At 57.4% G+C, this 85,525-nt stretch carries 78 protein-coding genes, 1 tRNA gene and 1 riboswitch (1 of these 80 only partly in view); of the genes, 42 read left to right on the top strand and 37 right to left on the bottom strand.

Going from position 1 to position 85,525, the window contains the following annotated elements; all coding sequences use genetic code 11:
- Positions 1-177: 177 nt before the first annotated feature.
- From H4J77_RS02005 to H4J77_RS01965, 9 genes are all read left to right on the top strand, one after another.
- Positions 178-1,431 carry a hypothetical protein gene (locus tag H4J77_RS02005; RefSeq protein WP_182246836.1) on the top strand — a complete coding sequence of 418 codons (1,254 nt, stop codon included), beginning with the start codon at positions 178-180 and terminating at the stop codon, positions 1,429-1,431.
- A 331-nt stretch (positions 1,432-1,762) separates the two neighbouring features.
- Positions 1,763-2,215, top strand: coding sequence for a (2Fe-2S)-binding protein (locus tag H4J77_RS02000; RefSeq protein WP_123890285.1), 453 nt, complete (start codon positions 1,763-1,765; stop codon positions 2,213-2,215).
- 12 nt (positions 2,216-2,227) lie between these two features.
- On the top strand, positions 2,228-4,411 hold the full coding sequence (locus H4J77_RS01995; protein ID WP_182246834.1) for a molybdopterin cofactor-binding domain-containing protein: 2,184 nt from the start codon (positions 2,228-2,230) through the stop codon (positions 4,409-4,411).
- Positions 4,412-4,423: 12 nt separating this feature from the next.
- The gene (locus H4J77_RS01990; protein WP_182246833.1) at positions 4,424-5,650 is read left to right on the top strand and encodes a cytochrome c; all 1,227 of its coding nucleotides are present in this window, start codon (positions 4,424-4,426) and stop codon (positions 5,648-5,650) included.
- Positions 5,651-5,688: 38 nt separating this feature from the next.
- Positions 5,689-6,873 carry an XdhC family protein gene (locus H4J77_RS01985; RefSeq protein WP_182246831.1) on the top strand — a complete coding sequence of 395 codons (1,185 nt, stop codon included), beginning with the start codon at positions 5,689-5,691 and terminating at the stop codon, positions 6,871-6,873.
- Positions 6,874-7,167, top strand: a complete 294-nt coding sequence (locus tag H4J77_RS01980) for a putative quinol monooxygenase (RefSeq protein ID WP_123890277.1) — start codon at positions 6,874-6,876, stop codon at positions 7,165-7,167.
- A gap of 29 nt (positions 7,168-7,196) precedes the next feature.
- The gene (locus H4J77_RS01975; protein ID WP_182246829.1) at positions 7,197-7,763 is read left to right on the top strand and encodes an NTP transferase domain-containing protein; all 567 of its coding nucleotides are present in this window, start codon (positions 7,197-7,199) and stop codon (positions 7,761-7,763) included.
- A 19-nt stretch (positions 7,764-7,782) separates the two neighbouring features.
- Positions 7,783-8,262 (top strand): nucleoside 2-deoxyribosyltransferase, encoded by a 480-nt coding sequence (locus tag H4J77_RS01970; RefSeq protein ID WP_182246827.1) that lies wholly within the window; start codon positions 7,783-7,785, stop codon positions 8,260-8,262.
- Between the two features lie 138 nt (positions 8,263-8,400).
- Positions 8,401-9,540: a DUF1624 domain-containing protein gene (locus H4J77_RS01965; RefSeq protein WP_182246825.1), complete on the top strand. Its 1,140-nt coding sequence runs from the start codon at positions 8,401-8,403 to the stop codon at positions 9,538-9,540.
- Between the two features lie 81 nt (positions 9,541-9,621).
- Here the strand turns inward: H4J77_RS01965 and H4J77_RS01960 are convergent, their stop codons facing one another.
- The 6 genes from H4J77_RS01960 to H4J77_RS01935 all read right to left on the bottom strand — a co-directional run bounded on the left by H4J77_RS01960 (position 9,622) and on the right by H4J77_RS01935 (position 16,870).
- Positions 9,622-11,673, bottom strand: coding sequence for a TonB-dependent receptor (locus tag H4J77_RS01960; RefSeq protein WP_182246823.1), 2,052 nt, complete (start codon positions 11,671-11,673; stop codon positions 9,622-9,624).
- Between the two features lie 355 nt (positions 11,674-12,028).
- Positions 12,029-12,979, bottom strand: a complete 951-nt coding sequence (locus tag H4J77_RS01955; protein WP_182246821.1) for a sodium-dependent bicarbonate transport family permease — start codon at positions 12,977-12,979, stop codon at positions 12,029-12,031.
- 87 nt (positions 12,980-13,066) lie between these two features.
- Positions 13,067-13,423: a hypothetical protein gene (locus tag H4J77_RS01950; protein ID WP_177412344.1), complete on the bottom strand. Its 357-nt coding sequence runs from the start codon at positions 13,421-13,423 to the stop codon at positions 13,067-13,069.
- 76 nt (positions 13,424-13,499) lie between these two features.
- Positions 13,500-14,417 carry a LysR substrate-binding domain-containing protein gene (locus H4J77_RS01945; protein ID WP_123890265.1) on the bottom strand — a complete coding sequence of 306 codons (918 nt, stop codon included), beginning with the start codon at positions 14,415-14,417 and terminating at the stop codon, positions 13,500-13,502.
- Positions 14,418-14,573: 156 nt separating this feature from the next.
- Positions 14,574-15,827 carry a ferric reductase-like transmembrane domain-containing protein gene (locus H4J77_RS01940; protein ID WP_123890263.1) on the bottom strand — a complete coding sequence of 418 codons (1,254 nt, stop codon included), beginning with the start codon at positions 15,825-15,827 and terminating at the stop codon, positions 14,574-14,576.
- A 227-nt stretch (positions 15,828-16,054) separates the two neighbouring features.
- Positions 16,055-16,870 (bottom strand): ABC transporter substrate-binding protein, encoded by an 816-nt coding sequence (locus H4J77_RS01935; protein ID WP_182246819.1) that lies wholly within the window; start codon positions 16,868-16,870, stop codon positions 16,055-16,057.
- A 411-nt stretch (positions 16,871-17,281) separates the two neighbouring features.
- On the opposite strand from H4J77_RS01935, the gene H4J77_RS01930 reads away from it, so the two are divergent.
- From H4J77_RS01930 to H4J77_RS01920, 3 genes are read left to right on the top strand one after another with little or no spacing between them, the layout of a single operon-like run.
- Positions 17,282-17,749: a DUF2271 domain-containing protein gene (locus tag H4J77_RS01930; protein WP_123891454.1), complete on the top strand. Its 468-nt coding sequence runs from the start codon at positions 17,282-17,284 to the stop codon at positions 17,747-17,749.
- Between the two features lie 14 nt (positions 17,750-17,763).
- Positions 17,764-19,977: a PepSY domain-containing protein gene (locus H4J77_RS01925; RefSeq protein ID WP_182246817.1), complete on the top strand. Its 2,214-nt coding sequence runs from the start codon at positions 17,764-17,766 to the stop codon at positions 19,975-19,977.
- Positions 19,961-20,890, top strand: a complete 930-nt coding sequence (locus H4J77_RS01920; protein WP_123891456.1) for an FAD:protein FMN transferase — start codon at positions 19,961-19,963, stop codon at positions 20,888-20,890. The genes H4J77_RS01925 and H4J77_RS01920 overlap by 17 nt, the downstream gene beginning before the upstream one ends.
- Positions 20,891-20,992: 102 nt before the next feature.
- Here H4J77_RS01920 and H4J77_RS01915 read toward each other — a convergent pair.
- The 4 genes from H4J77_RS01915 to rpsU form a co-directional block, all read right to left on the bottom strand.
- A tRNA-Ile gene (locus H4J77_RS01915) sits at positions 20,993-21,069 on the bottom strand.
- 313 nt (positions 21,070-21,382) lie between these two features.
- Entirely contained in the window at positions 21,383-23,248 is a 1,866-nt protein-coding gene (gene rpoD, locus H4J77_RS01910; RefSeq protein WP_123888274.1) for an RNA polymerase sigma factor RpoD, read from the bottom strand.
- Positions 23,249-23,335: 87 nt separating this feature from the next.
- Positions 23,336-25,246, bottom strand: a complete 1,911-nt coding sequence (gene dnaG, locus H4J77_RS01905; protein ID WP_123888275.1) for a DNA primase — start codon at positions 25,244-25,246, stop codon at positions 23,336-23,338.
- 234 nt (positions 25,247-25,480) lie between these two features.
- Positions 25,481-25,696, bottom strand: a complete 216-nt coding sequence (gene rpsU, locus H4J77_RS01900) for a 30S ribosomal protein S21 (RefSeq protein ID WP_092286121.1) — start codon at positions 25,694-25,696, stop codon at positions 25,481-25,483.
- Positions 25,697-25,916: 220 nt separating this feature from the next.
- On the opposite strand from rpsU, the gene tsaD reads away from it, so the two are divergent.
- Positions 25,917-26,954 (top strand): tRNA (adenosine(37)-N6)-threonylcarbamoyltransferase complex transferase subunit TsaD, encoded by a 1,038-nt coding sequence (gene tsaD / locus H4J77_RS01895; RefSeq protein WP_123888276.1) that lies wholly within the window; start codon positions 25,917-25,919, stop codon positions 26,952-26,954.
- Here the strand turns inward: tsaD and plsY are convergent.
- Positions 26,944-27,528 carry a glycerol-3-phosphate 1-O-acyltransferase PlsY gene (gene plsY, locus H4J77_RS01890; RefSeq protein WP_123888504.1) on the bottom strand — a complete coding sequence of 195 codons (585 nt, stop codon included), beginning with the start codon at positions 27,526-27,528 and terminating at the stop codon, positions 26,944-26,946. The two genes, tsaD and plsY, sit on opposite strands and share 11 nt — an antisense overlap.
- A gap of 50 nt (positions 27,529-27,578) precedes the next feature.
- On the opposite strand from plsY, the gene folB reads away from it, so the two are divergent.
- The gene (gene folB, locus H4J77_RS01885) at positions 27,579-27,941 is read left to right on the top strand and encodes a dihydroneopterin aldolase (protein ID WP_123888277.1); all 363 of its coding nucleotides are present in this window, start codon (positions 27,579-27,581) and stop codon (positions 27,939-27,941) included.
- The gene (folK, locus tag H4J77_RS01880; protein ID WP_123888278.1) at positions 27,938-28,480 is read left to right on the top strand and encodes a 2-amino-4-hydroxy-6-hydroxymethyldihydropteridine diphosphokinase; all 543 of its coding nucleotides are present in this window, start codon (positions 27,938-27,940) and stop codon (positions 28,478-28,480) included. Before folB ends, folK begins: the two co-directional genes overlap by 4 nt.
- Here the strand turns inward: folK and H4J77_RS01875 are convergent.
- The 11 genes from H4J77_RS01875 to H4J77_RS01825 form a co-directional block, all read right to left on the bottom strand.
- On the bottom strand, positions 28,459-29,697 hold the full coding sequence (locus H4J77_RS01875; RefSeq protein ID WP_182246815.1) for a multifunctional CCA addition/repair protein: 1,239 nt from the start codon (positions 29,695-29,697) through the stop codon (positions 28,459-28,461). The genes folK and H4J77_RS01875 overlap by 22 nt on opposite strands.
- A gap of 162 nt (positions 29,698-29,859) precedes the next feature.
- Complete coding sequence (locus H4J77_RS01870; protein WP_182246813.1) at positions 29,860-31,413, bottom strand: SpoVR family protein; 1,554 nt, start codon at positions 31,411-31,413, stop codon at positions 29,860-29,862.
- Positions 31,410-32,684 (bottom strand): YeaH/YhbH family protein, encoded by a 1,275-nt coding sequence (locus H4J77_RS01865; protein ID WP_182246811.1) that lies wholly within the window; start codon positions 32,682-32,684, stop codon positions 31,410-31,412. Before H4J77_RS01865 ends, H4J77_RS01870 begins: the two co-directional genes overlap by 4 nt.
- Before the next feature lie 148 nt (positions 32,685-32,832).
- Complete coding sequence (locus tag H4J77_RS01860; RefSeq protein ID WP_182246809.1) at positions 32,833-34,755, bottom strand: PrkA family serine protein kinase; 1,923 nt, start codon at positions 34,753-34,755, stop codon at positions 32,833-32,835.
- A 309-nt stretch (positions 34,756-35,064) separates the two neighbouring features.
- The gene (glpE, locus tag H4J77_RS01855) at positions 35,065-35,385 is read right to left on the bottom strand and encodes a thiosulfate sulfurtransferase GlpE (RefSeq protein WP_123888283.1); all 321 of its coding nucleotides are present in this window, start codon (positions 35,383-35,385) and stop codon (positions 35,065-35,067) included.
- 87 nt (positions 35,386-35,472) lie between these two features.
- On the bottom strand, positions 35,473-36,285 hold the full coding sequence (locus tag H4J77_RS01850) for a symmetrical bis(5'-nucleosyl)-tetraphosphatase (RefSeq protein ID WP_182246807.1): 813 nt from the start codon (positions 36,283-36,285) through the stop codon (positions 35,473-35,475).
- Positions 36,286-36,316: 31 nt separating this feature from the next.
- The gene (gene apaG / locus H4J77_RS01845) at positions 36,317-36,700 is read right to left on the bottom strand and encodes a Co2+/Mg2+ efflux protein ApaG (RefSeq protein ID WP_182246806.1); all 384 of its coding nucleotides are present in this window, start codon (positions 36,698-36,700) and stop codon (positions 36,317-36,319) included.
- Positions 36,697-37,506, bottom strand: a complete 810-nt coding sequence (gene rsmA / locus H4J77_RS01840) for a 16S rRNA (adenine(1518)-N(6)/adenine(1519)-N(6))-dimethyltransferase RsmA (protein WP_182246804.1) — start codon at positions 37,504-37,506, stop codon at positions 36,697-36,699. The genes apaG and rsmA overlap by 4 nt, the downstream gene beginning before the upstream one ends.
- The gene (gene pdxA, locus H4J77_RS01835) at positions 37,503-38,495 is read right to left on the bottom strand and encodes a 4-hydroxythreonine-4-phosphate dehydrogenase PdxA (RefSeq protein WP_310734915.1); all 993 of its coding nucleotides are present in this window, start codon (positions 38,493-38,495) and stop codon (positions 37,503-37,505) included. Before pdxA ends, rsmA begins: the two co-directional genes overlap by 4 nt.
- On the bottom strand, positions 38,495-39,784 hold the full coding sequence (locus H4J77_RS01830; protein ID WP_123888287.1) for a peptidylprolyl isomerase: 1,290 nt from the start codon (positions 39,782-39,784) through the stop codon (positions 38,495-38,497). The genes pdxA and H4J77_RS01830 overlap by 1 nt, the downstream gene beginning before the upstream one ends.
- Positions 39,774-42,434, bottom strand: coding sequence for an LPS-assembly protein LptD (locus H4J77_RS01825; protein WP_182246800.1), 2,661 nt, complete (start codon positions 42,432-42,434; stop codon positions 39,774-39,776). Before H4J77_RS01825 ends, H4J77_RS01830 begins: the two co-directional genes overlap by 11 nt.
- Positions 42,435-42,707: 273 nt before the next feature.
- Here H4J77_RS01825 and H4J77_RS01820 point away from each other — a divergent pair, with 273 nt between their 5' ends.
- From H4J77_RS01820 to djlA, 3 genes are read left to right on the top strand one after another with little or no spacing between them, the layout of a single operon-like run.
- Positions 42,708-43,712: an aminoglycoside phosphotransferase family protein gene (locus H4J77_RS01820; protein WP_158611233.1), complete on the top strand. Its 1,005-nt coding sequence runs from the start codon at positions 42,708-42,710 to the stop codon at positions 43,710-43,712.
- A complete protein-coding gene (gene murU, locus H4J77_RS01815; protein WP_123888290.1) occupies positions 43,709-44,374 on the top strand; it encodes an N-acetylmuramate alpha-1-phosphate uridylyltransferase MurU in 666 nt (221 codons plus the stop codon). Before H4J77_RS01820 ends, murU begins: the two co-directional genes overlap by 4 nt.
- A 3-nt stretch (positions 44,375-44,377) precedes the next feature.
- The gene (djlA, locus tag H4J77_RS01810; protein WP_123888291.1) at positions 44,378-45,166 is read left to right on the top strand and encodes a co-chaperone DjlA; all 789 of its coding nucleotides are present in this window, start codon (positions 44,378-44,380) and stop codon (positions 45,164-45,166) included.
- On the opposite strand, the gene H4J77_RS01805 is transcribed toward djlA, so the two are convergent.
- Positions 45,140-46,120, bottom strand: coding sequence for a DUF3530 family protein (locus H4J77_RS01805; RefSeq protein WP_123888292.1), 981 nt, complete (start codon positions 46,118-46,120; stop codon positions 45,140-45,142). The genes djlA and H4J77_RS01805 overlap by 27 nt on opposite strands.
- Positions 46,121-46,227: 107 nt before the next feature.
- Between H4J77_RS01805 and rpe the strand changes: the two genes are divergently transcribed.
- The 8 genes from rpe to H4J77_RS01765 all read left to right on the top strand — a co-directional run bounded on the left by rpe (position 46,228) and on the right by H4J77_RS01765 (position 53,019).
- Positions 46,228-46,902, top strand: a complete 675-nt coding sequence (gene rpe, locus H4J77_RS01800; RefSeq protein WP_123888293.1) for a ribulose-phosphate 3-epimerase — start codon at positions 46,228-46,230, stop codon at positions 46,900-46,902.
- Between the two features lies 1 nt (position 46,903).
- Complete coding sequence (locus H4J77_RS01795; protein ID WP_182246798.1) at positions 46,904-47,584, top strand: phosphoglycolate phosphatase; 681 nt, start codon at positions 46,904-46,906, stop codon at positions 47,582-47,584.
- 180 nt (positions 47,585-47,764) lie between these two features.
- Positions 47,765-49,243 (top strand): anthranilate synthase component I, encoded by a 1,479-nt coding sequence (trpE, locus tag H4J77_RS01790; RefSeq protein ID WP_123888295.1) that lies wholly within the window; start codon positions 47,765-47,767, stop codon positions 49,241-49,243.
- A gap of 12 nt (positions 49,244-49,255) precedes the next feature.
- Complete coding sequence (locus tag H4J77_RS01785) at positions 49,256-49,852, top strand: aminodeoxychorismate/anthranilate synthase component II (protein ID WP_123888296.1); 597 nt, start codon at positions 49,256-49,258, stop codon at positions 49,850-49,852.
- 30 nt (positions 49,853-49,882) lie between these two features.
- Complete coding sequence (trpD, locus tag H4J77_RS01780) at positions 49,883-50,929, top strand: anthranilate phosphoribosyltransferase (RefSeq protein WP_182246796.1); 1,047 nt, start codon at positions 49,883-49,885, stop codon at positions 50,927-50,929.
- Positions 50,926-51,720, top strand: coding sequence for an indole-3-glycerol phosphate synthase TrpC (trpC, locus tag H4J77_RS01775; RefSeq protein ID WP_123888298.1), 795 nt, complete (start codon positions 50,926-50,928; stop codon positions 51,718-51,720). The genes trpD and trpC overlap by 4 nt, the downstream gene beginning before the upstream one ends.
- Positions 51,721-51,872: 152 nt before the next feature.
- Complete coding sequence (locus H4J77_RS01770) at positions 51,873-52,442, top strand: cytochrome b (protein WP_123888299.1); 570 nt, start codon at positions 51,873-51,875, stop codon at positions 52,440-52,442.
- A 1-nt stretch (position 52,443) separates the two neighbouring features.
- Positions 52,444-53,019: a YceI family protein gene (locus H4J77_RS01765; protein WP_182246794.1), complete on the top strand. Its 576-nt coding sequence runs from the start codon at positions 52,444-52,446 to the stop codon at positions 53,017-53,019.
- A 103-nt stretch (positions 53,020-53,122) separates the two neighbouring features.
- Here the strand turns inward: H4J77_RS01765 and H4J77_RS01760 are convergent, their stop codons facing one another.
- The gene (locus tag H4J77_RS01760; RefSeq protein WP_182246792.1) at positions 53,123-54,025 is read right to left on the bottom strand and encodes a LysR family transcriptional regulator; all 903 of its coding nucleotides are present in this window, start codon (positions 54,023-54,025) and stop codon (positions 53,123-53,125) included.
- Positions 54,026-54,316: 291 nt separating this feature from the next.
- On the opposite strand from H4J77_RS01760, the gene H4J77_RS01755 reads away from it, so the two are divergent.
- Both H4J77_RS01755 and H4J77_RS01750 read left to right on the top strand, forming a co-directional pair.
- The gene (locus H4J77_RS01755; protein WP_123888302.1) at positions 54,317-55,501 is read left to right on the top strand and encodes an acyl-CoA dehydrogenase; all 1,185 of its coding nucleotides are present in this window, start codon (positions 54,317-54,319) and stop codon (positions 55,499-55,501) included.
- 187 nt (positions 55,502-55,688) lie between these two features.
- On the top strand, positions 55,689-56,891 hold the full coding sequence (locus H4J77_RS01750) for a CaiB/BaiF CoA-transferase family protein (protein ID WP_182246790.1): 1,203 nt from the start codon (positions 55,689-55,691) through the stop codon (positions 56,889-56,891).
- Here H4J77_RS01750 and H4J77_RS01745 read toward each other — a convergent pair.
- The gene (locus H4J77_RS01745; RefSeq protein WP_123888304.1) at positions 56,881-57,657 is read right to left on the bottom strand and encodes a GntR family transcriptional regulator; all 777 of its coding nucleotides are present in this window, start codon (positions 57,655-57,657) and stop codon (positions 56,881-56,883) included. The genes H4J77_RS01750 and H4J77_RS01745 overlap by 11 nt on opposite strands.
- A 206-nt stretch (positions 57,658-57,863) precedes the next feature.
- On the opposite strand from H4J77_RS01745, the gene H4J77_RS01740 reads away from it, so the two are divergent.
- The 6 genes from H4J77_RS01740 to H4J77_RS01715 all read left to right on the top strand — a co-directional run bounded on the left by H4J77_RS01740 (position 57,864) and on the right by H4J77_RS01715 (position 65,619).
- Positions 57,864-59,558, top strand: a complete 1,695-nt coding sequence (locus H4J77_RS01740; protein WP_182246788.1) for an L-lactate permease — start codon at positions 57,864-57,866, stop codon at positions 59,556-59,558.
- Between the two features lie 67 nt (positions 59,559-59,625).
- The gene (lldD, locus tag H4J77_RS01735; protein WP_182246786.1) at positions 59,626-60,780 is read left to right on the top strand and encodes an FMN-dependent L-lactate dehydrogenase LldD; all 1,155 of its coding nucleotides are present in this window, start codon (positions 59,626-59,628) and stop codon (positions 60,778-60,780) included.
- Between the two features lie 12 nt (positions 60,781-60,792).
- Complete coding sequence (locus H4J77_RS01730) at positions 60,793-63,606, top strand: FAD-binding and (Fe-S)-binding domain-containing protein (RefSeq protein WP_182246784.1); 2,814 nt, start codon at positions 60,793-60,795, stop codon at positions 63,604-63,606.
- A 396-nt stretch (positions 63,607-64,002) separates the two neighbouring features.
- On the top strand, positions 64,003-64,644 hold the full coding sequence (locus tag H4J77_RS01725) for a CHAP domain-containing protein (protein WP_182246782.1): 642 nt from the start codon (positions 64,003-64,005) through the stop codon (positions 64,642-64,644).
- Positions 64,645-64,791: 147 nt separating this feature from the next.
- The gene (locus tag H4J77_RS01720; RefSeq protein WP_182246780.1) at positions 64,792-65,058 is read left to right on the top strand and encodes a helix-turn-helix domain-containing protein; all 267 of its coding nucleotides are present in this window, start codon (positions 64,792-64,794) and stop codon (positions 65,056-65,058) included.
- 102 nt (positions 65,059-65,160) lie between these two features.
- Positions 65,161-65,619 (top strand): GNAT family N-acetyltransferase, encoded by a 459-nt coding sequence (locus H4J77_RS01715; protein ID WP_182246778.1) that lies wholly within the window; start codon positions 65,161-65,163, stop codon positions 65,617-65,619.
- 287 nt (positions 65,620-65,906) lie between these two features.
- Here the strand turns inward: H4J77_RS01715 and H4J77_RS01710 are convergent, their stop codons facing one another.
- The 10 genes from H4J77_RS01710 to ahcY all read right to left on the bottom strand — a co-directional run bounded on the left by H4J77_RS01710 (position 65,907) and on the right by ahcY (position 75,202).
- Positions 65,907-66,569: a 1-acyl-sn-glycerol-3-phosphate acyltransferase gene (locus H4J77_RS01710; RefSeq protein WP_123888311.1), complete on the bottom strand. Its 663-nt coding sequence runs from the start codon at positions 66,567-66,569 to the stop codon at positions 65,907-65,909.
- Between the two features lie 7 nt (positions 66,570-66,576).
- Positions 66,577-67,533, bottom strand: a complete 957-nt coding sequence (locus H4J77_RS01705; protein WP_220469197.1) for a phosphatidate cytidylyltransferase — start codon at positions 67,531-67,533, stop codon at positions 66,577-66,579.
- Position 67,534: 1 nt separating this feature from the next.
- Positions 67,535-68,197, bottom strand: a complete 663-nt coding sequence (locus H4J77_RS01700; RefSeq protein WP_182246776.1) for a CDP-alcohol phosphatidyltransferase family protein — start codon at positions 68,195-68,197, stop codon at positions 67,535-67,537.
- Positions 68,190-68,615, bottom strand: a complete 426-nt coding sequence (locus H4J77_RS01695) for a hypothetical protein (protein WP_123888313.1) — start codon at positions 68,613-68,615, stop codon at positions 68,190-68,192. Before H4J77_RS01695 ends, H4J77_RS01700 begins: the two co-directional genes overlap by 8 nt.
- Positions 68,616-68,766: 151 nt before the next feature.
- The gene (locus H4J77_RS01690; protein WP_182246775.1) at positions 68,767-69,369 is read right to left on the bottom strand and encodes a DUF3617 family protein; all 603 of its coding nucleotides are present in this window, start codon (positions 69,367-69,369) and stop codon (positions 68,767-68,769) included.
- Between the two features lie 90 nt (positions 69,370-69,459).
- Positions 69,460-70,992, bottom strand: coding sequence for a DEAD/DEAH box helicase (locus H4J77_RS01685; RefSeq protein ID WP_259364659.1), 1,533 nt, complete (start codon positions 70,990-70,992; stop codon positions 69,460-69,462).
- Between the two features lie 213 nt (positions 70,993-71,205).
- Complete coding sequence (locus tag H4J77_RS01680; protein WP_182246773.1) at positions 71,206-71,952, bottom strand: ABC transporter substrate-binding protein; 747 nt, start codon at positions 71,950-71,952, stop codon at positions 71,206-71,208.
- A gap of 62 nt (positions 71,953-72,014) precedes the next feature.
- The gene (locus tag H4J77_RS01675; RefSeq protein ID WP_182246771.1) at positions 72,015-72,743 is read right to left on the bottom strand and encodes an ABC transporter substrate-binding protein; all 729 of its coding nucleotides are present in this window, start codon (positions 72,741-72,743) and stop codon (positions 72,015-72,017) included.
- 20 nt (positions 72,744-72,763) lie between these two features.
- On the bottom strand, positions 72,764-73,615 hold the full coding sequence (gene metF / locus H4J77_RS01670; RefSeq protein ID WP_123888318.1) for a methylenetetrahydrofolate reductase [NAD(P)H]: 852 nt from the start codon (positions 73,613-73,615) through the stop codon (positions 72,764-72,766).
- A 177-nt stretch (positions 73,616-73,792) separates the two neighbouring features.
- Positions 73,793-75,202: an adenosylhomocysteinase gene (ahcY, locus tag H4J77_RS01665; RefSeq protein ID WP_182246769.1), complete on the bottom strand. Its 1,410-nt coding sequence runs from the start codon at positions 75,200-75,202 to the stop codon at positions 73,793-73,795.
- 20 nt (positions 75,203-75,222) lie between these two features.
- Positions 75,223-75,305, bottom strand: a riboswitch (S-adenosyl-L-homocysteine riboswitch).
- A 102-nt stretch (positions 75,306-75,407) separates the two neighbouring features.
- Here ahcY and H4J77_RS01660 point away from each other — a divergent pair.
- Positions 75,408-75,869, top strand: a complete 462-nt coding sequence (locus tag H4J77_RS01660) for a cytochrome c (RefSeq protein ID WP_182246767.1) — start codon at positions 75,408-75,410, stop codon at positions 75,867-75,869.
- A gap of 26 nt (positions 75,870-75,895) precedes the next feature.
- Here H4J77_RS01660 and metK read toward each other — a convergent pair whose 3' ends face one another.
- Both metK and H4J77_RS01650 read right to left on the bottom strand, forming a co-directional pair.
- Positions 75,896-77,080, bottom strand: coding sequence for a methionine adenosyltransferase (gene metK / locus H4J77_RS01655; RefSeq protein WP_182246765.1), 1,185 nt, complete (start codon positions 77,078-77,080; stop codon positions 75,896-75,898).
- Positions 77,077-78,093, bottom strand: a complete 1,017-nt coding sequence (locus H4J77_RS01650) for a metalloregulator ArsR/SmtB family transcription factor (RefSeq protein ID WP_182246763.1) — start codon at positions 78,091-78,093, stop codon at positions 77,077-77,079. Before H4J77_RS01650 ends, metK begins: the two co-directional genes overlap by 4 nt.
- Positions 78,094-78,317: 224 nt before the next feature.
- On the opposite strand from H4J77_RS01650, the gene tkt reads away from it, so the two are divergent.
- The 7 genes from tkt to H4J77_RS01615 all read left to right on the top strand — a co-directional run.
- The gene (gene tkt, locus H4J77_RS01645; RefSeq protein ID WP_123888323.1) at positions 78,318-80,318 is read left to right on the top strand and encodes a transketolase; all 2,001 of its coding nucleotides are present in this window, start codon (positions 78,318-78,320) and stop codon (positions 80,316-80,318) included.
- Positions 80,319-80,431: 113 nt separating this feature from the next.
- Positions 80,432-81,466 carry an erythrose-4-phosphate dehydrogenase gene (gene epd, locus H4J77_RS01640; protein ID WP_123888324.1) on the top strand — a complete coding sequence of 345 codons (1,035 nt, stop codon included), beginning with the start codon at positions 80,432-80,434 and terminating at the stop codon, positions 81,464-81,466.
- Between the two features lie 55 nt (positions 81,467-81,521).
- A complete protein-coding gene (locus tag H4J77_RS01635) occupies positions 81,522-82,682 on the top strand; it encodes a phosphoglycerate kinase (RefSeq protein ID WP_182246761.1) in 1,161 nt (386 codons plus the stop codon).
- Between the two features lie 144 nt (positions 82,683-82,826).
- On the top strand, positions 82,827-83,891 hold the full coding sequence (fba, locus tag H4J77_RS01630; protein WP_182246759.1) for a class II fructose-bisphosphate aldolase: 1,065 nt from the start codon (positions 82,827-82,829) through the stop codon (positions 83,889-83,891).
- A 58-nt stretch (positions 83,892-83,949) separates the two neighbouring features.
- Positions 83,950-84,234, top strand: a complete 285-nt coding sequence (locus H4J77_RS01625; RefSeq protein ID WP_182246757.1) for a hypothetical protein — start codon at positions 83,950-83,952, stop codon at positions 84,232-84,234.
- A gap of 38 nt (positions 84,235-84,272) precedes the next feature.
- A complete protein-coding gene (locus tag H4J77_RS01620; protein ID WP_182246755.1) occupies positions 84,273-84,746 on the top strand; it encodes a hypothetical protein in 474 nt (157 codons plus the stop codon).
- 26 nt (positions 84,747-84,772) lie between these two features.
- Positions 84,773-85,525, top strand: partial view of a PQQ-dependent sugar dehydrogenase gene (locus tag H4J77_RS01615; RefSeq protein ID WP_182246753.1) — the 5' portion only. The gene runs 348 nt beyond the window's last position; only the first 753 of its 1,101 coding nucleotides appear in the window; it begins with the start codon at positions 84,773-84,775; its stop codon lies off the right edge, out of view.

Here is an 85,525-nt window from a genome sequence, read left to right as displayed (position 1 = left end):
AAGAGCAGACCTATTTGAATACATCGAGCGGTTCCATAATCCTAGGATGCGACGTAGAGTTGCTGCGCAGGATCAAAAGCTCTTAGCTGTTTTATAACCGTCCGTGGAAACGGGGTAGAACCCGAGCGGGTAGTAGAGGCTTACGATACGTCTGAAGGCGATCAGCAGTTTTTGCTGGTGCATAGCGATTACCGCCAGTTGTTCGCCGATAACGACGTGATCTATGTAGCGGGGCACGAGCACCAGTATCTGCGCAGCCTGGTATCCGGTTATTACGGTGGGCATTACACAGAGCTGGTCAGTGGCAGCGCTTCTTATAAGGGTTACGACTCGCGCTATGGCGAGAGCGAATTGATCCAGAACATGCTCATGGTCAAGATCAACGACGGTAGCTCTGGGACATTGGATGTCAACGCATCCATCCTGAGCTTCGAAGGCGACCTGGTTGATTACCGCTCTTACTATGAAGCTCATACTATTACGCGTAACGAGGATGGTATGCGTGAGCTGGCGCAGCCTGATTGGAAGTTGATAGATCGTTTTACGCGCACGGCTGAGCGCTGTGACAAGATCGTTTACCCCTCCAGTATTCCGGCCAGTAATCAGCTTAATATGACGCACGACAAAAGCTATCGCACGAGTGCCTGCGTCTCGGATAATGGTTTTTCGGCACGTATTCTTGATGGTGAAAATGCCATTTTCAACCGCTACGATACGCGTACCAGAACCACTAATTTTGAGCCCGGTGTATCCACGGCAAAAAGCAATGCTGAGCTGGCGGCTCGCTATTTCCGTTACCTGCACATACCGCACGCAAGTTACTCACCTAATCTGAACAACAGCCAGCGTGTGCGCTTGATCAATCAGGGTACTGCTGACGAGGAAGTCGAGATTCGTGAAACCACGATCGATCTGAAAAAACAGGTTTCCTTGAGTTGGGTTCCCCCTTACGAGGGTGCCGAGTCTGATGTGTTGATCGTCAGCGGAATCCAGGGGCAGGATGGTACTTACAGCAGCGCCAAAGGTGTTATGAAGAATATCCAGGCTGACGTTGGTTTTGCCGGTAGTTTTGGTGATGGCAGCGAGAGGGGAAAGCAACCGGTGACGCTCCCGAGCGATCGCGTAAACAGCAACTCGATATTGGATGACGATGCCCGCGGCGACGACTTTGTCCTGCAGTTCAATTTACCGGCTGTGGCGGAAGCAGAGAGTTTGACCCTTGGGCGCTGGAATACGGAGACCGAAGGCTGGGAAGCCGTCGTAGCAGAAGACTGTATCAGTGCAGCCAGCTATGACAGCAGCTATTTGACTGACCTGCCAGCTGACGTACCGCAAAGTTGTGAAACGGCCGCCGGCATAGTGACGGTTGGTGCCGGTTATGCGTGGGCACGCTTGCAAAATGATGGCGCTTACGCACTTATCGCGCGCTGAGTATTCAGGAAAACCGCACCGTGTCGTGCGGTTTTCCTGCCTTCTTCGCGTCCTTCTGTTCAGCATGAATTAGTCACGGACTTCACGCGTTTCTCCCCAAGGTCACAGAGCTTTGGGGTATTGTTCTACCGCCCCGCCTGCAATTAACGCTACTCTTATTTTCCATACTTCGACGTCATACGAATGAATGTTGCTGCCTATGTGCGCTTTCGTTGTCTCGACGTTGAGATAAAAGTGACTGTACTAGCCAGCTTCGGATCGCGCCTCGTGGTGATCCAGCTGCTAGAGTGTATAAACAAAATAATTAATTCCGTGCCGTGATGAGGTCTTTATGAATCTGTTGACCATTAATGGTGAGCAACACCAACTCGATGTTCCGGACGATACCCCCTTGCTATGGGTGTTACGCGATGTGCTGGGGCTAACCGGAACCAAGTTTGGCTGCGGTATCGCCCAATGTGGCGCCTGTACCGTGCACCTTGATGGCGAAGCTGTGCGTTCCTGCGTGCTGCCAGTTGGCTCCGTTGCTGGCAAGTCGGTGACAACCATCGAAGCCATTGCCGAGAATGCGGTTGGTGCCAAGGTCCAGCAGGCCTGGCTGGAACACGAGGTGGTGCAATGTGGTTACTGCCAGTCTGGTCAGATCATGTCGGCCACGGCGCTGCTGCAACATAACCCGTCTCCGAGTGATGCGGATATCGACGCCGGCATGGCAGGCAATATCTGCCGCTGCGGCACTTACACCCGTATTCGTGCCGCGATCAAAGACATCGGCCAAGCCTGAGGAGAATAGCTAATGGGTAAATCGACATTTGCAGTCTCACGGCGTGGCTTCCTGAAAGGGTCAAGTGCAGCATTGGGTGGTTTGGTGCTGAGCACCTGGCTACCTGCGTTTACACCCCGCAGCGTAGCTGCCGAGGCCACCGAGGCTGGCCGATTGGGTGACCAGTCGCCCCGCGCTTATGGCGCCTATGTGCGGGTAGGGCATGACGGTCTGGTAACTGTTATTTCGCCCAAGATCGAGATGGGCCAAGGCGCGCACACCGGCATTGCGATGATGGTTGCAGAAGAGCTGGAAGTGCCCCTGAGTGCCGTCACCATCGAAGATGCGCCACCGGATAGCGAGCTCTATGCCGACTCACTGATGCAGTTTCAGGCGACTGGCGGCTCTACTTCGACCCGCCACTCCTGGAAGCCGCTGCGCGAAGCGGGTGCAACGGCGCGTCTGCTACTGATTCAGGCGGCCGCAACGCGCTGGGGCGTTGAAGCGTCGCAGTGCCACGCCAGCAATGGCGAAGTCTTCGGGCCTGCGGACCAGAAACTGGGTTACGGCGAACTGGTCGATGCTGCCAGCGAGCTGCCGCTGCCAACCGAGGTGGTGTTGAAAACACCTGAACAGTTCACCCTGCTGGGCACCGCGGCACCGCGCATAGATACCCCCAACAAGGTCAACGGCAAGGCGCAGTTCACGATCGATCTGAGCGTGCCGGACATGCTGATTGCTTCTACGCTGACCTGCCCGGTTTACGGCGGCACCCTGAGTAGCTTGGATGCCTCTGATGCCAAGAAGGTGCCGGGCGTGCGTGACGTGATCAAGCTGGATAATGCCGTAGCGGTTACGGCGAGTAATTACTGGGCCTGTCAAAAGGGACTGAAGGCGCTCAAGGTCGAGTGGGATCTGGGCGAGCACGCCAGCATCAATTCAGCTCAGCTGGATGACGCTCTGCTACAAGCCAGCTCGCGCGATGGTGTGGTTGCCCATAGTACGGGCGATATCGCCAAAGCACTCGAGGGCGCTGCCAGTCAGTTTGAGGCGGTGTACGAACAGGCGTTCCTGTCGCATTCGCCGCTTGAGCCCATGACCTGTGTCGTGCATGTCCGCCCGGACGCCTGCGAGCTTTGGGTAGGTACTCAGGTGCCGGTCTTTGCGCAGCAGACCGCAGCCAAAATCAGTGGTCTGCCGGCGGACAAGATCATTGTGAATAACCAGCTGATTGGCGGCGCTTTTGGCCGCCGGCTGGATTATGACTTTATCACCCAGGCAGTGGATGTGGCGCGCCATGTCAGCTACCCGATCAAGTTGATCTGGAGTCGTGAAGAAGACATGACCCACGATCTTTATCGGCCACAGTATGCGGATCGACTGACCGCCGCGCTGGACGCCGATGGTAAACCGGTTGGCTGGCAACACCGGATAGCTGGCGCATCGGTGCTGGGTCGCTATATGGGCAGTCTGCCTGAGAGCGGTATCGACGCCGATGCGGTCGAGGTGGCCATTGAGCCTATCTACTCGCTGCAGAATCTGCTGGTCAATTATGTGCGTGAAGAGCCCAAGGTCATCCCGGTGTCCTGGTGGCGCGGCGTGGGTCCGTTGCGTAGCACCTACGCGCTGGAGTGCTTTATCGACGAGTTGGCGCTGAACGCGGGTGCTGATCCGGTCGAATACCGCTTGAGTCTGATGTCTGAGCAGCCCCGTGCGCAGGCCGTATTGCGTTTGGCTGCCGAAAAGGCGGATTGGGGGAGCGCGTTGCCGGCCGGTCGTGGCCGAGGTGTTGCGGTGAGTGCGGTGTTTGGCAGCTACGTGGCGACCGTGGTGGAAATGGAAATGCGCGGCGACAAGGCAATCCGCATCACTCGTCTGGTGAGTGCTATCGACTGCGGTCTGGTGACTAACCCGACCTCGGTGCACGCGCAGATCGAGGGCGGAACCCTGTTTGGTCTGTCAGCCTCGATGTTCAATGAAATTCTGATTGAGCAGGGCGTCGTCCAGCAGAGCAACTTCAACAATTACCGCCAGCTGCGCATCAGCGAGGCGCCCGGGGTTGAGGTCCACATAGTGCCTAGCCTGGAGGCGCCGGGCGGCGTCGGTGAGACCGGTACCGCGCTGATTGGACCAGCTCTGGTCAATGCGTTGCATGCTGCATCCGGGACGCGTCTGCGTCGTCTACCACTAAGCCGTGCCGGCTATTACCCGGTTTAAGGAGACAGGCCAATGCGTTTTACTCAATTAGTTGTAATGGGTCTTGGATTCGCCGGATTGTCGAGCACCGCACTCGCGGCTGACGCGGATCTGATCGAGCGGGGCAAGTACCTGACCGATGCCGCCGACTGTGTAGCGTGTCACACCACGTCCGGCGGTAAGCCCTTCGCCGGTGGCGTGGAATTCAAATTGCCCTTTGGCTCGTTGTATTCACCCAATATCACACCGGATGAAGAGACCGGTATCGGCAGCTGGAGCGATGAAGACTTCGTCAGCGCGCTGCATTCGGGCGTCGGCAAGGACGGCAAGCACTACTATCCGGCCTTTCCATATACGTCCTACACGCTGATGCCAGAAGATGAGGTGTTGGCGATCAAGGCTTATCTATCGAGTCTTGAGCCGGTCAAGAACACGCCGCCGGAAAACACCCTGTCTTTTCCGTTCAACCAGCGCTGGGGCATGGTTTTCTGGAATATGCTGTTTCTGGATGACGAGCGCTTTGAGCCCGAGCCGGAGCAGAGCGAGCAGTGGAACCGCGGTGCCTATCTGGTTCAGGGGCCGGGCCACTGCGCCGAGTGTCACACGCCGCGTAATCTGTTTCAGGCTCTGGACAGCAGTCAGCCGCTGGCTGGCAACCTGGTTCAGGACTGGCAAGCCTACAACATCAGTTCGGATGAGGTGCATGGCATAGGTGCCTGGAGCGAGGCTGAGCTGGTGAGTTACTTCAGCAAAGGCCATGCGGCAGGAAAAGGCGTCGCCGCTGGCCCAATGGGTGAAGTGGTGAGTAATAGTCTGCGTCACCTGGAACAGAGCGATCTGTCGGCGATGGCAACCTACCTGCTCTCGACTGAGCCACAAAGCGCGGGTATTGCCCGCCCTGAGGTGAAGCAGCTGAGCATGCCGACCGCTGAAGAAGCCGGTCTGGGCAGCAAGGTGTTTGCCGACTCTTGTGCCAGTTGCCACCGCTGGGATGGTAAGGGCACGCAAAGCCCGATTGCGTCACTCGCGGGGCTGAAAACGGTAAATGATCCGGCGGCTACCAACCTTTTAGGTATCTTGCTCACCGGGCACAGTAACCCGGAGCAGCAGGTTGACCAGCGTATGCCACGCTTTGCCGAGAATTACAGCGATCCTGAATTGGCCGCGCTTAGCAGTTTTGTGCTGCAGCATTTCGGTCAGAGCGGCGGCAGCGTTAGCGCCGAACAGGTTGCCGCCAAGCGCGGTAATACCGGGCATTGATCAGCGTGCTATCGGTTTTTGCTGGCAGGAGGCATTGAGTGGCTGCAGTTGAGCAATTGTTGCGAGCCGTTGATGCGGCTGTCGGGCAGGGTGAAGAAGCCGTGCTGGCGACCGTGGTCAAAGTTGAGGGCTCCGCCTATCGACGGCCCGGCGCGCGCATGCTGATTACCGCGCTGGGACAGACTGAAGGCACCATCAGTGGTGGCTGTCTGGAGAGTGAGGTGGCGCGCACCGCCTGGTGGCTTACCGAGAGCGGACCGGCACTGCGCAGCTATAGCACGGCCGATGACGAGGAGGACGGCGATGTTGCCGTCAGCTTCGGGCTTGGCTGTAACGGCAAGGTGCATATTCTCTTCGAGCGTATAGATGCTCCCGCTGGACGCGTGTTGTTGCGCGGCTTGCGCGCGCTGCAGGCGGATGGTGAGGGCAGGGCACTGGCAACCCTGGTGAGTGCTTCGCCAGACCTGGGGCAGCGCCAACTCTTGAACCCTGATGGCGGTCTGGAGGGGCAGCTGCCGCAAGCCTTGCAGGCGCCCGTGCAGCAGGCGCTGCAGCAGGCTTTGGTCGAGCGCGGGACCAGTCTGCACCGTTTTCAGCAGGCAGGCAGTGAGGTGCAGGTATTGGTCGAGTATCTCGCGCCCGCACGGCGACTGGTTATTTTTGGCGGTGGTCACGATGCACAGCCCTTGGTGCGCATGGCCAAGTTGTTGGGCTGGCACGTAACTGTCATCGATAGCCGCGCGCATTTTGCCCGTGACCGTCGCTTCCCCGACGCAGACCAGGTGCTGCATGGCCAGTTAACCGACCGCTTTGATCCGTTACCTCTGCTGCAAGGTGCAGCGGTAGCGGTCATGACCCACAGTCTGCAACAGGATGCCCACTGGTTAGCCTGTGCCCTGGCCTCGGAGGCGGTCTACATTGGCCAACTTGGGCCGCGCGACCGTACTGAACGGTTATTGCGGGAGATGACAGCTGAGCGTAGCGTTGCACCCGGGCTTGAGCGTTTGTATTACCCTATCGGTCTGGATCTTGGCGGCGATACGCCAGAGTCCGTCGCCATGGCGATTCTTGGCGAGATGACAGCGGTGTTCAATGGTCGCCAGGGCGGCATGCTCAAGGGGCGCACGTCATCGATTCATGATGTTTCACCTACTCACTATCATCAGTTTGCCGCCGACGCTGAGCAGCAAGCTGACCCATTACTTCGCACAGAGACTTATTAGATGTCAGATACCATTACTGTTGTTGCTGTGCTGCGTGCTGTTGATGGTGCTGCGGCCAAGGTTGCCGAAATCCTGCATAACGCCGTGGAGCCTTCGCGCGCCGAGGCGGGTTGCCGTGGCTATGTGCTGCATCACGATCGCAGTGAAGATCACAAATTTGTGTTTGTTGAGCACTGGGCCGGCATGGAGGCCATTGAGGCGCACCGCCAGGCCCCGCATTATCAGGCCATGGGCGAAGCGTTGAAGGGTTTGCTCGCCGAGCGTGAAGTCATGCTGCTGGACGCTCAAGCCTGAGCCGATCAGCACCCCGTGTTGCCGGGCTGATGCTGGCCGCAGGGCAATCCAGGCGCTTTGGCAGTGACAAGCGCGTTGCGCTCTTGCCTGACGGCCATACGTTGCTTGCCACTAGCTTGCAGCGTGCTCTCTGCGCTTTCGCGCAGGTTGCTCTGGTGCTACGAGCGGATGATGATGCCGCCGAGTTAGGCGTACCCGAGCAGGTCAAGGTGGTGCGTAACGCCAATAGCCAACAGGGCATGGCCAGCAGTCTGGTCGTTGGGATTCAGGCGCTGCAGTCCGCGGATATCGATGCCGTGGCGGTCCTGCTGGCCGATATGCCGCAGATTCAGCCTGCGACTTTTGCGGCACTGGCGGCCATGGCATCCCCCGAGCATATCGTAGTTCCGGTGTATCAAGGACAGCGTGGGCACCCGGTACTCTTTGGACGCTCGTTCTGGTCCGAGTTGATGGCTGTGCAGGGTGATGCTGGCGCGCGTGATGTTGTGCGCCGTTATCCCGCTCGCGTTAGGGTGCTGACGGTACAAGACCCCGGTGTGTGCATTGATGTGGACGATGCCGCTGCGCTGGGGTGTCTGTCGCAACAACAGGTTTGAGTCGGCGAGGAGAGAGTAGGTGAAGTCGGTTTATCTGGCAGGTTTTGATGTTTTTTGTACTGATGCCATCGAGCGTGGCGAATACCTCAAGCAGCTCTGTGCCGTGCACGGGTTGATTGGCCTCTACCCGCTGGATGATCAACCGCCCGCCGACGTCGTGGATATGGCCAGCTGGATTTGTCAGGCCAATCTCAACAAGATCCGCTGCGCCGATGCGGTGCTGGCCAACCTCGACAACTTTCGTGGTGCTGAGCCCGACTCGGGTACGGTGTTCGAGATCGGTTTCGCCTGTGCGCTGGGTAAACCGGTGTGGGGTTACTTTCCCGATCACCGCTCAATGCTCGAGCAGCTGTCGCACGATGCTGACGGCTACTGCGCGGCAGGTTATCAGGTCGAGAACTTTGGTTTGCCCAAAAATCTGATGCTGGCTTGCAGTTGGTCTGGTGCTAGCCAGTCGGCCGAGGTTGCCATCGTGGCATTGGCAAGCTACCTGAGTTAAAGCCTGTATCAGGTCTCAAGGTTATCCTGCCAGCGGTTACCGTTCTGTGGGCCGTTCCGTGGTTTGGTGCTGTTCAGGCAAATAGAAAGCTGAAATAATAATGTTATTATATTTCATTTCTAGGTGTCCTTGTCCTTTATGTCTTCCCATCGTCTGCTCTCGATCGACGCTCTGCGCGGTCTGGTTATTCTCCTGATGTTGCTCGATCACGTCCGCGAAACCTTTTATATGCATATGCAGGTATCCGACCCCATGGATGTCATGCAGACCGATCCCGCGCTGTTCTTCAGTCGTTCGCTGGCGCACCTGTGTGCGCCGGTATTCATCCTGCTTACGGGGTTGGCAGCGTTTCTCTATGGCGAAAAGCAGCAGAGCAAATCTGTCGTCACTACTTTTCTGTTCAAGCGCGGGCTTTTTCTTATCGTCCTGGAGCTCACCTTGGTGGGGTTTGCCTGGACCTTTCAATTCCCGCCCACGGTCATCTACCTGCAGGTGATCTGGGCAATTGGTTTGAGCATGCTGGCGCTCTCGTTGCTGCTCTGGTTGCCGCGCAGCCTGCTCGTGTTGCTCGCTTTTGTGCTGATTGCCGGTCATAACCTGCTGGATGGAGTGCATTTTGCCGTCGATTCCTGGATGCACCTGCCGTGGGCCGTTTTGCATGATCGTGGTTGGATTGCGTTGTCGGACGAGGTGCGCATGCGCACCTCATACCCGCTGTTGCCGTGGATTGGCGTGATCGCATTGGGTTACTCGATAGGGCCCTGGTTCTGTGGGGCAACCTCGGCTAGTCGACGGCGCGCCTATTTACTCGCCAGCGGTTGTTGCGCATTGCTCGTCTTTATGTCGCTGCGTTTGCTTAATGGCTACGGTGAGCAACCCTGGACGCAAGGAAGTACTTGGGTAATCACACTAATGAGTTTCTTCAACATGACCAAGTATCCGCCGTCACTACTATTTCTGGCGCTCACGCTGGGAATTGGCCTGTTGCTGCTAGCGTGCTTTGAGCGTCGCAATAACAGCATCATGGTGGCTGTCTTAGCGGTGTTTGGCGCGGCGCCCATGTTTTTCTATCTTCTTCACTTGTATGTGCTGAAGTTGCTGTCTCTGGGGGCTTTGGCGATATTCGGTGCCAATCAGGGTGAGTACTTTAGCTTCGATTCGGTGCTGGCGCTCTGGCTGACGGCGCTGTTTCTAGCCTTGGCGCTGTTTGCGCCGGTACAGTGGTTTGCGCGCCTGAAGGCACGTCGGCGCGATATAAGCTGGTTGAAATACTTGTAGCGGGTTGCTCCTGCTTGGAGCAAGAGTAGCCTGGCAGCCTGCCAGGCTACTGGTAATGAAAATGCGGGGGGTAGTTCGGGGTTAGAGCTTCATATCAACAGACACAAAGCCGGACCGCCCCGGTGCTGGCGAGAACATGGGCTGATCGTCGCCACCCCAGAAGAAGTTGTCGTACCACACGTATTCGTACTCGCGATCGGTCAGGTTCTTGAGCTGTAAGCCAAGGCTCAGCGTATCGGTAAGCTGGTACTTAGTGCTTGCGTCCAGCACCGCAAAGCCACCGTACTTGCCTTGCTCGTTGCGTTCGTCAATGTAGTAGTCGCCCTGTGCCCTGGCTTGCATACCAAACTGCCAGCGGTCATTAAACTGATAGTCGGGTCCCAGGTTGCTTATGTAGCAGGGAGTGGAGAAGACCTCTTTGCCCGCCAGTGAATCTCCCCCCGCAGTGTAGGCACTGACTACTTTCGCTTCCTGCATCGCGTGTGAAGCCCAGACCGTTAACTGGTCGGTCAAGCGGCTGTTGATCTGCAGGTCAAGGCCGCGTCTGCGGGTTTCACCTAACCCAACGGTGGTACCGGTACTGGGCATGTTGGCGACTTCGTCAGTTGCATCTTGCTGCCAAACCGCAACCCGTACATCGGTATTGGCTGCCGGACTGAACTTGATGCCCAGCTCCTTACCGGTGTTGATGGACGGCTTGAAGCGGGTTTGTCCTGCCGTCATATAGGCTGGGGCAGTTGAGCCGGTCAGGACCTGGAAGGTACGGCCCCAATTGGCGTATACGCTGACATCATCGCTGATGCTGTAGATGACGCTGAGCTTTGGTTGCTGGATCCAGCCATAGTCTTGCAACGAAGCATTTACGTTGTTGGGCAGATGTGTACTGCCGGAAAACCGGTCTACGCGCCAGGCCGGGATGATTTTCAATGAGTCGAATGGCTCAATGATCGCCTGTGCGTAGCCACCAAGGTTATGCAGCGTGTAGCTATCATCGTTTTGGGTGCGTGCAGGTGCTGCATCGAAATCAGTCGGTAGGCTAAAGTTATAACGATAACGACGATATTCGTTGTCCTGGTGCTCATAGTTTATCCCGCCTTCCAGTGCGATCACGTCGTTGGCGCGCCACGTCAGGGTGCTTAATACACCTGTCTGCTTTTCATTCCATTGCCGACGCTGGCGTGGGGCATTCCCGAGAGGGTAGTCGGTGAAGGTGATGGTTCGGTCGTCATCGTAGCTATTAAAGTACAGCTTGTTACTCAAGCTGAGGTCGTCGTTCAGCTGCCAGGTGATATCAGCGCTCAGCTGTTTCATATCACGGTCATCACCATCATTGGCGTTCTTGTCCGGCGATTGAGTTCTGCTGGCATGCAATTGTTGCGCGGTCAGAAAGCCTGACTCCTGCGCCTGGTGATGATAGAGGCGAGCGCTCAGCCCGGCAGTAAAGGTATCGGTATCATCGGTATAAAACCACTTGCCACCCAGTGAGTATTTGTTTGATTCACTATGATCGCGAAAGCCGTCGCTATCCTGTTTCGCCAGAAAGTAATTCTGAGCAAAGTTACCGTCCCCATGGCCCAGCGCCAACTGGAACTCACGAGTATTGAAGCTGCCGTAGGTGACCCTGCCGTCGGTATAGTTGCCGCCCTGACGCGTGACGAAGTTGATGTTGCCGCCGATATTATGCAGCCCGTAGCGCGGATCATTGGTGCCGCGGACGACTTCAATCAGGTCGATATCCAGCGGGAAAACCATATCGATAAAGCGCTGATTGCCGCTGTTTACGTTACTGGGGATGCCATCAATCAGTACCTTGATGCCATTGATATAGCCCTCGCCGTTGAATGCGCGAAACGTAGCCTTGCCTGACTCCGCGCCCTGCCCCGTCTCCGTGAGTTGAATACCGGGCATCTGTCCCAGCAGCTCCCAGCTGTTGCTCACATTCTTATCTTCGACCTGTTCTGCGCCCATGATGTCGACTGACGTCATGATGCTGTCGGTACGCAGGGGGCCGCTGGATTTTGCTGTGACATAAAGCCCTCCGAGCGTAATCGTCGAGTCGGCAGATTGAGCCTTCACCGTTGCAGTGCTTAAGAGCGCGGTGATCACAGCGAGCGAGGTAGATACTACTTTCATGCTTTTTCCTATTCTGGTCGTTTTAAATCGCGCCAATCTTACATGTATTGCGTTGTTATATCATAACGTTTTGAGTCGCGATTTTATTAGCCAAAAGTGCTTGGCTGATCTGAGCAGGAGTGGATGATTGGCACTTTTTTTGATCCAAGAGGCGCAAGGCTGGCTGGCTGGGCAGCAACGGGATCTATTACCAATAGAGGAATACGGGAAATCCAAGAGTCTTTTTGGTAGGGCGGGGCGTCGATTATCGCTGTGGGTAAGTTCGTCGGGCCTTGTCGGTGGCCCAGGTTATTGGGTGGTGGTGCGGTGGCAAGCGCGCAGCCCACTTAGGCTGGCGCTTGCCTGGTCAGCTATCTTAGGTGCTTAAAACAGTAAGCATCCAGGCATATAGCTCGATACCTACTAGTACGTTGAATGGGAATGTAATGCCGAGCGAAGCCAGCATGACCAGTCCGATATCCGCGTCGGCTATCGCGTGGCGTACTGCGACCGGCGCTGCGATATAGGATGCGCTAGCAGTCAGCGTGGCCAGGACGACAGTGGTGCCTGGCGCCAGTCCCAACGCCATACCGGTTAGCAAGCCCGGTAGCGCCAGCACGGTGGGCATACACAGGGCGAAGGCAATGACGCGCCAATGACGCAGCTGAACCTTGCGCAGGGTTTCAGCTGCCACCAGTCCCATTTCAAGCAAGAAGAGTGCGAGGATCAACGCGAAGGCACTGGTCAGTGTTCCGGTCACCTGGCTGCCGTTGTCCTTACCGTAGAGCAGGCCGATCACCACGCCACCCACCAGCAGTATCACGCTGCGGTTGGTGAGCGTTTCTTGCCATAGCGGCGTAGTTTTGGCCGCGTCTGCTTGCCCAGCCGATGGGCTGAAACGTCGGTAGAGCCATAAACCGGTAATGATGGCTGGCAACTCCAATAGCACCAGGTAAAGCGTGACCTGGCCACTGGTTGCCAGACCGCGCGACTCGGTCCAGGCCAATGCCACGGCGAAGGTCCCGGCACTGACCGAACCATAGTGCGCACAAAAACTGGCCGCGTCGGCGATCTTGAGTTTAACCAGGTAGCGCAGCATGGGATAAAGCAGCAGCGGAATCAGGAAGCCGAGTGCGGTGACTGCCAGCACCTCCGACAATAAAGACCAGTGCAACTTGCCGTACAGTGCCATACCGCCTTTCAGGCCAATGGTGAGCATCAGCAACAAGGACAGAATGTCATAGACGGCCTTGGGAATGGCCAGGTCCGAGCGCAATGAGCCAGCGATCAGGCCAAGCAGGAAAAACATCACAATGATATCGGGCATGGGCCGCGTTCCAGTCGATGAAGTAAAGGTTAACGTACAGGCAAAAAAGAGCCCCTTAACGGGGCTCTGGTCAATACCTGGCTAGTCTCAAGCATGCTGCCTCTCAACAGTGCCAAAGACTAAAGGGTCAAAGGGTTTGCGGGTGCGGCTGGTGGTTGCTTCTGCAGGCGCTATCACTTCATAGACGTGGAATGCCTGCGGACCAAAAGGGTCCAGGGCCGTATCCACGTGGTTATAGCTGACCGGTACCGGATCGCCTGAGCTAACTACCATGAACTGGTGCTCGGTAACCGGCAGATCAATTCTCAGCGGTTCCTCGACCCAAAGATAAACCCGTTTCTGCGCAACCACATACTCGCAGCGTACGATCCGGTATCCATCGCGTAAAGCGAGAGTGCTGACCTGTTTGTCGCTTTCGAGCTGATACTGGTGAATGGTTTTCATGGCCTTTCTCCCTGCTGTTGAAGACAGTTGTATAGTCAGGCAATGATAGGTCGAAATAAACAGCGTTAAATCTGTTTTATAGTTCGGTTTTTTCGATGCTATCGTCAAGCTCTGCACGTTCCATCAGCAGTGCCTGGATGGCAATATTGTGTCCGGTTCGCGCCCGCGTAATGGCATATAGCGTCTCTCTGACTTGCTCAATCGAGCCGATGCACTCAACCTCGTATTGTCGACACACCTCATGCTGAATGACCGTGGGCGCGGCAAAGTAGCCGATGCCCTCGCGGCCGAACACTTTGATCAATGCGCTATCGTCGACTTCGGCGACGACCTTGACCTGGATGCGTTGCGCCGCGAACCAGTTCATCAGCTCGTTGATGTAAGGTGCATTCAGAGACGTGGTTAAAAACGGCTGATGATCCAGGCTGGCAGGAAAGCCCGGCTTGAGCTTGCTCGCTAGCGTCGGGGCCGCAAATAGTGAGATAGATGAGCTTGCCAGTCGGTGCGCTCGGAACTGGCCTGCATCCTTGAAATCCGGTTGCCGGTCGGTCAAGAGTACATCCAAGTCGCGCTGGCCAAGCGCTTTGAGAAGCTGATTGGTTTCCCCGGTCTGACAGCGCAGGTGGACTTCCCTTGATAGTGCTAACGCTGGAGCGGTGAGATGGTAGGCAATGAGTTTGTGAATAGAGGCGGCGACACCTACCGACAAGTTGAGTGGACGCTCCTCGGGCGGCTGCTGAATGACTTCGTCCAGGGCCTGTGCCGTCTGAAAGATGTCGTCGGCGTAGGCAAACACTGTCTGGCCGAATTCGGTCAGTTGCAGAGAGCGATTAGTACGCCTGAACAGCGCATTGCCCAAGTCCGCCTCAAGCGTTGCCAGTTGTCCGCTCAAGGTTTGCGGTGAAAGGTTCATGCTCTCTGCCGCTCGCACGATCGAACCGCTACGCGCGATCATCCAGAAATACTGGAGATGGCGAAGATTAAGGCGGTTCATGTCTTGGCTCCACTTGCGCTAGTGCCGGTATTCATAAGGCTACCTTGATCGGCCATTCGAGAGGGTGACGCGCGCTGATCCGCAGGATCCACAATATCCGTATCCTAGCGCTTTTGTGCGCAACCCTCATCGTTTTGCCGGTTAGCCTCTTGCACGCTAGCGAAAATCGAAAAGCTCGCTGTGCAGGTTTTGCTGTGGAATCTGGTGACTAATCATTAGCTGGCGTACCTTGACCAATAACCCCTGGGGGCCACAGAAGCTGACATGAACCTTGTGCGGTTCGGTGTTTGCCACTGCTTGACCTAATACCTCGGCTATCGACTCCATACCACTGGGGTTGCTGACAAAGTGAGCGCCACGCAATGTGGCCATAGCTTGCAGTTGGTCCGCCGGAGGAAAGGCGCGTCCGGGATTAAAACAATAGACCAGCGTTGCTTTCTCGAAGTCTTTGACGTCCGTGTCCTGCAGCCAGGAAATAAAAGGCGAAATGCCCACGCCAGCACCGATCCAGATTTCGCGCTCGGCCTTGGCCTGTCGCTTAAAGCGTCCGTATGGCGCATACAGGTCAGCATGCATACCTACTTTGGCGCTCGCGCAGAGTTTTTTGGTGTAATCCCCCAGCCCTCTGATCACAAATTCGACCTGTCCGTTTGCAGCGTTCGCACTGGCGATGGTGAAGGGATGGGGTTCACGCAAGCCTTTTTGCTGCATCGCAATAAAAGCAAATTGGCCGGCTTTGAAGTCGAATTTTTTGTTTATCGGTTCCAGAGTTAAATGCAGGGCACCTTTGTCCGTAGAAACGGCGATCACCCGGTACTCGCCAGCGCGCGCAACGAAGGGGTAAAGCACTAGCTTGTATAGGGCTGCCAATACGCCTGCACTGCACAAAAGCGTTAACCAGATGCCTGAGGGGCTGGCGAGGGTGATGGGTGATTTGAAGCTTAGCCAGTGCAGAATCACTATCAGGAATAGCGGCCCGGAAAGCTTGTGCCACCAGCGCCACTGGCTGTAAGGGATTTTGCGATTCAACGCCAGCAGAACGATCAGACCCAGTGCGACATAGCTCAGCTGGCGTACCAAACGGGTCCAGTATTTGGGCAGCTCCAGGATAGGTACGCTGTTCCACACATCCAGGTTGGCTTTGAATACGAAGTGATACGTGGCAAAAATAAGCGCCCAAACGCCCAGCCATTTGTGCGTTTCATAGACACGGTCAAGACCGCTAAAAACGTTCTCAACCGCTCGCCAGCGGCTGGCAAGCAAGCATGATACCGCCATGTAGGCCAGTGCCGCTGCGCCGAGGATCATGCTCAGAGTGGCTGAGGTAAGCCAGGTATCGCTGGGTATTTCAAGCAGCAAAGTGAGTGTGGTGATCAGCAGTATGCCCACGATGCAGTGCCAGGTTTTCAAGGTAGGATCTCCAGTCGAAATCTAGTCGGGGGAATTGGAAGGCGGTCTATAACCCGCATTCCAGAGCGGTCGGCATTCCATCAGTAACGGCCTGCAGAGTTGTTGACTCAGGTCATATCCCGGCTGGTGGTATAGGAAGATTTGGGGGGGAGGTGATCAAACCGCTAGTGAGTTTGCTGAATGCGTTGGTCCCATGGTGGGACTCTCGGTTCATCCGGATATCAGGGCTAGTTGCTGCCTGTTAAGCCGTGGCGCAGCGCTATCGTGTCGTAAACACCATTATCGCGCAGTGTTTTCAGGGCTGTATTGAATCTCTCGAGTAATTGCGGAGCCTCCGGGTAATTAAGAGATGTCATCAGATAGTTGTAACCCACATTCAAGGGGGTATCCAGAACATAAAAGTTTGCATGGTCCTCTGGGGGGAAGGTCTTGCGTATGATATTCCAGCCGACCGACTCCACTGCCGGTACCAGTTCGACCCGCCCTGCACGCAGCTTCCTGAAACTCAACTCTTCACTGTTGGTTAGCTCCAATCTGAGCCCGGCTCGAGCGAACCTGTCCAGATAGTAGTAGCCGCGTACGCCACCTATCCTGTGCGGACTAAGCTCGTTCAAGTGACAGAACGTCATAGGTACCCGTGGCTCATCGTCGCTGTAGTGAAACAGCACGGTGCGCTTGGTGTACAGAGGTTCTGAGAATAGAAATTTTTTATTACGTTCAGGTGTGGGCACGTAGGGCATGGTAGCCCACGCCTTTAGCGTATCGACGGCTAGCTCACAGCGTGGCCAAGGCATAAAACGGAACTCGAATACTACGTCCATCTCCTTCGCTACTTCCGGCAGCAGCTCGGTAAGAAAGCTTTCACGAGGCTCAGCACTGACGAAGGGGGGCAGCTCGCTGGTAGCTATAACCAGAACCTGCGGTGCCCCCAGAGCCAAAGCGCTGTTAACTAGTGCAAGGCATAAGGCAATGACAGCGCTCGAACAGGTACGCCCAATGCTTGAGGCTGTTGTATGAACGGTGGTTCTGATCTGTTTGATCATTAACCTTCCTGTTCCGGAAAAGTGTGCAAGGCCTTCTTCTGGCACAAGCTGCTGCTCAGAATTCACGTTGTCGAGAGAGGTATACCTTCAGCTGCTTTGTGTGTTCATCGTTATAGTAAAGCAGATACTTTTAGTAGATGCCGGGCGGCACAGGCCATTCGCCAACCAAGAGAATGGACGTGTTTTGTTAACCGCTAACGTAGCCCATTGGCCGCAATGACAGTGCCAGTTAAAAAGCCAGTTCAGGTTCCACGCAACCTCAAGCGATGCGCCGCCAGTCTGGTTGCTTATCCTTGATGAAGTACTGCAAACCACAGGAGTCTTAAGTTGTCCTTAAGTCAGTGCTTTTAGGCGTTCAGCTTGACTTAAGGCTTTGCGGTTAGTTTGAGCCATCCAAACTGGAGGCTCAGCATGAAAAAGATGACTTGTACGCTCGCGTTAGCGGGATTGGCGGCATTGCCAGCGCTGGCGCAGGCCCGCGAAATTACCTTGCAAACCACCCTTAAAGACTATCGAGGCAATGACGCCTATCTGGCTATCTATGTCACCGACGCGCAGGGTAACTACCAGCGCACACTCTGGGTGTCTGGCCGTAAGGCCAAGTATTACAAACACCTGCGTGACTGGGTTCGTGGCGGTAGTAACGCCGCTGAGTTCGATGGGTTGACCGGTGCAAGCGTTGGCAGTGGCGAGACACTGCAAGTGTCTGTCGAGCTGTCGGATACGTTGATTGATGCAGGTTATGAAATCCGCATCGATAGTGCCGTTGAAGATAAGCGCGACAATCGTGCCGAGATCCAAGTGCCGCTTACCGGGCAGGCGACGGATGTGGTCGGCAGCTCGCAGGGCTATGTCGACAGTTTCAGCTATCAGTTTTGACCAGGAGGCCACGCATGCTGCAACGCACCCATGTTGTACTCAGCCTGGTCCTTGGTGCCCTGCTTATGGTCTCGGCAGCTACTGGCCTGGTGCTATCTACTGGAACTCTTTATGAGCACTTCCAGGTTGCGCCATCTGCCGGTCAGAACGTGGCAGAGGTTGTCGAGCGAATTGCCGGGCAGGTGCAGGGCATTGAGCGCATAGAGCGTGCGCCTAGCGGCGAGCTGCGCGTCATATTCAGCAATGCAACCGAAAGCGATACGGTGATCGCTGATCCTGTTACCGGCTTGGTTATGGGCCCCTACCAGCCTTCCGTCTTTTTGTCGTGGGTGCGAAATCTGCACCGTGAGTTGTTACTTGGTGAGCCGGGCCGCTGGCTGAGTGGCATGGCTGCGCTGGCATTGCTGATACTGGTGGTCACAGGGTGCTGGTTGCTGGCGCGTCGCCTGGGTGGCTGGCGGCAACTGCTGCGACCCGTACCTGATAGGGGCGGTCTGCTTTACTGGCATCTGGTCTTGTCACGCTGGACGCTGCCGGTACTGGCGATTTTGGCGGTGAGCGGGCTTTATCTTGCAGCAATTAGCGTGGGTATGGTCGACGATGGGCAGGATGTTGCGCCTGTCTATCCAGCCGCTGGCTATTCTGCTCCCGCTGCCGAAATCGGCAGCCTGCCTGCACTGCGCAATCTGGATCTGCAGGATCTACGCGAACTGGAATTCCCCTTTGATCCCCTGCAAGCCAATTTTTATACGCTACGCACCGCATCGGGCGACGGCTTTGTGGACGCGAGTACCGGCCAGTGGATCAGCTATCAGGAGCATGGCTTTACGAAACGGCTGTACGAGAATCTGTATGAGCTGCACACCGGCGCGCACTCGCCGATCTGGACCTTTTTTCTTGCTGGCGCCAGTCTGTGCCTGCTGTTGCTCAGCGGTTTCGGGCTGCTCTCCTGGTGGCATCGCAAGCGCATGGCCCGCGTGCTATCGGATAACGCCCCTGCCGATCAGGCACAAGTGATTCTCTTGGTCGGTAGTCAGGGTGGTACAACCTGGCGTTATGCGCGTCAGCTTCACCAGCAGTTATCGAGCAACGGGCTGGCTGTACATTGTGCCAACATGAATCAGCTGCAACCGCATTATCCCGGTGCCAAGCAGCTGCTGGTGCTTACCTCTACTTACGGTGATGGTCAGGCGCCGGAGTCTGCCAGTGCGTTCCTGGGTCGTCTGTCGCTTAGCAAGCTAGGGCCGGAGCTACAGGTTGCAGTGGTCGGTTTTGGTAATTCCCAGTTTGAACATTTCTGCGGCTACGCACAGGAAGTTGAACATCAGCTGCAGCAACGTGGCTTGAGGCCGCTGCTGCCTCTGCACTGTATTGATCGCAACGCATTGAGTGAGCTTAACCAGTGGGCGAGGGCGCTTGGTGAAAAATTACGTGTGGATCTGCACTTCACTGAGCAGACGCCGCCTGAAACCGGGCAACAACTGGAGCTGCTGAGTCGAGAGCTGTTCGGTGAGGATAGCGAGTCGCCAGCCGCTATCTTGCGCTTCGGTGTTAAGCCGTTGCGGCGATCATACGGGTTGTTCTTGGTCCGCAATCCGGCTAGCCGCTATGCCCCAGGCGACCTGTTGTCTATCCGCCCGGGTAGCGATCTGGCGCCCCGACTCTACTCGATTGCCAGCAGTGATGAAGATGGCGTACTGGAAGTCTGTGTACGCAAGCATCCCGCTGGGCTGTGCTCGCCGATGTTGCATGGGTTGCAGGTAGGCGACTGCATCGAAGGCGTTATTCAGCCGCACCCCGAGTTTCGCCCGTCAGCTGGCCGGCATCCGGTCATTTTGGTTGGCGCGGGTACCGGGCTGGCACCCTTGATTGGGTTTGTTCGCAAAAATACCCATCAACGCCCGCTTTATCTCTACTGGGGTGGGCGCAATGCCCAGTCGGACTTTCTCTATCAGGCACAGTTGAATGAGTACCTGGCTGACGGGCGACTGACGCAGCTAGGCCTGGCGTTTTCACAAGCGGCCCAGCCAATGTATGTACAGGATCGTTTGCAGCAGGATGCTGGGGAGCTTGTGCTGCTATTGAAGCAGGGCGCGCAGGTGCTGGTATGTGGCTCTCGAGAGATGGCGGAGGGGGTGCGGCTGGCGCTCAAGCCGATGTTGCAGCAGCTTGGCCTGAGTATTGAACAACTTCGACTGCAGGGGCGCTATCGTGAAGACGTTTACTGAGCATGACTCTCTGCAGCGCTATAGCCTCGCTGGTTCAACCATGGGCACCCGCTACACGGCAGTGCTGTATGCGGCCAGTGGATTTGATTCGAGTGCCGTGACGACTGACCTGCAACAGGCGGTAGATAAGGTCGATCAGCAAATGTCGACATGGAAGCCTGATTCCGAGCTGATGCGACTTAATGGGGCGGACTGCGGCCAGTGGCTTGCTGTTTCTGATGAGTTGATCTGGGTGCTGAGCAGTGCCCTGCTTATAAGCAAAGAGTCCGAAGGCGCTTTTGAGATAGGCGTAGGTGCGTTGGTCAGTGCCTGCGGCTTTGGCCCGCAAGCTCCATCATTAAACTTGCCAGGCCGGCAGGCTGGCGCGGGCGACGTTCTGGAAATAGATCCCGACAATAGCCGTGTACGTAAGCATGCACCTATTACTCTGGACCTTAACGGTATCGCCAAAGGTTTCGCCGTGGATCAGTTGGCGCGTTGTCTGGATCGTCATGCTATTGAGTCCTACCTGGTCGGCATCGATGGCGAGATGCGTGCCAGCGGAGTAAAGGCCGATAGCCGGGACTGGTGTGTAGCATTGGAAAAGCCCATCAAGGGGCGTCGCGAGGTGCTTGGCTCCCTCGAGCTGAGCAATACATCGATCGCCACTTCCGGGGATTACCGGCACTGGCGTGAGCGTGATGGCGTGGTCTTTTCGCACACGATGGATCCTAAAACTGGCGCACCTCTGGCTTCTGATCTTGCCTCTGTCTCCGTCCTTTGCACCAGCTGCATGTATGCCGACGCATGGGCCACCGCATTGCTGGTGCAGGGGCTGGAGCGCGGTAGGCTGATGGCTAAAGCGCAGGGCTTGAGTGCTATTTTTGTAGTGCGTGACGGCGCTGAGCTGCGTGAGGTAACGGTTGGTCTTTAAGGCGAGTAGGACGTGAGGGTGTGCGGGTCGAGATGGCAATCCGTTGGAGGGGGCTGATAACGATAGCTCCAGCATCAACACTTGAAGCGCACAGCAAAGAAATGGTGGGCCCAGTAGGACTTGAACCTACGACCAAGCGATTATGAGTCGCCTGCTCTGACCAACTGAGCTATAGGCCCACGTGCTTATAGCAGGGCGGAATTATACGGGCTGAGATGGCCTCTGACTAGGCATGCGTTGCAGGAAGCTGGAGGAAAATGCATCGGCTGGCAATGAAGGGCTAGTCTAATACCCTTGCCTGGTAAACCTTAGCCCTGCGTTAACGGCTTTAGCCGGCCGGTTGTTGCAACTTCTTCAGCGGTGACGCTCATGCCAAGATGACAGGCCAGCCAGGCAAGGGGCTGGCTGATCTCTGTGTCATGCGATTGGTCGGTGGCCAGATACAAAAATGCCCAGCATAGCTGGGCATTGGTTTGCTGCGGTTTACTGAGCTTACTCGTCGAGGAAGCTGCGCAAGTGATCGCTGCGCGTAGGATGGCGAAGTTTGCGCAGTGCTTTGGCTTCGATCTGACGAATCCGTTCACGGGTGACGTCGAACTGCTTGCCGACTTCTTCCAGGGTGTGATCGGTGTTCATGTCGATACCAAAACGCATGCGCAGTACCTTGGCCTCGCGTGCAGTCAACCCGCCCAATACATCGCGAGTGGCCTCTTTGAGGTTCTCCACGGTGGCCGAGTCGATTGGCGATTCCATGGTGCCGTCTTCGATGAAGTCGCCCAGATGGGAGTCTTCGTCGTCGCCGATTGGAGTTTCCATCGAGATGGGCTCCTTGGCGATTTTCAGCACTTTACGAATCTTGTCTTCCGGCATTTCCATGCGCTCGCCCAGCTCTTCAGGTGTGGGTTCACGACCCATTTCCTGCAGCATCTGACGAGAGATACGGTTCAGCTTGTTGATCGTTTCGATCATGTGTACCGGAATACGAATGGTACGAGCCTGGTCCGCAATGGAGCGCGTGATTGCCTGACGAATCCACCAGGTGGCATAAGTCGAGAACTTATAGCCGCGGCGGTATTCGAACTTGTCTACTGCCTTCATCAGACCGATGTTGCCTTCCTGGATCAGATCAAGGAATTGCAAGCCACGGTTGGTGTACTTCTTGGCAATAGAGATAACCAGACGCAAGTTGGCCTCGACCATCTCTTTCTTGGCGCGACGAGCACGGGCTTCACCAATCGACATGCGACGGTTAATGTCCTTGACCTCGGATACAGTCAGCTCAGCTTCCTGTTCCAGTATGGTCAGCTTCTTCTGCGCACGAAGGATGTCGGGTTTAACCGCTTCCAGTGCTTCGGCGTAGCGTGGTTTTCCGGCCAGCAGTTCGTCAACCCAGCCATCGTTGACTTCGTTGCCCGGGAAGCTGCGCAGGAACTCGTTACGCGGCATACGTGCATCACGTACGCACAATTGCATGATCGCGCGCTCTTGCTTGCGGATCTGATCCTGCGCACTGCGGACACGCACAACCAAGGCTTCATACTGCTTGGGTATCAGTTTGATCGGCATGAAGAGCAACGCCAACGCATCCAGCTCGGCAATAACTTTGCTGCTGTTGCGTGGGTTCTTCTTCAGGACCTTTTTGACTTTCTCGAGCTGATCACCGATCGCGGTGAAGCGCATGCGAGCGATCTCTGGATCCGGGCCGCCATCGCCTTCGTCATCCGAGCTGTCGTCGTCATCGCTGTCGTCGTCATCATCATCGCTGTCGTCGTCGGACTTTTTCTTGTCGTCCTTCGAGGCCGCGCTGGGAATTTGAGCGTTGTCGGTGCCAGACAGGCCGTCATCGTCAGGGTCTATATAACCACTGAAGATGTCAGACAGACGTCCGCCTTCCTCGGTGACGCGAGCGTAGTCGGCAAGAATGCTCTCGACTGTCCCCGGGAACATAGAGATGGCCGCCATGACTTCGCGGATGCCTTCCTCGATGCGCTTGGCGATTTCAATCTCGCCTTCACGGGTCAGCAGCTCGACCGTACCCATTTCACGCATGTACATGCGCACGGGGTCGGTGGTGCGACCGATATCCGTCTCAACCGCGGCTAATGCAGCAGCAGCCTCTTCGGCGGCAGATTCATCGGCATCGTTGTCGGCGAGCAACAGAGCATCAGCATCCGGTGCAACCTCGAACACGGTGATGCCCATGTCGTTGATCATGCGGATGATGTCTTCTACCTGTTCCGGATCGGAGATATCCTCGGGCAGGTGGTCGTTGACTTCCGCATAGGTCAGATAGCCCTGCTCGCGACCGCGGGCAATGAGCTCTTTGAGACGGGATTGCTGTTGCGCTTTTCCGGACATAACAACCCTTGTGGACGCATTGGTGTGCAAAAAAGTAAGCTGCGGATTATACCCTGAATTTAGGGCTCCGCGCCAGTTGAGGCGGCGTTAGCTGTCGGTTTTTGGTGCGCGTTGGCGTCCAAAAAGATCGAGCAGTTGCTGCTTCTCCTCGGCGCTAAGCGGCTGGTTAGCCGACTTTGCCAGGAGTTTGTCGATGTGCCGTTCGGTTTGTTCGGCGGATAATCTATTTATAGTGTCGAAAAACTGTTGTTCAAGGTTGTGATCAGGATTATTCAGCAACCATTCCTGTTCAGCCAAGTGACTCAGTTGCTCGCCAAGCGCCGTACCATGCCACCTGGCGAGCAATTCTATGGTGCTTAATCCTGGGTTTTTTTGTGCTGCATCCAGCAGTGCTACCAATAGTCTTGCCTCATCCTTGTCTTCGTCAGCCAGTTCATTGGCCTGCTGCGCCATGCCTGCCAGGTGCGGGTGGTGCAACAGGGTGCGAGTAGCTTGCAGTAGCGGGCTATCTACGCCTTTCTTTCCGCTGCGCTGAGGCTTTCGCGGGGCGGGTCGCTCGTTGCGCTCGCTCGGTTCATAGCTCGGCGCATAGTCATCCATCGGCGGTTGCCAGTCGTCGTCCCAGTTGGGCGGCGCATCCTGTTGCTCTGGCGCTGCGATGGTAGCCGGTTCGCTAAGGCTGGCTACTGGCTGCTTAGCTTCGGTCTCGACGCGGTTCAGGTCCATGCCGGTAATCTGGGCCAGCGACTGGCGCAGTAGGCGACGCAGCAGACTGCCGGGTACTTTATCGATCAATGGTAGTGCCAGTGCCGCCAGATGCGCTTTGCCTTCGAGGCTGACAGGGTTGGCCTCTATGCTCAAATGCCGAAACAGGTACTCGGTGAGCGGTTCTGCCTGCTCGTTGACGCGCTGCTGAAACGCTTGCTGGCCTTCTTCGCGCACCATGCTATCCGGATCTTGTCCGTCAGGCAGAAACAAAAAACGCACGTGCCTGCCGTCTTCCAGCACGGGTAGGGCAGAGTTCAGTGCCCGCCAAGCAGCCTGTTTGCCTGCCTTGTCGCCGTCAAAGCAGAAGGTCACGCTATGCACCAGACGGAACAGGCGCTTCAAGTGATCTTCGCTGGTCGCGGTGCCAAGTGTCGCTACGGCGTTGGTGACGCCGTGCTGAGCCAGGGCAATCACGTCCATGTAACCTTCGACCACAATAACGTCGTCTAGTTGCCGGTTCTGCTGCTTCGCCTCGTATAGGCCATAGAGTTCTTGGCCCTTGTGGAAGACTGGCGTCTCCGGCGAGTTCAGGTATTTGGGTTTGTCGTCACCCAGAACCCGGCCACCAAAGCCAATCACGCGGCCCCGGCTGTCACGAATGGGGAACATGATGCGATCACGAAAGCGGTCGTAACGTTTTCCGCTGTCTTCGTTCTCAACCACCAGGCCCGCTTCGATCAGCGCCTTCTGCTCTGAGGTGTCGCGACTAAGGTGCGACATCAGGTTATCCCAGCCGGGCGGCGCCAAGCCTAGATCGTAGGTTTTGGCGATATGTCCGGTGAGTCCGCGCTGCTTGAGGTAGCTGACTGCACGTTGTTTCTTTGGGTGGTGGCGCAATTGCTGACGATAGTAGGCTGCCGCTTGCTCAAGCAGTGCATATAACGGGCTGTCTTTGCGCGGTGTGTTTTGTTGCTTGCGGTCGCTGCGCTCTTCGCGGGGTACGGCGACGCCAGCCTGTTTGGCCAGGTCTTCGACTGCCTCGGGAAAGTCCAGCCGCTCAAAGTCCATGACAAAACTAAGCGCATTGCCGCCCGCGCCGCAGCCGAAGCAATAATAGAATTGCTTGTCCGGACTGACGCTGAAGGACGGTGATTTTTCGTTATGAAAAGGGCACAGTGCCGAGTAGTTCTTGCCGGTTTTCTTGAGTTTCAGGCGCGCACCAACCACCTCGACGATATCGGTCCGTCCGAGAAGGTCATCGATAAAGCCCTGAGGAATAAGCCCGGCCATGTATCTGCCTTGCACCAGCAAAAGGAAACCGCGAGCGAACGGCTAGGCCGGACGCTTGATCGGTTTGGCGCACTATAATATCCGATAGGCACGGAGACGCAAAAATCCAGCCCGTTCCAAAAATTGGAAGGCCGGAAAAGTGCGTATATCAGATTTTTTCAGCTACTTATCAAGCCTTGTAAGGCAAGAACGGTTGGGCCTGCGATCAGGCCCTACAGAGCTGAAAGTCGGAACTCAGTACAGACGTTCGCGACGACGCTGTTCGCGTTGAATCTTTTTAGCGTGACGCTTAACAGCGGCAGCAGCCTTGCGCTTGCGCTCGGTAGTGGGCTTTTCATAAAACTCACGACGGCGCACTTCAGCCAGAACGCCTGCTTTTTCGCAGGAGCGTTTGAAACGACGCAGGGCCACGTCGAAGGGTTCATTCTCTTTAACTTTGACGTTAGGCATTTCGTACCTTTCTCAAACGTTGTAGTCGTAGCCGAAGGCGATATTGCCTACGGCGATTGCATTTCAAGGGACGCGGATGTTACCGCCTCCCTTTGGAAAATGCAAAGCCTATGACACCCATAAAGGCAAAAAACTGGCCTGTGGGCGCCGGGCTGATTATGATGCGCGACTTACTGGATTAATGCGAGCGAGTTCGCACTCAACCACACAAAGGCAAAGCATGCGTGTTCTGGGTATAGAAACCTCCTGTGATGAAACCGGCGTTGCGATATACGACAGCGAGCGAGGGCTGCTCGCGGATGCGCTCTTCAGTCAGATTGATCTGCACCGGGTATACGGTGGTGTAGTGCCGGAGCTGGCTTCGCGCGACCACGTCAAACGGTTGGTGCCGTTGATGCGTGAGGTGTTTGATCAGGCTGCTCTGCAGCCAGGCGAGGTCGATGGCGTGGTTTATACCGCTGGCCCGGGTCTGGTTGGGGCGCTATTAGTCGGTGGCGCCTGTGCGCGTGCACTGGCCTTTGCCTGGGGCGTGCCGGCGCTGGGCGTGCATCACATGGAAGGTCATCTGTTGGCCCCCATGCTGGAAGCGTCTCCTCCTGCGTTCCCTTTTGTCGCGCTGCTGGTGTCGGGTGGTCATACCCAACTGGTCCGGGTGGACGGCATTGGTGAGTATCAACTCTTGGGTGAATCGTTGGACGATGCCGCCGGTGAAGCCTTTGACAAGACCGCCAAGCTGATGGGGCTGCCTTACCCCGGTGGCCCCGAGATCGCTCGCCTGGCCGAAGAGGGCGAAGCCGGCGTCTTTGTTTTCCCGCGCCCCATGACGGACCGCCCCGGTCTGGATTTTAGTTTCAGTGGTTTGAAAACATCGGTGCTGAATGCCTGGCAGCGCTGCCAGCAGCAAGGGGAGGTCAGTCATCAGGTGCAGGCCGATCTGGCGCTGGGGTTTGAAACTGCTGTAGTGGAAACGCTGACCATCAAGTGTAAGCGCGCACTCAAGCAGACGGGGCTCAAGCGGCTGGTGATTGCTGGCGGTGTCAGTGCCAACCAGCGCCTGCGCGCTAACCTGGAAAAAATGACCGCTGGTCTGAAAGGCGAGGTGTTTTATGCACGTCCCGCCTTCTGCACGGACAATGGCGCCATGATTGCCTACGCTGGCTGTCAGCGGCTGATGGCTGGGCAGCACGACATATCTGGTATCGAGGCGCGCGCGCGCTGGCCGATGGATCAGTTGCCTGCGTTGGCGGTCAAGGCTTGAAGCGCGTTTCCTGGCCGTTGATCAGGCGGCCAATGTTGACCCGGTGGCGCAGCAGTATCAGGCTGACCATCAAGGCTACGGGTATCAGTAATTGTGGCGCTTGCCAGGCTAGCCAGGGGAGTAAAGACAGGCTGGCCAATAGTGAGGCGAGTGATGCCATGCGTTGCCAGTAAAAAGCCAATAACCAGACGAGCGCTGCCAGCAGTGCGGCAGGCCACGCCAGAATCAGCATAACGCCCGCGGCAGTGGCAACGCCCTTGCCACCTTGCAGGCGGTGAAAGATGGGGAGTACGTGGCCACAGACGGCGGCCAGGCCTACCCAGCCCTGGTACGCCAGAGATAGTTCGGCATGGCGGGCCAGCCAAACTGCCAGCAGGCCTTTGCCGAGATCGCCGATCAGAGTTGCCAGTGCCAGTGAGCGGTTGCCTAGGCGTAACATATTGCTGGCACCTGGATTGCCCGAGCCGAGTCGGCGTGGGTCTGGCAGGTGACGCAGACGGCTGATCAGCACGGCAAAGGAGACTGAGCCGAGTAGATAGGCAATGCAGGACCATAGCAGCAGGTTGGCGGGCATAGTGCTGACCGTAATTAAAACGACGATTGTAGTCGACATGGGAGCAATGCGTGGATCAGGTTTTTATCAAAGGGTTAACAACGGATGCCGTTATCGGTATCTACGACTGGGAGCGCACCATTCGTCAGCCCCTGATCTTCGATCTGGATATGGCCTGGGATATTCGTCCTGCAGCTGCCCATGAAAATATCGACGCCACGCTGAATTACGCGGCAATCAGTGAGTTCATTATCACCTTTGTGCAGGCCAGCGAATTTTTACTGGTTGAGACGCTGGCCGAGAAGCTGGCGGCCAAGCTGCGCAAGGAGTTTGATATTCCCTGGCTGCGTTTACGGGTGACCAAGCCTGACGCAGTGAAGCAGGCCGCCGGCGGCGTTGGCGTTTTGATCGAGCGCGGAGTATTGCCGTCGTGAACAGGGCTTATCTTGGTCTGGGCAGTAATGCTGCGCGCGACTACCACTTGCAGCGTGGCTTGGATGCGCTGTGTGAGTTGGGCGCTAACCTGCAGGTGTCACCGGTATTTGAGAGTGACGCAGTGGGGATGCTGGGTAAGCGCTTCTACAACCTGGTAGTGGTGTTTGATACCAGGTTATCGCTTGCTGACCTGAACGCTGCGCTCAAGGCCATTGAGGCCGCCTGTGGGCGGCGAGAGACCAAGGTTCCGGGTCGCATCACCCTGGATATTGATATTCTTACCTATGGCGAGCTGAGCGGCGTGCATGCTGGCCTGGTGTTGCCACGCCCGGAGGTACTGCGCAATGCCTTTGTGCTTTGGCCGCTGGCGCTGCTGGCTCCTGACGTTCTATTACCTGGCACTGAGTTGAGCTATGCCCAGCATTGGTCTCAATGGCAGGGTACCCAGCAACTCTGGGCTGTGCCTTTTGTCTGGCATGATCGTGCCTTGACGCCTCCCGACCTGCTATCGAGCAGTCAGGTCCACGCGGCCTTGTAATCGGCGATGGCCTGTTGGCGGCTTTGCTCAAGTGCCTTGCCTAGCTCCGCCCCTTGTAACCCAGCAGCCAATAACGGCTGAACGGCCACAGCGCGCGCTGCCTCTGCTGCGCCGCGCAGGTAATCGGCTTGCGGGTATGGCGCCTCTTCACGTCCAGTGCGGCCCTGCGCATCGGCGCGGCACACCGCCAGAAAATACTCGAACCGCTCGGCGCGGCGGTAGATATCCAGTGCTTTGAACAGCTTGATCAGCGTTTGTGGTCGCAGTTCCAGTGCGCGGTGGCTGTGGGTGTGATATTCGCAGCACAGCAGGGCTAACTCCTGGCAGTCCTTTGGCGCCTTGCAGCGTTGATTGATCGCTTTTACCGCCTTGAGCCCCTTTTGCTCATGGCCGTGGTGTTTCGGCCATTGCGCCTGCGGCGTCAGGGCCTTGCCCAGGTCATGCAGCAGACAAGCCCAGCGTGCCGGGATTGGTAACTGCTCGCGCGCAGCGATCTGTAGCACTTGCAGAATGTGTTCACCGGTGTCGATTTCTGGATGGTGGGCTTGCGGTTGCGGTACGCCGAACAGGGCATCTATCTCGGGCAGTAACTCCGCCAGTGCGCCGCAGTCGCGCAGCACCTGGATAAAGACCTCAGGGTGCGGTTCCATCAGTGCGCGGCTAATTTCCTGCCAGCTACGCTCAGCGGTAAGGGTTTGCAGTTCGCCAGACTCTGCCAGTTGACGCATCAAACCAAGCGTTTCCGGGGCGACCTGGAAACCCAGGTCGGCGAAGCGCGCGGCGAAGCGTGCCACGCGCAACACGCGCAGAGGATCTTCGGCGAAAGCCGGGGAGACATGGCGCAGCAGGCGCCTGTGCAAATCTTGTTGGCCGCCGTAGGGGTCAATGATGCTGCCATCCGGCGCTTGCGCCATCGCATTGATGGTCAAGTCGCGACGAATCAGGTCGTCTTCCAGGGACACGTCCGCGCTGGTGTGGAAAGTAAAGCCACCGTAGCCTTTTCCGCTCTTGCGCTCAGTCCGGGCAAGGGCGTACTCCTCGCCGGTTTGCGGCTTGATAAATACCGGGAAGTCCTGTCCGACAGGCTGATAACCCTGCGCGAGCATGGCTTCGGGTGTGCTGCCGACCACCACCCAGTCACGGTCGGTAACCGGGCGGTCCAGGAGTTGATCGCGAACGGCGCCGCCGACTAAATAGATGGAAGATGTGGGTGACATGGAGCCTCGGTTGGCAAGCCTTTATCTTGTGAGCTGCAAGCTTGACGCGCCAGGCCGCAAGCCGCAAGCCGAACCAGCCTCTCTGTTTTGTTTGTATCACTTGGCTCGGCTTGCGCGCCCACTGCTTGAGACCTGAAACCTGCTCATGCTTTCGTATATCGTCTAAATCGGCGGGATATTCAGGTCGAAGCGCGGAAATTTATCTTCCTCCGGCTCCGGGCGCGGTGGTATGTGCGCTTCACTCACCAGGCGAGTGCCGTCGCGACTTTCCAAGTGCACATCAAAGCCCCAGAGGCGGTGCAGGTGCTTGAGCATCTCATCGGTTGACTTGCCCAGGGGCTTACCCTGGTGGCGTTGGTGGTGCAGGGTGATGGATCGGTCGCCGCGGCGATCAACCGACCAGACCTGAATGTTCGGTTCGCGGTTGCCCAGGTTGTACTGGGCCGCGAGTAACTCGCGCACCGCCCGGTAGCCGCTGTCGTCGTGAATCGCAGCCACCTCCAGGTGATCGTCTACCTCGTCATCGATAATCGCAAACAGCTTGAAGTCACGGATCACCTTGGGTGACAGGTATTGGAGAATAAAGCTCTCGTCCTTGAAGCTGCGCATGGCGAACTTGATGGTTTTCAGCCAATCACTGCCTGCAATGTCGGGGAACCAGTGGCGGTCTTCTTCGGTTGGATGTTCGCAGATGCGCCGAATGTCCTGCATCATCGCGAATCCGAGTGCGTAGGGGTTGATGCCGCTGTACCAGTCACTATCGAACGACGGTTGGTAGATCACGCTGGTATGCGATTGCAGAAACTCCATGATGAAGCCGTCAGTTACCTTGCCCTCGTCATACAGGTGGTTCAGTAGGGTGTAGTGCCAAAAGGTGGCCCAGCCCTCGTTCATGACCTGGGTCTGGCGCTGAGGATAGAAGTACTGGGCGACCTTGCGCACGATCCGCACTATTTCACGCTGCCAGGGCTCCAACAGCGGTGCGTTTTTCTCGATAAAGTACAGCAGGTTCTCCTGCGGCTCGGAGGGGAAGCGGCTCTGCTCTTCGTCGCTATGCCGCTCACTGTTGGCTACCGGGATGGTTTTCCATAGCTCGTTGACCTGGCGTTGCAGGTGCTCCTCGCGCTCCTGCTGGCGTTGTCGTTCCTCGGCAGCGGAGATAGGGTAGGGCCGCTTGTAGCGGTCTACGCCATAGTTCATCAGCGCGTGACAGGAATCCAGCAGATCCTCGACCGCATCAATGCCGTAGCGCTCCTCACACTCGCTGATGTACTGCTTGGCAAACACCAGATAATCAATGATCGCACCGGCGTCGGTCCAGCTGCGGAACAGGTAGTTACCCTTGAAGAACGAATTATGGCCGTAGCAGGCATGGGCGATGACCAGTGCCTGCATGGTCATGGTGTTTTCTTCCATCAGATAGGCTATGCAGGGGTCGGAGTTGATCACGATCTCGTACGCAAGCCCCATTTGGCCGCGCTTGTAGCCTTTCTCTGTCGCCAGAAAATGTTTGCCGTAGGACCAATGGTGATAACCCAGCGGCATGCCCACCGAGGCGTAGGCGTCCATCATCTGCTCGGCCGTGATGACTTCGATCTGGTTAGGGTAGGTATCGAGCCCATAAATATCATGGGCGATACGGCCGATTTCCTGGTCATACTCGCGGATCAGCTCGAAGGTCCATTCCGAGCCGGTAGAGATGGGCGTTCGCGTCATGTGGCCATCCTTTTCTGGAATAGCTGGCGAAATACCGGATAGATATCGGCGGCGTCGGTAATCTGCTGCTGAGCGAAGCTGTCGGCAAAGTGCTCGGCCACGGCCTCATATTCTTGCCACAGGGTCTGGTGCTCGCGCGGCGTTATTTCGACATAGCAGTAGTACTGCATGGCCGGCATGATTTGCTTGATCAGCAATTCGCGGCAGATCGGCGAGTCGTCGTTCCAATTGTCGCCGTCGGAAGCCTGGGCACAGTACACATTCCACTCATTGACTGGATAACGCTCTTCGATGATCTGCTGCATTAGCCGCAGGGCGCTGGACACAATAGTGCCGCCGGTCTCACGGGAGTAGAAGAACTCCTCCTCTTCCACCTCCTTGGCGCTGGTGTGGTGACGAATGAATACCACGTCTATGCGTTCGTAGTTCCGGCGTAAAAAGAGGTAGAGCAGAATATAGAAGCGTTTGGCCAGGTCTTTGGTTGCTTGCGTCATGGAGCCGGATACGTCCATCAGGCAGAACATGACGGCTTTGGACGAAGGGTTGGGCTGTTTGACGATCAGGTTGTAGCGCAGGTCAAAGGTATCCAAAAACGGAACGCGTTCGACGCGGGTGCGCAGTGCGGAGATTTCTTCCTGCAAGCGTTGAATGGCAATCAGGTCATCCGGGCTGTCCCGGCGCAATGCCTCCAGTTCGTCGCGCGCAGCCCGCAGGCGCTTGCGACTACCGCCGCTGAGCGCGATGCGGCGGGCGTGGGCGGCGCGCATTGAGCGGACTATGTTGATACGCGAGGGGTTGCCCTGTTGGCTGATACCGGCGCGCACCGGCTTGAAGGTGTCGGTACCGGTCAGTTGGCGCTTTATCAGATTGGGTAGCGCCAGGTCTTCAAACATGAAATCGAGGAATTCATCTTGCGTGATCTGGAAGACGAACTCGTCCATGCCTTCACCGCTGTCGCCAGCCTGATTTCCCCCAGGCCCGCTGCCACCGGCGCCCTGCGGACGGGCGAAACGGTCGCCAGTGGAAAACTCCTTATTGCCGGGATGAACCTGCGTCTGGCGGCCGCCCTGGCCATGATGAAATATGGGCTCATCGATGTCCCGACCAGGAATGCTGATATTCTCGCCATGCTCGATGTCAGTGATCGAGCGGTGGCCTACTGCTTCCTCCACAGCCTTCTTGATGTGTGACTTATAGCGCCGTAAAAACCGTTGCCGGTTCACGGTGCTCTTGTTCTTGCCGTTTAGACGTCGATCAATCACATAGCTCATTCAAGCCCCTCCGGGCCAGCCGCAAGCTATAAGCTGCAAGCTTGAAGCTGGCCGTGCTGCTTTGAAGCGTCGCAGTTAGTTTCAGGCGGCGCCGCTCTGCTTGCCGCTTGCCGCTTTACGCTTGCGGCTTGTAGCTGCCCTATGGCCGTTACTGTGCTTTACGCACGCGCAAGTACCATTCCGACAGCAGCCTCACCTGTTTCTCGGTATAGCCGCGTTCGACCATCCGGGTGACAAAGTCGTTGTGCTTCTTCTGGTCCTCGTTGGAGGCCTTGGCGTTGAAGCTGATCACCGGCAGCAGGTCTTCGGTGTTGGAGAACATTTTCTTCTCTATCACTACCCGCAGTTTTTCGTAGGACAGCCAGCTTGGGTTCTTGCCGTTATTGTGCGCACGGGCGCGCAGCACGAAGTTGACTATTTCGTTACGGAAATCCTTGGGATTACTGATGCCAGCAGGTTTTTCGATTTTCTCCAGCTCTTCGTTAAGTGAGGCGCGGTTGAGTATTTCGCCGGTTTCCGGATCGCGGTACTCCTGGTCTTGAATCCAGAAGTCGGCGTAGAGCACATAGCGGTCGAAGATGTTCTGACCGTACTCACTGTAGGACTCCAGGTAGGCGGTCTGAATTTCCTTGCCAATGAACTCGACGTAGCGTGGCGCCAGGTACTCCTTGAGAAAGCGCAGATAGCGCTCACTGACCTCATTGGGGAATTGCTCCTGCTCGATCTGCTGCTCCAGCACGTAAAGCAAATGCACCGGGTTGGCGGCGACTTCGGTGGTGTCGAAGTTAAATACCTTGGACAGAATCTTGAAGGCAAAGCGGGTCGAGAGGCCGTTCATGCCTTCGTCGACGCCTGCGGTATCGCGGTATTCCTGGATCGACTTGGCCTTGGGGTCGGTGTCTTTCAGGTTCTCGCCGTCATAGATGCGCATTTTGGAGTAGACGCTGGAGTTTTCCGGCTCCTTGAGGCGCGACAGGGTAGTGAACTGGGCCAGCATTTTCAGCGTATCCGGCGCGCAGTGGGCGTTGGCTAGTGAACTGTTGCTGAGCAGCTTTGCGTAAATCTGTATTTCGTCGCTGACGCGCAGGCAGTAGGGCACCTTGACGATATAAATACGGTCGATGAAGGCTTCGTTGTTCTTGTTGTTGCGGAAGCTGTGCCACTCGGATTCGTTGGAGTGGGCCAGAATCACGCCGTTGAAGGGGATTGCACCCATGCCTTCGGTACTGTTGTAGTTGCCTTCCTGGGTTGCGGTCAGCAAGGGGTGCAGCACCTTGATGGGGGCCTTGAACATCTCGACGAATTCCAGCAAGCCCTGATTGGCACGGCACAGGCCGCCTGAATAGCTATAGGCGTCCGGGTCGTTCTGCGGGAACTCCTCGAGCTTGCGTATATCCACCTTGCCGACCAGCGAGGAAATGTCCTGATTGTTTTCGTCGCCTGGCTCGGTTTTGGCTACCGCTATCTGCTGCAGGATTGAAGGATAGATTTTAACTACGCGGAACTGCGAAATGTCGCCGTTGAATTCGTGCAGACGCTTGACCGCCCAGGGCGAAATAATGCTGTTGAGATAGCGTCGGGGGATGCCGAAATCTTCTTCGAGAATATCGCCGTCTTCCTCGGCATTGAACAGCCCCAGTGGCGACTCGAATACGGGTGATCCTTTGATTGCGTAAAACGGGACTTGCTGCATCAATGACTTGAGCTTTTCGGCCAGAGACGACTTGCCGCCACCCACCGGACCCAGCAAGTAGAGAATCTGTTTACGTTCTTCAAGCCCCTGTGCGGCATGGCGAAAGAAGGAAACGATATGCTCGATGGCGTCTTCCATGCCATGAAAGTCGGCAAAGGCTGGATAGCGCTTGATGATCTTGTTGGAAAAAATACGGGAGTAGCGCTGATCGAGTGAGGTGTCGACCAGCTCAGGTTTGCCGATAGCCATCAACAGGCGCTCAGCGGCAGAAGCATAGGCGGTAGGGTCGGTTTTGCAGAGCTCCAGGTATTCCTGAAGGCTATATTCTTCTTGTCGGGTGGCTTCGAAGCGGTTCTGGAAATGACTGAATATGCTCATGACACGACCTCGCTGTTACCAGGGATGAGGTCTGCAACTTCCGGGCAACAGCCCGCCTGACGCGCTTTACCGGGCGACGGCATATCCTGATGCGTGATTCCCCTAAAACGCTAAGACGGGCATGGTCAGGGAGTCTGTCGGAGGCACCGGGCGACCAGATCGGCTGGCCGGACGACGGATCCGGCAGGCTCCCGTCGTTATCGGAAGCCGGCAGACCGACTTGCTCTTTATGAATCTCCTGAATTCAGGATAGATGCATACCGCGATCCATGGGAAGAATTAAGCCGGGTTTTTTTCGTTACTGATAATTTAGTCGCGGCTAACCTGGTCCGGGAAGTGTTGTTGCCATAGCTCAAAACCACCGTCCAGGCTGTAGACCGCGCTAAAGCCGAGGCTGGCCAGATAGGCGGCGGCTGATTGGCTTGAGTTACCGTGGTAGCAACAGATCAATAGCGGTTGCTGCTTGTCTGCGGCTTCGACGAACTGCGCAAGGTTGTCATTGTCCAGCCTTACTGCGCCGGGGATATGGCCCTGCTGGTAGCTTTGCGGGTCGCGAATATCGGCCAGCTGTGCGCCGTCCAGCAGCAGGTTGTTGGCCTGGTTAGGATCAATACGTTGAAAGTCGCTCATGTTGACGGCTCCGCAATAGGCTTCAGGGTTGGCTACTTAACAGGGTTTTACCAGGCAACGCTGGCGCTGCCGAAAGAGTGACAGAGCCTATGCGGAACAGTTGCAGCTATGCAGTTCCTGGTTGTCGAGGTTCATCAGTGTCATACGTCCGCCCCACACACAACCGGTGTCCAGCGCGTGTACGCCCTGGGTGCCGGTACGCCCCTCAATCGCTGCCCAGTGACCGAATAGTATCTGCACCTCTGGGTCCTTGCGCGGGTAGCGAAACCAGGGCTCATAGCCGTTGGGTGTGGTTTCCAGTCCCTCTTTCGATTTCAGGTCCAGCGTACCATCGGGCTTGCAGAAGCGCATGCGGGTCAGGTAATTGGTGATCGCGCGCAGGCGCCCCATGCCTTTGAGGTTATCTTTCCAGCGGGCCGGCTCGTTACCGTACATTTCGTCCAGGAAGTCAGGCAGGCGTTTGTCCGAGCGCAGCACGGCCTCGACTTCAGCTGCCAACTCCAGTGCCTGCTTTACGCTCCAGATCGGCGGTATGCCCGCATGGCTCATCACATAGCCCAATGCTGCATCGTGATGGGCAAGTGGTCGTTGGCGCAGACTGGCGATCAGTTTTTTACGGTCGTCTGCCTTGAGCAGGGTTCTCAGCGTATCGGATTTTTTCAGGCGCCGGCTGTCATAGCCTGCCGCCAGCAGGTGCAGATCATGGTTACCCAGTACCGCAACACAGGCGTTATCCAGGCTGTTCAGGTAGCGCAGGGTTTCCAGCGATTCGGGCCCACGGTTAACCATGTCGCCGACGGACCAGAGCACATCTCTGGACGGATTGAAGTCGACTTCGGCCAGCAGGCATTGGAGTGGCTTCAGGCAGCCTTGAATGTCGCCAACAGCGTAAGTCGTCATACCGTTATCTATCTGCCCAATGTGATGTGATTCAGTTCAATGCGTTGGGTTTGGCGAGGCGAAACCGGTTTATCTCGGCGACAAACTGATGACCATCGCTGGCACGCATGTCATAGCTGCCTTCCATGGTGCCGACCGGGGTTTCCAGTAGGCAACCACTGGTATAGGTGTGGCTTGCGCCTGGTGCAATGGTCGGTTGCTCACCCACAACGCCAGGGCCTTGAACCTCCTGCACTTTACTGTTGCCATCAGTGATCAGCCAGCTGCGGCTGAGTAACTGTGCAGGCAAGGCGCCCAGATTGGCAATAGTGATGGTGTAGGCGAACGCGAAACGCTGTGCGGTCGGATCGGACTGCTCGCGCAGGTAACGAGTTTGTACGCTGACGTCGATGGCGTAGGTTTCAGCATTGCTCATGATGCGGATGCCTCCAGGCGGGCCAGGTGGTTAGCCAGGCGAACGAAGCCGGCCAGGTCGACCTGCTCAGGCCGAATACCGGGGTCCAGACCTTCAGACTCGATCTGTTCGGCGGTCAGTAGCGGCTTCAAGGTGTTACGCAAGGTCTTGCGGCGCTGGTTGAACGCCTCGCGTACCAGGTTTTCCAGGGTGCGAACGTCATCCGCTGGATGCGGCAAGGTGGCGTGAGGCGTGAGGCGCACTATCGCTGAGTCTACCTTCGGCGCTGGCTTGAAAGCGCCGGAGCCGACGTCGAACAGATGCTCAACAGTGCAATGGTACTGCACCATAATGCCCAGGCGACCGTAGTGGTTCATGCCAGCTTTTGCTGCCAGGCGCTGCACGACTTCTTTTTGCAGCATGAAGTGCATATCGCTGATGCAGTGTGACTGGGCGAGCAAGTGAAACATCAGTGGCGTAGAAATATTGTACGGCAGATTGCCGACCACACGCAGTTTGCGCTCGTCATTGGCCAACTGGCTGAAATCGAATTTGAGCGCGTCGCCTTTGTGCAGCTGGAAGCGATCATTAAAACCGAATTGCCCCATCAGAATAGGATGGAGGTCGTGGTCCAGTTCGACCACGTCCAGTTTGGCCCCGCTGGCCAGCAAGCCAGAGGTGATAGCGCCCTGGCCAGGGCCGATCTCGACCAGGTGATCACCTTCGCGTGGCGCGACGGCACGGACAATGCGATCTATCACGCCGGCATCATGCAGGAAGTTCTGACCAAAGCGCTTACGCGCCTTGTGTTGCGGGAACTGATTCATAGTGCTCTCCGGGCGGCGATCATTTGCGCGGCGGTATCCATTGCGACCAGCAGGCTGCCGGCGTTCGCCGTGCCTTTACCAGCCAGATCCAGCGCTGTGCCGTGATCAACCGAGGTGCGAATGATCGGCATGCCGAGTGTAATGTTGACTGCCTGCCCAAAACCTTTGTGTTTAAGCACCGGCAGACCCTGGTCGTGATACATGGCGAGCACTGCATCAGCCTGATCAAGGTGTTTGGGGGTGAACAGTGTGTCTGCGGGCAAGGGGCCGACTAGATCCATACCCTGCGCACGCAGTCTGTTGAGGGTGGGGATAATAATATCTAGCTCTTCGCGCCCAAGATGGCCATCTTCTCCCGCGTGAGGGTTTAAACCGCAGACCAGAATGCGCGGAGCGGTAATGCCAAATTTACTGATCAGGTCGGCCTGCAGAATACCAATTACCCGCTCCAACAGGCTGGGCGTTATAGCGTCGGCTACGGCGCGCAGGGGCAAATGCGTGGTTGCCAGTGCGACTCGCAGGCCGGGGCAGGCGAGCATCATGACGACCTGCTCGGTGTGAGTCAGCTCGGCGAAAAACTCGGTATGGCCGGAGAAGGGCACACCCGCATCATTGATGATGCCTTTGTGAACCGGTGCGGTGACCACGGCGGAAAAGTGTCCCGCTAGGCAGCCCTCGCCGGCCAGGCGCAAGGTGTCCAGTACATAGGTTGCGTTGCGCTGGTCTAGGGTCCCCGGTTGGCAGGGCACGGCCAGTGGGACGGGCAGCACGCAGAGCTGACCGGCTGCCTGCGCAGTTGCCAGGGCATCAGGATCGTAGGTAGATAGTTCAAGTGGTAGCCCAAGAAGCTGCGCACGGCTGCGTAGTAATTCCGGGTCGGCAATGATGACACGCTGAAAGGCGCTGGGCTGTTGGGCTATCTGGATACAAAGATCTGGACCGATACCCGCCGGCTCGCCGGCGGTTATCGCAATACAGGGCAAACTCACTAGATCTTGATCTCGACGTAGGCTTCGTCGCGGATCTGCAGCAGCCATGACTGCAGCTCTTCCTCGTACTTGCGGCTCTGAATCAGATTAATCGCCTGACGTTCACGCATGTCATCGGTCATATCGACTTCGCGCTCGCCTTGCACCTGCAGAATATGCCAACCGTACTGACTCTGGAATGGCACCGACACCTTGCCTTGCGGTGTGGTGGTCATGACGTCGGCGAATTCGGGTGCGAGGCTGTCGGCGGTAACCCAATTCAGATCGCCACCATTGAGCGCGCTGCCCGGGTCTTCCGAGTAGGCCTTGGCCAGCTCGGCAAAAGACTCTCCTGCTGCGATACGGTCATATAGACGCTGGGTCAGCTGTGCGGCTTCGCCTTCGGAGCGAATTTCGCTCGGCTTGATCAGGATGTGGCGAACCTTGTATTCCTGCACCAGCTGGCCTTCGCCACCGCGTTTTTCAAGCAGCTTGAGGATATGGAAGCCAGCCGGAGAGCGCATAGGTTGCGTGATGCCACCGATGTCCAGTTGGTTCACCGCATTGGCGAAGGGGCCTGGCAGTTGTGCCGCCTTACGCCAGCCCAACTCACCACCTTCCAGGGCGGTCTCGCCAGCAGAACGGCTCGCAGCGAGGGTGTTGAAGTCTGCGCCCTGGTTGAGCTGGTTATAGATATCAGTAGCCGCTTTGGCTGCCTTCTCGACCTCGGCTTGGCTGGCGCTTTCGGACAGCGGCAGCACGATCATCGCCAGGCGAAAATCGGCAGAGGTCTGGTATTGGCCAACTTCAGAGCTCAAAAAGTTGCGAACTTCCTGATCGCTCACCTGGATGGTGTCGCGCACCCGACGTTGACGTACCCGGTTGATGATCATCTCGCGGCGAATTTGCTCGCGCGCCTGATTGTAGCTGATGCCATCGCGCTCAAGCGCCGCGCGGAATTGATCCAGTGTGACATTGTTGCGGGCGGCGATCTGCTGCATGGCCTGGTTGAGCGCGGCATCGTCGATGCGAATGCCGGCACGCTCGCCCATTTGCAACTGGATACTTTCGAGCACCAAACGGTCCACGACCTGGGACTGCAGCTGATCTTCTGGTGGCAGTTCAGTGCCATTTTGACTTAGTTGCTGGCGCACTGCCTGCATACGCTCGTTCACCTGACTGACCATGACAACATCGTTGTCGACAATGGCGGCCACACGGTCCAGCGGCACTACGTCTGCCTGAGCAGTGGTGCTAAGCAGCAGGGCTGCGCACAGGCTGAAAATGGCCGGAATAAACTTACAATGCATTTTTTTCACGCTCTCTATAGCCTGGGATTCCATCGCCGAGGAGGCTGTCGACATCGTTGCCGGTCACGCTACCAAGGCCCTTGAGGACGATTTGCAGGAAAATGCCGCGGTTAGCTTCATCTCTAGCGACCGATTCAAACTCGTTGTAGTCGACCCAGTAGCGGTTGACGACGCGTAGCTTCCAGCAGCAACTGTCGTACTCCAGACCACCCAGCGCTTCCAGGGTTCGATCGTCGGCAAAATCGTGCTGCCAGCGGCCGATCAAACTCCATTGGGGGTTGAGTGGCCACATGAAGGACATGTCGGATTGATCAATGCGGCGATCAACGTCACGGTCGAAGCTACCGGTCAACGCATTAAAGGTGTTGATGTTGTTGCGATAGCGGTAGCCCATATTAAGGATTTTGCGGGGCTCAGGCTGGTAGTTGGCCATAAAGCTGCCAGCATCACTGCCGCTGTTATCCGGGTCCCACAACATGTCGGCATTCAGGCGCCAGGCGTCGCTGACACGGTACATCAGTTCGGCGGCGTAGGCTGAGGATGACGAGGTGTCGGCGTCCGGCTCTGTGCCGTCTGCTTCAAGCAGCTGTACGTTGCGATCACGGAAATAGAACACCTGGCCCAGGCTGCCGCGTGCGCGCTCGGTGCCGTCTTCTTCCAGAGCGCGGCTGGTCACGCCAAGTGCTAGCTGGTTGGCGTCCCCAACACGGTCGTTACCGCTGAAGCGATCATCGCGGAACAGCGAGTTGTAGCTAAAGGTGTTCTCGTTGGTGTCGAACAATGGCTGGTCGTTCTGATCTTCGTCTGGCGCGTAGAGATAAAAGGCGCGCGGCTCGAGGGTCTGGCGCAGGTTATTGCCGAACCAACTGGTCTCACGATCGAAGTACAAGCCGCTATCGAGGCTGGTGATCGGAATGGTGCTCGAAGGCGTAGTGTTGGCGTTGCCATAGTTGAAGCCATCGCCGGAACGGGCGTCGAAGTCCAGATCATAGTAAGTCGACTGAACTCGCACGCTTGGCGTGACGAAGGCAAAGCTGTTACGCCAAGGGTAGCTCAAGCTCGGGCTGACACTGACGCGATGACCGGTGGCGCGCTGCAGGCCAATCAGGTTCTCATCGGGCGTCAGAATGGCGTTGCCAGCGCTGTCGAACTGGATGCCGTTTTCACCGGTGATAAAGCCGCTGTCGAGGTCGCGGTCAAAGTAGGTGTACTCGGCGTTGTAGCCAAAGCGCAGGCCCGTGTCGCCAAGCCAGTCGGCACCATCAAGGCGCAGTTGTGGCAGGCGCTGGTAAGGCGTCAGCGAGGTGATGGTTGCCAACTCGTAGCCATGAACTGCCGCCTGGAAGCGCCAGCCATCACCGCGGTAGGTCACGGCGGCGCGCTGGTTAACATAGGTATCGCTGGTCACGTCGAGCGCCGAATTGAGATCCTGGAAGTAGAAAGGATCGCTGATGTCGGTGAAATCGACCTCTGTGGCCCAGCGGCTGCTCATGCCGCCTTCATGCTGCCAGCCATACAGCCAACGATTCTCGTTGAACTTGCTGTCGTTCAGATAGGCCGCACTGAGGCTGCCTTCGTTGTCTGGCTTGAGGTAGCGGAACTCACCTTCCATCTGCAGGCCGCGCTCGGACATATAACGCGGGTACAGCGTGGCGTCATAGTCTGGTGCGATGTTGATGTAGTAAGGCGTCTCGATCTCGGTGCCATTGTCAGTGGACTGGCTGAACGAAGGCGTCAGCAGGCCGGTCTGACGGCGATCATCAAGCGGAAAGTAGATGTACGGGGTATAGAAAACCGGCACGTCTTTGACTTTCAGGACTACGTGTTTGGCTTCGCCCCAGCCCTTATCACGGTCCAGTTCAATATCCTTGCTGTGCAAAGACCAGGTGTTTTCACCTGGCTCACAGGTGGTGTAGCTGCCATCGGTCATGACGATGATGCCGTCGTCCCGGCGCATAAGCTTGTCGGCGGTGCCGCGAGCGCGAGCGTCATGAATCACGTAGTCGACGTTATCAATCCGCGTTTCGCCATTATCAATGCGCATGCTGGCCTGGTCGCCCAGCACCAGAACGCCCTGGTCGCGAAGCCGTACATTGCCCTCCAGGCGGGCGCTGCTGTTGGCCTGATCGAAGCTGGCCTGATCGGCTCGGGCCTGCAGTCGGCCCTGGCGCATCAGTACATCGCCTTCCAGTACGCCGGTCTGGCTACCTTGCTCGAATCGGCTGGATTCAGCCGAGGCGTAAACCGGTAGCTGATCGAAAGGCGTCTCGTCATTGCGGCCACTGCGCTCAGGCTCGACGTAAGTGCCGCCGCAGTAAGGCGCAATAGCCGCTTGCTGCTCTGCACTCAATTGCTCACGGGGCACCCAGTCCAGACGGCTGTAGTCGTTGTTGCCAGCATCGTTAGCGGCAACAGCGGAAGCTGCTATGCCGACCGGTTCGTTGCTGACGGGAGGCGGTGGTGGTGTCGCCTGCACTGGCCTGGGCGGCAGTTCACCGCGCGCCTGAATAGGTTCGCAGCTCCAGCTGTTGCCGCTAGGAGTACACTGTACCTGGCTGGCTGCGAAGGAGCTGATTGGCTGAGCAAGCAGCAAAGAGCTAGCCAGCAACATGGGAAATGAAGAGCGAAACGGAGGAGTTCGGTAGGCCATTATGTAATTATCCGGGCTTCCAGTCGGTGCGTGCTCGCGACGCCGTGTGCGAGGAGATAGCATTCTGCATGCTGTGTCTGTTCAGCAAGATACCGGATAATAAAGCATAGGGTGCTGCCAGAGCTAGGAAAGCGCGGAAAAAGTCCAGAGTCTGTGCAACAGCGTTGGACTTGACGGCGCTATAGATGACAATAGTGCGACTACTTACTAGATACGCTGGCTGTTGGATGCGGTCCGACAGCAGCAACGAGAAAGAGCAAAATGGATACAAGAATGACCCAGTTGGAGGGTTGGCTGCCGGCTGCTCTCGCAGAAGGCTTTACCCGCATGGGATGGCAGGGAATACCCTCTGGACAGCTGGCGCCAGCCAGTGCCGACGCCAGCTTCCGGCGCTACTTCCGGTGGCAGTCAGCAGAGCGTAGTCTGATTGTGATGGATGCGCCGCCCGAGCACGAAGACAGTACACCTTTTGTCCGTATTGCTGCCTTGTTAGAGGCCGCTGGCGTGCGAGTGCCGCGCATTTTAGCCAGTGATCTACAGCAAGGCTTTCTGCTGCTTGAGGATATGGGGGCTAAAACCTTCCTGCAGAGTATCGAATCCGGCGTTACCGCCGCACAGCTGGAGCAGATGTTCAGCAGCGCAATCGATACCCTGGTGCTGTGGCAGTTGGCTAGTCAGCCTGGCGTGCTGCCGCCCTACGATGAAGCGGTGCTTCGGCGTGAGCTGGCATTGTTTCCTGATTGGTATGTGGCACGGGAGCTGGGGCGTTCGTTCAATGCTCACGAGCAGGCCGACTGGGATCAGCTGCAGGCGCTGTTGCTGGAGAGTAATCTGGGCGAGGCTCAGGTGTTTGTGCATCGTGATTACATGCCGCGCAACCTGATGACCGCAGAAGCTGCGCCTGGGGTATTGGACTTTCAGGATGCACTCTATGGCCCGGCCAGCTACGACGCGACCTCGTTGTTTGCCGATGCCTTCTTCAGCTGGACGCCAGCAGAGCGCAAAAGCTGGCTGACGCGTTACTGGACTCAGGCCCTGGCGGCTGGCGTGCCGTTACCACGTGAGCTAGAGGTGTTTCTTGACCAGGCGCGGCTGATGGGTGTTCAGCGCCATCTAAAGGTGCTGGGGATTTTTGCGCGTATTTGCCATCGTGACGGTAAGTCGCATTATCTTCGCGATGCACCGCGTTTCGTCCGCTACCTGCGTGACGCCTGTGCAGACGACGTGCGCCTGCAACCCTTGCAGCGACTGCTGGACAGTCTTGGGCTGGCGGCATGAAAGCCATGATTCTGGCTGCTGGCAAAGGTGAGCGTATGCGCCCGTTGACGCTGCACACGCCCAAGCCGCTGTTACCGGTAGCAGGCAAGCCCCTGATTCAGTGGCATATGGATGCCCTGGCGGCTGCCGGTGTGAGTGAGCTGGTGATAAATCATGCCTGGCTGGGCGAGCAGTTGCAGCAGTACTTTGCCGATGGCGCTGCCTTCGGAGTGGATATCAAGTGGTCTGCCGAGGGCGAAGCGCTAGAGACAGGAGGAGGCATTCGCAAGGCGTTGCCGTTACTCGGCGAGGCTCCTTTCATCTTGGTGAATGGCGATATCTGGACCAATTATGACTTTTCTGCCCTGAGTATGCCGCCTGGCATGCTGGCGCACCTGGTGCTGATCGCCAATCCTGAGCATAACGTCAACGGCGACTTTGTACTTGCGCAAGGGCGAGTGAGTAACCCGCAACCGGGCGAGTCTGGACTGACCTATAGCGGCATCGCCGTATTGCATCCGGACTTGTTAGCGGATCAGCCAGTAAGCTCGTTCAAGTTGGCGCCCTTGCTGCGTAAGGCGGCAGATAAGGGGTTGGTCAGTGGTGAGTATTTTACCGGTGACTGGATTGATGTTGGCACGCCGCAGCGCCTGGCCGATGCTGGCGCGCGAGCGGTGGGTTAGCGCATGCTCTGGCCAGTGACGGTTATCGGTGCGCTGCTCGGCGCTGCTGGCGGCGGCGTGCCCGGTGTGCTGTTGGGCGCGGTCCTGGGGCATGCGCTGGACCGTCACTGGCGGCTGCGCCGCTGGCGTGATCTGTCTACCAAGTTGCGTGATATTCGTGGCAGACGCTCGCGTTTTGAACGCGTGTTGTTTCTATGCATGGGGCGGTTGGCACGAGCCAACGGCCGGGTGACCGCAGCGCACCTGCAACTGGCCCGGGATCTAATGCAGCAATATCGCCTGGACGAGACGGCCCGGCTGGCGGCTATGCACGACTTCAATGCGGGCAAGGGTGCGGGGCCGGAATTGACATCCCTGGTGCATCAGTTATGCCGCCGCGAACCAGGTCGGGCCGCCGAGTTGCTGGATTGCTCCTGGCGCATGGCAGTACTGTCAGGGCAGCTCAGTAGTGATGCTCGTGTTTTGCTCGATGCCTGGTCGAACAAGGCCGGGGTCGGCAGTGCCGAGCAGCAGCGCATGCACCAGAAACATCAACGTCATCAGCGCAGCTCTGCGCGGGCCCCGCTGGCGAGTCAGGATGCTGTGCAGCAAGCGGCGGCTTTGCTTCGGGTCGATTTGAGTGCGTCACCGGAAGAGATTAAACGTGCCTACCGCAGGCAGTTAAGCCTGCATCATCCGGACAAGCTGATTGCTCGCGGGGTGGTTGAGCCGAATATGTCGGGTGCGGGTGAGCAGATTCATCGTATCCAGGAAGCCTACGAGACTTTAAGGCGTCATCGCGGCTTTCGCTGATGCGGTCGAGCCTGCCGCCTGGGTTTCCACCAGCCGTTCCAGCCAGCCCTCAATGCGTTTTTGCAGCATGTCTTCAGCCAGCATCGAGTCCTGCAGATAATCAGTGTCCCACTGTTTGTACTGATCGTGACCTGCCCGCTGGGCTATGCGTTGATGCTCCCTGGCCTGAATCTCTCCCTGAGCGCTACCGCTATTGATCAGCTCGAGCAGCGGCTTGTCCCACTGTTCCAGTAGCAGTTGGAAGGTGGGCTGGTCCGCCAGCTCGGGCTCTCTTGGCTGGAACAGGATCAGCGCCTGTGGTGGCTGGCCGCTGACAGGCGGGCTCGCTGCGCGCAGTGCCCAGTATCCAGACGCGTCGCGCGCGATCACGGTGATATATTCATTTCCCTCTGCAGACAGCACCTTCCAGGCCGCCTGGATCAACTGCGTGCAGCGAGTGGCGTAGTCGGCCGCGGCATCCTCTGCTGGTGGCGCCTGATCTGGCTGGTTGTCAGCTGCTTGCAGTCCCTGCTCGACCGCACCGTCTTGTGGGTCGGTGTTGTCGGTTGGGGTGTCGTTCAGCGCACTGTCGGGCAGTGGTGGTGAGTCGGGCAGGCCGATTGAGAGGGTGTTCCAGCCTGCGTCGCTCAGCTGGCGGCGCAGTGGTGCAATCAGATTAGGCCAGTCCGCATGCTCGCCGGGCCCCGCAATCAATAGCACACCACCAAGGCCTTCAGGCCTCGCTGCCGGCATATATAGGCCAAGCTGCGACTCGCCGTTGAAGTCCAGTTTGCGTTGTTCTTGCGTAGGTAGTTTGCGTTCCAGTGCCTGTTCATACAGGGCGCTGCGCGAGGGCGACTCGATTCGTGTGCCTGGCTCCGCTATCTCTGCGGTTGCGTCTGCAGTGCTCGCTGGTTCTTGAGCTAATGCACATAGAGGCAGCAATAGTATGGATAACAACAGCATGGCGCGCATTTGACGGGGTCCTTTGGCGACTTCGGTCTGAGTATAACAGCGCAGCTGCGGCTCGCTTGAGGTAAACTGGCCGGTATTTCCTATCGTTACCGCCGCTGAGGTTTGCTATGCCAGATTACGCTATTGCCCCTTCCATCCTGTCTGCTGATTTTGCCCGTTTGGGCGAAGAAGTCGACAAAGTGCTGGCTGACGGCGCCGATATCGTGCATTTCGACGTAATGGACAACCACTACGTGCCCAACCTGACCATCGGGCCCATGGTGTGTGCAGCGCTGCGTAAATACGGCATTACTGCGCCGATTGATGTGCATCTGATGGTCAAGCCGGTAGACCGTATCATCGGCGATTTTCTTGAGGCGGGTGCGTCCTATATCACCTTCCATCCAGAAGCCTCCGAGCATGTGGATCGCTCGCTGCAGCTGATCAAGCAGGGTGGCGCCAAGGCCGGTCTGGTATTTAATCCGGCAACCTCACTGGATGCGCTTAAATACGTGATGGATAAGGTCGATATGGTGCTCCTGATGAGCGTCAACCCCGGCTTTGGTGGTCAGAAGTTTATCCCTGGCACGCTGGATAAATTGCGCGAAGCGCGGGCGCTGATCGATGCCAGCGGTCGTGATATCCGCTTGGAAATCGATGGCGGCGTGAATGTGGATAACATCCGCGCCATCGCCGAGGCGGGCGCAGATACCTTTGTTGCCGGTTCTGCGATCTTCAATACGCCAGACTATAAGGCCGTTATCGACCGCATGCGCAGCGAGCTGGCTCAGGTCGCGCGCTGATATGCAGGCGCTGCGACAGTTGTTTGCTGGCGATCTGCCCCGGCTGGTGATGTTTGATCTGGATGGCACGCTGATGGACTCAGTGCCTGATCTGGCGGCAGCCGTCGACCAGATGCTGGCGCTGCGCAACAGGCCGCCAGCGGGTATTGAGCGCGTACGTGACTGGGTTGGTAACGGCGCTGCGGTGTTGGTGCGTCGTGCGCTGGCTGATGATATGCAGCATGCGGATGTGAACGACACCGAAGCTCAGTCGGCGTTGGCCGATTTTTTACGTTGTTACGCTGGTGATCACTCCCGCACGCAGTTGTATCCGGGCGCTGCCGAGTTGCTGGCCGCGCTGCAGGCGAATGGGGTAAAGCTGGCTCTGGTGACCAACAAGCCGGAGCGCTTTCTTCCTGAGCTGCTGACAGAGAAAGGCCTGGCCGGTCGTTTTGCTTGGTTGGTGGGTGGCGATACGCTGCCAGTCCAGAAGCCGGATCCTGGCGCGCTGCTATGGGTTATGCAACAGGCCGGGGTTAGTGCTGGGCAGTCCCTTTTTGTGGGTGACTCGCGCAATGATGTGCGGGCGGCCAAGGCCGCAAAGGTGCCGGTTGTGGCGGTTAGCTACGGTTATAACCATGGTGAGCCGATTGCGGCGGAAAACCCTGACTTGCTGGTTGATTCACTTGATGCGCTCATATAGTCTTGCTGCGTTACCCCTTCTGCTGGATGGATCAGCCGTGTTTGTCAGCAACCGCAAACTGATGAGAGTTATCAAGGCGCTCGCCCGCTGGCGTTGGCGTGTCTGATGTGCGCTCGCCTGCGTGATTCGCAGGCATTTCTGGTTTGTGTGTGACGACAATTTTTGCCCATGAGGCTGATCATGACTCAAGACGAATTTCTTCGCCTGGCCGCTCAGGACTGTAATCGCGTACCCGTAGTGCGCGAAGTGCTGGCCGACCTCGAAACCCCGCTTTCTACCTATCTGAAACTGGCCGATGGTGCCTACTCCTATCTGCTGGAGTCAGTGCAGGGCGGCGAAAAGTGGGGTCGTTATTCCATTATCGGGCTGCCTGCACGCACTGTGCTGCGGGTCGATGGTCATACCGCGACCGTGCTGACAGATGGCGTAGAGCAGGAGCGCCACGAGTGCGCCGATCCGCTCGCCTTTGTGGAGGAATTCAAGGCCCGTTATAGGGTGCCTTCGATTCCGGGGCTGCATCGCTTCAATGGCGGCCTGGTAGGCTATTTTGGTTACGACTGCGTGCGCTATGTCGAGCCGCGTCTGGCCAACAGCGTCAATCCGGACACTTTGGGAACGCCGGATATCCTGCTGATGGTGTCGGACGAGGTGGTGGTGTTCGACAATCTGGCGGGCAAACTGCACGCCATAGTGCTGGCTGATCCCGAGCAAGCCGATGCCTTTGCCCACGCCAATGCGCGTCTGGATCAGTTGCTGGAACAGCTGCGGCAGCCCATGCAGCCGCGCAAGTTGCTCGATTTGAGCGCGTCGGTGGATATGGATCTGGATTACCGCGCCAGCTTTACCCGCGAAGATTACGAGCGTGCGGTGGATACGGTAAAAGAGTACATCCTGGCCGGCGACTGCATGCAGGTCGTGCCATCGCAGCGCATGAGCATCGACTTCAAAGCGGAGCCTATCGATCTGTATCGCGCGCTACGCAGCCAGAATCCGACACCTTATATGTACTTCTTCAACTTCGGCGACTTCCATGTGGTCGGCAGTTCGCCCGAGGTTTTGGTGCGCGTAGAAGAGGGTGAAGTGACCGTGCGTCCGATCGCCGGTACCCGCCCGCGTGGCGCGACCGAAGAAGAGGACTTGGCGCTGGAGCAGGACCTGCTCGCGGACGCCAAGGAGATCGCCGAGCATTTGATGCTGATCGATCTGGGCCGCAACGACGTCGGACGGGTAGCGGAAATTGGCAAGGTGCAGCTGACCGAGAAGATGGTCATCGAGCGCTATTCCAATGTCATGCATATCGTTTCCAACGTACAGGGCCAGCTCAAGCCGGAGTTGAACGCGATGGACGCGCTGCGCGCTATTTTGCCGGCTGGCACCTTGTCCGGTGCGCCCAAGATTCGTGCTATGGAAATCATTGATGAGTTGGAGCCGGTCAAACGCGGTGTTTACGGCGGCGCAGTAGGTTACTGGGCGTGGAACGGCAATATGGATACCGCGATTGCGATCCGTACTGCGGTGATCAAAGACGGTGAGCTGCATGTGCAGGCCGGTGGCGGCATCGTCGCTGACTCGGTGCCTGCGCTGGAGTGGGAAGAAACCATCAACAAGCGCCGCGCCATGTTTCGCGCCATCGCCCTGGCTGAACAAGCCGCCCGGTAAAGGAGCAATACCATGCTGTTAATGATTGATAACTACGACTCCTTTACCTACAACGTGGTGCAGTACCTGGGCGAGCTGGGTGCCGACGTTAAGGTTGTTCGTAACGATGAGCTGACCGTTGCCGAAATCGAAGCGCTCAACCCCGAACGCATCGTGGTCTCGCCCGGCCCTTGCACTCCTAACGAGGCGGGTGTTTCCGTCGCGGTACTTAAACATTTTGCTGGCAAGCTGCCGATTTTGGGTATCTGTCTGGGCCATCAAAGTATCGGCCAGGCATTTGGCGGCGACGTAGTGCGCGCGCGTCATGTGATGCATGGCAAGACCAGTCCGGTCTACCATCAAGGGCTTGGGGTCTTTGCCGGGCTGAATAATCCGTTGACCGTCACCCGTTATCATTCGCTGGTAATCAGCCGCGAAACCCTGCCCGAGTGCCTGGAGTTGACGGGCTGGACGCAGGATGAGCAGGGTAATGTGGACGAGATCATGGGCGTGCGTCACCGCGAGTTCATGATCGAGGGGGTACAGTTCCATCCTGAATCCATTCTCTCGGATCAGGGCCACGAGCTACTGGATAATTTTCTCAAGCAGCAGGGCGGCCTGCGCGGCTGAACGCAAGCAAAGGCGAGCAAAGGAGAATCTATGGATATTAAGGCAGCCCTCAGCAAGGCAGTTGATCAGCTGGATCTGAGCACCGAAGAAATGCAGGACGTTATGCGCCAGATCATGACCGGCCAGTGCACCGATGCACAGGTGGGTGGTTTTCTGGTCGCACTACGCATGAAGAGTGAGACGCTGGACGAGATCACCGGCGCTGCCATGGTCATGCGTGAACTGGCGTCTACCGTCTCCATTGATGCCGAACGTCTGGTCGATACCTGTGGTACCGGCGGCGATGGCGCGAATATCTTTAATGTTTCTACCGCTGCCGCGCTGGTTGTTGCGGCGGCTGGAGGCAAGGTTGCCAAGCACGGCAATCGTGCGGTCTCTGGTAAGAGCGGTAGTGCTGATTTGCTCGAGGCGGCAGGCGTCAATCTGGACCTCACGCCCGAGCAGGTAGCGCGGTGCGTTGAGACCGTGGGCGTCGGCTTCATGTTTGCCCCCGCCCATCACGGCGCCATGAAGCACGCCATTGGTCCCCGTCGTGAGCTGGGTCTGCGCACTATATTCAATATGCTCGGGCCGATGACCAATCCGGCAGGCGTCAAACATCAGGTGATTGGTGTTTTTACCCCGACCCTGTGCCGGCCGATTGCCGAGGTGCTCAAGCGCCTGGGTAGCGAGCATGTATTGGTTGTGCACTCCAAGGACGGGTTGGATGAGCTGAGTCTGGCCGCCACCAGTCATATTGCCGAGCTAAAAGATGGTGAAGTACGAGAGTACGATGTCAGCCCGGAAGAGCTGGGCATCAAAAGTCGCAGCCTGATTGGTTTGACGGTAGAGGACCCGCTGGCGTCTCTCGCGCTGATTCGCGATGCGCTGGGTAAGCGCACTACGGAGGCGGGTGAGAAGGCGGCCGATATTATTATTCTGAATGCGGGCGCAGCTCTTTATGCGGCGGACCATGCAACTTCGCTGCAAGAAGGCGTCAAGTTAGCCTCGGATGCACTGTATTCCGGTCTGGCCCGAGAGAAACTCAACGAGCTGATTGCCTTCACCGAGGTGTTCAGAGAGGAAGCTGAGCAATGAGTGTGCCGACCATTCTGCAAAATATTGTTGCCCGCAAGCATGAAGAAGTAGCCGAGCGCAGCGCGCGCGTTGCTATCCAGACGCTGGAGCAGATGGCCTCAGCGGCTTCAGCGACACGCGGTTTTGCTGCCGCCCTGCAGAGCCGCGCCAAGGCGCGTAAGCCGGCGGTCATCGCAGAAATAAAAAAAGCGTCGCCAAGTAAAGGCGTGCTACGTGAGCATTTTGATCCGGCTGCGATCGCACTTAGCTATGCCGAGGGTGGTGCGGCCTGTCTGTCAGTGCTGACGGATGTCGATTTCTTTCAGGGGCATGACGATTATCTGCAGCAGGCACGCAACGCCTGCGCATTGCCGGTGATCCGCAAGGATTTCATCGTCGACCCTTATCAAGTGGTTGAAGCGCGCGCTCTGGGTGCCGACTGCATCTTGCTGATTGCCGCTTGTCTGGATGACGCGCAGATGGGCGAGCTGGCGGCAACGGCAAAAGAGCAGGGGCTGGATGTGCTGGTTGAAGTACATGATGCCGCTGAGCTTGAGCGTGGGCTTGTGCTGGAAACCCCCTTGATCGGTATCAATAACCGTAACCTGCATACCTTTGAAGTGACCCTGGATACGACTCTGGAGTTATTACCGCAAATTCCCAAGGGTAAGACCCTGGTGACTGAAAGCGGCATACTTCATCGCACCGATGTTGAGCTCATGCTGGCCCATGAAGTTTATAGTTTTCTAGTGGGTGAGGCGTTCATGCGTGCCAGTGATCCGGGGCATGAGCTGAAAAGACTCTTTTTCTAGTTAATTGCAGGTTTAAAAACCTCCCCTCGTTAAGCGTCGGGAGGTTTTTTATGGCTGAAACATTAGGAAACTTGATGTTTTAGAACCAAATATTGCGCTTTATGTCTTAATCGCTCGATGGGATCATAATCACCAATTGAATGGAGCACGACATGTCCTTGCGAAACACAGCCCAACGGTACGGTTTGATCAGCGTTGTTTTGCATTGGCTCATGGCATTGGGTGTGATCGGGCTTTTCTCGTTGGGGCTGTGGATGACGGATCTTGGCTACTACAGTCCGTATTACACCAGCGCGCCCTTTTGGCACAAAAGCATAGGTCTGGTCTTGGCGGTCTTGCTGGTGCTGCGTCTCGTTTGGCGCTTGGCTAATCCCAAGCCTGATCCCCTTGCCGGTCATCGGGGCTGGGAGATCAGTTTGTCGGCTCTGGTGCACCTTCTGCTTTACTTACTGCTCGGTATTATCGTGCTGAGCGGTTATCTGATTTCGACTGCAAAGGGCCAGGGCATTAGTCTGTTCGGCTGGCTTGAAGTGCCAGCGCTGGTCACCAACCTGCCCGATCAGGCCGACCGTGCTGGCGCTGTGCACTACTGGTTGGCAGTCAGCGTAATTGGTTTGGCGGCCCTGCACGCTTTGGGCGCACTAAAGCATCACCTGCTGGATCGGGATGACACATTGCGCCGTATGCTTGGTATGCGGCTTAAACAAGGCAAGGAGAGTTAGCATGAAAAAGACATTTGCGGGATTGGCACTGGGTAGCTTGATGGCGCTGTCGGGTGCGTTGCAGGCGGCCGACTACGTGATTGATAAAGAGGGGCAGCATGCCTCAATCAATTTCAAGATCAGCCACCTGGGCTATAGCTTTGTATACGGTCGCTTCAATGACTTCAGCGGTAACTTCAGCTGGGACGCAGACAAGCCCGAGAGCAGCGCTGTCAATGTCAGCATCAACACTGACAGCGTTGACTCGAATCACGCCGAGCGCGACAAGCATTTGCGTAGCGATGATTTCCTGAATGTTGCCGAGCATCCTACCGCGACCTTCGAGTCCACTGGGGTTGCAATGACGGGTGACGATACCGCCAACGTCACCGGCAACCTTACGCTCAATGGCGTAACCAAGCCGGTGGTACTGGATGCCAAGTTTATTGGCGAAGGTGATGATCCATGGGGCGGCTATCGTGCTGGCTTCTCTGGCACCACTACGCTGACCTTGAAGGACTTTGATATCTCGCGCGATCTGGGTCCGGCAGCGCAAGATGTTGAGTTGATCATCACTGTTGAGGGCGTGCGTCAGTAAGCGCATCCGCTCGATAGAAAGTTGTGCTCAGGGTCTCTTCGGAGGCCCTTTTTTTTGAGCGAAATCCGCGCTGGGATACTGCGCCCTATGCGGGCTTATTCTTTCATTCTGTCTGGGCAAGGTAGCGCTCAGCTTCTGCCGTCAGCCAAGTAGCAAAGGCCATTAGTGCGGCTGCTTCTGCCTTGCGCTCAGGTATCACCAGAAAGTAACTGTTGGTGCTGTCGAAGCTCTGAGGGCAGGGGCTGATAAGCCGGCCGTCGGCTAGCTCCTGGCGGATCAGAAAGGGCGGTATCAGCGCAACGCCCATGCCATGCATGGCGGCCTGGGCGAGCATTGAAAACAGTTCCAGTCGCGTGCCGTTCAGGTCATGTTCTACGCGCATGTCGAGCGCAGCAAACCATTGTCGCCAAGCATACGGTCGGGTGGTCTGTTGCAACAACGGCAGGCTGGCAATTTGCTCGGCACTTAGTTGCTGTGCTGGCGCAATCAGTCCCGGGCTGCAGACGGGTATCGGCGATTCCTTCATCAAAAAGTGCGTTTGGGTACCTGACCATTCACCGTCGCCAAAGTAGATGGCCGCGTCGAACTCGGTATCGGCAAACAGAAACGGGCGCGTGCGGTTGGTCAGGTTGATGGTGATTTGCGGATGTTGTTTGAGAAAGTCGCCGAGGCGCGGCAGTAGCCACTGCGTGCCGAAAGTTGGCACCAGCGCCAGTTCCAGTGTGGCTGTGCCCTGATTACCCATCACCGAGAGCGTGTCGCGCTCGACCGCATCCAGTCGGCTGGCGATGCGTCGGCTATAGGTCTGGCCAGCATCGGTCAGCTTGACCCCGCGACGGGTGCGACGAAACAGTTGGATATCAAGAAACTCTTCCAGGTTTGCGATCTGTCGGCACACCGCGCTCTGAGTCAGCGACAGTTCCTCTGCCGCCTTGGTGAAGCTCTCGTGGCGGGCAGAGGATTCAAAGCAGATTAGTGCTTGAGTCGGCGGAATTTTGCGGCGCATTGGGGCTCCTTCGGAGCAGCTATAAGCTTGAAGCTGAAGGCTGGAAGTTCACCTCTTGCGGAGGTCGTCGGCTGCGAGGTTAGGCTATGCTCAGTAAAAGCAGCTACTCACGCAGTGCTCAAGCTTCCAGCCTTCAGCTCCAAGCTTTCAGCTGTGTTTTTTCGGAGTTCCAATTTAGCACAAATACCTGCGCAAAATACGCTTGTTAGCCCATTCCCCTGTGCGTACAGTTATCGTCATCTAATGCTCCCGCAGGGGGCTTTGTACCAACATCTGACTACCGGAGTGCTCATGGCCGCATCCAAAGCAAGTTTCAATTGGGAAGATCCGTTGTTGCTGGACCAGCAGTTGACTGAAGAAGAGCGCATGGTGCGTGACAGCGCACGTCAGTACTGCCAGGACAAGTTGATGCCACGGGTGCTCAACTCCTTCCGCAACGAGCAGACCGATGTCGAGATCTTCCGTGAGATGGGTGAGCTGGGCCTGCTGGGCGCGACCATTCCGGAGGAGTACGGCGGAAGCGGCCTGAACTACGTGTGCTACGGCCTGATTGCCCGTGAAGTGGAGCGTGTGGATTCCGGCTATCGCTCGATGATGAGCGTGCAGTCTTCTCTGGTGATGGTACCGATCAACGAATTTGGTAGTGAAGAGCAGAAGCAGAAGTACCTGCCCAAGCTGGCCTCTGGCGAGTTTATCGGCTGCTTTGGTCTGACTGAGCCAAACCATGGTTCCGATCCGGGCTCCATGATCACCCGTGCGCGCTCAACTGAAGGCGGTTACCTGCTGAAAGGCGCCAAGATGTGGATCACCAACAGCCCCATCGCCGACGTCTTTGTCGTCTGGGCAAAAACCGACGACGACGTGATTCGCGGCTTCATCCTGGAAAAAGGCTGGAAAGGCCTGAGCGCTCCGGCGATCAAGGGCAAGGTTGGCCTGCGTACCTCTATCACCGGCGAAATCGTGATGGAAGATGTATTCGTACCAGAAGAGAACATGCTGCCACACGTTACCGGTCTGAAAGGTCCGTTCACCTGCCTGAACTCAGCCCGTTACGGTATTTCCTGGGGCGCTCTGGGCGCTGCCGAGTTCTGCTGGCACACCGCCCGCCAGTACACCATGGATCGTCTGCAGTTTGGCCGTCCGCTGGCGCAAACTCAGCTGGTACAGAAGAAGCTGGCTGATATGCAGACCGAAATCACGCTGGCGCTGCAAGGCTGCCTGCGCCTGGGCCGCATGAAAGACGAAGGTACTGCTGCAGTAGAGATTACCTCGATCATGAAGCGTAACTCCTGCGGCAAGTCGCTGGACATCGCCCGCGTTGCCCGCGACATGCTCGGTGGTAACGGTATCTCCGATGAGTACGGTGTGATTCGCCACGTGGTTAACCTGGAAGTGGTCAACACCTACGAAGGTACCCACGACGTGCACGCGCTGATTCTGGGTCGCGCGCAGACCGGCCTTCAGGCGTTTTTCTAACGCCGTACGGCAGCAGCTACAAGCTACAAGCTACAAGCTACAAGCTACAAGCTACAAGCGGCAAGTTGGCCTGAGTAGGGCCTGCTTGCTGCGTTAGTACTGCAAGCTTAGAGCTGCCTCCTTCGAATTCACCTTAAAACTGCACGGCTAGCTTGGCGCTTGAAGCTTGCCGCTTGGAGCTGTCTCTATGGGTGCACTTACCGGTCTTAAAGTGCTCGATCTTTCCCGCGTATTAGCCGGCCCTTGGGCTGGCCAGATGCTGGCTGATCTGGGGGCCGATGTGGTTAAGGTCGAGCGGCCTGAGGTGGGTGATGACACCCGTGCCTGGGGGCCGCCTTATCTGCGTGACGCCGATGGCCGCGACACCTCGGAAGCAGCCTATTTCTTGTCCGCCAACCGTAACAAGCGCTCCATTACCATCGACTTTACCCAGGCCGAAGGTCAGCAGCAGGTGCGTGAATTGGTGGCCAAGGCGGACGTACTGATCGAGAACTTCAAGGTCGGCGGCTTGGCGGCTTACGGGCTGGATTACGCCAGTCTGCAGCAACTCAATCCGGGTCTGATCTACTGTTCGATTACCGGTTTTGGTCAGACTGGGCCGTACGCCAAGCGAGCAGGCTATGACTTTATGATTCAGGCCATGGGTGGCCTGATGAGTGTGACGGGCAAGGCTGCCGGAGAAGAGGGCGCAGGGCCGGTCAAGGTCGGTGTGGCGCTAACCGATATTCTTACCGGTTTGTATGCCAGTAACGCGGTATTGGCCGCGCTGGCCGAGCGAGAGCGCAGCGGTCAGGGGCAATATATCGATCTGGCGTTGCTGGACGTGCAGGTGGCCTGCCTGGGTAACCAGGCACTTAACTACCTGACCACCGGCGTGCCACCCCAGCGGCTGGGTAACGCGCATCCCAACATCGTGCCTTATCAGGATTTTCCGACGGCCGATGGCGATTTCATTCTTACCGTGGGTAACGACGGGCAGTTCCGACGCTTCTGTGAGGTAGCGGGACATCCCGAATGGGCCAGCGATGCGCGTTTCGCCAGCAATGCACAGCGCGTCGCGCACCGCGCCGAGCTTATTCCGTTGATCCGTCAGGCCACCGTATTTCGCACTACCGCCGAGTGGATTATTGCGCTGGAGCGAGCCGGTGTGCCTTGCGGGCCAATCAACGATCTGGCGCAGGTGTTTGCCGATGAGCAGATCAAGGCGCGCGGCGTGCAGATAACTCTGCCGCACGCGCTGTCTGGCGAGGTGGCGCTGGTAGCCAACCCGATACGCTTGTCGCGTACGCCAGTGGAGTATCGCACTGCGCCGCCGCTGTTAGGCGAGCACAGCGCGGAGGTGCTGGCAGACTGGCTGGGAAACCAGAAAAAAGCTGATCCTAGCGCGTAGGCGAGCGCTCGCGACGCTGCGCTCGCGCCATTCTTCGGTTTTCTTCCTGGCTTTGCGCCAATACGTCCTGCACGTAGCTGATGTGCTCGCTGGCAATCTTGCGGGCATCTTCTGCGCGTCCCTGCATGATCGCAGCAAACAGAGCCTGATGTTGTTCAACCAGCATCAGCCGCGTCTCGCTGCGCAGCGCGTACATGCCGCCGATATTAGTCACTACATTGCGTTTGAGCAGGTCGAACAGTCCGCGGATGGTATGCAGTAGCACCATGTTGTGACTAGCCTCGGCAATCGCCAGGTGGAAGCGCGCGTCTGCTGCGCCTTCTTCGGCGCGTGTTGCCTTTCCTTCCTTGGCGTAGCAGCGCTGTAATTCATCGAACGCGGTCTGCAAGTGCTGGCGGTCTACCTCGGTAGCACGTAGAGCGGCGTAATAGGCGCAGTCGGCTTCCAGCGTATGACGAAATTCCAGTAAGTCGCGTTGCGCTTCCGGACGCCCCTCCAGCAGGCCCAGCAGCGGGTCGCTAAAACTGGAGCCCAGTGTTTCGCTTACATAATTGCCGCCACCCTGACGACTGATCAGCAAACCTTTGGCGACCAGCTTTTGCACTGCCTCGCGCAATGACGGCCGTGACACGCCGAACTGCTCTGCCAGGGCGCGCTCGGGCGGCAAGCGTTCACCAGGCTGCAGCGTGCCCTCCAGAATCATGGTTTCCAGCTGTTCGACGATGTTGTCGGACAACCTCCTTTGGCGGATGTGTCCTACTTCCATTGTTATTCCTTTTGGTCTTACCAATTTTCGGTCAAGGGTACTCGTGCGCTGACGGCCGATCAACCGGATGAGGCCTTTGTATACCAAAGTCTACATTGCCAAATTTGACATGAGGTTGCCGCTTTCATACTCTGAGTCGAGTTTTTTGTAAATTGGTATTACCAATTAGCGCGGGTTCTGCTAAAAAACAAGTATAGGAGCGCTTCATGTCATCCGGATTACTGGCCCTATTGGCCTTCACCCCTATTTTGCTGGCCAGTATTTTGCTGGTCGGGTTGCGCTGGCCAGCCCGGCGCGCCATGCCCCTGGTGTATCTGGTCAGTGCGTTGATTGCGCTCTACGGCTGGGATATGAGTTTCAATCGAGTAATGGCCTCAACCCTCCAGGGGCTGATTGTTACCCTGGGGCTGTTGTGGATCATCTTTGGCGCCATCCTGCTGCTCAATACGCTTAAACACTCCGGTGGCATCGCCGTGATTCGGGCCGGTTTTACCACCATCAGCCCTGATCCGCGGATTCAGGCGATCATCATTGCCTGGTTGTTTGGTTGCTTTATCGAAGGGGCGTCCGGTTTCGGTACTACGGCCGCTATCGCTGCGCCGCTGCTGGTCGCTATTGGCTTCCCGGCCATGGCTGCGGTGCTGATGGGCATGTTGGTGCAAAGCACGCCGGTGTCCTTTGGTGCGGTGGGTACACCGATTGTGGTGGGCATTACCACCGGGCTGGATACTGCTGCTATCAGCCAGCAGCTAACGGCTAATGGCTCCAGCTGGGAGGCCTACCTGCAGCTGATCACCAGTCAGGTCGCCATTATCCATGCCATCGTGGGCACTATCATGCCGCTGATCATGGTCATCATGCTGGTGCGTTTCTTCGGCCGTGAGAAGAGCTGGCGTGCGGTGTTTGAAGTGCTGCCTTTTGCCCTCTTTGCAGGTCTGGCGATGACCATTCCCTATGTGCTCACCGGTATTTGGCTAGGCCCAGAGTTTCCGTCACTGGTTGGTGGTCTGGTCGGGCTGGCAGTGGTCACGACGGCTGCGCGTGCAGGCTTTTTGGTACCCAAAAATGTCTGGTCGTTTGCCGATCGCAAGGATTGGCCCGCCGAGTGGATAGGTACCATCGAAATGAAGCTCGATGAGCTGACTGCGCGCCCCATGGGCAGCTTTCGGGCGTGGCTACCTTACCTGCTGGTTGGTGTGATTCTGGTGATCAGCCGTATATTTCCTGAGGTCACCGCACTGTTCAAATCGATCTCGTTTGGCGCCAGCGATTTGCTCGGTGAAGTGGGCATTAGCGCAGCCGTGCAGCCACTCTATTTGCCGGGCGGTATTCTGGTGATGGTCGTGCTGATGACCTTCTTCTTGCACCGTATGCAGCTGCGTGACCTGGGCAATGCCGCCAAGGAGTCGGGCGGTGTATTACTGAGTGCCGGTTTTGTGCTGCTGTTTACTGTGCCTATGGTACGTATCCTGATCAATTCCGGCGTTAACGCAGCCGATCTGCCGAGCATGCCCATTGTCATGGCGCGCTATGTAGCAGACAGCGTGGGCGGTATCTATCCGCTGTTTGCGCCCGCTATCGGTGCGCTGGGCGCGTTCCTTGCTGGCTCCAATACGGTGTCCAACATGATGTTCAGCCAGTTTCAGTTCGGCGTTGCCAGCAATCTGGGGCTATCGACTGCATTGGTGGTCGCAGGCCAGGCCATCGGCGCCGCAGCGGGTAACATGATTGCGATTCACAACGTGGTAGCCGCATCGGCTACTGTCGGCCTGCTGGGGCGCGAAGGCACTACTCTGCGCCGCACCATCTGGCCAACGCTTTACTATGTGCTGGCTACGGGCCTGATCGCGCTGTTTGCGGTTTATGTGCTCAACGTCAGCGATCCGCTGCTGGCCGGTTGAAGCCAGGTTTGAACGCGCCCCGGCCGTGACCGGGGCGTTTGCCGTTTAGTGAACACGGGACACCCACATGATCATCTCTGCCTCTACCGATTACCGCGCCGCTGCCAAGCGTCGCTTGCCGCCTTTCCTGTTCCATTACATTGACGGCGGTGCCTACGCCGAACATACGCTCAAACGCAATGTGGCGGATCTGGCGGATATTGCCCTGCGTCAGCGGGTGCTGAACAACATGTCCGAGTTGAGCTTGGAAACGCAATTGTTTGGCGAGACGCTGGCCATGCCGGTTGCGTTGTCACCGGTCGGCTTGACGGGTATGTACGCGCGCCGGGGCGAGGTGCAGGCAGCCCGTGCTGCGGACGCCAAAGGCATTCCCTTTACCCTGTCCACGGTATCGGTATGCCCGATCGAAGAGGTAGCGCCAGCCATCCAGCGACCCATGTGGTTCCAGCTCTATGTGTTGAAAGACCGCGGCTTTATGAAGAACGCCCTGGAGCGCGCCAAGGCGGCCGGGGTGACCACGCTGGTATTTACCGTAGATATGCCGGTGCCCGGCGCGCGCTACCGTGATGCACATTCCGGCATGAGTGGCCCGAATGCGGCTATGCGTCGGATGCTGCAGGCCGTAACACATCCGCGTTGGGCGCTGGATGTCGGCTTGCTGGGCAAGCCGCACGACCTGGGCAACATTTCTGCGTATCGCGGCAACCCGACCGGGCTGGAAGACTATATCGGCTGGCTGGGTAACAATTTTGATCCCTCTATTTCCTGGAAGGACCTAGAGTGGATTCGCGAGTTCTGGGATGGCCCCATGGTAATCAAGGGTATTCTGGATGCGGCTGATGCGCGTGATGCGGTGAACTTTGGTGCTGATGGCATTGTGGTCTCCAATCACGGCGGTCGTCAGCTCGATGGCGTGCTATCCAGTGCGCGCGCCTTGCCGCCCATCGCCGATGCGGTGAAGGGCGAGATCAAAATTCTGGTTGATTCCGGTATTCGCACCGGGCTGGATGTGGTGCGTATGCTGGCGCTGGGAGCTGACTGCACCATGCTGGGTCGTGCCTTTATTTACGCGCTGGCGGCCGACGGTGAGGCTGGCGTCAGTAATCTTCTGGAGTTGATAGAGAAGGAAATGCGGGTCGCCATGGTGTTGACAGGGGCCAAGTCGATAGCCGACATCAGCGCTGATCTGTTGGTGCGGGAACTGCAGGAACTGACCAAGTAAACCGGAGCCACCATGAGCCTGTCTGCTGAATTTCTGTCCGGCGCGCGCCGTCTGATTCCTGCCGAGCGCCTGTTTGATGACCCGCTATCGACTATGGCCTTTGGCACCGATGCGAGTTTCTATCGCCTGGTGCCCAAGCTGGTGGTGCGGGTCGAGTCGGAGAACGAAGTGGTGTGTCTGCTGCATCTGGCGGGGCGCCATCAGGTATCGGTAACCTTTCGTGCCGCCGGTACCAGTCTGTCCGGGCAGGCGATCAGTGACTCTGTGCTGATTGTGCTGGGTGACTACTGGAGTGGTCGGCAAGTGCGTAACAACGGAGCACAGATTCGATTGCAGCCGGGTGTCATCGGTGCACAGGCGAATGCAGCACTGGCGCCCTTGGGGCGCAAGATAGGCCCTGATCCGGCCTCCATCAATGCCTGCAAGATCGGTGGCATTGTTGCCAACAACGCCAGTGGCATGTGCTGCGGCACCGCACAGAATAGCTACCAGACTCTGGCCGGTATGCGTCTGGTGCTGGCCGACGGTCAGGTCGTTGACACCGAGGATGAGTCAGGTCTGTCGGCCTTTCGGCAGAGTCATGCAGAGCTGTTGGCACAGTTGGCTGAGCTCGGTCGTGAGACGCGTGCCAATACGGCATTGGCCGAGCGGATTCGGCACAAGTACCGGCTAAAAAATACCACTGGCTTATCGCTTAACGCCTTGGTCGACTTTGATGAGCCGCTGGATATCCTGACCCACCTGATGGTCGGTTCCGAGGGCACGCTCGGTTTCATCAGCTCGGTTACCTACAACACCGTGCCAGAGTATCCCCACAAGGCCAGCGCGCTGATTGTGTTCCCGGATGTCGATACCTGCTGTCGCGCCGTCCCCATCCTCAAGCAGCAACCAGTAGCCGCGGTCGAGCTGCTGGATAGACGCAGCTTGCGTTCGGTGCAGGATCAGCCCGGTTTGCCCGAATGGGTCGCCGGGTTATCGGAGGGCGCCTGTGCCTTGCTGATTGAGTCGCGCGCGGCCAGCCAGAGCTTGTTGCACGAGCAGTTGGCACGGATTAATGAGGCGTTGGTGCCCTTTGCCGTGGAGCGGCAAGTCGACTTTACCGAGGACGCCAAGGTTTCCGGTCAGCTGTGGGCAATCCGCAAGGGTACTTTCCCGGCCGTAGGCGCAGTGCGTGCAACCGGTACAACGGTGATTATTGAGGATGTCACTTTCCCGGTCGAGCAATTGGCTGCGGGCGTCAATCGTCTGATCGAGCTGTTTGAAAAACACGGCTACGACGAGGCGATCATTTTCGGGCATGCGCTGGAAGGCAATCTCCACTTTGTCTTCACTCAAGGCTTTGACGAGCCCGCGCAGATTGCTCGTTACGAAGCGTTCATGGGTGATGTGGCGCAGCTGGTTGCGGTCGAGTTTGGCGGTTCATTGAAAGCCGAGCACGGCACGGGCCGCAACATGGCTCCCTTCGTCGAGATGGAGTGGGGCAGTGAAGCCTATCAGCTGATGTGGCGGATCAAACGACTGCTCGACCCGCAGGGAATTCTGAATCCGGATGTCGTGCTGTCCGAAGACCCGACTATCCATCTTAAAAACTTGAAGCCCCTGCCGGCAGCCAATGAAATTGTCGATAAGTGTATTGAGTGCGGCTTCTGCGAGCCGGTTTGCCCGAGTAATGGTCTGACGCTGACGCCACGCCAGCGCATCGTTATCTGGCGTGACATTCAGGCCAAGAAACGCGCGGGCGTTGATACTCGCGAGTTGGAGGAGGCCTATCAATACCAGGGCGTCGACAGCTGCGCTGCTACCGGATTGTGTGCCCAGCGTTGCCCGGTAGGCATCAATACCGGCGACCTGATCAGAGCTATCCGGGCGGATCAGGCAGATCAGGCGGGTCGGGCTGACTGGTTGGCCGGGCATTTTGCCGGCGCACTCAAGGGCGTGCGCTTTGCGCTGCGAGTCGCCGATACGGCCCATCGCTTGCTGGGCGCTCCGCGTCTGCAGCGCATGAGCCAGGCTACTCGACGTCTCAGTGGCGGACGGCTGCCGGTGTGGGACCCTTCACTGCCACAGCCGGTGCGCCTGATTCAACCCTTACTGGTGGCCGCTAGTGCCAAGCCGCGCGTCGTGTATTTGCCAGCCTGTATCTCCCGCACCATGGGGCCGGCACGCTCGGATAGCGAGCAGGAGCCCTTGATTGACAAGACCCGCGCGCTGCTGGAAAAAGCCGGCTTTGAGGTGGTTTTCCCGGAACTGATGGACTCACTGTGTTGTGGTCAGCCCTTTGCTTCCAAAGGCTACCCCGAGCAGGCTGAGGCCAAGCGCAGTGAGCTGCTGGACGCATTACGTCTGGCCAGCCGTGACGGGCAGGATCCGATCTATTGTGACACCAGCCCCTGCACGCTTAGCCTGCTCCAGGCGAACGTTGAAGGACTGGATATTTACGATCCGGTCAGGTTCATCCGCAGCCATCTATACGACCGACTGCATTTCACCCCACAGTCCGAATCGGTGGCGGTACATGTGACCTGTAGCACTCAACATTTGGGTGAAAGTGACGGGCTATTGGAGATTGCTCGCCGCTGTAGCTCTAATGTGGTGGTGCCTGAAGGTATTCACTGCTGCGGCTTTGCTGGCGATAAGGGCTTCAACCTGCCTGAACTCAACGACCACGCGCTGCGGACCTTGAAACCAGTCGTTCAGTATTGCAGTGAAGGGGTATCCACCAGCCGCACCTGTGAGATTGGCTTGAGTAGCCATAGTGGTATTGATTATCACGGGTTGGTGTATCTGGTGGATCGGGTTACGCGGCCGATTGATGCGGCTGTCTAGACGTGGTTCAACTGGGCGCTACTTGAGCTAATGCGTTAATCAGGCCTGGTGGGGGGGCTCACACGCAAAACACGGAAGATCAGGCTGGCATGGGTCGCGGCCAAGGTGCCGATCAACGCGATCGGCTTCTTGGTACAAGTGCCTTGCCGAGCTTGGTTACGTGCCGGTACTCGCTGCCCTGGCTAGTTCGCTCGCACGGTTGCTTTAGGTCTGCGGGCTAACGCAACCCGTTCTGGCAGCGCCACATTAAACAATCATTGCGCGCTATACCGGTGCCTTTAGGCCAGCATTGGTGGCGTGCTCCCCAGCAGTGCATAATCCGCTTCCATCTGTGTTGCCCGGCTAAGTCCCACGCGTAAAGCAACCTTATCCCTTCGACTACAAAAGCGCCTCACCATGAAGAAAACACGACTGATCTTGCTGGTCACTTGCGCACTATTGCCATTGATCGCGCTGGCGGCTTACTACGGCGCCACGCGGGTAGATCCCAACAGCCAGCACGCCGTTGGTGAGCAACTTGATGAGCTCAATGGTGTAGCGATTTACTATAACGGCGGGGTGAATACAGTGCAGGGCCGTAACCTGAGCGAAGACGGATACAACCTGGGCCTGCGTTATCAGTGCGTGGAGTTTGTAAAACGCTACTACTTCGAACGTTACGGACACCGCATGCCCGACTCCTATGGGCACGCCAAAGACTTCTTTGATGCCAGCCTGAGCAATGGCAGCTTGAATGCCCAGCGCGCGATGCTGCAGTTTCGCAACGGCAGCGCCGAGCCGCCCAAGGCAGACGATCTGTTGGTATTCGCTCCGTCGCTGCTCAACCGCTACGGTCATGTCGCGATTATTGCCAGCGTCGGCAATGCCTCTTTACAGATCGCCCAGCAAAATCCCGGCCCCTTTGGCAGCTCCAGAGAAGAGCTCGGGCTTAGCCAGAAAGAGGGCAAATGGTATATCGATGAGTCACGGGTATTGGGTTGGCTCAGAATGGAGCCGACGACCGAACTGCCTGACTCCCAGCAAAGCCCCACCCATTAACGCAACGTGGACGTGATGAGCACGCGTCTTCAGCGAGGTGCAAGTCAACGCCACGCTCGGAGCCCTGCAAACCGGCTGCCGCTTCCTTCTGCGCCGTTCTGCCGTGAGAGCTAGCTTACTCGAAGAATTGTAGCTTTTGGGCTACAAATGAGCTCCTTGTACGATGTCTCTGAAATGCTCAAGCAGGCGCGAAGCGACCCGAAGCAAAGCCAGGAAGCAATAGCCAGCCGGGCAGGTGTGTCACGTTCAGCAGTGGCGCGCATGGAAACATTGGCTAAAGGCGACATGAGTGTTTCTGCGTTGGTTCGTTTGCTCGAAGCCGCAGGCTACGACTTGAAATTGTTTAAGGCCGGTCACGAACGGACAGTTGAAGACATCCTCGCTGAGCAGCGTTCAGGGATAGGCTGGCCATGATTCTCGACGTACACGCCAGCTCCAGGCAACTTGCGATACCTCGGCGAACAAAACCGTCATTTGTTACGATTTTGTCCCCAATAATGTTGCAAGGCGATGCGCATGCTCGAGTTAGTTTTACTACGTGATCACCTGGAATACAGCGATATGTTTGCTTCGTGGCTGCATCAACAGTTTGCCTACGAATACAGCTCACAGCCCCTCGCTGATTGGCAGAAAGAGTTTAGCGAGGGCCAAAGCAATGGGGTCTGGCAAACCCTGATTGCTTTGGAAGAGGGGCAGCTATTGGGCGGGGCAGCTCTGGCTAAAGATGATTTGCCCGAGCGTCCGGAGCTGGGGCCTTGGCTTGCATGCGTTCTTGTTGCACCGCACGCACGCCAGCGAGGTCTTGCCGAGCAACTGATTACAGGCGTCTACGCCCAAGCTAAAGCCAAGGGCTATGAGCGACTGTACTTGCACACACATGATCGTGCTGACTATTACGCCAAGCGCGGATGGGAATATATGGAGCCTTTCCAAGCCTGGGGCATGGGGCACTGGTTGATGCAACGAAAGCTCTAGCGCCCAAGAACCCTGATCAGAGAAAAATTTATACCAGGCTGGCAATCAGAGCTGTGAGGTTCAGGTCTTGTTTTTTGCCCCTTGCTTATCCGGCTTTCCGGGACCTAGTCCACCGGATCGGCTTCGCCCCGTTCGCACCAGAGTGTCAAGCGACATCGGTCATAAGAGTTAGTTGTTGCGGCCAGTTCTTGCCTAATAAAAGTCTTGGCTCAAGGCGATTTTTAGCTCAGCGCTGCCTGTCCCTTTAGTGCTGGCTGGCACGCTCAAGTTTTACGCGGCGGAGCAGGTCAATCCTCCCACCGCTCATCCCGCCGGGTAATACACGCAGCCAACAACCCCTCCAACGACGTCTGCAATTCCTGCATAAACACGTTGCTGTCGTCACCCGGCAGTAACGCCTCACCAATGGCTACGTCACAGTTAAAGGGCACTACCATGGAGCCGCCCTTGGGTAGTGCGCGGCCGAGACCGTGCATGGCGATGGGGACTACTTTGGTGCCGGGGTGGCTGCGGGCGAGGTGGTAGATGCCTTTGCGCAGTGGCTGCAGTTTCTCTGCTTCGCCGCGGCTGCCTTCGGGGAAAAGCAGCAGTATCTCGTCGTTGGCGAGCGCCTGTTGGCACAGATCAAATACCTTTTCCTTGTCTACCTGCCCCTCTCGGTCGAGCGGGATGATGCCGATCACGTTGAGCGACAGCCAGCTGGTAAAGCGGTTACGCAGAAAGTAATCGGCGGCGGCAACCGGACGTACGCGGTGCAGTTGGCTGAGTGGGTAGAGCGCCATCAGTACCAGGGTATCCAGATGGCTGTTGTGGTTGGCCGCCAGGATCGCCGGGCCGCGTGCGGGCAGGCGCTGGGCCGAGTAAATGTTCAAACCCAGCAGCAGGTACACCACCGGCTTGACCACCAGCAGAAAGAACAAGCGTTTGGGCAGGCGTTGGAAAAAGGTCATGTGTGCCTCAGTAGCTGGTGTAGATGAGGAAGTGGAAGAACAGCGGCGCGGTGTACATCAGGCTGTCGATGCGGTCGAGGATGCCGCCGTGGCCGGGGATCAGCTGGCTGGTGTCCTTGATGCGCAGGTCGCGCTTGACCGCGGAAATGGTCAGGTCGCCGATAAAGCCCGCAATACCTATCAGTAAACCGGCGGTCAGGCCTTGCCAGAAACTCAAGGGAGTCAGCAAGGTGGCCAGTGCGCCGCCGAGTAGGGTGGTGGTGGCTACGCCGCCCAGAAAGCCCGCCCAGGTTTTGTTCGGGCTGATGGTTGGCACTATCTTGCGCTCGCCAAACTTTTTGCCCCAGATGTACTGCGCTACGTCGTTGAACTGAGTGAGGAACACCAGATACAGCACCAGGCCGACGCCGCCGCCGGCGGCATTTTGATCCGCTGGCAGCATGAGCAGGTAGGCGACGTGGCTGATAGCGAAGACCGTAGTCATGATTGCCCACTGGTAAGACCCCACCGCACGGATAAAGCCTTTGGTTTCGCCCAGCATCAGTAGGCCGAAAGGGATCAGCAGGAACAGGTAGACCGGAATAAACACGATGAACATGCCGTACCAGTCGGTGGCGATCCAGTAATACTGCAGCGGCACCATCAGGTAGAGCGCGAGGATCAGTCGGCGATCAGTGATACGCACGGGCAGGATCGAGAATATTTCACGCAGCGCAATAAAGCTCAGGACGGCGAAGAATATCAGCGAGGCCACTTGGCCGATCATCAGCGCGGTAAACACCACCGCCACCATGACCCACCAGGAGTTAATGCGCTGTTTGAGTTCCAGGTGTGCTTCCGGGCTGAGGCGCGAGCTAAGCCGCCACTGGGTGATGGAGGCCACCACTAGCATTGCCAGTACTACCAGCATGGCCCCAAGCGCGTTGGGGGTGAGGTCGAGCATAAAGGCTAGGCCGATATCCATGTCAATTGGCTCCACGTTGTTGCAGGCGCAGGTAGGCGCCAATCAAGCGGCGCAGCGCGGTTGCTGCGCTGCCTACCACCAAAACGATAAGGCTGATCCACAGCACCATGCCCTGATAGCCCCAGAAAATATCAAGTGCCGACAGCACCGAGGCTATTGTGATGAGTGCCATGCGCTGCTGTTTGGCCATAGGGCCCCGAAAGTCTGCTGATAACCCGAGGGATACACCCAACACACGGATATAAGCCGTCATTACCGCCAGCAGTGCGCCTAGCCACGCTAGCCACATGGCACTGGGGTAATCCGGCAGGGCGAAGCCGCAGGCAACAATCAGCAGCGGATCGGCAATACGATCGGGTACGTCATTGAATAGCTCACCGGCGGGCGTTTGTTTGCCACCCTCCATTGCCACCATGCCGTCAAATAGGTTGCACAGCAGGCGCAGCTGAATGAACAGCGCAGCGGCGATGAAGCAGATTGATCGCTCAATGGCGACTGACTGACCCGCCAGCACCAGTGCTGCGCCGCCACCGAGGGCAAAAATGACACTGAGAACCGAGATCTGGTTAGGGGTCACACTGCGTCGGCTTAGCCAGGCAGCAAAGCGGCGCATCAGCTGCTGATCACGGATTTTGAGGGGACGGCGATTACTGAGATCAGTCATTGGGTTGCTGCTCCGGGGAACGAGCGCCGGCGTCGCGCGCCAGCGAAAGGGTAAGGTACAGGCAGTATGCAAAGGCCATACAGCTGGGTGGCAGTATGGTCGTCCAGAGTGAAGGGGTGGCATTAGCGGTGTGCGCCAGCCAGAGCCCGCTGAAGCTGATGGAAACAATCAGCAGCGGTGGCAGCGCAATTCGCATTATTGGGCCGGGAAGGCGCGCGAATAGCGCCGTCGCACAGATAGCCATTAACAGCGTGATGATGGCGCTGGCGCTGCCCTGCAGTAGACCCGCAATCAAGGCATGATGCTGGCCCGCGTGCCAGTTAGCGATCAGGGCCCAGCCACCCCACAGCAGGAACGCAAAGGCGGCAGCCAGTAAGCGGCCACGTATATTGGATGGGGGTAACTCGGAGCGTCGCATATCAGTCCTTTGGTTGCGTCACGTCAGCGTCAGGGCTTGGCGTCCAGCCGAGCATGATAGCTTGTCTGACCTGCGCTTGGTGATTTGCGTAGATCAGGTTGTGACAAGCATCATATTCAGGTGCGCAGCTGTTTTCTGCTGCACCAGACTTTTACCTGGCTGTTTGTGGCTCCACCGTGCCGCAATCGTCAGCTACCCAATGCGAGACCGACGTATTCTCCATCGTTATGTCGCTGCGATCTTTGCCGTCTCTGAGCATTCCAGTGGGTGGCTTATAGCTGCCAGTACCCTGGAAAGTGGATTTGATTTCGGTGCTGGACACTATTTCAACCGCTCCATGCATGTCGCCGATAAAACCTTCAGGGTCGTTGCACTGGCCAGAAAACTGCAGACTATTGCCACTGGTTTGCTGGGTGGTGAACTCACACTCCGGCATTTGCTGATTGGCTTCGGCCAATATTGCCTCGGGTGTGGTCAAGGCGGCGGCCATCTCTGGAGTAAAACATTTGTGCTTGCTGCTCGGGTCGTCGTCGCCGAGAATGGCCCTGGCGTGTGCGCGCTGATCTTTAGGCAGGCTCTTCATCATCGCTTGGCGCATTTCTTTCAGCTCTTGCAGGATGTCGCGTCCGTTGACCAGCGTGTTCTCTTCGCTCAGCCACAGCCCGGGTTTGGGGTTGGGCTGCAAGTTCGCGGCTGAACTGAGGCAGGGCTGTGCCAGCAGCAGGGCGGCCAGCAGGAGTTTGTGTGGTTGCATGGGCTATTCCTTAGCAGCATAACGGTTTGGTGGCGCACTCGGGCTGCTAGCGTACCGCATAAAAAAGGGGCCTAAGCCCCTTTTTTTACTTCACCGTGGCCCAAGCAGGGCTGGTTTCTCGCGCTGTGGCCCGCGATTGTTCGGGCGACGGCTGTTTGGTTTGCGCGCTGGCTTATCTGACGTTACCGGATCGGCGCGGTTGCCGTTCGCCTGGCGGCGACGCTCCAGCGTGACGGCGTCTTCCGGTTCCTTGATAACGTGAACCGGGCGCCTTGGTCCGCGTGGGCGTTCGGTCTGCGGCTTATCGTTGCGACCCTGGCCGCGTCCTGCTCCAGCGCTCTGGCCGGCACCTTGTCCGCGACCGTTACCGCCACCGCCACTATTGCTGCGCTGCTGGTTACGACCGCCACCGGCACCACCACCGGCGCCGCCGCGTGCACGTTCAGGACGATCACTATTGAGTTCGGCTTGCGCTGGTGGCTCAAAGCCGGCAAGCGTGCCTTCGTCGATACGCTGCTTGGTCATGCGCTCAATGGCGCGCAGCAGCTTGTCTTCGTCAGGGCTAACCAGTGATACGGCTTCGCCGCTGCGGCCGGCCCGGCCAGTACGACCAATACGGTGTACGTAGTCTTCCGACACGTTGGGCAGCTCGAAGTTGATCACGTGCGGTAACTGGTCAATATCCAGACCGCGGGCTGCGATGTCAGTCGCGACCAGAATGCGTAGCTTGTTGGCTTTGAAGTCCGCCAGTGCCTTGGTACGGGCGCTTTGGCTCTTGTTGCCGTGGATGGCAGCTGACGGCAGGCCGTTTTTGTCGAGGTACTCAGCCAGGCGGTTAGCGCCATGCTTGGTGCGAGTAAAGATCAGCACCTGCTCCCAGGCGCCCTGGGTAATCAGGTGGGCAGCCAGTGCGCGCTTGTGCCCTGCGGCTACGCGGTAGACCTTCTGGTTGATTCGCTCGACCGTGGAGTTCGGTGGCGTCACTTCAATACGGGCCGGGTTGTTCAGCAGCTTGTTGGCGAGATCAGTGATGTCTTTGGAGAAGGTGGCCGAGAACAGCAGCGTTTGACGCTTGCTGGGCAGCTTGGCAATGACTTTCTTGACGTCGTGTACAAAGCCCATGTCGAGCATGCGGTCGGCTTCGTCAAGAATCAGTACTTCTACTTTAGATAGATCAACAGCGCGTTGACCAACCAGGTCCAGCAGACGGCCGGGGCACGCGACCAATACGTCCAGGCCGGGAGCAATGGCTTTCATCTGCGGGTTGGCGCCGACACCGCCGAATACGCAGGCGGATTTCAGCGGCAGCTCTGCTGCGTAGGCGCGAATGCTGTCGTGCACTTGGGCTGCCAGCTCGCGGGTTGGTGTTAGTACCAGAACGCGAACCTGCTTGCCGACGCGCTTGTAGTTGGCATCCGGCTGGCCGGCGGGGAAAAGGCGCTCAAGAACAGGAAGCGCAAAGCCGGCGGTCTTGCCGGTGCCGGTCTGAGCGGCAACCATAAGGTCGCGGCCTTCGAGTACGGCGGGAACTGCTTGCGCCTGAACAGGCGTAGGACTGGTATAACCGGTGGCTGCAACAGCGCGCACGAGCGCGTCGGACAGGCCCAAGGAAGCAAAGGACATTCAGATAACCCTGTGATGGCCGTTGCGAACATGCAGGTAACAACCTGATTCCTGCGAGCTGGTGTCGGGGTGACACTGCCCGCTAAGGGGTTGCTTACCTGCCGCTTGTCCGTGCGGCCTAGAATGAAGGGGGACGAGTATAACAGAAGGAGCGTGCGGGCGCATCCCGGTGAGCAATGGCTGCTTTCATGCCTTAACAGGCGTGCAGCGGCGTCAGGAGTTGAAGTCGCTCAGGTCATAGCGCTCAAGGATTTTTAGATACTCGCTGCTGTTTTTAAAGCGGTGCAAAGCGACTGCAAAGTGTTTGGCCAGCTCGGCGAGTTCTGGTCGTCGGTGAAAGGCTAGAAACAGTGGGCCGCTGCTCACGACGAGCGGATGATGGTCGATTTGCTGCTCCAGTCCGAGCTTGTTGATAATGAACTGGCCGACGTGCCTGTTCATTATCACCATGTCGACCCGCTCGCGCATCAACATCAGCAGCGAGGTTTCGTTGGATGTGGCGGGTATGCGGCTAAAGAAGTCTGCCTCCAGGAAGGCTGGGTTGCTGTATAGGTAGCCTGCCGATACGCCAATGTTTAAACCGCGTAAGTCGTCTAAGTCATTGAACGGGTGCGGATGGAGCTTGTTGTAGAAGAGCACTGAGTCGCTACTGGAGAGCTGCTCTGTGGGGAACAGGTACTGCTGTCTTCTCTCGGGGGTGGGTGATATATCCAGAATTGCATCGGCATTGCCGCTGGCAGTGTCGTGCAGTGCTCTGCGCCATGGCATCAGCTGCCAATGTGTTTCATAGCCCAGTTGGCTGAGCACCCGCGTGGTGACATCGTAATCGATGCCTTTCAACTGCCCTTGCTCTTCATAGATGTAGGGTGGCCAGGACTCGCTGACAATGTTCAGTGTTTCCGCCTGAGTGTGTCCGCAGAGCAGCGTGATTAGCAGGAGTAGGCAGGATTTTGCAGTCATCGGACAAGTCTAGCTTGTTTTCTTGGCGGAATAACAGGCGCTAGGTGCATGTCTTTTGGCCGCTACAGCTCGTATTTGGCTTGAATTTGACGGTATTCATCGCTCTGTTTGAAGCGCTCAAGCTCAGCGCTGAAAGCATTGCCCAGCTCCAGGTTGGCCGCGCTGCGGTGAAAGGCAAGATAAAGCTTGCCGCTGCCGATGGGTTGCGGGTCGAAGCCAATCTCCGTTTCCAGGCCTAGTTGCCTCAGGGTATAGAGCCCGGCACGCTTGTCTATAACGGCCAGATCGATGCGTTGGTTGAGTAGTTTTAGCAGGTTGGCTTCTACTGTTGGCGCTGGTTCGCGGGTAAAAAAACGGGCCGAAATAAAGGCAGGATTACCATAGGTATAGGCTGGCGCAACGCCGACAGTGAGACCCGTCAGGCTGTGCAGGTTGGCGTAGGGGTGAGGGTGCTTGCGGGCATAAAAGAGCACCGAGACATTGTTTGATAAATGCTCAGAGGGAAATATCAGATATTCACGTCGTTCTCTGGTTGCCAGTATGTCCAGAATAGCATCTGCGCGACCGGTTCTGACGCTGAGTATCGCGCGCTTCCAGGGCATTAGCTCCCAATCGGCGCTGTACCCCATGCGTCGAAAGACCGCTTGCACTATCTCATAGTCTACGCCCTGCAGCTCCCCATCCTGCTCAAAAATGTAGGGCACCCAGGGTTCGCTGACAACCTTCAGGTTGGCTGCCAGCGACAGGCCGGGTATGAGAAGCAATGACAGTAATAGGCGACGGTATAGCATCGCTCTATTGTAGCTGCTGATTAGCCAGTCTGCAGGTTGCGCAGGATGTCTAGACTGGGTTCTGCCTGGTTGAGTGTATAAAAATGCAGGCCGGGTGCTCCGCCTTCGAGCAGACGTTCGCACATCTGACTGATCACTTCGGTACCGAACGAGCTAATACTCTGGCTGTCGTCGCCATAGGACTCCAACTGCTTGCGAATCCAGCGCGGAATTTCGGCGCCACAGGCGTCAGAGAAGCGCGCCAGCTTGCTGTAGTTGGTGATGGGCATGATGCCGGGCACGATAGGGACTTCAACACCGGCTTTGCGCGCACGCTCAACAAAGTGAAAGTAGCAGTCAGCGTTGAAGAAGTACTGGGTAATGGCGCTATCAGCCCCCGCCTGTACCTTGCGTACAAAATTCTTGAGATCGGCCTCGAAGTGCGGCGCCTGGGGGTGTGCTTCCGGGTAGGCTGCAACCTCGATGGTGAAGTGATCCCCGGTTTCCTGGCGAATGAATTCGACCAGCTCGTTGGCGTAGCGCAATTCACCTGATGCCTGGCCCATGCCGGAGGGCAGGTCGCCGCGCAGGGCGACGATGCGTTTGATACCTGCTTCGCGGTATTCGCCAAGTAGAGTACGCAAGTCTTCCAGTGAGTCGCCAACGCAGGACAGATGCGGCGCAGTAGCAACCTTTACTTCGCTATCGAGTTGCAACACGGTTTTACGCGTGCGATCGCGGGTTGAGCCACCAGCGCCGTAGGTGACCGAGAAAAACTCGGGTTTTTCTGCGGCCAGCGCGTGGCCAGCAGCAATCAGCTTCGCATGACCGGCGTCGGTCTTGGTCGGGAAAAACTCGAAGCTGATTGGTTTGTTGATAATGGTTTGGTTCATTCGGGTACTGCCCTTTGTCTTACAGGGAGGTTTTTAGCTTCAAGCTTCAAGCCGCAAGCTTCAAGCGTAAAGGCAATGTGTGCCGGTAAGTTTTACGTTATTGCCGCCAGCGAGAGCTTGGCTGGCAAAACGTAAAACCCACCCTGATTTAGCTTGCAGCTTGCAGCTTGCAGCTAATCAGTAACGGTAGCTATCCGGCTTGAACGGGCCTTCGACGGTGACCCCGATGTAATCGGCCTGGGTCTGGGTCAGCTTGGTAATAACGCCACCAAAGCCTTTGACCATCTCCAGTGCGACTTCTTCGTCCAACTGCTTGGGCAGCACTTCAACACGCAGGTGATCGGCTTTGTCCGCGTCACTGAGGTTGGCAAAGCCCTGCTTGAACAGGTGGATTTGCGCCAGTACCTGGTTGGCGAAAGAGCCATCCATGATGCGGCTGGGGTGACCGGTTGCGTTACCCAGGTTAACCAGACGACCCTCGGCCAGCAGAATCAGGTAGTCATCGTTGGCGGCATCGAAGTTGTCTTTGCCAGTACGATGCAGCTTGTGTACCTGTGGCTTGACCTCTTCCCAGTGCCAGTTTGCGCGGGTAAAGGCCGTGTCGATTTCGTTGTCGAAGTGACCAATGTTGCAGACCACAGCGCGTTTTTTCAGTGCCTTGAGCATGTTGGCGTCACAGACGTTAACGTTGCCGGTGGTGGTGACCAGCAGATCAATCTTGCCCAGCAGGGCGCGGTCGATACTGCCTTCGCTACCGTCGTTCAGACCGTTGATGTAGGGCGAGGCCAGCTCAAAGCCGTCCATGCAAGCCTGCATGGCGCAGATCGGATCGACTTCGGAAACCTTGACGATCATGCCTTCCTGACGCAGGGACTGAGCGGAGCCTTTGCCGACGTCACCGTAGCCGATTACCAGCGCCTGCTTGCCAGACAGCAAGTGGTCGGTGGCGCGCTTGATAGCGTCGTTCAGGCTGTGACGGCAGCCATACTTGTTGTCGTTCTTGCTCTTGGTGACCGAGTCATTGACGTTGATCGCCGGTACTTTCAAGATGCCTTTTTTCAGCATATCGAGCAGACGGTGAACACCGGTGGTGGTCTCTTCGGTGACGCCGTGGATCTTGTCCAGCATAGCGGGATATTTGTTATGCAGGATTTCGGTCAGGTCGCCACCGTCGTCCAGCACCATGTTGGCTTCCCACGGCTGGCCATCCTTGAGGATAGTCTGCTCGATACACCATTCATATTCGGCATCAGTCTCACCCTTCCAGGCGAATACGGGCACACCGGCAGCAGCGATGGCTGCAGCGGCCTGATCCTGGGTAGAGAAAATGTTGCAGCTGGACCAGCGTACTTCGGCGCCCAGTGCGACCAGGGTTTCGATCAGTACGGCAGTCTGAATAGTCATGTGAATGCAGCCAAGAATCTTGGCGTTTTTCAGTGGTTGTTCGTCGGCATACTTGCGACGCATGGCCATCAGTGCCGGCATTTCTGATTCGGCAATAATGATTTCACGGCGGCCCCAATCGGCCAGGGAAATATCAGCGACTTTAAAGTCGGTAAAATCGGCAGTGTTCATAACAGCACTCATGTGGTTTCTCCATTCGTTAATTCGAATGGGCGCGGTTAAATGTCACATGCCCCGTGCGAGCCTGGCAGCCCCTGAAATGGCTGCTGCAGCGCCCCTCGCAGAGGGTCGAATTCTTCCGTAAGGCTAGCTCAATGAGCGCATAGCCTTGGCCGGAACTGATCGAGGGAGGATAATGTCGCCCCTCATTTAGCTGTCTGGATGAAACATGATCGCTGTTCCATACCGAAAACTTGTTGTAGTCGCGCTTTTGGGCGCGGCATTGGTCGGCTGTAATAACAAAGCAGACCCCAATTCGCCTGAAGGCAAACGCCAGGCGTTGTTCAAACTGATGATCAAGCAAAGCGAGCCCATGGGCGGCATGCTGTCTGATCGTTTGCCCTTTGCTGGCCCGGCCTTTGCCGAGCATGCAAAACAACTGGCCGAACTGGCTGACCAGCCTTGGGCTTATTTCCCCGAGCCTGGCGAAGAGCCTGAGCCCAATCGCGCCAAGGCGGACATCTGGTCCGACCCTGAGGGTTTTGAGCTGGCCATCAACAACTTTAAATCGAGTGTTGCTGACCTTACCGCTGCTACCCAAGGCGGCGTCCGTGGCCCTGGGCAGGTTTCAGATCAGCTGCGTGCGGTGCAGCAGGCCTGCAAAGCGTGCCATGACGATTATCGGCGCTGAGCGGCGGTAATCGTCAGCTGCAAGCTTCAAGCGTCAGCGCGAAGGTCGGCCGCCTTATCTGTCTTCTCCCATGGGAAGGCAGTAAAGGTGTCGCCTTTGACTGTCATCTCTACCGGCGTGCGACCAAAGTGGCCGTAAGCTGCGGTGGCACGATACATCGGGTGTAGCAGGTCGAGCATGCGGGTAATGGCATACGGGCGCAGGTCGAAGTGATCACGAATCAATTTGATGATCTTGTCGTCGCTGATCTTGCCAGTGCCGAACGTATTGATGGATACCGAGGTCGGCTGCGCTACGCCGATGGCGTAGGACACCTGAATCTCGCACTTGTCGGCCAGGCCGGCGGCAACGATGTTTTTGGCGACATAGCGGCCGGCATAGGCGGCGCTGCGGTCAACCTTGGACGGGTCTTTGCCAGAGAAGGCGCCGCCGCCGTGACGGGCCATGCCGCCGTAGGTATCAACGATGATCTTGCGACCGGTCAGGCCGCAGTCGCCTACCGGACCGCCAATCACGAACTTGCCGGTCGGGTTGATGTGGTACTGGGTGTCTGCGTGCAGTAGCTCAGCCGGGAGTACCTTCTTGACGATCTCTTCCATCACGGCTTCGCGCAAATCAGCCTGGCTGATTTCGGGGTTGTGCTGGGTGGACAGCACGATAGCGTCGATGCCGGTAACAATGCCGTTTTCATAGCGGCAGGTCACCTGTGATTTGGCATCCGGACGCAGCCAGTCGAGCGTGCCGTTCTTGCGCGCTTCAGCCTGGCGTTCGACCAGGCGATGGGCAAAGGTAATAGGCGCGGGCATCAGCACATCGGTTTCGTTACTGGCGTAGCCAAACATCAGGCCCTGGTCACCGGCGCCCTGGTCTTCCGGTTTCTGCCGATCAACGCCCTGGGCAATGTCGGGTGACTGCTTGCCGATGATATTGATGACGCCGCAGGTATCAGCATCGTAACCGACGTCGGAAGAGGTGTAGCCGATGTCCTTGATGACGCTGCGAACCAGGTCTTCCAGGTCGACCCAGGCGGTAGTAGTGATTTCACCGCCAACGATGGCGACACCGGTTTTCACCATGGTTTCGCACGCCACGCGGGCGAACTTGTCCTCAGCGAGAATGGCATCCAGTACGGCATCGGAGATCTGGTCGGCCAGCTTATCGGGATGACCCTCGGAAACCGACTCAGAGGTGAAAATCGAGTAGTCGCTCATGCGTGTATCCTTTCCTCGGAAGGGGATGGTTCGGGTTTGGCCAGTTGCAACAGCTGTAATTGAAAGCCGTTGCGTAGGCCAATGTATTGGCTGAGGCCGGAGATGAGTCCGGCGTCCTGTGCCCAGCGGGCAATATCGTCCTGATCGAAGCCCAGCCAGAGATCGCCGCAGCTATCGCGCACCCAGCTTTGATCGTGGCTGCAGAGTTCGGTCAATACCAGGCTGCCGCCTGGTTTGAGTAAATCAGCAAAACGTTTCAGTGCTTCAGCCGGAGCGGGCATGTGGTGCAACACCATATTGCACACCAGGCAGTCAGCTAAGGGTAGCTGTTGTGGTGCCAACGCATCGGTCAGGAAGAACGCCACATTGTTTAATCCTGCATCGCTGCAGTGCTGGCGTGCGCGTTCCAGCATGGACTCGGCATTATCCAGTGCAATGACCTGCGCAAATTTTGCAGCCAGGCTAGGCAGAAAACCGCCCTCGCCAGGACCTACCTCAATCGCCACTGCCCGCGCTGGTAACGCCAGGGTATCGATCAATGCCAGCAGTGGCTCGCGATACAGGCCAAAGTGCGCAATAAGATCCTGCTGCGCCGGTGTGCCATCGGCAAAGCGGGCAAAGAACTGACGCGACAACTCTGCGCGCTGGCTATGGACCAGGCCAATCGACGCCTGCAGCGGCGGCTCAAGGGGCAGGGCATCCAGTTCGATGAGCAGCTGTGCATGTAGTTGATGCCAGCTGATGTCGGCTGCAGGCAGGCTGCGGCGATAAAAAATTGAGTTGCCCTCGCGGCGCGTGCTGACCAGTCCCGCGTTGGCCAGCACCTTGAGGTGGTGGCTCATGCCGGATTGGCGCATGGCAAAGATCTGCGCTAGCTCGAGCACGCCGAAGGAGTCGTTACGCAGGACGCGCAAAATATCCAGCCGCAAGGCGTCGCCGATGGCCTTGCAGAAAGCAGCCAGCGCGTCGGTTGGGTTGGGTAAGGCGGCATCGATGTGCGCGATTTGGTTCATGCGAAGCAGTGTAGTTCTGATGCTGGGTGCCTGCAAGCGCTATATCAAAATGTTTTGATATAGATATTGATCGCCATTCGTCTGCCTGTTCTGGCCTTTGCACAGGGGTTTACGGGGTTTTCATTGCCCGCTGGCGTCGTTTGCGCGAAAATGCCCGCCTCATTTTCTGGCCAGCCGCTTATTGCGGTTGCTTGCCTAAGCCTTGTCAGCCTCAGGAGTTTTCCATGCCCAGCCGTCGTGACCGAGCCAATGCCATTCGAGCCCTCAGTATGGATGCTGTGCAGAAAGCCAATAGCGGCCATCCCGGAGCGCCCATGGGCATGGCGGATATCGCCGAGGTTCTGTGGCGTGACTTCCTCAAGCACAACCCCGCCAATCCCAAGTTTGCCGACCGTGACCGCTTTGTGCTGTCCAACGGTCATGGCTCGATGCTGATTTACTCGTTGCTGCACCTGACTGGCTATGACGTCAGCATCGACGACATCAAAAGCTTTCGCCAACTGCACAGTAAAACACCGGGGCATCCGGAATATGGCTATACGCCTGGCGTTGAAACCACTACCGGCCCGCTGGGTCAGGGGTTGGCGAACGCGGTGGGTATGGCTATTGCAGAGAAGGTGCTTGCTGCGCAGTTCAACCGCGATGGTCACAAAGTAGTCGATCACCATACCTATGTATTTATGGGTGACGGCTGCCTGATGGAGGGGATCTCGCACGAAGTCAGCTCGCTGGCAGGGACCCTGGGCTTGGGCAAGCTGGTTGCTTTCTATGATGACAACGGTATTTCGATCGATGGTGAAGTAGAAGGCTGGTTCACCGACGATACGCCCAAGCGCTTTGAGGCATACGGTTGGCAGGTGATTCGCAATGTTGACGGTCACGATGCCGACGAAATCAAGACCGCCATCGAAACCGCGCGCAAAAACACCGACCAGCCGACGCTGATCTGCTGCAAGACCATCATTGGGTTCGGCTCACCAAACAAGCAGGGCAAGGAAGACTGCCATGGTGCCGCCCTGGGTGACGCTGAGATCGTGGCGACCCGCGAGGCGCTGAACTGGCCGCACGCTGCTTTCGACATTCCGGCCGATATCAAGGCGGAGTGGGATGCCCACGAGGCTGGCGCCAAGGCCGAGGCGGCCTGGAATGACCGCTTTGCTGCTTATCAGAACGCTTACCCTGAGCTGGCCGCAGAGTTGTTGCGCCGTATGGCCGGTGAGTTGCCAGCCAACTTCAGCGAGCAGGCTGCAGCCTATGTCGCGGACGTTGCCAACAAGGGCGAAACCATTGCCAGCCGTAAAGCCAGTCAGAACAGCTTGAACGCCTTTGGCCCGATGTTGCCTGAGCTGCTCGGCGGCTCGGCTGACCTGGCCGGTTCCAACCTGACCCTGTGGAAAGACTGCAAGGGTGTTAGTGCCGATGATGCCTCTGGCAATTATCTGTTCTACGGTGTGCGCGAGTTCGGTATGAGCGCCATCATGAATGGTATCGCCCTGCACGGCGGTTTTGTGCCCTACGGCGCGACCTTCCTGATCTTTATGGAGTACGCACGCAATGCCGTGCGCATGTCGGCGCTGATGCGTCAGCGGGTGATTTATGTATTCACCCACGACTCTATTGGTCTGGGCGAGGACGGCCCTACGCACCAGCCGATCGAGCAACTGGCCAGCCTGCGTACCACGCCGAACCTGGATACCTGGCGTCCGGCCGATGCGGTCGAGTCTGCGGTTGCCTGGAAGTACGCAATTGAGCGTGCCGACGGTCCCAGTGCCCTGGTGTTCTCACGGCAGAATTTGCAGCATCAGGAGCGGGACGCGGCTCAGTTGGCCGATGTTGCCCGTGGTGGCTATGTACTCAAGGACTGTCATGGTGAGCCCGAGCTGATCCTGATCGCCACCGGTTCCGAAGTCGGTCTCGCGGTTCAGGCTTGGGAATCACTGACAGAGCAGGGCAAGAACGTGCGCGTCGTATCCATGCCGTCTACCAGTGTGTTTGATCAGCAGGACGCCGAGTACAAGCAGGCCGTACTGCCGTTGGAAGTCGGTGCGCGCATTGCCATCGAAGCGGCCCACGCTGACTTCTGGTACAAGTACGTTGGTCTGGATGGTCGTGTTATCGGCATGCAGACGTTCGGTGAGTCCGGCCCGGCCAACGCGCTGTTCGAAGAGTTTGGATTTACTCTGCAGAACGTGCTCCTGGCGGCTGAAGAGTTGTTGGAAGATTAGAGCCTGAAGCTCGAAGCTGTCAGCTGGAAGTTAAAACCATCCGCAGCTTACTGCGGAGTTAGGGGTTGCTTCCAGCTTCCAGCTTCTGGCTTTCAGCTGACTGGAGTCGCTGAATGTCTGCTCGTCCCCTTTATCGAATCGCCCTGAACGGTTACGGCCGCATTGGTCGCTGCGTGCTGCGTGCGTTGCATGAACGCGGCGACGAACACCTGCAGATAGTTGCGCTGAACGATCTTGCTGATCGCGAGAGCATTGAATATCTGACGCGCTTTGATTCGACCCATGGACGTTTTCCCGGTGACGTAAAACTCGCCGGGGATGACCTGCTGATCAACGGCAGTCCGATTCGCGTGCTGCGCCAAGCCGAGCCCGAGGGCATCGACTGGCACGGACTAGGGGTCGATCTGCTGCTGGAGTGCTCGGGGCAGTACACTACGCGCGAACAGGGCCTGCGTTTTATCCATGCTGGCGTGCCGAAAGTGCTCTTCTCTCAGCCAATGGCCAACGAGCAGGCGGTGGATGCGACTCTGGTCTACGGTGTCAATCAGCATCAGTTGCCCAGCGATGCGCGCTTGGTCTCCAATGCCTCCTGCACGACCAACTGTGGTGTGCCGCTACTCAAGTTGCTGAACGAACAGCTGGGGCTGGATTATGTGTCCATCACTACTATCCATTCGGCGATGAACGATCAGCCGGTGATCGATGCTTATCATCATACCGATCTGCGTCGCACGCGCTCTGCCTTCCAGTCGATTATTCCGGTATCCACCGGCCTGGCTCGCGGCATTGAGCGTCTGCTGCCTGAGTTGGCAGGTCGTATCCAGGCCAAAGCGGTGCGCGTGCCCACCGTGAACGTCTCAGCGTTGGACATAACCCTGCAGACCACCCGCGACACCAGTGCTGCGGAGGTTAACCGGCTGCTCCGTGAGGCCGCTGAAGGGCCGCTCGCCGGGTTGTTGGATTACACCGAATTACCGCACGCCAGTTGCGATTTCAATCATGATCCCCATTCCGCGGTGATAGATGCCAGCCAGACTCGGGTGTCCGGTCCCCGGCTGGTTAATTTGCTGGTCTGGTTTGATAACGAGTGGGGCTTTGCCAATCGCATGCTGGATGTTGCGCGCTATTGGTTGCGGCGCGAAGACTGACGGCTTTTAGCGCGTTGATCTGCAAAAATTCTTAGTTAATTACAAGGAGCGGGCTATGACCGTACTCACCATGCAGGAGCTGGACCTCAAGGGCCAGCGTGTACTCATTCGTGAAGATCTCAACGTGCCGGTAAAGAACGGGCAGGTCGCGAGCGACGCACGCATTCTTGCCGCCTTGCCGACCATCAAGCTGGCGCTGGAACAGGGCGCGGCCGTGATGGTCTGCTCGCATCTGGGCCGTCCGGAAGAAGGCGTGTTCAGTGAAGAGAACAGCCTGGCGCCGGTAGCCGCTTATTTGAGCAAGGCCTTGGGCTGTGAGGTGCCGTTGGTGCGCGATTACCTGGGTGGCGTTAGCGTTGAGCCCGGCAAGGTGGTTTTGCTTGAGAACGTCCGTTTCAACAGCGGCGAAAAGAAAAATACCGATACCCTGGCGCAAGAATATGCCGCGCTCTGCGACATCTTCGTTATGGATGCCTTTGGTACCGCGCATCGCGCTCAGGGTTCGACCCATGGCGTCGCCAAGTTTGCCCGCATTGCCTGCGCCGGCCCCTTGTTGGCTGCTGAACTCGATGCGTTGGGCAAGGCATTGGATAAGCCCGCGCGGCCGATGGCCGCGATCGTTGCTGGTTCCAAGGTGTCGACCAAGCTCGACGTGCTCAATTCTCTGTCTGAGAAGTGCGATCAACTGATTGTTGGTGGCGGGATCGCCAATACCTTCCTGGCTGCTGCCGGTTTGCCGGTTGGCAAGTCGCTTTATGAAGCTGACCTGGTTGAAACGGCCAAGGCGATTGCCGCCAAGGTCAGCGTGCCGTTGCCGGTCGATGTGGTGGTTGCCAAGGCTTTTGCAGAAGATGCCGAAGCCACGGTCAAGGCGGTGGCTGATGTCGCCGAAGACGACATGATTCTGGATATTGGCCCGCAGACGGCGGCGCAGTTCGCCGAATTACTCAAGTCGTCCGGTACTATTCTGTGGAATGGTCCGGTCGGCGTGTTTGAGTTCGATCAGTTTGGTGAGGGCACCAAGGCGCTGGCATTAGCTATTGCGGCGAGCCCTGCATTCTCGATTGCTGGCGGTGGTGACACCCTTGCCGCAATCGACAAGTATGGCGTGGCCGACCAAATTTCTTACATATCCACTGGCGGCGGCGCTTTCCTCGAGTTTGTTGAGGGTAAGGCCTTGCCAGCGGTCGAAATACTCGAAGAGCGTGCCCGCTGAGCGGGCAGCAGCAAACCTGGATCAATTAGCCCCCTTGCCGGTGTCGCCAGCAAAGGGGTGACCAAGCTTGAGTGAGATGAGTAAACTGTCAGCAGATTCGTTGGCAGTTTGCCGCTCTAGATAACTTTTACGGAGAGATTAATTATGGCCCTCATCAGTTTGCGCCAGATGCTCGACCACGCTGCCGAATACGGCTACGGCGTACCTGCCTTCAACGTCAACAATCTGGAACAGATGCGAGCCATCATGGAAGCGGCGGATAAAACCGACTCTCCGGTGATCGTGCAAGCGTCTGCTGGCGCGCGTAAATATGCGGGTGCGCCTTTCCTGCGCCACCTCATTCTGGCTGCGATTGAAGAGTTTCCGCACATCCCGGTTTGTATGCACCAGGATCACGGCACCAGCCCGGGCGTTTGCCAACGTTCCATTCAGTTGGGTTTTTCGTCGGTGATGATGGACGGCTCTCTGGGTACCGACGGCAAGACGCCAACGGATTATGAGTACAACGTCGATGTGACTCGTCGCACCGTTGAAATGGCCCACGCCTGTGGTGTTTCGGTTGAAGGCGAGCTGGGTTGCCTGGGTAGCCTGGAAACCGGTCAGGCCGGCGAAGAAGATGGTATTGGTGCCGAAGGTATTCTCGACCACAGCCAGATGCTGACCGATCCGGAAGAAGCGGCTGATTTCGTCAAGCAGACCGGGGTTGATGCGCTGGCCATTGCGATTGGTACCAGCCATGGCGCCTACAAGTTCACCCGTCCGCCAACAGGCGATATTCTGGCAATTGAGCAGATCAAGGCGATCCACAAGCGTATTCCGGATACGCACCTGGTTATGCACGGCTCTTCTTCCGTGCCACAGGAGTGGCTGAAAATCATCAACGAGTTTGGCGGTGAAATCCCCGAGACCTATGGTGTGCCGGTAGAAGAAATCGTTGAGGGCATCAAGTTTGGCGTGCGCAAGGTGAATATTGATACCGACCTGCGTCTTGCCTCGACTGGCGCCGTCCGCCGCTTCCTGGCTGAGCACCCGAGCGAGTTTGACCCGCGCAAGTTCCTGGCGAAGACAGTCGACGCTATGCGTGATGTCTGCATCGCTCGTTACGAGGCCTTTGGTACTGCCGGTAATGCATCCAAGATCAAGCCGATCTGCCTGGATGACATGTTTGAGCGTTACGCCCGCGGCGAGCTTGATCCCAAGATCAACTAAGCGCTTTCAGCAGGGCGGCTTCGGCCGCCTTGTTACCTTGTGGCTCGGAGAAAATGACATGCAGCCAATTGATGAAGAACCGGATGAGGCGTTTGCCCAGAGCAAACTGATCGAGGCCGTTGAAAACCAACTTGCCAGTGGCGAGCCGGCCGCGGCCCAAGCCACGCTGAACAAATTGACGCTGGTAGGGTATGGCCATGATGAAAGTCTTGAGTTGATGGCCCAGATACTGGCCCACTGCATAGGCGTGATGCTGGACACAGATCAGCCGTTTGATAATCAGGCTTATGAGCAGGGGCTGCGCAATCTACCCGAACTGCCTGAAGGCCCTGCTGCAGATTGACGTGACACCCCATTACTGACTGATCAGGAACAATAAGAATGAAGCTAGCATCCGTCTTGCGGATCCTCTTTTGCTATCTGCTGAGCGTGGCACTGGGCACAGTGCTTGGCAGCTTGGTGCAAACCCAGTTCAACCTGTTTTTTCTGCAGGAAATGGGCGTGCCGGTTGAATTGTCAACGCGCCTCGCTACCAGTTGGCATGACCTGTTGCATTTTACACCCTTGTTTTCCGTAATGGTGGCCGCGACTCTGCTGCTGGCGTTACCGGTAGCAGAGGGCCTGGGGCGTATCTTCAAGCCGTGGCGCGGCCTGCTGTACCTGCTGGCTGGTGGCGGCGGTATTTGGGTCGCCTTTACCCTGGCCAATTACCTGTTGCCGATGCCCACATTTATTGCTGCTACGCGCGGTACCGCCGGCTTGCTATGCATGATGTTGGCGGTGGGGATTGCTAGCTGGCTATTTGGTCGCCTGACTAAACCTAAAGCGCGGCGCGGGCTGCGGGTGCTGGGCTGACTTGCTGGCCCGAGGAGAATACAACAATGTTGAGTAAATCTGTTTTTGGCGCAGCGCTCTTGCTGGCGGCAGGCTCGGGTGTTCAGGCCGCAGACTACCAGGTCGAAACGGTTGCCGAGGGTCTGTCCTTCCCCTGGGCGCTGGCGTTTCTGCCGGATGGCGGCATGCTGGTCACCGAGCGCGCGGGACGTCTGCGTTTAATCAATGCCGAGGGTAAGTTGCAGGCTGAACCCATTGCCGGCGTGCCGGAAGCGTTCGTCAACAGTCAGGCGGGGCTGATGGGGTTGGCCCTGGCCCCGGATTTTGTGCAGTCGGGTGAGCTGTTCATGAGTTATGCCTGCGGTACCATCGAAGCCAACCATACTTGCCTCGCGTCGGCGCGTTTTAATGGCACTTCGCTGGAAAATACCCAGGAAATCTTTCGCGTGCAGCCAGCCAAGAAGGGCAGCGCACATTACGGCGGGCGCATGGCTTTTCTGCCGGACGACACCCTGCTGCTAACCCTGGGTGATGGTTTCGATTACCGCGAACAGGCGCAGAATACGGCTAACCATCTGGGCAGTATTGTGCGCCTGAACCGCGATGGCTCGGCGCCTGAGGATAACCCTTTTGTCGCTCAGGATGGCGCACAGCCAGAGCTGTTCAGTATTGGCCACCGCAGTGTGCAGGCGATTCTTTACGACGCGCAGACGCAACGTATTTTTAGTAACGAGCATGGGCCGCGCGGTGGTGACGAAGTCAACCTGATCGAAGCGGGCAAGAACTACGGTTGGCCAAAA

The sequence above is a fragment of the Pseudomonas sp. 5Ae-yellow genome, from assembly GCF_014077575.1.
Classification (GTDB): domain Bacteria; phylum Pseudomonadota; class Gammaproteobacteria; order Pseudomonadales; family Pseudomonadaceae; genus Halopseudomonas; species Halopseudomonas neustonica.
The sequence above is the reverse complement of the archived record's forward strand: the minus strand, read 5'-3'. Positions and strand labels throughout refer to the sequence as shown.

Bases quoted from the DNA above. Each gene is read 5' to 3' on its own strand.
- fba (WP_182246759.1), top strand. From the start codon at position 82,827: ATGGCCCTCATCAGTTTGCGCCAGATGCTCGACCACGCTGCCGAATAC.
- H4J77_RS01950 (WP_177412344.1), bottom strand. From the start codon at position 13,423: ATGAAAACCATTCACCAGTATCAGCTCGAAAGCGACAAACAGGTCAGC.
- trpD (WP_182246796.1), top strand. From the start codon at position 49,883: ATGGATATTAAGGCAGCCCTCAGCAAGGCAGTTGATCAGCTGGATCTG.
- H4J77_RS01785 (WP_123888296.1), top strand. From the start codon at position 49,256: ATGCTGTTAATGATTGATAACTACGACTCCTTTACCTACAACGTGGTG.
- metF (WP_123888318.1), bottom strand. From the start codon at position 73,615: ATGAACCAAACCATTATCAACAAACCAATCAGCTTCGAGTTTTTCCCG.
- H4J77_RS01930 (WP_123891454.1), top strand. From the start codon at position 17,282: ATGAAAAAGATGACTTGTACGCTCGCGTTAGCGGGATTGGCGGCATTG.
- H4J77_RS01960 (WP_182246823.1), bottom strand. From the start codon at position 11,673: ATGAAAGTAGTATCTACCTCGCTCGCTGTGATCACCGCGCTCTTAAGC.
- dnaG (WP_123888275.1), bottom strand. From the start codon at position 25,246: ATGGCCGGGCTTATTCCTCAGGGCTTTATCGATGACCTTCTCGGACGG.
- H4J77_RS01650 (WP_182246763.1), bottom strand. From the start codon at position 78,093: ATGAACCAAATCGCGCACATCGATGCCGCCTTACCCAACCCAACCGAC.
- H4J77_RS01635 (WP_182246761.1), top strand. From the start codon at position 81,522: ATGACCGTACTCACCATGCAGGAGCTGGACCTCAAGGGCCAGCGTGTA.
- H4J77_RS01725 (WP_182246782.1), top strand. From the start codon at position 64,003: ATGAAGAAAACACGACTGATCTTGCTGGTCACTTGCGCACTATTGCCA.
- H4J77_RS01995 (WP_182246834.1), top strand. From the start codon at position 2,228: ATGGGTAAATCGACATTTGCAGTCTCACGGCGTGGCTTCCTGAAAGGG.
- metK (WP_182246765.1), bottom strand. From the start codon at position 77,080: ATGAGCGACTACTCGATTTTCACCTCTGAGTCGGTTTCCGAGGGTCAT.
- murU (WP_123888290.1), top strand. From the start codon at position 43,709: ATGAAAGCCATGATTCTGGCTGCTGGCAAAGGTGAGCGTATGCGCCCG.
- H4J77_RS01675 (WP_182246771.1), bottom strand. From the start codon at position 72,743: ATGCTATACCGTCGCCTATTACTGTCATTGCTTCTCATACCCGGCCTG.
- H4J77_RS01695 (WP_123888313.1), bottom strand. From the start codon at position 68,615: ATGCGACGCTCCGAGTTACCCCCATCCAATATACGTGGCCGCTTACTG.
- rsmA (WP_182246804.1), bottom strand. From the start codon at position 37,506: ATGAATCAGTTCCCGCAACACAAGGCGCGTAAGCGCTTTGGTCAGAAC.
- H4J77_RS01825 (WP_182246800.1), bottom strand. From the start codon at position 42,434: ATGGCCTACCGAACTCCTCCGTTTCGCTCTTCATTTCCCATGTTGCTG.
- H4J77_RS01620 (WP_182246755.1), top strand. From the start codon at position 84,273: ATGAAGCTAGCATCCGTCTTGCGGATCCTCTTTTGCTATCTGCTGAGC.
- H4J77_RS01770 (WP_123888299.1), top strand. From the start codon at position 51,873: ATGTCCTTGCGAAACACAGCCCAACGGTACGGTTTGATCAGCGTTGTT.
- H4J77_RS01745 (WP_123888304.1), bottom strand. From the start codon at position 57,657: ATGGAAGTAGGACACATCCGCCAAAGGAGGTTGTCCGACAACATCGTC.
- H4J77_RS01750 (WP_182246790.1), top strand. From the start codon at position 55,689: ATGGGTGCACTTACCGGTCTTAAAGTGCTCGATCTTTCCCGCGTATTA.
- H4J77_RS01710 (WP_123888311.1), bottom strand. From the start codon at position 66,569: ATGACCTTTTTCCAACGCCTGCCCAAACGCTTGTTCTTTCTGCTGGTG.
- H4J77_RS01830 (WP_123888287.1), bottom strand. From the start codon at position 39,784: ATGCATTGTAAGTTTATTCCGGCCATTTTCAGCCTGTGCGCAGCCCTG.
- H4J77_RS01795 (WP_182246798.1), top strand. From the start codon at position 46,904: ATGCAGGCGCTGCGACAGTTGTTTGCTGGCGATCTGCCCCGGCTGGTG.
- H4J77_RS01625 (WP_182246757.1), top strand. From the start codon at position 83,950: ATGCAGCCAATTGATGAAGAACCGGATGAGGCGTTTGCCCAGAGCAAA.
- H4J77_RS01965 (WP_182246825.1), top strand. From the start codon at position 8,401: ATGTCTTCCCATCGTCTGCTCTCGATCGACGCTCTGCGCGGTCTGGTT.
- H4J77_RS01860 (WP_182246809.1), bottom strand. From the start codon at position 34,755: ATGAGCATATTCAGTCATTTCCAGAACCGCTTCGAAGCCACCCGACAA.
- H4J77_RS01875 (WP_182246815.1), bottom strand. From the start codon at position 29,697: ATGTCACCCACATCTTCCATCTATTTAGTCGGCGGCGCCGTTCGCGAT.
- H4J77_RS01865 (WP_182246811.1), bottom strand. From the start codon at position 32,684: ATGAGCTATGTGATTGATCGACGTCTAAACGGCAAGAACAAGAGCACC.
- H4J77_RS01955 (WP_182246821.1), bottom strand. From the start codon at position 12,979: ATGCCCGATATCATTGTGATGTTTTTCCTGCTTGGCCTGATCGCTGGC.
- trpC (WP_123888298.1), top strand. From the start codon at position 50,926: ATGAGTGTGCCGACCATTCTGCAAAATATTGTTGCCCGCAAGCATGAA.
- H4J77_RS01945 (WP_123890265.1), bottom strand. From the start codon at position 14,417: ATGAACCGCCTTAATCTTCGCCATCTCCAGTATTTCTGGATGATCGCG.
- H4J77_RS01720 (WP_182246780.1), top strand. From the start codon at position 64,792: ATGAGCTCCTTGTACGATGTCTCTGAAATGCTCAAGCAGGCGCGAAGC.
- H4J77_RS01715 (WP_182246778.1), top strand. From the start codon at position 65,161: ATGCTCGAGTTAGTTTTACTACGTGATCACCTGGAATACAGCGATATG.
- rpe (WP_123888293.1), top strand. From the start codon at position 46,228: ATGCCAGATTACGCTATTGCCCCTTCCATCCTGTCTGCTGATTTTGCC.
- trpE (WP_123888295.1), top strand. From the start codon at position 47,765: ATGACTCAAGACGAATTTCTTCGCCTGGCCGCTCAGGACTGTAATCGC.
- glpE (WP_123888283.1), bottom strand. From the start codon at position 35,385: ATGAGCGACTTTCAACGTATTGATCCTAACCAGGCCAACAACCTGCTG.
- rpsU (WP_092286121.1), bottom strand. From the start codon at position 25,696: ATGCCTAACGTCAAAGTTAAAGAGAATGAACCCTTCGACGTGGCCCTG.
- H4J77_RS01700 (WP_182246776.1), bottom strand. From the start codon at position 68,197: ATGACTGATCTCAGTAATCGCCGTCCCCTCAAAATCCGTGATCAGCAG.
- H4J77_RS02000 (WP_123890285.1), top strand. From the start codon at position 1,763: ATGAATCTGTTGACCATTAATGGTGAGCAACACCAACTCGATGTTCCG.
- H4J77_RS01935 (WP_182246819.1), bottom strand. From the start codon at position 16,870: ATGATCAAACAGATCAGAACCACCGTTCATACAACAGCCTCAAGCATT.
- H4J77_RS01980 (WP_123890277.1), top strand. From the start codon at position 6,874: ATGTCAGATACCATTACTGTTGTTGCTGTGCTGCGTGCTGTTGATGGT.
- H4J77_RS01730 (WP_182246784.1), top strand. From the start codon at position 60,793: ATGAGCCTGTCTGCTGAATTTCTGTCCGGCGCGCGCCGTCTGATTCCT.
- apaG (WP_182246806.1), bottom strand. From the start codon at position 36,700: ATGAGCAATGCTGAAACCTACGCCATCGACGTCAGCGTACAAACTCGT.
- H4J77_RS01690 (WP_182246775.1), bottom strand. From the start codon at position 69,369: ATGCAACCACACAAACTCCTGCTGGCCGCCCTGCTGCTGGCACAGCCC.
- H4J77_RS01925 (WP_182246817.1), top strand. From the start codon at position 17,764: ATGCTGCAACGCACCCATGTTGTACTCAGCCTGGTCCTTGGTGCCCTG.
- ahcY (WP_182246769.1), bottom strand. From the start codon at position 75,202: ATGAGTGCTGTTATGAACACTGCCGATTTTACCGACTTTAAAGTCGCT.
- H4J77_RS01685 (WP_259364659.1), bottom strand. From the start codon at position 70,992: ATGTCCTTTGCTTCCTTGGGCCTGTCCGACGCGCTCGTGCGCGCTGTT.
- djlA (WP_123888291.1), top strand. From the start codon at position 44,378: ATGCTCTGGCCAGTGACGGTTATCGGTGCGCTGCTCGGCGCTGCTGGC.
- H4J77_RS01870 (WP_182246813.1), bottom strand. From the start codon at position 31,413: ATGACGCGAACGCCCATCTCTACCGGCTCGGAATGGACCTTCGAGCTG.
- rpoD (WP_123888274.1), bottom strand. From the start codon at position 23,248: ATGTCCGGAAAAGCGCAACAGCAATCCCGTCTCAAAGAGCTCATTGCC.
- H4J77_RS01820 (WP_158611233.1), top strand. From the start codon at position 42,708: ATGACCCAGTTGGAGGGTTGGCTGCCGGCTGCTCTCGCAGAAGGCTTT.
- H4J77_RS01760 (WP_182246792.1), bottom strand. From the start codon at position 54,025: ATGCGCCGCAAAATTCCGCCGACTCAAGCACTAATCTGCTTTGAATCC.
- H4J77_RS01660 (WP_182246767.1), top strand. From the start codon at position 75,408: ATGATCGCTGTTCCATACCGAAAACTTGTTGTAGTCGCGCTTTTGGGC.
- H4J77_RS01705 (WP_220469197.1), bottom strand. From the start codon at position 67,533: ATGGATATCGGCCTAGCCTTTATGCTCGACCTCACCCCCAACGCGCTT.
- H4J77_RS01975 (WP_182246829.1), top strand. From the start codon at position 7,197: ATGCTGGCCGCAGGGCAATCCAGGCGCTTTGGCAGTGACAAGCGCGTT.
- lldD (WP_182246786.1), top strand. From the start codon at position 59,626: ATGATCATCTCTGCCTCTACCGATTACCGCGCCGCTGCCAAGCGTCGC.
- H4J77_RS01765 (WP_182246794.1), top strand. From the start codon at position 52,444: ATGAAAAAGACATTTGCGGGATTGGCACTGGGTAGCTTGATGGCGCTG.
- H4J77_RS01990 (WP_182246833.1), top strand. From the start codon at position 4,424: ATGCGTTTTACTCAATTAGTTGTAATGGGTCTTGGATTCGCCGGATTG.
- H4J77_RS01850 (WP_182246807.1), bottom strand. From the start codon at position 36,285: ATGACGACTTACGCTGTTGGCGACATTCAAGGCTGCCTGAAGCCACTC.
- H4J77_RS01680 (WP_182246773.1), bottom strand. From the start codon at position 71,952: ATGACTGCAAAATCCTGCCTACTCCTGCTAATCACGCTGCTCTGCGGA.
- H4J77_RS01755 (WP_123888302.1), top strand. From the start codon at position 54,317: ATGGCCGCATCCAAAGCAAGTTTCAATTGGGAAGATCCGTTGTTGCTG.
- H4J77_RS01805 (WP_123888292.1), bottom strand. From the start codon at position 46,120: ATGCGCGCCATGCTGTTGTTATCCATACTATTGCTGCCTCTATGTGCA.
- tkt (WP_123888323.1), top strand. From the start codon at position 78,318: ATGCCCAGCCGTCGTGACCGAGCCAATGCCATTCGAGCCCTCAGTATG.
- epd (WP_123888324.1), top strand. From the start codon at position 80,432: ATGTCTGCTCGTCCCCTTTATCGAATCGCCCTGAACGGTTACGGCCGC.
- H4J77_RS01740 (WP_182246788.1), top strand. From the start codon at position 57,864: ATGTCATCCGGATTACTGGCCCTATTGGCCTTCACCCCTATTTTGCTG.
- plsY (WP_123888504.1), bottom strand. From the start codon at position 27,528: ATGCCCGCCAACCTGCTGCTATGGTCCTGCATTGCCTATCTACTCGGC.
- tsaD (WP_123888276.1), top strand. From the start codon at position 25,917: ATGCGTGTTCTGGGTATAGAAACCTCCTGTGATGAAACCGGCGTTGCG.